We start from the raw sequence: 115,343 nt of genomic DNA, 5'->3' as shown, positions 1-115,343 counted from the left end.
ACGGGATCGAACCTCACGGACTGGAAGGGCCACCGCGCGCTCAAGGGCACCGGCACCGGCAACCACGTGCACTACGGCGTGCGCGAGTTCGGCATGGCGGCCATCATGAACGGGCTGGCACTGCACGGCGGCTTCCGTCCTTTCGGCGGCACCTTCCTGACCTTCTCCGACTACGCACGCAACGGCGTGCGCATGTCGGCGCTGATGAAGCTGCCGGTGGTTTATGTCTTCACGCACGACTCCATCGGGCTCGGCGAAGACGGCCCGACGCACCAGCCCGTGGAGCATGCATCGAGCCTGCGGCTGATTCCCGATGTCGATGTCTGGAGGCCGGCCGATGCCACCGAAACGGCCGTGGCCTGGCGGCAGGCGCTGCGCCGCATGGATGGGCCGAGCTGCCTGCTGCTGACGCGCCAGGCGCTGCCGCATGCGGGCGACGGCGAAGAGCGCATTGAATCCATTGCACGCGGTGCCTATGTGCTGCGGCGCCCGGAGGCCGAGTGCGTCGCGCTGCTGGCGAGCGGCTCCGAAGTCGGCGTGGCATTGACCGCTGCCGCCTTGCTGGCAGAGGAGGGCATCGAGGCGCGCGTGGTGTCCGTGCCGTGCATGGACGTGTTCGAACGGCAGGACAAGGAATGGCGCCACGCAGTGATTCCGCGCCACCTGCCGCGCGTGGCGGTGGAGGCAGGCAGCACCGGCCTGTGGTGGAAGTACGTCGGTGAATACGGCGACGTGGTCGGGCTCGACCGCTTCGGCGAATCGGCGCCGGCCGGCGAACTCTTCAAGCTGTTCGGCCTCACGGCCGAAGTGGTGGCCGAGCGCGCGCGCCGGCTACTGGCGAACGCCGCGCTGGTCCACGTGAAAGAGGCCGCATGACGTTCAACACGCTGTACCAGATCGACCTGCGCGGGCAGCGCGTGTTCATCCGCTGCGACCTCAACGTGCCGCTCGACGCCACCGGTCGCATCAGCGACGACACGCGCATCCGCGCCAGTCTGGCCGGCATCCGGCATGCGCTTTCGCAAGGGGCGCGGGTGATGGTCACCTCTCATCTGGGCCGTCCGAAGGAAGGCGGACTTGCCGACGGCGAATCGTTGGCACCGGTGGCAGTACGGCTCGGCGAATTGCTGGGCGCGCCGGTGGCCTTGGTCGGCGACTGGATTGAACGGCCCTTCGACGTGGCGCCGGGGCGCGTGGCGCTGCTCGAGAACTGCCGCGCGAACGTAGGCGAGAAAGCCAACGCGGAAGACCTGGCGCGGCGCATGGCGGCGCTGTGCGATGTGTACGTGAACGACGCCTTCGGCACCGCGCACCGCGCCGAAGCCACTACCGAGGCGCTGGCCCGGCTTGCGCCCGTGGCCTGCGCCGGGCCGCTGATGGCGTCGGAACTCAATGCGCTCGGCCGTGCGCTCGCAAATCCTGCCCGGCCGTTGGCGGCGATCGTCGGCGGCTCCAAGGTGTCGACCAAGCTGTCGATCCTGGAGTCGCTCGCCGCGCAGGTCGAATGGCTGGTGGTCGGCGGCGGCATGGCCAACACCTTCCTGCTTGCGGCGGGGCATCCGGTCGGGCGTTCGCTGTGCGAGCCCGAGATGGTCGAGACGGCGCGCGCCGTGACCGCGGCACTTTCGGCGCGAGGTGCGCGGCTGTTCATGCCGACCGACGTGGTGACCGCCACCGAGTTTTCAGCGAGCGCGCGCGCAACCGTGAAAGCCGTGGCCGACGTGGCGCCGGACGACATGATTCTCGACTTCGGTCCCGAGTCGGTGGCCCAGCTCGTCGCCGTGCTCGGGCAGTGCAAGACCATCGTCTGGAACGGTCCGCTGGGCGTGTTCGAGATCGAGCAGTTCTCGCACGGCACGCGCACGCTGGCCAATGCCATCGCGCGCATGGACGCGTTCTCGCTGGCGGGCGGCGGCGACACCGTGGCGGCCATCAACCAGTTCGAGGTGGAGGAGTGCATCGACTACGTCTCCACCGCGGGCGGCGCGTTCCTCGAGTTCCTCGAAGGCAAGAGCCTGCCGGCCGTCAAGGCGCTGCAGGACCGCCGGCACTGACGCGCCCCGCAATTCAATTTCCAACATCCACAGGAGCTTCCCCATGGCCATGATTTCGCTGCGTCAATTGCTGGACCACGCTGCAGAGCACCAGTACGGCGTGCCGGCGTTCAACGTCAACAACCTGGAGCAGATTCAGGCCATCATGCAGGCCGCGAAGAAGACCGACAGCCCGGTCATCCTGCAGGCCTCGGCGGGTGCGCGCAAATACGCGGGCGAGCCGTTCCTCCGCAAGATGGTCGAGGCAGCGGTCGAGATGTACCCCGATATCCCGATCGTGATGCACCAGGACCACGGCGCCAGCCCGTCGATGTGCATGCAGGCCATCCGCTCGGGCTTCACCAGCGTGATGATGGACGGCTCGCTGATGGAAGATGCCAAGACGCCCGCCAGCTACGACTACAACGTGGATGTGACCCGCCGCGTGGTGGAGATGGCGCGCGCGGTCGGTGTCTCGGTCGAGGGCGAGCTGGGTTGCCTGGGATCGCTCGAATCAGGCATGGCCGGCGAGGAAGACGGCAGCGGCGCCGAGGGCGTGCTTTCGCACGACCAGCTCCTGACCGATCCGCAGCAGGCGGCTGACTTCGTCTCGCGCACCGGCGTGGATGCACTGGCCATTGCCATCGGCACCTCGCACGGTGCCTACAAGTTCAGCCGCAAGCCGACCGGCGACATCCTCGCGATCGATCGCATCAAGGACATCCATGCGCGCATTCCGAAGACGCACCTGGTGATGCACGGCTCTTCGTCGGTGCCGCAGGAATGGCTGGCGGTGATTCGCGAGTACGGTGGCGACATCAAGGAAACCTACGGCGTGCCGGTGGAGGAGATCCAGGAAGGCATACGCCACGGTGTGCGCAAGGTCAACATCGACACCGACATCCGCCTGGCCATGACCGGTGCCATGCGCCGCGCCATGGGCAGCGACCGCAGCGAGTTCGATCCGCGCAAGTTTCTGAAGGAGGCCACGGCGGCCGCGCGCGATCTCTGCATCGATCGGTTCCAGGCTTTCGGCACGGCCGGCATGGCGGCGAGGATCAAGCCCGTGGCGATGTAGCGGCTCCAGCTTCCGGGTCCTCCGCGCACCTGGCCGTCCGGTGCGGGGCTGGCTGGCTGGCTGGCGCTCCAGCATGACAAAAGCCCTAGGCTTTTCGGGGCCGTTCCAGTACTTATCGAAGGAGAAGGAAAGGACATTCCTTCCATGTGCTCACGTCGCCGGCGCGATCCAATTTGCCAACAAATGGGATACCGCGTCGAGACGACATGCGTCGGCATTCCGGCGCCCACCAAGGAAGCACATGACCACGATTACCGGCTCCAACGGCAGCGACCTTCTCACCGGCACGGCCGGAAGCGACACAATCAACAGCGGCAACGGGGACGACACCGTCAGCGGCGGAGCCGGGGCCGATTCATTGAATGGTGGCGCGGGACACGACACGCTCGATGGCGGTAGCGGCAGTGACCAGCTCAACGGGGGATCGGGGAACGACACCCTGATCTACAACGTCAGCGAAAACCTCGTGGCGGGCACCAAGGACGTCTACACGGGCGGGGCGGGAGTCGATACGCTCCAGCTTCTGTTCACGCGGGCTCAGTGGCTGGACTCTGCCACCCAGACGCAGATCGCCGCCTACCTGGCCCATCTTGCGGCAGTGACCAATGCGAAGACCGGTGAGGTTTCCAATGGCTCGGCCAGCGATTTCGTCTTCACCTTCGGGTCGTCCACGCTGACCGTCCAGATGACCGAAGTTCTGAGAATCCTTGTGGACGGTGTCGAGGTGAATCCGGCCAACGAGGCGGCGACGGCACTGGGCGACGCGGTCACGACGACCGAAGACGGGCCGGGGATCCAGATCCATGTGCTGCAAAACGATTCGGTCCCCGACCTGGTCAAGAGCTTGGCGCTAACTTCGGCGCCGGCCCACGGGACGGCGACGCTCGTTCAGCCGGCGATGGGCGATCCGTCGACCTGGTATTTCCAGTACCAGCCCCATGCAGCCTGTTTTCAGCACCTGGCCGCGGGCGAGAACGCAACCGACACCTTCAGCTACCAGGTGACCGACGCCGATGGCGGGACGGGACTGGCCACGGTGACCGTCACCATCACCGGCACCAACGATGGTCCGGTCATCACGGCCCAGGACCTGGCGGGTGCGGTGAGCGAGCAGGTCGTGCCGGTGGGAATGCTGAGCGACAGCGGCGTCATCGGTTTCAGCGACCTGGACCTGAGCGATGTGCACCTGGTGAGCGCCACCGGCACGCCGGTCGGCAGCGTGCTGGGCAGCCTCACAGCGATCAAGAACAACGACACCACGGGGACCGGCACGGGCGGCCAGCTCACTTGGACCTACACCGTGGACGCCACGGCCGTCGAGTACCTGGCCGCGGGCGAGACCCGGGTCGAGAGCTTCACCATCACCGTGAACGACCAGCACGGCGGCATCGTCACCCGGCAGATCGATGTGACCATCACCGGCACCAACGACGCGCCGACGATCGGCGCGGCCGATCCGGCTGCGGCGGTGACCGAGGATGCAGCGTCGCCGACCCTGAGCGACAGCGGCACGATCACCTTCGACGACGTGGACCTGAGCGATGCGCACAGCGTCAGCGTGGCGGCCGGTGCAGGCAACACGTTGGGCGGGGTCTTGACGGCCGGCGTCAGCGATGCGGCCACGGGCGCGGGCGACGGCACGGTGAGCTGGAACTACAGCGTCGCCAACGCGGCCACGCAGTATCTGGCCCAGGGCCAGACGGCGACGGAGACCTTCACCGTCAGCATCAACGATGGACACGGCGGCACGGTCAATCAGCAGATCACCGTGACGGTGACCGGGACCAATGACGTGCCGGTCATCGGCGGCGTCGCCACCGGGGCGGTGAGCGAGGATGGCTCGACGCCGAACCTGAGCACCAGCGGTGCGCTGACGATCGCCGATGTGGATGCGGGCCAGTCCAACTTCGCGCCTCAAGCAGGCACCGCCGGCAGCAATGGCTACGGCAGCTTCACGCTGGCGGCCAATGGCAACTGGACCTTCACGGCCAACAACAGCCAGGCGGCGATCCAACAGCTGGGCGCCGGTCAGTCGCTCAGCGACAGCTTTACTGCAGTCTCGTCCGATGGAACAGCCAGTCAACTCGTGACCGTGACCATTACCGGGACCAACGATGTGCCCGTGATCGGTGGCATGGCCAGCGGTGCGGTGCAAGAAGATCTTGCGGTGGCTGCTGGCAACCTTGCGACCGGTGGTGCGCTGACGATTGCCGATGTCGACCAGGGCCAGTCGAACTTTGCGCCTCAAGGGAGCACTGCCGGCAGCAGTGGCTACGGCAACTTCACGCTGGCGGCCGACGGCAGCTGGACCTACGCGGCCAACAATGGTCAGGCGGCGATCCAACAGCTGGGCGCCGGCCAGTCGCTCACCGACAGCTTCACCGCGGTGTCCTCCGACGGCACAGCCAGCCAAGTGGTGACCGTGACCATCTCAGGCACCAACGACGTGCCGGTGATTGGCGGTGTCGCGAGCGGCGCGGTCAGCGAGGATGCTTCGACTCCGAGTCTGAGCACCGGCGGTGCGCTGACGATTGCCGATGTGGATGCGGGCCAGTCGAACTTCGCGCCTCAAGCGATCACTGCTGGTAGCAATGGCTACGGCAACTTCAACTTGTTGGCTGATGGCAGCTGGAGCTACACGGCCGACAACAGCCAGACAGCGATCCAGCAGTTGGGCGCCGGCGAGTCGATCAGCGACAGTTTCACGGCAGTCTCGTCCGATGGAACGGCTAGCCAACTCGTGACCGTGACCATCACCGGGACCAATGACGTTCCAGTGATTGGCGGAGTCGTCACCGGCGCGACGAGCGAGGATGACTCGACCCCGAACCTGAGCGCCAGTGGTGCGTTGACGATTGCCGATGTCGACCAAGGCCAGTCGAACTTCGCGCCGCAAGCGAGCACTGCCGGCAGCAATGGCTATGGCAGCTTCAGTTTGCTGGCTGATGGCAGCTGGAGCTACACGGCGGACAACAGCCAGGGCGCGATCCAGCAACTGGGCGCGGGTCAATCAATCAGCGACAGCTTCACCGCCGTGTCGTCCGACGGCACGGCCAGCCAGCTCGTGACCGTGACCATCACGGGCACCAACGATGTGCCGGTGATCGGCGGAGTCGCCACCGGCGCGACAAGCGAGGACGACTCGACGCCGAACCTGAGCACCAGTGGTGCGCTGACGATCACCGACGTGGATGCGGGCCAGTCGAGCTTTACAGCCCAGGCCGGTGTCGCCGGCAGCAGCGGCTACGGCAACTTCACGCTGGCGGCCGACGGCAGCTGGACCTACACGGCCAACAACAGCCAAACCGCGATCCAGCAACTGGGCGCCGGCCAGTCGCTCAGTGACAGCTTCACCGCGGTGTCGTCCGACGGGACCTCCAGCCAGGTGGTGACGGTGACGATTACTGGTACCAACGACGTTCCGGTGATTGGCGGCGTCGCGAGCGGCGCGGTGAACGAGGATGCCTCGACCCCGAACCTGAGCACCGGTGGTGCGTTGACGATTGCCGATGTCGACCAAGGCCAGTCGAACTTTGCGCCACAGGCGAGCACCAGCGGCAGCAGCGGCTACGGCAGCTTCACATTGGCAGCCGACGGCACTTGGACCTACACCGCAGACAACAGCCAGAGCGCGATCCAGCAACTGGCCGCCGGGCAATCGATCACCGACAGCTTCACCGCAGTCTCGTCCGACGGTGCGGCCAGCCAGGTGGTAACGGTGACCATCACCGGCACTAACGACGTGCCGGTGATCGGTGGCGTCGCGAGCGGTGCGGTCAGCGAGGATGCCTCGACCCCGAACCTGAGCACCAGCGGTGCATTGACTATCGCCGATGTCGACCAAGGCCAGTCGAATTTCGCGCCTCAAGCGAGCACTGCCGGCAGCAATGGCTACGGCAGCTTCAACTTGCTGGCTGATGGCAGCTGGAGCTACACAACCGACAACAACCAAAGCGCGATCCAGCAACTGGGCGCGGGTCAATCGATCATCGACAGCTTCACCGCAGTGTCCTCCGACGGCACGGCCAGCCAGGTGGTGACGGTGACCATCACTGGCACCAACGATGTGCCGACGATCGGCGGCGTTGCCAGCGGCGCGGTCAGCGAGGACGCCTCGACGCCGAACCTGAGCACCGGCGGTGCGCTGACGATTGCCGATGTCGACCAGGGCCAGTCGAACTTCGCACCACAGGCGAGCACCGCCGACACCAACGGCTACGGCAGTTTCACGCTCGCAGCCGACGGCACTTGGGCCTACACGGCCGACAATAGCCAGGCGGCGATCCAGCAGTTGGGCGCTGGCGAGTCGATCAGCGACAGTTTCACGGCAGTGTCCTCCGACGGCACAGCCAGCCAAGTGGTGACGGTGACCATCACAGGCACAAACGACGTGCCGGTCATCGGCGGGGTGGCCAGCGGTACGGTGAGCGAGGATGTCTCGACGCCGAACCTGAGCACCGGCGGTGCATTGACGATTGCCGATGTCGATGCAGGGCAGTCCAGCTTTACAGCCCAGGGCGGCACCACCGGCAGCAGCGGCTACGGCAACTTCACGCTGGCGGTCGATGGCAACTGGACCTACACGGCCGACAACAGCCAAAGCGCGATCCAGCAGCTTGGTGCGGGTCAATCGATCAGCGACAGCTTTACTGCAGTCTCGTCCGATGGGACGGCCAGCCAGGTGGTGACGGTGACCATCACAGGCACCAACGATGTGCCAGTGATCGGTGGGGTGGCCAGCGGTGCGGTGACCGAGGATGCCTCGCCCCCGAACCTGAGCACCAGCGGTGCGTTGACGATCACCGATGTGGATGCAGGAGAGTCCAGTTTCACAGCCCAGGCCGGCACCGCCGGCAGCAACGGCTACGGCAGCTTCGCGCTGGCGGCCAATGGCAACTGGACCTACACGGCCAACAACAGTCAGGCGGCGATCCAGCAACTGGGCGCAGGTCAATCGATCATCGACAGCTTCACGGCAGTGTCGTCCGATGGGACGGCCAGCCAGCTCGTGACAGTGACGATCACTGGCACCAATGATGTGCCGGTGATCGGTGGCGTTGCCAGCGGCGCGGTGAGCGAGGATGCTTCGACCCCGAACCTGAGCACCAGCGGTGCGCTGACGATCGCCGATGTGGATGCGGGCCAGTCGAACTTCGTGCCTCAAGCGAGCACTGCCGGCAGCAGCGGCTACGGCAGCTTCACGCTGGCGGCCGATGGCAACTGGATCTATGCGGCCGACAACAGCCAGAGCGCGATCCAGCAACTGGGTGCCGGCGAGTCGATCAGCGACAGTTTCACGGCAGTGTCGTCCGACGGAACTGCCAGCCAGGTGGTGACGGTGACGATCACTGGCACCAATGACGTGCCGGTGATTGCTGGTGTGGCAAGCGGCGCGGTGCAAGAAGATATTGCGGTGGCGGGGGGCAGCCTCGCGGCCAGTGGGGCGCTGACGATCGCCGATGTGGATGCGGGCCAGTCGAACTTCACGCCTCAAGCAAGCACCGCCGGCGGCAATGGCTACGGCAGCTTCAACTTGCTGGCCGACGGCACCTGGACCTATACGGCCAACAATGGTCAGGCGGCGATCCAACAGCTGGGTGCCGGTCAATCGATCAGTGACAGCTTCACGGCAGTGTCGTCCGACGGTACGGCCAACCAGGTGGTGACCGTGACCATTACCGGGACCAACGACGTTCCCGTGATCGGTGGCGTCGCCGTCGGCGCGGTGAGCGAGGATGCCTCGACACCGAACCTGAGCACCAGCGGCGCGCTGACGATCGCCGATGTCGATGCCGGAGAGTCCAGCTTCACAGCCCAGGCCGGCGCCGCCGGTAGCAACGGCTACGGCAGCTTCACGCTGGCGGCCAATGGCACCTGGACCTACACGGCCAACAATAGCCAGACAGCGATCCAACAGCTGGCCGCAGGTCAATCGATCAGCGAAAGTTTCACTGCAGTCTCGTCCGATGGGACCGCCAGCCAGGTGGTGACCGTGACCATCGCCGGCACCAACGATGCACCCGTCCTGAGTGCTGCCGCGACACCCGCTTTGGCGTCGGTCAACGAGGATGCCGGCGGACCGATCGGGGCCGTCGGGACGCTCGTATCGAGCCTCGTGAATCTGAATCCGCCGGCCGGCGGCCTCGACAACGTGAGCGATGCTGACAACGGCGCCATCACCGGCATCGCGTTGACGGGCGTGAATGCCACCAACGGAAGCTGGTGGTATTCGACCAACGGCGGCGGAAGCTGGGCGGCGGTGGGTGCGGTGTCGGACGCGTCCGCGCTGCTGTTGGCCGCGGACGCGAACACGCGTTTGTACTTCCAGGCCAATACGAACTTCAGCGGCGCAGTCAGCGATGGCATTACCTTCCGCGCCTGGGACGAAACAAGCGGCGCCGCCGGCACTACCGTGAGCACGGTGACCCATGGAGGCAGTTCTGCGTTCTCGAGCGCCACCGACACGGCGAGCATCACCGTCAGCGCGGTGAACGACAACCCTGTGGCCGTGGCTGACAGGATCATCGTGTCGAGCAGTACGCTCGTCACGCTGTCGGCGAGCTCGCTGCTTGGCAACGACACCGACATCGACGGCCTCGCCTTGACGATCACCAGCGTCGGCAGCGCGGTCGGAATTTCCGGCCTGACCCTGGACGCCGCCAACGGCACGATCAGCTTCACCAGCGGCAGCACGGCGGGGGCCACGGCCGGCAGCTTCCAGTACACCGTGTCGGACGGCGCCGGGGGCACTTCGACGGCGACGGCAACGATCGACGTCAGGGCGGTGTCCAGCGGCAACGGCGCCGAGACAATCGATCTCAGCACGAGCGGCACCTACCAGGCCTCCTTCATCGATGGCCGCGGCGGCGCCGACAACCTGACCGGCGGTACGGGCGGCGACGTCTTCATCGGAGGAAGCGGCAGCGGGGCAGATACGCTGCTCGGGTCTTCCGGCAACGACCTCCTGATCGGCGGCGACGGCAACGACACACTGTCGGGCGGCGCCGGCAACGATGTACTGCGTGGTGGCATCGGCAACGGTGACACGATGGACGGCGGTGCCGGCAGCGAAGACCTGCTCGACTTCTCGGACGGGACTCTGGCGGTCAATTTCACGCTGGTCCAGAGTGCCGCATCGACCGGCATCGCCAACGGCACCGCCGGTCTCGGCAACAACGACACCTACCAGAACATCGAAGGCGTGATTGGAACGGGTCTGGCCGACACCCTCACGGGCAGCGCCTCGAACGACATCATCCGCGGCGGCGCCGGCAACGACACGCTCGATGGGGCAGGGGGCGCTGGTGACCTGCTCGACTTCTCCGACGGCACGGCTGGCCTCACGTTCACGCTGACCCAAAGCAGCAGCACGACAAGCTTCAATGCCAGCGCCGCGGGGCTAGGCACCGACAGCTACAAGAACTTCGAGGGCGTCATCGGCACGACCTTCGCCGACACGATCACCGGCTCGGCATTGAACGATCAATTGCGCGGCGGCGGCGGCAACGATGTGATCAACGGCCTTGCAGGCGACGACCGCATCGCCGGCGGGACCGGCGCCGACATACTCACCGGCGGCGCCGACAACGACACCTTCGTCTTCGACTCGGCACCCAACGCGGTGGACTCGGTCACCGACTTCAATGCTTCGGGATCAGCGGCGAGCGGCGACCTGGTCGAGCTGTCGCTCGGCACCTTTACGGCCCTTTCGACCTCGAGCGGAAGCACGCTGTCGGCGGTCGAGTTCGCGTCCTCGGACGGCGGCGGTGCGGGAGACGTCGTGGGCGCGGGCGTGCATGTGATCTACGACAGCGCAACGGGCAACCTGTACTACGACGCAGACGGCCTGAGCGCCGCCAACCGCACGCTGGTGGCAACGTTGACGCTGACCAATCCGGCCGACACCTTCGACAGCAACGACATCAAGGTGGGCCTGTGAGCTTTCGCCAGCCGCCCGCGGATGCGGGTGGCAGCGCGCGAGAGACATCGACATGAAGCCACTCCTCCAGCTTCTCAAGCGACCGCTTCTCTTTGTCGGCGGCTTTTCGTTCTTCGTGAACCTGCTGCTGCTGGCTCCCGCGCTCTTCATGCTGCAGGTTTTCGACCGGGTGCTGACGAGCCAGAGCCGGGAGACGCTGCTGGTGTTGTTGCTGGGCGTCGGCGTGGCGCTCGGCCTGATGCTGATGCTGGACTATCTGCGCAGCCGTCTGCAGGGCGTCGCGGGCAACCTGATCGCCGAGCAGCTGTCTCCGGTGGTTGCCAAGGTCATGCTGGTGCACACGGCGCGCCGTGCCGAGCGCGCGCCCTGCGAAGGCTTGCGCGACGTCGCGGCGCTGCGCAACCTGTTTTCTTCCCAGGGGCTGCTGGCCCTGTTCGATGTGCCATGGGCATTCGTCTATGTCGCGGTCATCTGGCTGGCGCATCCGATGCTGGGTATGGCTGCGGCCGCCGCGTCGTTGCTGATGCTCGTCCTTGCCGTGGTGAACGATCGCATCACGCGCCGCGATATCGAAGCCCTGCAGAAGGAAGCCGCCAGGGCCACGCGCTACCTCGAATCGTCGATGCAGAACGCGGAGCTGGCGCAGTCGCTCGGAATGGGGGAGGCGGTGATCGGGCGCTGGCGGACTCTCAACGCCGGCGTCGCAGCGCTGCAGGGGCCGACCGCGCGCAAGTCGGTGGCGATGGCCGCGCTCACGCGCACCACGCGCCAGGCGGTGCAGGTGCTGTTGCAGGCACTGGGCGCCTACCTGGTCATCACGGGCGAAGGCACGCCGGGCATCCTGGTGGCCTGCACCATCCTGCTCGGCCGGGCGCTGGCACCGGTCGAACAAGTGGTGGGTAGCTGGCGCGTGTTGGCCGAGGGGCGCCTGGCCTTCGCGCGCCTGTCCGAGGTGCTGGGAGCCGCCGAGCGCCAGCCGCAACGCATGGCGCTGCCGGCTCCGAGCGGCCGCCTGCACGCGGAAGGCCTCGTGTTCCGGCCTTCGCAGGGCGAGCGGATGATTCTCGCCGGCGTGTCGCTGAGCCTGGAGCCCGGCGAGTCGCTGGCCATCACCGGCGCCAGCGGTGCCGGCAAGTCGACGCTGGTGCGCCTGCTGACTGGGCTGTGGAGGCCCCATGCAGGTGTCGTGCGGCTGGACGACGTCGACATCGCGCAATGGCCGCGCGAAGAACTCGGCCCCTGGCTCGGCTATGTGCCGCAGGATGTCGAGCTGTTCGCCGGCACCGTTGCCGACAACATCGCGCGGCTGGGCGAGGTCGATCCAGACAAGGTCGTGCAAGCGGCGCAGCGTGCCGGCGTGCATGCGCTGATTCTGACGCTGCCAGAGGGCTACGACACCGTCGTCGACAACATGGGCGTGATGCTGTCGCCGGGCCAGCGTCAGCGCATTGCGCTGGCACGCGCGCTCTATGGCGACCCGAAGCTGCTGGTGCTGGACGAGCCCAACTCCAACCTGGACGGGGCGGGCGAACTGGCATTGGGCGAGGCCCTGAAGGCGCTGCGCGGCCAGGTCACGGTGATCGTCGTCACGCACCGCAGCGCGCTGGTTCAGCACATGGACAAGCTGATGGTGCTGGAGGCCGGCCGCGTCAAGCAGTACGGCCCGGTGGCGGAAGTGATGCAGACGATCAGGCGTGCGGGCCAGAACCCGGGCGGCGCCCAGGTGGTAATGATGCCGGCGCGCGCTTCGGAGAAGGTGTCATGAATCATTCGGCACTTGCGATCGCGGCCAACGACCCGCTGGCGCTCCATGTGCGCGAAGCGCGTCGCCTGGCGCACTGGGGCCTGGCCGCGCTGGTCTGCGGGCTGCTGCCGGCTGCCGCCTGGTTGAGCTTTGCCCCGCTGTCGTCCGCCGTGGTGGCGCAGGCGTACGTGAAGGTGGACCTGAACCGGCGCCCGGTGCAGCACGCCGAAGGCGGCATCGTGCGCGAAGTCCTGGTGCGCGACGGCCAGCATGTGCGGCAGGGGGAGCCCTTGCTCGTGCTGGGCGACGTCTCGGTCGATGCCGACAGGAACCGGCTGGACCATCGCGTCAAGACCGAGCGTGCCAGCCTCGCGCGGCTCGACGCGGAGCAGACCATGGCGCGTGCGATCGCTTTCCCGCCCGACGTGGTCGAGACCGCGGCAGCCGATCCGCGCCTGGCCGCGCAGCTGAACAAGGAGAACGCACTGTTCGAAGCGAGGCGCGATGCGCTGGTGGGGCAGGTGCGCCTCTTGCGTTCGCAACGCGAGAAGGTGGCCGAGGAAATCGTCGCACTGCGCGCCCAGATCATGCGGGCGAGCGAGTCGATGACCTTCCAGAAAAACGATCTGGAGACCAACCGCAAGCTGCTCAAGGACGGCTTCATCTCGGCCGCGCGCATTGCGCAGTTCGAGGGCACCGTGGCCGATTACGGCGTGAAGATCGAGGAGCGGCGCGCGGAGCTCGCGCGCGCCGAGCAGCGCACGGTCGATGCCGATCTGCGCATCCGCTCGCTGGAGAGCGAGTACCGCCAGCAGGCGAGCGACCAGCTCAAGGTCACGGCGGCCCGGCTGGCGGAAATCGAGCAGGAGCGGCGCAAGTCGACCGATGCCTCGGCGCGGCAGGTAATCACGGCGCCGGCCAGCGGCGAGATCATCGATCTGAAGTATTCGACGCCCGGCGCAGTGATCCCGCCTCGCGAGACCATTGCCGACGTCGTGCCCGACGACACCCGCCTGGTGACCGATGCGCGCGTCCGTCCAGAAGACATCGGCCGCATCCAGCGCGGGCAGCCGGCCGAGATCCGCTTCACGGCATTCAAGTACCGCACCACGCAGCTGGTGCATGGCAAGGTGGTCTATGTGTCGGGCGACCGCCTGATCGACCGTGCGACCGGCGCTCCCTACTACTCGGTGCTGGTCGAGGCCGATGCGGCCTCGCTCGCGATGGCGGGCGACCTGAAGCTGCTGGCCGGCATGCCGGCCGAGATCTACCTGCAGGGAGACGAGCGCACCGCACTTCAGTACCTGGTGGAGCCGATCACCCAGGTGCTGCGCCGCGCCGCGCGCGAGCGTTGACGACGGACCTGCACCGCGGCGCGCATTGCGCCGCCTCTGTGCGGATCATTCCTCAGCTTCGAGTCAGGTTCGATCTGGAAGACTCCCTCCAACCGCTGGAGGTCGAGATGGGCGAGAGCTTCCTCTACATGGGGCACAGAATCGACACGACCATCGTCGAGCGGGCCGGTCGCTTTGAATGGTCCTACCAGATCGATGGCCGCAAGCCCGTCTACAGCCATGAATCCAGCGCACAGTCGGTTGATGCTGCCGAGAGTGAAGCCGAAGCCGCCGCACGCCTTGATGTGGATCTCCGGTATTACAGCTTTGCTTTGAAGAGGGGGTGATCACCATGAGTTTCGAATCCTTTGGCGCAGGCCGGCCCGGAGCGGGCCTCCTGCTCTTCATCGCATCGATGGCTGCGCCCGCGTTCGCGCGTGACACGCGGCTGGTACTGCCCATCTATCCGGTGATGCAGCAGGTTGCCACGCGCGATGCCATCGGCAACGACGTCCAGCTTCGCTTTGCGACCCAGCCGCAAGCCAAGGTGCCGCAGGAGCAGGTGCTCAAGGCTGAAAGCTATGCCCGGCCGTTCTCCACGACGCAGCGCTATGCCGACGGCCGGCCGGTGATCCGCAGTGACGAGGAAACCTGCCGCGAGGCGATGCGCAATACGCTGGTGGCGCTCGTCGAAGCGGCGCGCGCGCGAGGCGTGCGCGTGGTGACACAGGTCGAGAGCTTCTACGAAGGCAACGTGCTTTCGACGCCCGGTGCCTATGAATGCCATGCAGGAACCGGCAGCGCCGAGGTCCATCTGCGAGGCTTGGCAGGCGTCGATGGCAGCGGGAGCTCTGCGGCGGCAAGCGCCGGCATCGACGATGTCGATGCTGTTCCCGGTCTGCGCGCGGAAGGCCGCGCGGCCTATCAAAAATTCTTGCAGAGCAAGCCGCCACGTGCCTTCGTCATCCGTCAGGCCGGTGACCATTCATGGTTCGGCTGGGCCGACGGATTGGTGCCGCGAGACATCAATCGCCCCTCGGACCCGACGCAGCGCGCCCTCGCATATTGCCGCGAGAGCAGCCACGGCGAGTGCAGTGTCTACGCGGTCGACTACGCCGTGGTCTACCAGAAGCCGCAAACCGTTGCGGCCGAGCCGAGTGCGGCGGCCGCGGGCCCCACCGTCAGCCTCTACAGGTTGCCGGCCGACAGCCATTTTGCCGACGTTAACGATCCTTCCCTGGTGCCCGTGCGCGAGAACAGCAGAGACCGGTACCTTCGATTCCTTGCCTTGCCCATGCCACGCGCCTTTGCGGTCGCGGCCGATGGCAGCGCGGCCCTTGCTTCCGGCGGGGCTGCGATGGCGGATGTCCTGAACACCTGCGAACGCGAAGGAAAGACCTGCTGGCTCTACGCCGCGGACGACCGCGTGGTGTGGCAGTCCGACCCGCGACAGCGCATCGGCCGTGTCAACCAACTCTCCAGAGTCCAACAGGACATACGCGCCCCTTGAACGATTTCGACCGGATGGGGCGCGGATAACTCGGTCTGAGCGACTGTTTTCATGGCTCTGTGCCAGCAGGGCAGGGCTTGGCGCCGGCCCGCGGTCCGATGTGTTGGCGCCGGGCAGCCGAAAATTGACGGTCAAAGTTCAACCGGCGCAGGAAGGCATCAGTTCTCAACGGACACGACGAAACTGTCGTAACCATCTACAACGCGTGCAACTGACCCTAGGAGGGTTCAACATGCACCGCGTTCCGATTCCTTGCGCCGACGAGTATTGAGCTGCAATGCTTCTGTGGAAGCCTCAGAGGACGGTACAGCCACGCGGCACCTGTCTCGCAAGGCAGCGATTGCGCACGCGAGGGAATGACGTCGGACCTGTTGCGGGTGCCGCAGAGAGTAAGTTCCGCTGGCGCCTATTCCGAGTGGTGATTGTGAAACTTAATTATTAAGTTCAGCATGCCTGCGTTCTCCGGACGCCGCGACGTTGACCTCATCGCCAGCACCGAGACGCACCCAAGAACAGATGATTATTCAATCTAACTTGGAAAGCCTAATATGAAAAAGTCATTACTCATAGCGGCAGTGCTGACGTTTGGAGCCGGACAGGCGCTCGCCGGGGCACACTTTTTCAGTGCCGATGCATCCGTCAATTCGAATGGGGCGCTGGTGGTCAGTTTTGATGAAGCCGGAGTGGCGAATGCAACAGTGACCGAAAGCCTTACTGCTCAAGGCTCGGCGGTGTACGCGTGCATCAACCACGGGGGAAAGAATCCGAACGCCAGCAACAAGACTTCCGTCGCGGGAGCCGTGCGTGCTGACAACACTTTCTCAGCCACCAAGAACGGCCGAGTCAAGGGGACCTTGGAAGCCGGCCCTCCGGACGAGGGCAACTTTTCGTGCCCATCTGGTCAAGATCTCATCGTGGCATGCGTCAGATACACAGACGTGTTGCTCTCTGATCTGACCAACGGTGTCTCGATTGTGCCAACTGGCACTTTCTCCAGAAACTTCTTGAGCATCCCAGGCTCTTGTCCCAATTAAGCAAGAGACCGCGTTGAAAGGGCCCTGGGCAAGCCCAGGGCCACAACCAAGGACACCGTCGTGGCGCATCGAAAACGTGGAACGCGCCGAGCGCTTGCAGGTCTTTGCCTGGCAGCCCTGTCGGCAACCGCGGGTGCACGGGTGTTCGCCGCCGAAGCTCAGAAGCCGTCCTCCGTCGAAGCCGATCGGATCGAACAATCAGCCGGCGCCGACGAGTCTGGCGTGGTCAGCCATGGCGGCGCGCTCTACAACCCGTTCAGCACCGCTGTTGACACGGCCGCGTCAAAACCTCACGCCGACGCCGCGCCGACACGACAAGACGCGGACGAAAGATTGCCCGACCTCATGGCGACGGCAGTGACCGCGCTCGTTGCTGCTGGGTTCCTCGTCATTCTTGTTCGCGTCCTGATTGCGAGTTAGGAACGCCTGCGCCTTGACTCGAAGGCAAACGTGTTTGCACAGTGGCGCGGCGAATCGTGATGGGCAGTACCGTGGTGCGCCCATCGGGCAGGTTGACCCTTTCAGCTATAAACTCGATTTCCGCAGTGCCGTCCAGGCGAAGGAGTTCTTGATGAGTTTGGATTTCCCTTTCGGTCGCACGGCACTCGCCTTCTGCGCCGGCTCCCTCTTCACCGTGACTTCCGTGATCGCCAGTGAGGTCGACAGCCAGGCGAAAAATGAGAGCGTCGTCATTGAGAAATTGGCTGCTCGCACCGGACCGGAGAGCGTTGTCGTAGAGAGCGCGGGAGCTTACGGAGTCAACACGGATAGCGTCAGGCGCCATCTGGCCAACACCTTGGCGGCGGATTCGGCTCTGACACCTCGACCACGTGACAACGAGCGGTACAGCTTCGACGGGAGGGTCCGCACCTATGTCGTGCTGGTACGCCCGGCCATTGACAATCCTATGAACAGCTATTCGCCATACGACAGCAGTTCGTTCCGCCGAGATGCCGTAGCCGCGGATGCGTCGAATCTCGGCTTGCTTCAAGCAATGTTCAAGCGCCTCGCTGCGGATTGAACGAAGCGCCGGCCACGCCATCCCACGCGGTGCGGGTAGTCCCGAACCGACCGATCAAGCGCACGAGATGCTGAGCTCAGGAGAGCGCATCGGCGACTACAAAGCGTTCAACGATTTTTTCGGCGTTGATCCGATGCCGTCGTAGATGACCTCTTGGGTCTTCAGCGAAGTGACGGTCCGCGGAGCGCCGGGCGTACCGCTGCCGCCAGCGGCAACACGTTCTTTCAGCCCGGATCGGCAGCTTCAGGTTCAGCTGATGAACCGCACAGCAAGCAGCGCGAGCAATTACAAGAACACCATGAAGATATTTCCCGGTAGCAGGTTGCGTTCCATGTGCGTTCTCCAGTGAGATGGACAACTGGCGCCGCTTGTTTACCTGTCTTGGAGCAAAGCGGTTCGCCGTGAAGTCACTGTAGAAGTTGCGCCGCACGGACGCATGAGCGGTACGCACCTTCTCCAGGGAGACAAATGCCCGCTCCTCACTACTACCGCCCACGACAAAGCGACTCCCGGAGGCCGGAATGAACGCAGCCGAAAGATCGACCTTCCACGCTCTGCCACCTTGACGGCATCGGCAGCGGGATGCGGATACTCCGCGAGCCGCGCGATATAGGTGAGCCATGTGCGCTACGCTTCCATCTGCGCGCTTGCGTTTCGTGATGGTGCCCACCGGGTGCTTTTTCGTACCGCCAGGACTGAGAAAATAGCGCTAGACGAGATCGAATGACGCCAAACGAGAACCGAAACAACACTGGGCCAGCGGGCGGTTTGCCCCGGAGCACCCGTGCTGCCGAGGCCATGCGCGTCTCGGTTGCGCCCATAATGGATAAATCAGAAATCTGAGGAAAATCAACTACTTAGGGGCGTCCGTGTGCAGCGCGTGTGCACTGGTTTTGCAAATCCAGCCTGTTTGCAAGAACCCGAGCTCGATGATTTCTGTCTGTTACGCCAGTTTTCTAAGTCAACCCTGGGGCGGTGTGGGGCGGCGCCTTTACTTGGGGCATCCAAAGGACCGCACCGACTCGTGGGGGGAGGCGGAACTCGAACGGCCTCCAGATGTCATCGCGCTGCTTGAACGAGGTAGCTTTCCGGGGAAGGTGTGGAGCCCGTCAAACCCTCAAGGATTTCGCAGACTGGTTCTGCACTATCGCGAACAAGCGCTTTGCCGTCCAGGACCGCACGGTCAGGTCCGGCAGAGCTTCAATCTATCGACCTGATGAGGAAGCATTTGGATAGCGCATGGTCGGCGCTGATGGCCGGATTGAGCAAGGCGGGGGCGGCTGCTCCCGCCGATCTAATCTCAAGCTTCCCAATCAAGTCCGCCGTCGCCTTCAAAAGTTGTGCTGAATGCCGGCGCCCACGGCGCGCACCACGTCATTGGCAACGCGATTGTTCGGATCGCTTCGATCAAGGAAAGCGTATAGGTTGGTGCGTTTGCTCAGGTTGTAGAGGTAGCCCAACTGGAATCGCTTGAGCTTGGCATCGCGATCCGTTTGGACATCCTTGGTCATATAGTTGCCCACGAGCTTCCCGTTTCCCAGGTCCCAAGACGCACCGATGTAGTGGACGTCCGTCTTGCTCCGCGACGTCGGGCCGCCCTGGGTGTTGTCCCGGTTGAAGAGCACCCATGCACGGATGGCGCCGAAGTCGTATGAGGCAACGGCCATCCACTTGTCTTTGACGTCGTTGACCATGGCCCCGCCCCGCTTTTTGTTCTGTCCATAGCCCACGCCCAGACCCAGCGGCCCGCTGCCCTCGCCATAGCTGAGCGACACGTCCGCTTGCTTGTAGTCGCTTTCGAAACGCACAGGAGTGTTGGCGGCCTCCGTGATCCCATCGCCGTTGAGGTAGTAGCCAGCGCGAAACACAAAGTTGTTGACGATGGGGCTCGCGTAGCCGATGGCATTCGATTCCCGCGTCCGTGCGTTCAGGATCGAGGTGCCCACGGCGGTTGCACCGGCATCGTGGATGACGAACTCCGTATGTCGCGTGACCAGCGCGTACAGCGGAGTCCTCGTAGGCGCGGCCGAATCGAGACGGCCGACGGCGACTGCGCCGAAGCCGCCAGCCAGACCCACGTAGGAGTTCCGCAGGGCCGTTGTGGCGAGGCCGGTGTCCGAAGAAACGCTCATCTCAAGGCCGAACTGAGCTTTCAATCCATCGCCGAGATCCTCCACACCTCGAAATCCAAGCCGCGACGCATTGCTCGTCATCTGTTTGGAAGAGGTCGGGCCCGCCCTGACAAAGTCGATGCTGGTGTCCATCCGACCGTAGATCGTGACGGATGATTGCGCCGCAACTGTCATGGGCACCGCCGCACAGGCGGCAATAGCAAACGCACACGCCGAATACCGTTTCATTTTCCTCACTCCGTAAAAATATTGAACTGGCGTCGCTGGCACAGCCGCTGCACGGTGTCCCCGCAGCGCGGCCACCGGCGCGAGCCAGACTGGTTGCCGCTTGGATGGCTGAATCGAGTTGGGTTTGTTCTCAAGGGACTTTTCACAAGGCACTCCTGCGGCAATGGCAAAGCGATGGACAAAAGTTGTCCCGCCCGCCTGCGAATTGCGCGCAGGCGGTGGGCAGTGCGAAGGCAAAGAGGTGGAGGGCTAGCTGCTGGTCATGGCAGCTGGCAGCGGCAGCAGGGCCTGTGGTTCAGCGACGCACAGCGTGACGCTGGAGGGGTGGCTTGGCGACAGGTGCAGGGTGTTCAACGCCACGCGCTTCTCGCGTGCATCGGCGGCGGATTCGCCGCTGTTGGGATTGACGTCGTACTTCGGAAAATTGCTGCTCGCGATGTCGAGGCGGATGCGATGGCCCCGCTTGAACAGATTGCAGGTGGCAAACGGTTCGATGGTGATCGCGTAGACCTTGTGCGGTTCGAGCAGGCTGGCTTTTTCCCAGGATGCATGGAAGCGGCAACGGAAGATCCCGTCCGTCAGGTTCAGGGCGTAGCCCTCGGGGTAGTCGGCACTCGGGGGATAGACGTCGATCAGCTTCGCGGTGAAGTCGGTGTCGGGGCAGTCGGAGGAAATGAACAGCCTGACAGTGACCGGGCCCGCTACCGCGACGTCCTGCTCGAGCGGCGCGGTCTGGAACACCACGACGTCATCGCGAGACGCCAGCGGCAGTCCGGGCTGCTGTACGCCGAAGAATCGCGCGTCTTCGCGTTGGTCGAAGCCGCCGCCCGCGAACACGGGCTGGCCTGATGTCAGCGACCCGCCGATGGTGGGCACGGGACGGTGCGGGTCCGACTGATACCGGATCTGCGCGCCTTCGCTGGTCGGCAATGCGTCGATCAGGCTGCCGTCTGCATGCAGGTAGTAGGCCGCTTGCCGTGCTTGCGGCACAGGCCAGGCGTCCGCCTGCACCCAGGCACCGCCGTGGTCGAACCGGCCCGCGGCGTTGCGCCGGCCGCTGCCGCCACCCATGAGGAACAGCCGCACGGCCGGATCGGCCACGGTGTCCTGGGCGCGTCCTTGCAGCCATCGCTGGAACCACGCCAGACGGAAGCTCAGCCAATGGGACGCGATGCTGCCGTCGAACGCGGCGCGGGGGCCGAACTCCGCATCGCCACTGTGGGTGGTGTTGCGGTCGCCGTGCAGCCACGGCCCCAGGATCAGGCGAACGGGCGATTGCCGGCCGGCGGTGAGGCCCGCATGGTTTTCCAGCGTCGTTCTCACATAGGCGTCGTACCAGCTCGACATGAGCACCACGGGAATGTCGGGAATGGCGTCGTAGTAGCCCTCGGCGTAGATGCCCAGCTGGCGCCAGGAAGCATCGAAGGTGTCCGCGCGCCATTGCTCGAACAGGTAGTCCTCGTATTCCGGCACCGCCGAGAGCGGCGAGTGGCCGGGCCGCCACGGCATGCGCGAGAACCACTGGCGGATGTCCTGTGCTTCGAGCGCTGCCAGCGTGACCGGATCCTGCTGCGCGGCCGGACTGAGCTTGGCTTGCTTGAACGCCCATGTGGCTTGCTTGAGCTCGAACGCGCCGGACTGCCGGATGCCGCACTGGTAGCCGTTGGAAAAGCCGCCCGAGTCCAGCACCATGCACGCCAGCCCCGGCGGGTTCAGGCAGGCCAGCGCCAACTGCGCGTGTGCCGCATAGGACAGCCCCATCGTGCCGACCTTTCCATTGCACCAGGGCTGCGCCAGGATCCAGCCCAGGGTGTCGAAGCCGTCCGGCCCTTCGGCAAGGTACTTGATGAAGTGGCCCTCGGAGCCGTAGCGTCCGCGGCAATCCTGGTACACCACCGCGAATCCATGTTCGACGAAGTACCGGGCCACTTCCGGACGGGGTACACCGAGCCGGTCGCCGATCTGCTCGGCGCGCGAGATGCCGGACTTGTCGTAGGGCGTGCGTTCGAGAATGACAGGCAGAGGCGCATCGAGGCCCGGACGGTAGCCGACAGGCAGGTGCACGTCGGTGGCCAGGTGCACGCCGTCGCGCATCCTCACCCTCTGGTCTTGCAGCACACGGACGTCGCGCGCAAGGGAGATCGTTGCATCAGGCTGAATCATTTTGCTTCCTGGATGTACAGCATGGAGGTGCGTTCGAGCTTGTTGGCGCGAATGGTCGTGCCGTCGCGCGCGGCCCAGAACACCACCGGGAAATACAGCGGCACGATGCCGGCGTCGTTGAATCCCGTCTCGGCCGCCTGGCGCAGGAGCGTGTTCCGGACGGCGGGATCGAACTCCACTGCGGCTTGCGCCAACAGGCGGTCGAGTTGCGGGTTGGAGTAGCGGGCGCGGTTGAAAGCGCCGGTTCCCGCGGCCTTGTCGTAGGTGGCCAGCACGTTGGTCAGTCCGTTGGTGGAGTCGCCCGTGGTGTTGCCGTACGAAAAGATGAAGGCGCTGTATTGCTGCTTGCCGCTGGCGCCCGCGTAGACGTTGTAGGGCTGGGTCACCACGCCGTTGATGCGCAACCCGGCGCGCGCCATCATCTGCGCGAGAGCCTGTGCCAGGTCGCTGTCGCTGGCAAACCGGTCGTTGGACGAATGGATGGTCAGCCCGAAGCCTTGCGGATACCCCGCCTCGGCCAGCAGCGCGCGCGCACCGGCGAGGTCGTACGCCGGCGCCGGCAGCGCCGGTGTGTAGCCGCCCAGCCCCTCGGGGACCATCTGTCCGGCGGGTACGCCCGCGCCGCTGAGCAGACGCGTGGTGATCGGCTCGCGCATGAACATCTTCGAGATCGCCTGGCGCACGCGCACGTCCTTGAGCGGGTTGACCTGCATGGGCTTGCCCTGGGCATCAGTGACGAAAGGGGTGACGTCGCGCGCTGAATCCAGCGCCAGGTAGATGAGGCGCGCCGACGGTGAACTGAAAAGCGTGAAGCCCCGCTTGTTCTTCAGGTTCTTCGTATCGGTGGGCGGCACGCTGTCGATCAGGTCGACGGAGCCGGACAGCAGCGCCGAGATGCGCGCCGCGTCGTTCGAGATGTAGCGGATCAACACGCGATCGAAGTCGGGCCGGTCTCCCCAGTAGCGTTCGTTGCGTTCCAGCTCGAGGCTGTCCCCGGGCTGCCAGCGCTTGAACCTGTAGGGGCCGGTGCCGACCGTCGCCGCGCCCGAGTTGAAATCCTCCGAGCGCTTTCCCTGCGCCGCGTGGCGCGACACGATGTAGACAAGGCCGATCTGCTCCATCAAATCAGGCGTGGGCTCCTTGGTGCGAATGCGCAAGGTCAGCGGATCCACGACCTGAATGCTGGCGATGGTGCGCACGGCCCCCGTGAAAGGCGCCGGGCTGTTGGGCACCTTGGGCGCACGGTCCAAGGAGAACACCACGTCGTCGGCGGTGAACTGCGTGCCGTCATGGAACTGCACGCCCGGGCGCAGCCGGATTTCCCAAAGCGTGGGCTCCAGCACGCGCCAGGAGAGGGCCAGGCCGGGACGCAGCTGCATGTTCTCGTCACTCGAGACGAGTCGCTCGAAGATGTTCTCGGCGGCGGCTTGGTTGTTGCCAGTCCGCGAGAACAGTGGATCCATCGACGACGGCTCGCTCGAGTGGCCGATGGTCAGCAGCGGCCGCGCGAAGGCGGCCGCCGAGGCCAGCAGCGCCAGCCCCAGCGCCGCGTGCAGCGCGCTGCGGATCAGTATGGATGTGGGTTTCACGATGGAATGGCTCATGGATTCGCGCTTCGTGGCGCGTTGTCGAGGAGGTGGCACGCGGCCTGTTGACCTGCGCCGAGATCGCGCAGCAGCGGCTGCTCGGTCTTGCACCGGTCCATGGCGTGGGGACAGCGCGGGTGGAAATGGCAGCCCGCGGGCGGATTCAGCGGAGAAGGGATCTCGCCCTTGATCGCATGAAAGCGCCGTTTCCGGTTCGACAGGCGCGGCACCTCGTCCAGCAGCGCTTGCGTGTAGGGATGGCGGGGAGCCTTGAAGACCTCGGCGGTGGGACCCGACTCGACAATGCGGCCCAGGTACATGATCACCGTGCGGTCGCTGATGCGCTGCACCACACCCAGGTCGTGGCTGATGAACAGGTACGTCAGCCCCAGGTCGTGGCGCAGGTCCATGAACAGGTTCAGGATCTGCGCCTGGATGGAGACATCCAGCGCGGCGATCGATTCGTCGCAGATCAGGAATTTCGGCTTGACGGCCAGCGCCCGGCCGATGCCCACGCGTTGGCGTTGGCCGCCCGAGAACTGGTGCGGGAAGCGATTGCGGAAGTCGGGATCGAGCCCCACGCGCCGCATCACCTCGACCACATAGTCTTCGCAATCGCGCCGGGCGACGATGCCGTGGGCGAGCGGCGCCTCGCCGATGATGTCGCGCACCCGCTTGCGCGGATTGAGCGAGGACATCGGGTCCTGGAAGATCATCTGTGTGGCCATGCGCTGCGCGTGCGCGGCTTGGCCCGCGAGGCTGGCGAGCTCGCCTGCCGGTGTCTGGATCGTGCCCGAGGAGGCGGGCAGGATGCCGGCCAGAACCCGGCCCAGCGTGGATTTGCCGCAGCCGGACTCGCCCACCAGGCCGACGACTTCGCCTTGGTGGATGGTCAGGTCGACGCGGTCGACGGCGTGGACGGTGTGCGAGGCCACCTTGGCGCCCAGCAGTCCGGCGAGCCGTTCGGCGTAGTCGGGTCGCTTCACGAACAGGCGCGACACCTGGTTGGCCTGCATCAGGATCGGCGTGCTCACAGAAAGGCTCCTGGCTGGGGATGAAAGCAGCGGTAGCTGCGGCCGCCGCCTGTGTCCAGGGGCGGTTGCTCGGCGCGACAACGCTCCGAGGCGTGTCCGCAACGCGGGCTGAAAGCGCAGCCCTGCGGCAACGCCAGCGGCGAAGGTGCCATGCCGGGAATCTGATAGAGCCGGTCGCCGCTGCGATCGCTGCTGGGCACCGAGCCGATGAGGCCGATGGTGTAGGGATGGCGCGGGTGGTCCAGGATGTCGTCGGTTTCACCGGATTCGACGACGCGCCCGGCATACATGACGCATACGCGATCCGCCAAACCGGCGACCACCGCCAAATCGTGGCTGACCCACACCATGGCAGTCCCGGTCTCGGCGCAGAGCTTCTGCATTTCGGCGAGGATCTGGGCCTGGATCGTCACGTCCAGCGCAGTCGTGGGCTCGTCGGCAATGATCAGGTCGGGCTTGTGCAGCATCGCGATCGCAATGGCCACCCGCTGCCGCATCCCGCCTGACAGTTGGTGCGGATAGGCCTTCATGCGTTCTGCGGGCGAAGGAATGCCAACGGCAGCCAGCGTGTCGCGCGCGCGGTTCCAGGCGGCCTTGCGGCTGCATCGCTCGTGGCTGAGCACGGTCTCGACCATCTGGCTTTCGATACGGAACACCGGGTTCAGGGTCATCATCGGATCCTGGAACACCATGGCGATGCGGTTGCCACGCAGCTGCCGCAGTTCCTCCTTGGACAAGGTGGCCAGGTCGGTCCCCTTGAACAGGATCTGGCCGCCGTCGATGCGGCCCGGAGGATCGATCAGGCCCAGGATCGAAAAGCCGGTGATGGATTTGCCCGAGCCCGATTCGCCGACCAGACCCAGGATTTCTCCGGGATGCACATCGAAGCTGACATCGTCCACGGCGCGCACAAGGCCGGCCCGTGTGTGGAACCAGGTGCGCAGATTGCGCACCGAAAGCGTAGGGGTGGTTGAAGTCACGGGGGCTTCCTATTTCTGCAGGCGCGGGTTGAGAGCCTCGCGCACGCGATCGCCCACGATGTTCATAGTGAAGACCACGGCCAGCAGCAGCACGCCGGGAAACACGCTGATCCAGTAGAGCCCCGCCAGCATCTGCTGGTAGCCGTTGGCGATCAGCAGGCCCAGCGATGGCTCGGTGACGGGCAGTCCGATGCCCAGGAAGCTGAGCGTCGCCTCGGCCGAGATGGCGTTGGCGGTCTGGATCATCGCGATGACGATGACGGGCGGAACACAGTTGGGCAGGAGTTGGGAGAAAAGCGCGCGCCGGTGGCTCAGGCCCAGGCAGAGCGCCGCTTCCATGTATTCCTTGCGGCGTTCGACAACGGCAGTGGCACGGACGGCGCGGGCGAAGTAGGCCCACTGCACCACCACCAGCGCCAGGATCACCTTGCCCACGCCCTGTCCCAGGATGGCCAGCATCATCAGCGCCACCAAGATGGTGGGAAAGCCCAGCATCAGGTCGACCAGCCGCATGATCAGCGCGTCGACGCGTCCGCCGAAGTACGCGGCCGTCAGGCCCAGCACCGTGCCCACGACCAGCGCGAATAGACCGCTGAGCACACCCACGCTCAGGCTGGTGCGGAGGCCAAACATCATGGCCGACAGCATGTCGCGGCCCTGGGCGTCGGTGCCGACCCAGTAGACCTCGCCGTACACGCCCTGGCTGCCCGGAGGCATGCGGCCGTCCAGAATGGTGATGGCGGCTAGGTCGTACGGATTCTGCGGCGCGATCCATGGCGCGAGGATCGCCGCCAGGACCAGCACCAGGAAGATCACCGCGGCAATGGTGGCAGGGCGGCTATCGAGCACGCCATGCACCGCCTGGCCGAAGGTGGTGTTGCGGCTGGGCGCCAGCTTCTTGAAGACAGGGATGTTCATTCGGAGGCTCCCACGCGGACACGGGGATCCAGGATGGAATAGATGATGTCCACCAGCAGGTTGAGCAGGATGAACATGGCGACCACGATCAGCAGGTAGGCCACCACGACGGGGCGGTCCAGCTTCATGATGCTGTCGATGATCAGCTTGCCCACGCCCGGCCAGGCGAAAATGGTTTCGGTGACGGTGGCAAAGGCGATCAGCGAACCGAACTCCATGCCCACGACCGTCACGATCGGGATCAGGATGTTCTTGAGCACGTGCACGTAGATCACGCGTGATTCGCGCAGCCCCTTGGCCCGCGCGAACTTCACATAGTCCAGCGGCATGGTCTCGCGCACGCCACTGCGGGTCAGGCGCACGATCAGCGCGATCTTGAACAGCGCCAGGTTGAGCGCTGGCAGGATCAGGTGGCGTATGCCGTCCCAGGACGCCAGACTGGTGTGCACGCCCAGGATCTCGCCCGTGTCGCCGCGGCCCGTGGAGGGCAGCCAGCCCAGTGTGACCGAGAAGATCAGCACCAGCATGATCCCCTGCCAGAAGTTGGGCAGGCTGAAGCCGAGGATCGAGCCCGTCATGATGCTGCGATCCAGAATCGAATCGGGCTTCAGGCCGGCAACCAGGCCCAGCGGCAGGCCGACCAGCAGCGCCAGCAGAAGCGCGACGAAGGCCAGTTCCAGCGTGGCCGGCAAGCGCTGCAGGATCAGCTGGATGGCCGGCTGGTTGAAAACGAACGAGTTGCCCAGGTCGCCCTGCAGTGCGTTGGCCACGAACTTCAGATACTGCCCATGCAGCGGAAGATCCAGGCCCAGCGATTGGACGGCCTGCGCGATTTCAGCCTGTGACGCATCAGCGGGCACCAGGATCTCGATCGGATCGCCGATGGCGTACACGCCGGCAAAGACGATCAGCGAAGTCACTACCAGGATCACGAGGCTCTGGCAGAGCCGTCGGATGATGAACGCCGTCATGGCGTGCCGCGGCGACCGGCGTCGTGACGGGGAATGGCGCGCATTTCTTATTTCTCCTTGCCGTCGTGGCCGGCATTAACTGATAGTGATGTCGGATTGATGAATGACAAAATCCGGACAGGCCGAATAATCCCGTGATCGCGCAGAGCAGGCAACGGTATGCAGAGCCCGTATCGACCTATGTGAATTTGGAGAAGTTTGGTGTTAACCCGCGGGCTTTCGCCCCAACGCTAGCCAGAGAACACCATGAATTTCAAACAACTCGAGGCGTTCATCGCCTTCATGAACACCGGCTCGACCATCGAGGCGGCCCAGCGCCTAGGCACCTCTCAGCCCGCCGTCAGCCGCTTGTTGAGCCAGTTCGAGGACGACCTGGGAGTGCCGCTTTTCCTGCGCCGCAAGGGACGCCTGCATCCCACCCACCAGGCGGAAATTCTGCTGCCGGACGTACAGAACATGGTGTTGGGCGCGGCGTCGCTGCATCGCCACGTGAACCAGCTGCGGCTGGGCGGGCGTCGCCGAACGCTGTTGCGGGTGCAGGTGCCCAGCACGGTTGCGCAAGCGGTCATGCCGGGCGTGGCCGAGGCCTTTCTCGACGATCACCCCGGCGTGGCGCTGGAAGTGCTGGCTGGAAGCTATGAGAACGGCGAGGTCGCTCTCTTGAGCCGCGAGGTCGATCTGGCGCTGGTGAGATCGCCGGCGATCAACACGGGCCTGACCATGCTGCTCGAATTGGCCACCGAGGCGGTCTGCGTCATGCCGGCCGGGCACCCTCTGCAAGCCCTGAAGACAGTCGCCAGTGCCGATCTGATCGATATCGATCTCGTTCTGCTGGGGCGCCAGCGCTCCCTGCGCCAGCAAATCGACCACGCTTTCCGGCAAGAGCGGATGATGCCGCAGATCCGCGCCGAGGTGCATTCCGTCGAGATGGCTTGCCGCTTCGTTGCTCAAGGGCTGGGCGTCTCCATCGTGAATGGCCTCTTCGCGCATCTGTGCCAGGACATGGGCGTCGTCTGCCGCCCATTTCGGCCTCGCATCGACTACTGCCTGGGTATGGCGACGCTGGCCGGCCAAGCGCCGGATCCATTGGTGCCCGAACTGGCGACGCGCATTCTGGACGCGATGGCGCAGCGCGCAGGGCCCAACGCATACACCTCGGTAGGGTCGAACATTGGCAATACCGCGGTTCCCCCTGGGCTTCAGCCCTGATCGAAGCACGCATCCGTTCGTCTCGCCGCTCGGCCGATGCACGGCCAGGGGTTGATCAGCGCTTGGCATTGGGATTCCCCAACCCGAGCTTCTCCATCGCCTCGTGTGCATCGATGATCATCGCGGAAACCTCGGCCACGGTGATCCGGAGCTTGGTCGCGCGAGCGCGCATGTGCTCGTAGGCCTGCGTCTCGGAAAGCTGCTGGCTATCCGACAGCAGGCGAATGGCTTTTTCAATCTGACGGCACGACTTGATCGTGTCTTCGAGCTTCAGGACTTTGCTCTGGAGCCGTGCCTGGAAACTCTGTGCGGAGCGTGCCAGCACCAGCGTGCTCAGCACACCTGCCGATCGAAACGGGCGCGTGATCACGCCATGCGCGCTGGTGTCGAGCAGCAGTTTCAGGGTCGTCGGGCTCTCGTAGTCCGACAGTGCGATCAGCGTCGCATCGATCACGCTGGCGCTCCAGGACGCGCTGCCCTGGGCTCATCGCGCCCAAGGGATTGAACGGCTGCTGATGGAACTGGAAGCGCAGGGCTACAAGTTCGCGCCACCAGGTTATCCTGCCATCGGCGGCGCACAGGCAGTCAAGATCGATTGGGGGAAAGGCGTGCTGCTAGGCGCATCAGATCATCGAAAAGACGGCTGTGCGCTTGGCGTCTGAGCGCGGGAGTTACCAATTGGAACGGTGACCCGCGCCACTGGCTTGGCCGTCTCTGCCATCTGCTACTACGAAGAGGTCAACCTGGTGTGGCGTCACGGACCTCCGGTCAACCCCAGGGCGCTTGACTTCGCGAGTGGCTTGAGCAGAGGAGACGAAAATCCAAAGATAGGGCTTGCACCATACGAGCACGCGAGCGATTGTCCGTTGGTTCGTTCATGAATACTGACGCGGTGCAGGTGTTAAGAGTAGCTCACGAATATTTGGATCTCGCCGGAACATTGGATCGAGGGGCGACCCTCGCCGCGATCAAACTGCGTCGGGACCCACACGAACTGTTGTCATGACCTTTCTCCTGGAAGTGTTGAGAGGCCTACAGCGTTGCTCAACGTCATCCCCCTCGTAAACCGCCGTCAAAACCCGCAACTTCGAATTCCGGCACCGATCACGAGGGCCCAGCTCCGTTCCCTAGCGCGGGGCCTTCACCCCCCGATTCGCCAGCGCGCGGTACTGCGAAGGCGAATGGCCGGTGGCGCGGGTGAAGAACTTGCTGAAGTAGGCCGGATCCTGATACCCGATGGCGGCGGACACCTCCAGCACGGACATCGGTGTATAGGCGAGCAGCCGGCGTGCTTCTAGCATGAGGCGCTCGTGCAGCAGTTGCAAAGCCGATTGCCGTGTCGCATTGCGGCAACTGCGGCTCAGGTGATCGGGCGTCACGCCCAGCGCCTGAGCATAGAAGGGCAGCCCGCAGTGCTCGCGAAAGTGCTGCTCGGCCAGCGCAAGGAAGCGCTGCACCAGTGCATCGCGTGCCCCGGGGGTCTGCTCCTTCTGGGTGTGCTCGCCATGAAGACGCAGAAGCAATACCGCGAGCAGGGTGGCGGCGGCCATCAGGGCCGGCACCCGGCCTGCACCGCCGCCCCCGAATTCGCGCGCCAACATGTTGAAGAGGGTGGAGCATTCGGCACGCGCCTCGGGTGTCAGTTCCGTCAGCACGAAGGAAGTTCCCAGACTCGCATCCACCAGGCGCGTGCTGGCCAGAAGCTGCTGCAGGGTGGCGCTGGGAATGGTGAGTTGGTGCCCTGAGGTGTCTCGCGCGTGGCGAAAGCCGTGCACGGAGCCGGGTGCGATGAGCAGGATGGCCGGAGCCGCCGCCTCCACCGGCCGGCCGTCCACCGTGCCGCCGATATGGCCGCGCTCCAGGAACTGGATCTGGTGCAGGCCCGCGTGGCGATGCGCCGGAATCGTCCAGTCCATCTCTTTCCCGCGCACCGCCACTGCCTCGTAGTGCAGGCAGTCATCCGGCTGTTCGTGTCGGACTTCACGGAAGGGAACGAGGAGAAGGGCCTTGGCAGCAGGTTTCATGGCGGCAGATGTGATCGATGCCGGAAAACTACCTGCCGCGGTGCGATTTGTCCATTCGCAGGAGCCCCCGATGGCCCCACGATCCGGGGCATCGACAGTCAAGGGCACCAGACCCAGGAGACAAGCCATGGATCGCAGAGACTTCCTTCATCTTCTTCAGGCGGGTGGCGCACTGGCCGCCCTCGCGCCCGTGAGCCGGGCGCTCGCGCAGCTCAACGGCAATGCTTCCATCATCTCGGGTTTTCCGGCGGGCGGCATGGGCGACCACGTGGCGCGCCCGCTGGCCGAGAAGCTGCGCGGCAAGTACGCCACCAGCGTGATGGTGGAGGCGAAGACGGGCGCGGGCGGGCGCATCGCGGTGGAGTACGTCAAGCGCGCGGCGCCCGATGGGCTGACCATCCTGCAGATTCCCAGCTCGCCGATGACGCTCTACCCGAATACATACAAGAAGCTCAACTACGACCCGCTGGCGGATTTCGTTCCGGTGACCACCACCGTCAACTACGCCTTCGTACTGACCGCGGGTCCGGGCCTGCCGGCCGAAGTGAAGACCGTGGCGGACTACCTGAAGTGGGCCAAGGCCCACCCGCCGCAGGCCAGCTACGGCGTACCGGCGGCCGGCTCGGCCCTGCACTTCGTCGGCATGATGCTGCAGAAGGCCAGCGGCACCGAGCTCACCGCGGTGGCCTACCGAGGCGGCGCGCCGCTGCTCAACGATGTGCTGGGCGGCCAGGTGCCGGTGAGCGTGAACGTGCTGGGCGAAGTGATGCCGCATATCCGCGCCGGCAAGCTGCGCGGTCTGGCGGTGTCGAGCGTCCAGCGCTCGTCCTTCCTGCCGGAGGTGCCGACCTTCGTCGAGCAGGGCTTTCCCGACATCGTGGTGCAGGAGTGGCTGGGCTGGTTCCTGCCGGCACGCGCGCCGGCCGAGACCGTGCAACGCCTCAATGTGTTGGTGCGCGAGGGCCTCGCGGCACCCGAATTCGTCGAGGCTCTGGCCAAGGTGGGGCTGCAGCCGGTGCACCAGAGCGCCGACGAGTTCGCACGCATCGTGCGTGCCGACAAGCAACGCTGGGCACCCATCGTCAAGGCGGCCAACTTCACGGCGGAGGACTAGCGCATGGCACTGCAGATCAATGGCGCGCAGGCGCTGGTGCGCTTGCTGCTCACGGAGCAGGTGCGCGAAGTCTTCGGCATTGTTGGCGGCAAGCTGGGGCCGCTGTTGCACGCCATCTCGCAGCAGGAGCAATTGCGCTTCCTCGGCGTGCGGCACGAGGGCGCGGGGCCCATGATGGCGGCCGCGGCCCATGCCGCGTCGGGGCGGATCGCGGTGGCGCTGGGCGAAATGGGGCCGGGCGGTCTCAACATGGCCTCCGGTCTTGGCGTCGCCTTCAACAACAACCTGCCGCTGCTTGCCATCACCACCAACCAGCATCGTGCAGCCTGCTATCCGCACAGCGGCATGTTCATGGACCTGGACACGGTCGCGGTGACCCGGCCCCTCACGAAGTGGAACGCGGTGGTGCACGATGCGCGCCGCCTGCCCGAGATCATGCGCCGCGCCTTTCGCGAGGCGCTGGGCGGCCGGCCCGGCCCGGTGCACCTGGACATTCCTCAGGACGTGCTGAGCCAAGTGTGCAGTTTCGACGAGGCGGAGTTCGCCATCGCGCCGTCGCGCTACCGCGCCCTTGGACGGGTGCGGCCGGACGCCGATGACGTGCACCGCGCAGCAGCCCTCATGGCCGAGGCCCGGCGCCCGCTCATCGTGGCCGGCGGCGGCGTGATCGCGAGCGGCGCTGCCGAATGCGTGCGAGCACTGGCGCAGCGCTGGCAAGCACCGGTGCTTCCCACGCAGATGGCCCTGGGGGTGGTGGCTTCGGACAGCCCGCATTTCATCGGGCATGGCGGCCTGATTGCTGGCGAGCCCGTGCGGCAGGCCTTCGAGGGCGCGGACCTCGTCCTGGCCGTGGGATGCCGCTGGTCGTCCTGGATGTGGGACGAGCGCGGAGCATTGGCGCGGAGATCGCAACGCCTGATCAGCGTGAACATCGATCCTTCGGCGCTGGGACAGCCCGCCTTGCACGAGGTAGCGCTGCAAGCCGATGCAAAGGCCGCGCTCGACGACCTGCTGGCGGCCTGCGACGCGGGCTTGGGCCAGGTTGTCGACGGCGCCTGGCTGCCCAGCCTGCGCCAGGCGCGCGCGGCGTACGCGTCACGCCTGGAGGCACTCGGCACGGAGGGCGAGACCAGCCAGGCCATGCATCCCGCGGCGCTGGGACGCGTCATCGGCGAGGCGTTGCCGCAAGAGTGCCTGGCCGTCTTCGACGGCGGCCACACCAGCTTCTGGAGCAATGACCTGACGCCGGTGCGCGAGGTACGCACGCGCTTTCACGAGCCCGGCATGAGCCACCTGGGCTTTGGGCTGCCCTATGCGATCGCATTGCAGGCACAGCAGCCCGGGCGTGCGGTCGCCCTCATCACGGGCGACGGCTCCTTCGGTTTCACCCTCAACGAGTTGGACACCGCGCGGCGCCATCGCCTGCCGGTGCTCAGCATCGTTCACAACAACGCCGCCTGGGGCATCATCCGCGCCGGGCAACGCAATGCGCTGGGCTTCGAACTGGGCACGGGGCTCGACGAGACGGACTACGCGGCCATTGCGCGTGGTTTCGGTTGTCATGGGGAACGCGTGACGGCGGTCGCCGAGGTCGCACCCGCGATCCGACGCGCACTCGCCTCGGGCCTGCCGGCCGTGCTCGACTGCCACACGCGTTTCGTGCCTCACCCTGCCATGCCTGCCTTCGCCAGCATGAACCGCTATGGCTTCGAGGCCCTCGCCGGCGCCGATGCCATCCCCTGAAAGAAAAGGAAAAATAACCGTGTCCAGCCTCACCCTGCAGCAAGCCCAGACCATCATCGATGCCGCCCTGAAGAAATCCAAGGAAGCCGGCCACCAGCCCATGGGCATCGCCGTGCTCGATGCCGCCGGCAACCTCAAGGCCTTTGCCAGCGAAGACGGCGCGAGCATGTTCCGCTTCGACATCGCCCGCGCCAAGGCCTGGGGTGCGGTGGGCATGGGCGTGGCCAGCCGCAAGCTGGCCGAGCGCGCCAAGGACAACCCCAACTTCTTCGTCGCGCTGGCCGCCACGGCCGAAGGCAAGTTCCTGCCGCAGACCGGTGCGGTGGTGATCCGCGATGCGGCGGGCCAACTGCTGGGCGCGGTGGGCGCCAGTGGCGGCACCGGCGACGAGGACGAAGCCATCTGCATCGCCGGCGCGCAGGCGGCGGGGCTGACGGTCGGTTGAAACGCCTTCAGCTGGCGGCTTGCCAATCGGGCAGGCGGGCGTTGGCGTCGCGTCGGTTAACTTCGTAGAACAGGCCGCGCAGCCAGCGGTTGGACGCATCGTTCTGCATGCGCCGGTGCCAGTACTGCTGTACCGGGAGCTGAGGCGGCTTGAAGGGCAGCTCGATCATCTTCACCGCGATGTGCCGCTGCACCACGGTGGCGATGTCGTCGGGCACGGTCGCCACCAGATCGCTGCCGGGCAGCAGGGACAGCAGGCTCATGAAATGCGACAGTTCCAGCGTCACGTGCCGGTGCCAGCCCTTGTCTTCCAGGAAACGGTCAAGCATGTGCTCGCGCCCATCCGGCCGCACCACGATGTGCCGCGCCGCGAGGTACTGCCTTGCCGTCATGCGTAAAGGCACGGCCGGATTGCGCGCGCAGGCGATGCAGGTGTAGGACGTCCTGAACAGCGCCTGGCGAAAGTAGCCCGCCTTCTGCAGATCAGGAAAGAAGCCCACGGCCAGGTCGGCCTCGCCGGCCTCCAGCGCCTGGGCCGCAGCCGTGCGCGGCATCGAAAGCGCACGCAGCCGCACCAGCGGCGCCTCCTGCCGCAGGCGCTGCAGCACGCCGGGAAGGAAAGCCACTTCGCCGATGTCGGGCGTGAGCAGCGTGAAGCTGCGCTCCGCGTTCGCCGGGTCGAAGCCCGCGGGCTGGAGGATCTCCGACTGGATCGCCTGCACCACGCGCTGCACCGCGGGCGACAGTGCCTGCGCACGCGGCGTGGGCTCCATCTGCGCACCGGCACGCACGAACAGGTCGTCGTCGAAGGCAGTGCGCAGCCGCGCCAGCGCCGCGCTGGTGGCCGGCTGGCTGAGGCCGATGGCCTCGGCCGCGCGGCTGACGCTGTGCAACCTGGCCATGGCGTCGAACAGCACCAGGAGATTGAGGTCGATCGAACGAATATCCATGACGTGGATTTTATGTATCCACATCATCGACTGTTCAGATGATCGAAGGCTTCCTAGCATTCGAGCTTCAAGAACCAGGAGACTTCATGCAACGCAGAGACTTCGCCCGAGCGGCGATGCTGTTTCCATTGGCCGGCAGTGGCCTGCTTCGTGCCCAGCCGGACTGGCCGCAACGGCCCGTCAAGTTCATTCTTTCGCAGCCAGCGGGCTCGGGCCCGGATATCCTGGCACGCTATGTGGCCGACCGGCTGACGCGAGGCTGGGGTCAGCCCATCGTCATCGACAACAAGCCCGGTGGACAGAATGTGATCGGCGCACTGGCGGCGGCACGTTCCCCGGCCGATGGCTACACCTTCTACTACGCCACCACCGCGGCGATGGTGACCAATGCCTACACCTTCAAGGCCTTGCCCTATGACCCGGTGAAGGACTTCGCGCCAGTGCGGCTGGTGGGCCGCAGTCCTTTCGTGATCGCTGCCGCCGCGAGCTTCCCGGCCAGGAACCTGAAGGAAGCGCTGGCGTTGGCCAAGGCGCAGCCGGGCAGCATCGCCATCGCCACCGAAGGTCCGAAGACCTTCTCCGGCATGCTGGCCGATAGCGTGGCCGGCATGGCGGGCGTGCGCTTCAACCATGTGCCCTACACCAAGGCGCCCGATGCGTTGCAGGACGTGATCGGCGGGCGGGTGCCGCTGGTCTGTCTGCCCGATGCGGCCCTCACGGCCTACCTCAAGTCGGGCCAGGTGCGTGCACTGGCCGTGAGCACCGCCAAGCGACAGCCGGGCATGCCGGATGTGCCGTCGCTCTCCGAGACCTTTGCCGGTTTCGATTACTCGGGCTGGAACGGCCTCTTTGCGCCAGCCGGTACCCCGCCGGATGTGATCGCGCGCGTCAACCGCGACCTGGAAGCCGTCCTGCAGCAGCCCGAGGTGGTGCAGCGTCTGGAAACCCTGGGCTCGCAAGCCGAGCCGCGCATGTCGGTGGCGGAGTTCGAGTCCTTCATGCGCGGCGAGCGCGAGCGCTGGGTCAAGCTGGTCAAGCAGCTCGACATCCAGCCTGAATAAGCTGGAGCCCGAGGCGTGCATCAGCACAACTGCACCTGCGGCATCGACGTGCACGCACACGTGGTGCCCGAACACTTCCCGAATTACATCGGCGCCAGGCTGCCCGCCGAATGGCCCTCGATGGCGCCGGCCCATGCCTGCCACCGCCACGTGATGATCTCGGGCAAGGTGTACCGCACGGTGTCCGACCGATGCTGGGACACCGCGCGCCGGCTCGAGGATCTGCCGGGCATGGGTCTCGCACTGCAGGTGGTCTCGCCCATGCCGGAACTGCTGTCGTACTGGATAGCCGCGGACGATGCCCGCCAGCTGCTGCGCTACACCAACGACTGCATGGCCGGGATGGTGGAGCAGGGCGGTGGTCGCATCGCGGCACTGGGCGCCGTGCCGCTGCAGGACATCGACCTGGCGATTTCCGAACTCGAATACGTGATGAAGACCCTGGGCTTTGCCGGGGTGGAGATCGGCAGCAACATCAACGGCGCGCCGGTGGGCGCCCCGCAGTTCGACCCCTTCTTCGAAGCCTGCGAGGCGCTGGGCGCTGCGGTGTTCGTGCATGCCCTGCGCCCGGCCGGCATGGATCGGCTGGTGGGCCCGGCGCCGCTGCAGCAGGTGCTGGCCTACCCGGGCGACGTGGGCCTGGCGGCTGCCTCGGTCATCACGACCAACCTGCTGGTGCGGCGGCCGCGCCTGCGCATCGCCTTCAGCCACGGCGGCGGCACGCTGGCCGCGTTGCTGCCGCGCCTGCAGCAAGGCTGGGACGTGTTCCCGGCGCTCAAGGAAAGCATCGCCACGTCTCCCGCCGAGCAGGCCCGCCGGCTCTTCTACGACACCCTCGTGTTCGACACGCCCTTGCTGCGGCACCTGGTGGAGCGATTCGGCGCCAGCCAGCTGCTGATCGGCACCGACTACCCCTTCAACTTCCACGACCGCACGCCGGTGCAGCGCATCGAGGCCGCCGGCTTCGACGAGGACACGGTGGCGGCGCTGGTGCATCGCAATGCCGAGCGATTCCTCGGCCTTCACATGAAAGAGACGACCCCATGAGTTCTCCCTGGATCCAGGGCCTGCGCAGCGTGGCGCTGTTCGTGCCAGACCTCGCGCGGGCCGAAGACTTCTACACGCGCACCTGGCGGCTCGAAGTGGCGCACCGCGGCGACGGCGTGCTCTACCTGCGCGGCACGGGCAACGACGCCTACCTGCTGGCGCTGCATCAGGGCGGGGAGGTGCCGCAGATTCGCCAGGTGACCCTGCGTGCGCGCAGCCGCGAGGCGCTCGACGCCATTGCGGCCCAGGCGGTGGCCGCCGGCGGCACCCTGCTGGCGCAGGCGCACGAACTCAGCCGCGACCCGGCCGGTGGCATGGGCCTGAAGTTCAGGGATCCACACGGCCGCACCTTCCAGGTGGTGCACGGCGACACGCAACGGCCCGAAGGCGCCGCGGTGAAAGACCGGCCCATCCGCCTGACCCATGTGGTGCTCAACAGCCACGCGGTGGACGAGACGCAGGCTTTCCTGCAGCAGGCACTGGGCTTTCGCCTGGCCGACCGCACCGGAATCATGGCCTTCATGAATTGCGATCGCGACCACCACACGATCGCCATCGGCATCTCGGACAACGATGCGCTCAATCACATCGCCTTCCTGATGCCTGACTTCGAGTCGGTGATGCGTGGCGGCGGACGCATGAAGGATGCGGGCTTTCCCATCCAGTGGGGCCCCGGTCGGCATGGCCCGGGCAACAACCTCTTCAACTACTTCCTCGATCCCTTCGGCGTCGTCATCGAGTACACGGCCGACGTGGAGCAGATCGACGACAGCTACGAGGCGCACGGCCCCGAGCACTGGAAGTGGCCGCCCGGCCGCGTGGACCAGTGGGGCATCTCGCCTGCGCCCGGCGCCGCGCTGAAGGAAGCGCAAAAGCGCATTTTCTTCGCCCCGAACCCCTGATTCCCAACCGAGTGACATCCCGATGAAATTCACCACCTACCTGCGCCAAGGCGCACCCCGCCTGGCCCTGGTCGAAGGCCAGGACCTGATCGACCTGAACGATGCCGATGCGCAAGTGCCGAGCGACCTGCGCGCGGCGCTGCGGGCCGGTGTCGACCTGCAGGCCGCGGCGGGCGGGGCATTCGACACCGGCAAGCGGCAGCCCCTGGACTCCGCGACATTGGCGCCGTTGGTGCCCGAGCCCGGCAAGATCATCTGCCTGGGCCTGAACTACTACGACCACGCCAAGGAAGGCGGACGCGAGAAACCCGACTACCCCTGGTTCTTCTTCCGCGCGCCGTCATCGCTGGTGGCCCATGGCGAGGCGGGCTGGCTGCCCAGGGTCTCGACCCGCTTCGACTACGAGGCCGAGCTGGCGGTGGTGATCGGCCGCACGGTGCCGCGGCACACCCAAGAGGCCGATGCGCTGCAGTACGTCTTCGGCTACAGCTGCTTCAACGACATGAGCGTGCGCGACTACCAGAAGCGCACGCCCCAGTGGACCATCGGCAAGAACTTCGACCGCACAGGCGGCTTCGGTCCGGTGCTGGTCAGTGCCGACGAGCTGGCGCCGGGGGCCGCGGGCCTGCGCATCCAGAGCCGTCTCAATGGCCAGGTGATGCAGGACGCCAACACCGACGACATGATCTTCAGCGTCGCGGAGACCATCGCGCTGCTGGCGGAGGTGCTGACCCTGGAACCCGGCGACGTGATCGTGATGGGCACGCCCGCGGGCGTGGGCCAGGCACGCAACCCACCGGTGTGGATGAAGGCCGGGGACATCATCGAGATCGAGATCGATCGCGTCGGCCTCCTTTCGAACCCCATTGCGGACGAGGCGGCGTGAGCACGAACGACATCTACGACGTCGCCATCGTCGGCTACGGCCCGGCGGGGCAGGTGGCGGCAGGACTGCTTGGACAGCGCGGGCTCAAGGTCTATGTGTGCGAGCGCCTGCCCGACGTGTACCAGATTCCGCGCGCCATCGCGCTGGACCACGAGATCATGCGTGTGTTCCAGCAGCTGGGCGTGGTGGAGGCCATCGAACCCTATACCGAGCCGTTCACCAACTCCGAGTATTTCGGGGTGGACGGCCAGCTGATCCGCCGCATGACGATGGTGGCGCCGCCCTATCCGCAGGGGTACACGCCGTCCATCGTGTTCACGCAGCCGCCCGTGGAACGCGCGCTGCGTGCGCGGGTGGCGCAGTTGTCCAATGTGAAGGTCGACTTGGGCGTCGGGATGAGCGCACTGACGCAGGACGACGAGGGCGTCACGCTGCAGATCGACGCCGAGGGCCAACGCCGCACCGTGCGTGCCCGCTACGCCATTGCCTGCGACGGCGGCAGCAGCGGCGTGCGCACCCAGCTCGACATCGAGATGCAGGACCTGGACTTCGACGAGCCCTGGCTGGTGGTCGACGTCCTTGTCAACGAGCAGGGCCTGGCCAAGCTGCCGAAAGTGAGCGTGCAGTACTGCGAGCCGGAGCGCCCCTGCACCCTGGTGGTCGGCCCGAAAAACCATCGCCGCTGGGAGATTTCGATCCTGCCGGGCGAAGACCCCAAGGAGGTTGCCACACCGGAGCACACTTGGAAGCTGCTGGCACGCTGGCTCACACCGGAGGATGGCGAGCTGTGGCGGCAGGCCAGCTACCGGTTCCACGCGCTGGTGGCCAAGGAATGGCGCCGCGGCCGGGTCTTTTTGGCCGGCGATGCGGCGCACATGCAGCCGCCCTTTCTGGGGCAGGGCATGTGCCAGGCCGCGCGCGATGTGGCCAACCTGAGCTGGAAGCTCGCGGCGGTGTTGCAAGGGGAGGTGCATGGCGCGGCGGGCGAGAGGCTGCTCGACAGCTATGGCGCCGAACGTCAGGCCCATGTGCGCGAGCTCACGAGCCGCATCAAGGGGGTGGGAGCCGTCATTTGCGAGCGCGACCCGGCCAAGGCGAGGGCACGCGATGCGCGCCTTCTGGAGGCGTGCGGTGGCAAGGTGCAGGACACACCGCGACAGGACATCCTGCCGCGCCTGGAGTGCGGTCTCCTCTCGGCGGAGCCCGCTGCGGCGCGCGGCAGTCTGTTCCCCCAGCCGTGGCTCAACGGGGCGGCGGGGCAGGGCCTTCGCATGGACGAAGTTGCGGGGCATGGCTGGCGGCTGGTGCTTGCGCCGGGCGTCGAGCTGCGTGAGGGCGCTCTGATGCCGGTCACCGTGGTGGCGCTCGGTAGCGCAGACGACGTGGAAGGCGTAGCGACCAGTTGGTTCAAGCAACATGAATGTGTCGCTGCGCTTTTGCGGCCGGACAACTACGTCTATGGGATATCACGCAGCGCCGACGAGACCGTCTCTCTGTGCGAGGAGGCTGCGGCGGAGCTCGGCTTGTCGACTTGCGCCGCCTGAGCCCATGGGACTTGCGACCATGGAGTGGGCTCTTGAAGAACAACCGCACATGCTCGTCACGCAGTAGCCACGGTGCACCGCACTTGCAAACTGAGCCGCAATAGGGGTTCTTTCATGGAGCTTGTGGCTCCTGTCGTACCCGATGTGCGGACGGGCCGCCTGCCCTGCAGGATGGCACTTCATGCAGTCAGGTGTCTCGCGGACATCTCCGTGATAGCGAGCCGCGTACGAGCGCCACCTTCAGCTGCGGTACGGGCGAACGTGATCCAGTTCGGATTCGATGACGCCGCGCACGACTTCCTTGAAGGCTGACACAAGCCGGGAATGAGGCGCATCGGGTGCGAGCAGGAGCGCAAGGCGCACCGTGATGGCAGGCTTGAAGGTTCGCACCTCGAAATCGAGATGGCGCTGCTCCTCGAGCGCCGCGAGTGGATTGATCACGCTCACGCCCAGACCCGCAGCGACCAGCGAACAGACGGAGGCCCCCAGGTCGGACTCCAGCACCGTTCGGGTTTTGACGCCTGCGGCGGCCAACACCTGATCGATGCGTTCCCTCGGCCCGCTGCCCAGCGGGAACGAGATGAAGGCTTCGCCGTCGAGGTCCGACGCATGAACCCCGTTTGGCCCGGGCCAGACGATGCTTCCCCGGAAGCAGCGCGACGCAATCCATGCTCAGCAGCGTTTCGACGCGCATGCCGGGCGGATCATCGCCATACAGGATGGCGAGGCCCAGGTCGCACAGGCCCGAGCTCACCGAGGTGTCGACGGTCGTGGCCGCACCTGAGTGGATCGTGACGAGTGTCTCGGGGTGCTCGCGCTTGAACCGGACGACCGCCTGGCTGAGGACGCCTCCGGCAATTCGCGCCATGGCGGCCACCGCCAGGCGGTCGCCACCGAACGTCCGGATGTTCGATGCCGCGGACTCCAGGCCCTGCAGTCCGGCGAAGGCCTTCTCGACCTCCTGAAAGAAGCGCTTTCCTTCGAGCGAAGGCGCCAGGCGCGTGCCGCTGCGTTCGAAAAGCGCAAACCCGATGATCGCCTCCAACTGCGAAACGAGGCGGCTCACCTGGGGCTGCGACGTGTGAAGCCGGCGCGAGGCTTCGGTCATCGACCCCGTCTGCACGACCACCCGGAAGGCCTCGATGTGCTTCAAGGTCATGCGTCGGCTGCTCATATCAATATTGTATGACGTGCTGTTGAGTACGCATTTGCAGTATTAGCTGTCCGAAAGAATACTTGCGTCCATGCCTGACAAGAGCCCGCACATAGCCGACGCCGGACTGCCGCGCAGTTCAGGTACGGCTGGCGCCGTGGTGGACCTGCGCAGCGACACCGTGACCCTGCCAACCCCGTCGATGTACAGCCGCATGCAAACAGCCGCACTGGGAGACGACGGCCTGGACGGCGACCCTACCGTGCGTGCGCTCGAGGCACTGGCGGCCAGGACGCTGGGCAAGGAGTCTGGCCTGTATGTGCCGACGGCGACGATGGGAAATCTCCTGGCTGTGATGTCGCAGGCGGAGCGCCGGTCGCAAGTCGTGCTCGAAGAGTCCGCACACATGTTCGTTTCGGAGGGCGGCGGCGCCGTGTTCAGGGGCGTGACCTACACCGCCATTCCGGGCGTGGCTGGCGCGATGGACCTGGAGAGCCTGGCGCTGGTGCTGAAGTCGCCCGGCGAATTGCGCACGGATCTGGTCTGCCTGGAAACGACGCACGGCAACGCGGGAGGAGCGGTGCTGCCGCTGGACCACATGCAGGCGGTCTGGAAGGCATCCAGTGACGCCGGCGTGCGCGTCCACCTCGACGGCGCCCGGCTCTTCAATGCCGCGGTGGCGTTGAACGTTGATCCCGCCGCGATCGCCTGCTGCGCAGACACGGTGACCCTCTGCCTTTCCAAGGGCCTGAGCGCGCCGGCGGGTGCGGTGCTCGCCGGACCATCCGCCACCATGGCCAGTGCCAGACGGTTGCGCAAGATGCTCGGCGGCACGCAGCGCCAGATCGGCGTGGTTGCCGCAGCGGGACTGGACGCCCTGGAAACCATGCCTGGCAGGCTCGGCCAAGACCACGCTTCAGCGTCGCGCCTGAGCGAGGCATTGCGCGCTGTGTTGCCCGGCGCCGTCAACGTCAGCACACCGCCAACCAACATCGTCTTCGTCGACCTGCCCGAGGCCGCACCCGACAGCCTCGCCTGGGCGGAGGCACTCAAGGAATGCGCTGTCCTGGTCCGCCCGTGGGGTCCGCGCAGGATCCGGCTTGTGACGCACCGCCACATCGACGCGACCTGCGTGGATGCCGCCGCGACAGGATTCCGGCGTGCGGCGCAATCGCTGGTCGCTTGACGGTTCTCGCAAGGACGCGCGCCTCCCTTCGAACACATCGCGAACTACCAGGAGCCTTGACCATGCGTTCAATTTCCCGCCGGGATTTCGTCGCCTCTGCCTTCCTGATGGCCGCCGGCCTGGGGACCGGCAACACATTCGCCAGCGGCTTTCCCAGCCGTCCCATCCGCCTGATCGTGCCGTACGGGCCCGGAGGCGGTTCCGATTTTGTTGCGCGGCTGATGGCCCAGAAGCTGACCGAAACGGCGGGGTGGAACGTCGTCGTGGACAACAAGGCTGGGGCCTCGGGGCTGATCGGCACCGATGCCGCGGCCAAGAGCGCCGCGGACGGCTACAGCTTGTTCCTTGCGGACGCCGCGCACGCCACCAATGCCGCGGTGCAGCCCAAGATGCCCTTTGATCCGATCAGGGACTTCTCGCCGCTCACACTCGTGGGCACTTCTCCGCAACTTCTGGTGGCGCATCCGTCTCTTCCTGCCAACTCCCTGCGCGAACTGATCGCGCTGCCGCGTGCGCAGGTACGCGAATACGGCGTGGGAACGCCAGGGCAGGGGTCCGTACCGCACCTGCTGTGCGAGACGCTCAAGCGCAAGACGGGCATGGAGCTGGTGCACGTGCCCTACAAGGGCGGCAGCGCCGCCTTGACCGATGCCGTGGGCGGACAGGTTGCCATGGTGATCAACTCCGTGCCGGCTTGCATGCCGCACATCGAAGCGAAGCGGCTCAAGGTTCTTGCCATCGCCAGCGCAACGCGGCATCCGAAGTTGCCGGACGTGCAGACCTTCTCCGAAAGCGTGCCGGGCATGGTGGGAGGCGCCTGGTATGGCGTGATGGCACCTGCCGGGGTGCCCACAGATCTGCTGCAGCAGCTGAACGCAGCCATCGGCAAGGTGCTGGACCTGCCCGATGTCAAGGCCCGGCTGGAAAGCTCGTTCGTGGATCCCATGCCCCGTGGGCCGCAGGCGTTCTCCAAATACCTGAACGAAGAAATTGCGCGCTGGAAATCGGTCGTGAAAGAGACGGGGGTCACCATCAATAGCTGAGACGTCCTCAGATTGGCATTGCTGAGGCGATGTGGAGGCGTTTGCTTCATGGCGAAATCGCCGAGGGCTCGGAAGAGCCAATCACCAAAGTACCTGAGCCGTACTCTGGCAAATCTGATTGCGAACGGGCCATGAAAAAAGCCTGCTATCTGTTCGATAGTAGGCCCTCAGGAACTGCGCGCGGTGTGAGCCTTGGGAGCTCGAACACCCTATTTAGAATCAAGAGTCCGTGATCAACTCAGGAAATTTACGGCGCTTGCTGCCTGTCGATCTTGCCGCCGCCTCGATCTTCGCCTTGACTTGGGTTGTCACGCGCGGAATGCCCTTGCTTGAGACATTGAAAACGCGGCCGGGCGCTGCCTTCGCTGCCTTTGCGGGCTTCCTGATGGCCGTGGGGCTAGTCATGGGGACCTCCGACAGAGAATTTCTCACCGGTATAGGTTAGCAGTTTGCGCCAGGACCTGCTGCCAGGCCTCAAATCGAAGGTCATCAGGCGCTGTGATCCTTCCGCCGCCCACCATGCCGGATCGACGTCCAGAATATCCTGGACAGTTCGACAGCCCTGCAGGTGCGGCGCACTACGCTGCTCATCGGGTAAGAGTGCGGAAGAGACCTGCGGTGCCAGTCTCTTCACTGAAGATCCCCAATCTGTTCTTGTGGCCCGCCTGAATGACCTTGGCATTGATCACCGTGAAGTACATGCCTGGCGGCGCATCGTCGCGCCCCGGCCGTCTCTCGGCCTGTCCGTGCACGCGGCTGCCGTCGAAAACGGAGAACAGGTGGACGAACTCCAGCGTTGACAATGTTCCGAAAGCGAAGTCAAAACTGTTTGTTGGCCTCAGCTCAACGCCATCAAACCTGACGCGCGTGCCAGTCAGGTAAGTCTGCGTGATTTCATGGGCAAGCAGGGCTTGGTGCAAGTCAGCCAGGTGTGATCGATAGAAGGGCGTCTGTTGAAGTGGCACGGTCCGAAGTCAAACTAGATTGAAGCGCTCAGGCTGAGGGCTTCATGTTCATGAGGTGGCTTTGCAACTTGCGAGGAATGGGCCGAGTTGGGCTGTGAGGCGCGGCGCTCCGGGTTGTTCCACGCACCCAAAGCGATGTCTGCAGGCGTGGGGCCAGTGGGGAGGTCAAGCGACGGTGGAATGTGCTTTGGCTTGACGCCGCGCAGGTGTTCCGGTCGCAAGTGGGTGTACCGCTTGAGCATCTTCCAGTCCTTGTGCCCAGTCACCAGCGCAGCCTGTTCGATGGTGAACCCCGCCTCGAAGAGACGACTGGCAGCTTCGTGCCGCAGATCATGGAACTTGAGGTCCTTGATCCTCAATTCCTTGCAGGCCCGACGGAAAGCGGTCCCGACAGAGCGGCCGTTATACGGAAAGACGAGGCTGCTGTTCCCAGCGAACGGTTTCTGCTCCTCGAGAATGGCCCAGGCATCGAATCCCGTGACATCAAGCAATGGCACCTTCTGGTCATTGCCCTTCTTGTCCCGTGGATCTTTTCGCTCACGCACGATCACGGTACGAGCCTTGGCATCGATGTCCTCCCATCGGATGCGGCAGATCTCGTCCTGGCGCATCGCGGTGGCGAGCGCGAACCGCATGATTCGCCCCAGGGGGATGATCTGCCGCGAGTTGCTGGCGAAGTAGTCGGCAAGCGCCTGCAGTTCATCGAGGGTAGGGCGGCGGTCCCGCTCCCGCCCCTTGCCGACCAGGCCCAGGCGCTTGAGCGCGATGCGGGCCAGATCGATGGGCTCTACCTGAACACGAACCCCGTGGACGGCCGCCGCGTGAGAAACTACCAGCTTGATGTAGCCAATGTCCATACTGATGGTGACGGGACCGGCGCCTTCTTTGGCGCGGTCCTTGCCGAACTGGATGAGCCGCTCGCGCGTGAGATCCTTCAGCTTCAGCTTGCCCAGCTTCGTCTTGAGCGCATCGAGGGTGAAGGCCTTGGAGCCGGGGCGCCCGCAGCACCTCCTTCATGTCGGTGACGTGCAGATTGATCAGGTCGCCGAATGTGGTCGGGTCCTTGACCTTTGAACGGGTGGCGGGCTCCCCCAGATCGATGTGGCGTTCGGTCGCGAGAGCCCATTCCTGGGCGTCCTTGTGCCGTCGAAAGATTTCGCTCGCGTAGACACCCTTGCGGCGGACTTGCGCGCGCCAGTTGCCGGACGGAAGCTGCTTGAAGGTGGGCATTTCGTGTGCGCTATGTGTGCACTGACAGGGCGAAATGGGGCGTATTTGGGCGTTTTGGAGTGCACACGAGCGTGCACACGAGGGGTTCTAAGTGTATGAATGATAACGCTAAGTTGTTGAATTTAAAAGAGAAAATCGTCTCCGTCGCCCCGATGATGGACTGGACCGACCGCCATTGCCGGTACCTCCACCGCCTGCTGTCGCGCCACGCGCTCCTCTATACCGAGATGGTGACCACCGGTGCGCTGATCCATGGCGACGTGCCGCGGCACCTGCGTTTCAATGCCGAAGAGCACCCTGTGGCCCTGCAGTTGGGCGGCAGCGAGCCGGCGGACCTGGCGCATTGCGCGAAGCTCGGCGAAGAGTGGGGCTACGACGAGATCAACCTCAATTGCGGCTGCCCCAGCGAGCGCGTGCAGCGCGGCGCTTTTGGCGCCTGCCTGATGGCCGAGCCGGCGCTGGTGGCCGACTGCGTGAAGGCGATGGTCGACGTGACGAGCCTTCCGGTCACGGTCAAGCACCGCATCGGCATCGACAAGATCGAAAGCTACGACTTCGTGCGCGATTTTGTCGGCGCGGTGAGCGAGGCCGGTTGCGGCACGTTCATCGTCCACGCCCGCAATGCATGGCTGCAGGGCCTGAGCCCGAAGCAGAACCGGGAGATCCCGCCGCTGCGCTACGAGCTCGTGCACCGGCTGAAGCACGAGTTTCCGGCCTTGGATTTTTCGATCAACGGCGGCATTTCGGTCACTGCGCAGGTGCACGAGCACCTGCGGCTGCTGGATGGCGTCATGGTCGGGCGGGAGGCGTATCACAACCCCTGGTGGCTGGCCGAGTGGGACGCGGAGTTCTTCGGCGCCGCACCGCAGCCGCTGGCCCGGGAAGAGGTGGAGTCGTTGATGTGCGACTACATGGTTCGCGAGGCGGCCGAGCACGGCACCCAGTGGTCGTCGATTGCGCGGCACATGCTGGGCTTGCGCAACGGGCTGCCGGGCGCGCGCCGCTGGCGGCAGGTCTGGAGCGACCATCGGCTCAAGACGCGCCCGCCGCACGAGGTGATGGCGCTGGCGCACGAGCCCGTGGCGCAGGCTGCCTAGCCGGCAGTACCGCCATTTGGCGGGGTGGGGCCCAGCTGCGGCAAGGCTTCCGCACTTCAACAACACGAAGTGTTCCAAAATGATAATGATTTGCAGGGGGCTGCAACTTTTCAATTTTTCTGCTGAAGAATCAAGAAACACTAATAAGTAGGGGTTTCGATTCATGACTGACGCGGTTGGGGGCAAGGAAGAAGTCACTGCGCTCGGCCGGGGGCTGGCCCTGCTCAAGGTCATCGGCATGGCGGCGGCTCCGGTGAGCAACCGCGAACTGGCGGACACCACCGGCATCCCCAAGGCGACGGTTTCGCGCCTGACCGCCACGCTGGTGAGCGCGGGGTATCTGCGGCAAGCGGTGGACAGCGAGCGCTTCAGCCTGGGCCCGGCGCTGCTCGACATGAGCAGCCGCTACCTTCGCCAGTTCGACCTTCGGGCCGTGGCGAGGCCCCACCTGGCGGAATTGTCGGAATTTGCAGGCGCCAGCGTCCATGTCGCGGTACGCGACGAGCTCGACATGCTGGTCATCGATTCGCTGCGTCCGCGCTCGGCGCTGATCAGCTCGCGCCTGGAGATCGGCACGCGCTTGACCGTCGTCACCTCAGCCGCCGGACGGGCTTGCCTTGCGGCGCTGCCCGCCGCCGAGCAGGCAGCCCTGCTGGAGCGGATCCGGGAAGAAAGCGGCGAAGACTGGCCTTCCATCGAGCCGCGCCTGATGGCCGGAATCGACGAATACACGCGCCTGGGCTATTGCAGCTCATTCGGCGAATGGCATCCGCACATCCACGCGCTCGGCTTCGCGCTGAAAGGGCCCCATGGCGAGCACTACGGGGTGAGCTGCGGCGGCCCTGCGTACCTGCTGCCAAAGGAAATGATGCTCACGCAGGTCGCGCCGCGCCTGCTCGAAGTGGCCCGGCGCATTTCGGCCGAAACCGGAACCATCAACCCGGATTGAAGAGCTCGCAGCCTGGGGGCGAGCCTATACAGCGGCTTCCAGGCCGTTCTTGAAATGCTCGCGCATGCGCGCCATGGCCGCCGTGGCGTCGCGCGACTCGATGGCCGCCATCATCGACCGGTGCTCCGCCAGCGAATCCGCAATGCGCCCCTCCTTGAGGAGCGAATTGTGGCGGTTGAGCTTCATCACCTTGCGCAGATCGGCCACCATCTGGTCGCGCCACTTGTTGTTGGCAATGGCCAGAAGGCGCATGTGGAAGCGCTCGTTCACCGCAAAGAAGTGTTCCCGGTTTTCCTTGCCCGGTGCGCCGGCGGCCTCCAGTTCGGCGTGCAGCGCCTTCAGTTCGGCGCGCTGAGCGTCGGTGGCGCGCTCGGCCACCACGCCGGCCGCGTCGCTCTCGAGCAGCGAGAGCAGGTGGTACACGTCGGCCAGGTCCTGTTCCGATACTTCGGTCACATAGGCGCCGCGCCGCACCTTCATCGTCACAAGGCCTTCGGCCGCGAGCACCTTCAGGGCTTCGCGCAGCGGCGTGCGGCTGATGCCGTATTCCTCAGCCAGCTTGAGTTCGTCGATCCAGCTGCCCGGCTCGAGCTCGCGGCGGAAGATCCGCTGGCGCAGCAGCTCGGCCACCTCTTCATAGAGGGCACGCGGGGTGAGGGTGAGGGCGGACATGGGCGGACTGTACCGCATAAAATGGGTTTGAATTAATAATTATGAATCGGTTAGACTCGCTGCGGCTTGCAAATCTCTTGCAGGCAAATTTGCGACTACCCTGCAAGACACTGCAAAACGGCCCCTCATGAGCAGCACACCCGAACCCACCTTCAAGCCTGCCAACCTCGCTGACTGGGCCAAGGCCGCGGCCAAGTCGGCCCCGGGCGGTGACCTGAATGCGCTGAACTGGATCACGCCGGACGGCATCAGCGTGAAGCCGCTGTATACCGCTGCCGATCTGCAGGGGCTCAAGTACACCGACACGCTACCCGGATTCGAGCCCTACCTGCGTGGACCCCAGGCCACCATGTACGCGGTGCGGCCGTGGACCATCCGGCAGTACGCTGGCTTTTCGACCGCCGAGGAATCGAACGCGTTCTACCGCAAGGCGCTGGCCGCCGGCGGCCAAGGCGTGTCGGTGGCTTTCGACCTGGCCACCCACCGCGGCTACGACAGCGACCATCCGCGCGTGACCGGAGACGTCGGCAAGGCCGGCGTGGCCATCGATTCGGTGGAGGACATGAAGATCCTGTTCGACCAGATCCCGCTCGATAAGGTCTCTGTGTCCATGACGATGAACGGCGCCGTGCTTCCGGTGCTGGCGGGCTACGTGGTCGCGGCCGAAGAGCAGGGCGTCGCGCAAGACCAGCTGAGCGGAACCATCCAGAACGACATCCTCAAGGAGTTCATGGTCCGCAACACCTACATCTTTCCGCCCGCGCCGAGCATGCGGATCATCGGCGACATCATCGAGTACACGGCGCAGCACATGCCCAAGTTCAACTCGATCTCGATCAGCGGCTATCACATGCAGGAAGCCGGCGCCAACCAGGCGCTGGAGCTGGCCTTCACGCTGGCCGACGGCAAGGAATACGTGAAGACCGCGCTGGCCAAGGGCCTGGACGTCGACGGCTTTGCCGGGCGGCTCTCGTTCTTCTGGGCCATTGGCATGAACTTCTATCTCGAAGTGGCCAAGATGCGCGCTGCGCGCCTCCTGTGGTGCCGCATCATGAAGGAGTTCAACCCCAAGAACCCCAAGAGCCTGATGCTGCGCACGCACTGCCAGACCTCGGGCTGGTCGCTCACCGAGCAAGACCCGTACAACAACATCGTGCGCACCACCATCGAGGCCATGGCCGCGGTGTTCGGAGGCACGCAGAGCCTGCACACCAACGCGCTCGACGAAGCGATTGCTCTGCCCACCGAGTTCAGCTCGCGCATCGCGCGCAACACGCAGCTCATCATCCAGGAAGAGACGCACATCACCAACGTGGTCGACCCGTGGGCCGGCAGCTACATGATGGAGAAGCTCACGCAGGACATGGCCGATGCGGCCTGGGCCATCATCGAAGAGGTCGAGGCGATGGGCGGCATGACCAAGGCGGTCGACAGCGGCTGGGCCAAGCTCAAGATCGAAGCGGCCGCCGCCGAGAAGCAGGCGCGCATCGACTCGGGCAAGGACGTGATCGTGGGCGTCAACAAGTACAAGCTCAAGAACGAGGACGCAATCGACAGCCTCTCCATCGACAACGTGATGGTGCGCGACCAGCAGGTGGCGCGGCTGCAGAAGATCCGCGCCTCGCGCGACACGGCCAAGGTGCAGGCCGCGCTCGATTCGCTGACCGAAGCCGCCGAGAACGGCACCGGCAACCTGCTCGCGCTCAGCGTCGACGCGGTGCGCCTGCGCGCCACGGTGGGCGAGATTTCGGACGCGCTCGAAAAATCATTCGGCCGCCATCGGGCCGACACGCAAAAGGTGACCGGTGTGTACGCTGCTGCCTATGACTCGGCCGAAGGCTGGGATGCTCTCAAGACAGAAATCAACGCCTTCGCCGAAGCGCAGGGCCGTCGGCCGCGCGTGATGATTTCCAAGCTCGGGCAGGACGGGCACGACCGCGGCGCCAAGGTGGTGGCTACCGCGTTTGCCGATCTGGGGTTCGACGTGGACATGGGGCCGCTGTTCCAGACGCCCGAAGAGTGCGCGCGGCAGGCCATCGAAAACGACGTGCATGCCGTCGGCGTGAGCACGCTCGCGGCCGGCCACAAGACTCTTGTGCCGGCCATCATCAACGAGCTCAAGAAGCAGGGCGCGGACGACATCATCGTGTTCGTCGGCGGCGTGATTCCGCGGCAGGACTACGACTTTCTCTACGAGGCTGGCGTCAAGGGTATCTATGGCCCGGGCACGCCGATCCCCGCCAGCGCCAAGGACGTGCTGGAACAGATTCGCGCGGCGGTCTCGGCCTGATCGGGACGCTAGACGTGGGCGATCTCTTGTCGCGGCTGTCGCTGCAGCCGGTGGATTCCAGCGATTTCGAAGCCATGCTCGCCTTGCGCGTCGATGCGATGCGCCCGAGCCTGGAGCGTGTCGGGCGCTTCGACCCTGCGCGTTCGCGCGAACGGCTCCAAGCCGGTTTCGTCGTGCCTTTCATGCACCACATCATGCTCGACGGCGACGGGCGCATCGGTTTCGTCACACTCAAGCCCGAGGGCGCGGATGCGCTGCGGCTGGACCATCTCTACCTGCGCACCGGCTTCCAGGGCTTGGGAATCGGCGAATGGGTGATGGAGTGGGCCAAGTCGCAGGCGCGCGAACAGCAGCTGGACATCAAGCTCACCGCGCTCGTGCAGAGCGACGCCAACCGCTTCTATCTGCGGCATGGTTTCGTGCTCGAAGGCGAGGAGGGCGTCGATCTGCACTACCGCTGGCGCGTGGCCTCGGAGGGCGCGTGCTGAAGTCGGCCGAGGCACTCGAGCGCGCCATCACCGAGCCCGACGGCATGGTGCAGCGCCGCGCCATCGCCAAGGCCATCACGCTGCTCGAATCCACCCGGGCCGACCATCGCGTTCAGGCCGACGAACTGCTCACCGTGCTGCTGCCGCGCACCGGAAACTCCTTTCGCCTGGGTATATCGGGCGTGCCGGGCGTCGGCAAATCGACCTTCATCGAAACGCTGGGGCTGCTGCTGATCGGCAAGGGCCACCGCGTGGCGGTGCTCACCATCGATCCGTCCTCCACCGTCTCTGGCGGCTCCATCCTGGGCGACAAGACGCGCATGGAGCGGCTTTCGGTCCACGAACGCGCCTACATACGGCCCAGCCCGTCGAGCGGAACGCTCGGCGGCGTGGCCGAGAAGACGCGCGAAGCGATGCTGGTGTGCGAGGCCGCGGGCTACGACATCGTGATCGTCGAGACCGTGGGCGTGGGCCAGAGCGAAACCGCCGTGGCCGGCATGACCGACATGTTCGTGCTGATGCAGCTGCCCAATGCGGGCGACGACCTGCAGGCCATCAAGAAGGGCGTGATGGAGCTGGCCGACCTCGTCGTCATCAACAAGGCCGACATCGACAAGGATGCCGCCACGCGTGCGCAGGCACAGATCACTTCGGCGCTGCGCCTCTTCGGCCACCAGGGCAACCCGGACCACGCGCATGCGGTGCACGATGCGCACAGCGGCGTGGAAGTGCGCTTCTGGCTGCCCAAGGTGCTGCAGCTCAGCGCGCTAGCCGGTACGGGTGTCGATGCCTTCTGGGATGCCGTCACGCAGTTCAAGGCCTTGCAGACCGCCAACGGCAAGCTCGCGAAGCGGCGCGAAAAACAGGCCACGGCGTGGATGTGGGAACGCATCGACGCGGGGCTCAAGCAGGCCTTCAGGCAGCACGCGCAGGTGCGCGAAATGCTCCCACAACTCACCCAGCAGGTGGCAGAGGGCGCGCTGCCCGCATCGACGGCGGCACGCCAGCTGCTCGCGGCCGCCGCCATCACCGCAAGGCCATGACGGCCGACAAAATTCAGGACCACAGCTTCGGAAGCACACCATGCAAGAACTGATCGAACAACTCGAAAAGCGCCGCGCCCAGGCGCGCCTCGGCGGCGGACAGAAGCGCATCGACGCGCAGCACGCCAAGGGCAAGCTCACCGCGCGCGAGCGCATCGAGCTGCTGCTGGACGACAACACCTTCGAAGAGTGGGACATGTTCGTCGAGCACCGCTCGGTCGATTTCGGCATGGCCGAGCAGAAGATTCCCGGCGACGGCGTGGTCACCGGCTACGGCATGATCAACGGCCGCCTCGTCTTCGTCTACAGCCAGGACTTCACCGTCTTCGGCGGCGCGCTCAGCGAAGCGCATGCCGAAAAAATCTGCAAGGTGATGGACCAGGCGATGAAGGTCGGCGCACCGGTCATCGGCCTCAACGATTCGGGCGGTGCGCGTATCCAGGAAGGCGTAGCGTCGCTCGGCGGCTATGCCGACGTGTTCCAGCGCAACGTGATGGCCTCGGGCGTGGTGCCGCAGATCAGCATGATCATGGGCCCTTGCGCGGGCGGCGCGGTGTACTCGCCCGCCATGACCGACTTCATCTTCATGGTGAAGGATTCGAGCTACATGTTCGTCACCGGCCCCGACGTGGTGAAGACCGTGACGCACGAGAGCGTGACGGCCGAGGAGCTCGGCGGCGCCGTCACCCACACCACGCGCAGCGGCGTGGCCGACATGGCGTTCGAGAACGACGTCGAGGCGCTGATGATGCTGCGCCGCCTGTACAACTACCTGCCGCTCAACAACCGCGAGAAGCCGCCAGTGCGCCTGGGCAACAACGGCCAGGGCGACCCGGCCGACCGGCCCGACTATTCGCTCGACACGCTGGTGCCCGACAACCCGAACAAGCCCTACGACATCAAGGAACTGATCCTCAAGGTGGCGGACGACGGCGACTTCTTCGAGCTGCAGCCCGACTACGCGAAAAACATCGTGATCGGTTTCGCCCGCATGGAAGGCCAGACCGTCGGCATCGTGGCCAATCAGCCGCTGGTGCTCGCAGGCTGCCTGGACATCAAGAGCAGCATCAAGGCCGCGCGCTTCGTGCGTTTTTGCGATGCCTTCAACATTCCCGTGGTGACCTTCGTCGACGTGCCTGGCTTCATGCCCGGCACCGGCCAGGAGTACGGCGGCATCATCAAGCACGGCGCCAAGCTGCTCTATGCGTATGCGGAATGCACGGTGCCGAAGATCACCGTCATCACCCGCAAGGCCTATGGCGGTGCGTACGACGTGATGGCTTCCAAGCACCTGCGCGGCGACGTCAACCTGGCGTGGCCGCGCGCCGAGATCGCGGTGATGGGCGCAAAGGGTGCGGTGGAAATCATCTTCCGCGAAGACAAGAACGACCCTGAGAAACTGGCCGCCCGCGAGGCCGAATATAAGGCCCGCTTTGCCAACCCCTACGTGGCGAGCGCGCGCGGCTACATCGACGACGTGATCCTGCCGCACGAAACCCGCAAGCGCATCTGCCGCTCGCTCGTGATGCTGCGCGAGAAGAAGCTCGAGAACCCGTGGCGCAAGCACGGAAACATTCCGCTCTGATTCGTATGCGCAGCCACTACCCCCAGTTCCGCGAGGGAGCGGAACCCGGACTTGTTCCCAAGCTAGGCGGCCTGCCCTGGGGACTCCCCTCGCGCCTCTGGCCGGTTTGCGCTGAATGCAACCGGGCCATGAGCCATCTTGCGCAGTTGCCGGCCGACGGCGACGCATTGCCGCTCGCGAGCGACGAGGTGCTGTTTCTGTTCAAGTGCGAGTGGGACAGCATCTGCAGCTTCTGGGAGCACGGCGCAGGTGCAAACGCCGCATTCGTCGTGCAGCGCGCCGATCTGGGCGCGGGGCCGACGGCGCCGCCTTTGGACCCTGCCGACGGACCACCCGCACTTCTGCGCGAGATGGCCGTCACCGGATGGCGTGCAGATGACGATGGCGCCCCCGCAGAACTGGAGGAGGCGTTCTATGACTATCAGGCCCACTTCGATCTGCCGGACGAAGTCAAACATCCCCACGATTGGGCGAGCCCGTGGTGTACGAAGAGCGGCGGCGTGCCCTACTGGACGGCCAACGGCGCGCAGCTGATGCCGGCAGGACGCTTGTTCCTGCAGATCGACAACTGGATCGAACTCCCGGGTGGTGAGTGCGCCGAGGTGGCGAACTTCTGTTCCGACGGCATCGCGTATGTGTTCGTCGATCGGTCGCAAGCGCAGCCCGCGTATTCGATGTTCATCAACCGCTGAGGCGGTCAGCAAAATAAAACGGATTCAGCATGTTTAAAAAAATCCTGATCGCCAACCGCGGTGAAATCGCCTGCCGCGTGATACAGACAGCCAAGAAGATGGGCATCCTTACCGTTGCCGTCTATTCCGACGCGGATAAGGAAGCCCGCCACGTCGAACTGGCCGACGAGGCCGTTCACATCGGCGCCGCGCCCAGCCGCGAGAGCTACTTGCAGGCCGACCGCATCATTGCGGCCTGCAAGCAGACTGGCGCCGAGGCGGTGCATCCGGGCTACGGCTTCCTGTCGGAGAACGAAGCCTTCGCCCGCAAGGTCGAGGAAGAAGGCATTGCCTTCATCGGGCCGAAGCACTATTCGATCGCGGCGATGGGCGACAAGATCGCCTCGAAGAAGCTCGCGAACGAAGCCAAGGTCAACACCATTCCGGGTTGGAACGATGCCATCGAAACGGCCGAGCGTGCGGTCGAGATCGCCAAGGACATCGGCTACCCCGTGATGATCAAGGCTTCGGCCGGCGGCGGCGGCAAGGGCCTGCGCGTGGCCTTCAACGACAAGGAGGCCTTCGAGGGCTTCACCTCGTGCCGCAACGAGGCACGCAACAGCTTCGGCGACGACCGCGTGTTCATCGAGAAGTTCGTCGAGGAGCCGCGCCACATCGAGATCCAGGTGCTGGGCGATTCGCATGGCAACGTCATCTACTTGAACGAGCGCGAATGCTCGATCCAGCGGCGGCATCAGAAGGTGATCGAGGAGGCGCCGTCGCCCTTCATCAGCGACGCGACGCGCAAGGCAATGGGCGAGCAGGCGGTGCAGCTGGCCAAGGCCGTGAAGTATCAGAGTGCGGGCACGGTGGAGTTCGTGGTCGGCAAGGACCAGAGCTTTTATTTCCTGGAGATGAACACGCGCCTGCAGGTGGAGCATCCGGTCACCGAGTGCATCACCGGGCTGGACCTGGTCGAACTGATGATCCGCGTCGCGGCCGGCGAAGAGCTGCCGCTCACGCAGGCCGAGGTGAAGCGCAACGGATGGGCCATCGAGTGCCGCATCAATGCCGAAGATCCGTTTCGAAATTTCCTGCCGTCGACGGGCCGTCTGGTGAAGTTCCAGCCACCGGCCGAAACCATGTTTGCCAGCGACACCGAGCGCCTGAACGGCGTGCGCGTGGACACCGGCGTTTACGACGGCGGCGAGATCCCGATGTACTACGACTCGATGATCGCCAAGCTCATCGTGCACGGCAAGGACCGGCAGCATGCGATTGCGCGGATGCGCGAGGCGCTCAATGGCTTCGTGATCCGCGGCATCAGCAGCAACATTCCTTTCCAGGCGGCGCTGCTCGCGCACCCGAAGTTCGTGGCGGGCGACTTCAACACCGGCTTCATCGCCGAGCACTACGGCAAGGGCTTCCATGCCGAAGACGTGCCGCACGCCGATCCGGCGTTCCTGATTGCCCTCGCGGCGTATGTGCACCGCCGCTACCGCGCGCGTGCCTCGGGCATCAGTGGCCAGCTCGAAGGCCATGGCGTGAAGGTGGGTGAGCAGTTCGTGGTGGTGGAACTGGGGCCGGAGGGCAAGCATGTGCACCACCCGGTGTCGGTGACCGACTTCCACGGCAAGACCGGTGCCAGCGCCGTGGCCGTGGGCGACAAGAGCTACAAGATCGACAGCGGCTTTGCGCTCGGCGCGGTTCGCGTGCAGGGCATGGTCAACGACCGGCCCTTTACCGCGCAGGTGGAGCGCGGCGCGGGCAGGAACCCGCTGGCGCTGCGCGTGGCGCACGACGGTACCCAGATCGAGGCCATGGTACTGTCGCCGCTCGGCGCGCGCCTGCTCGAGCAGATGCCCTACAAGGCGCCGCCCGACCTCAGCAAGTTCCTGATGTCGCCGATGCCGGGCTTGCTCGTCGAGGTGTCGGTGCAGCCGGGCCAGCAGGTGCGTGCCGGCGAGAAGCTGGCCGTGATCGAGGCCATGAAAATGGAAAACGTGTTGTTCGCCACGCAAGACGGCGTGGTGGGCAAGGTTTCGGCCAACAAGGGCGAGTCGCTCGCGGTCGATCAAATCATTCTGGAGTTTGAATAAAGCTCACCCCCAGGCTTCGCGCACTTCGTGTCGCTTCTCCAACCCCCTTCCGGGGGCAACACCTGCGGCCCGGCGAAGCCGGTTCCGCGGTGTTTCCCGAACAGGCAACGCTTCGGGCAGTTATGAAAGAGTTTTATTGATATGACGACCTCCGATCTTTTTTTTGAAGCGCCCATCTCGGCGCCTGTCACGCTGCACCGGCCAGCGAAACCGGTGACGCCGCAAGGCCCCTGGTCGATCGAGGCAATCCAGGCGCTGCTCGACAAGCCGCTGATGGACCTGCTGTTCGAAGCGCAGACGGTGCATCGCCAGCATTTTCCCGAAGGCGACATCGAACTGGCGACCTTGCTGTCGGTCAAGACCGGCGGCTGTCCCGAGAACTGCGGCTATTGCCCGCAGTCGGCCGAGTTCGACACCGGCGTGAAGGCGCAGAAGCTCATGGAAGTCGACGAGGTGGTGCGCGCCGCGCAGGCCGCCAAGGACGCCGGCGCCACGCGCTTCTGCATGGGCGCCGCATGGCGCGCGCCGAAGGACCGCGACGTCGAGAAGGTGGCGGTGCTGGTCGAGGCGGTGAAGGGCCTCGGCCTGCAGACCTGCGCCACGCTCGGCATGCTGGAGCCGCACCATGCGCACCAGCTCAAGGCCGCGGGCCTCGACTACTACAACCACAACCTGGACACCGCCCCCGAGTACTACACCGACATCGTCGACACGCGCACCTACCAGGACCGGCTCGACACGCTGGCCCACGTGCGCAGCGCCGGCATCAGCGTGTGCTGCGGCGGCATCGTCGGTATGGGTGAGCAGCCGGTGCACCGCGCGGGTTTGATCGCGCAATTGGCCAATTTGAACCCGTACCCGGAGTCGGTACCGATCAACAGCCTGGTGCGCGTGCCCGGCACGCCGCTGGCCGATTCGGAGCCGGTCGATCCCTTCGACTTCGTGCGCATGATCGCGGTCGCGCGCATCACGATGCCGACTGCGCGTGTGCGGTTGTCGGCCGGGCGCCAGCAGATGGGCGATGCGGTGCAGGCGCTGTGCTTCATGGCCGGCGCCAACTCGATCTTTTACGGCGACAAGCTGCTGGTCACCGGCAACCCCGATGTGGAGGCCGACGTGCAGTTGCTGCGCAAGCTGGGGCTTCAATCGCGCCGGACCACCGCCGCCGAAGAAGGCGGGGCCTGCGCATGACGGCCGCGGCACGTCCCTTCAAGGTGCTGGGCATCCAGCAGATTGCCATCGGCGGGCCGGACAAGATGCGGCTGCAGAAGCTCTGGGTCGACATGCTGGGGCTCGAGGTCACGGGCACCTTCAAGAGCGAGCGCGAGAACGTCGACGAGGACATCTGTGCGATGGGCAGCGGGCCATTCAAGGTCGAGGTCGACCTGATGCAGCCGCTCGACCCGGAAAAGAAACCCGCGGTCCACACCACGCCGCTCAACCACGTGGGCCTGTGGATCGACGACTTGCCCAAGGCCGTCGAGTGGCTCACGGCGCAGGGCGTGCGCTTCGCACCCGGCGGCATCCGCAAGGGCGCGGCCGGCTTCGACATCTGCTTTCTGCATCCGAAGGCGAACGACGAATTTCCGATCGCGGGCGAGGGCGTGCTGATCGAATTGGTCCAGGCGCCGCCCGAGGTGGTGACCGCCTTCAACGCGCTCGCCGCTACGCGTTGAGCACCTTCTTGATGGGCGGCTTCACGTCGGAGCGCTGAGGCGGCAGCATCGGCTGGTGCTCGCGCGCCGGGTTCAGGATGATCGAGGTCGCGGTCTCGGTGAGGATGCAGAACTTGGTGACCACCGCATCGAGATGGCTCACGTCGATGACGGCAATCTCCAGGATCCAGCTGTCGTCGCCGGTCACGTTGTAGGCATTGACGCATTCGGGCGTCTGCTGAACCAGCTCGACCACGCGTGCATAGTCGGCGCGGCCGACACGGATGATGGCGCGGATGCCATAGCCCAGCTTGCCGAGATTGAGCGTGGCGCGGTAGCCGCTGATCACGCCTGCAGCCTCCAGTTTTTTCACACGCTCGGTCACGGCCGGCTGGCTCAGGTGCACGCGGCGGCCGAGCTCGGCCATGGAGAGCCGTGCATCGCCCTGCAGTTCGGCCAGGATGCGGGTGTCGTGGGCATCCAGTGCGGGGTTCAAGGGGAAGTCCATGCAACTCCTTTAAATCGACGGTAGGGAACGACAACAACCATGAAATGTGCATGGCTGCCGGAGGAACGCTTTCATACCATGGATGGCGTTTCCTTACCGACAAAGACAACAAGACAAGACCCGCCATGCCGACCCTTGCTTCTCCCGCCCAAGCCGCGCCCGAATCCGCGCGCAGCGCGCTCCCGCTGATTCTCTGGCTCTGCCTGGCCGCCACCTGGGTGGTCTGGGGCTCGACTTATCTTGCGATCAAGTACGCGCTGATCAGTTTCGCGCCCTTTCTTCAGATGGGTTCGCGCTTCCTGTTCGCGGGCGTGCTGCTGGCCGCCTGGATGCGTTGGCGCGGCGCGGCCTGGCCCTCGCGCTTGCAATGGCGCAATGCGCTCGTGGTCGGTACGTTGATGCTGGGTGGTGGCATGGGCGGCACGGCCCATGCCGAAGTGTCGATCGGCTCGGGGCTGGTGGTGGCGTTCATCGCGGTGGTGCCGCTGCTGATCGCGTTGCTGAACCTGGTCTGGGGCGTGAAGCCGACGCGGCTGGAGGCGGCGGGCATTGCGCTCGGGCTCGTCGGCGTGCTGATGCTGACGCAGGGCAGCGGCTTCCAGTCGTCGCCTGCGGGCCTTGTCGCCATTTCGATCGCCTGTGTCTGCTGGTCGATGGGCAGCGTGCTGAGTCAGCGCAGCCTTCCGCTCGCGCCCGGCGCCATGGGTTTTGCGAGCGAGATGATCTGTGGCGGCGTGGTGCTATTGGTGCTCTCGGCCATCTCTGGTGAAGAGCTGGCGTGGCCGCCGCAGCCCGAGGCCGTTGCGGCCTGGCTGTACCTCGTGGTGTTCGGCTCGCTGATCGCGTTCAATGCCTACATGGTGCTGCTCGCCAAGGCGCCGGCCGCACTGGCCGCGAGCTATACCTTCGTCAATCCGGTGATCGCGATGCTGCTGGGCATGTGGATTGCCAACGAGACCGTGACGCGCTTCGAGTGGTACGCCGTGGCCGTCGTGCTGGCCGGTGTGCTGCTGTTGCTCTTCAAGCGCCCGCAGAAGACGCCGAAGGGCTGAGCGTCGCGCCGTTCAGGTGCCCGGACGGCGCCAGAAGGCGAGCGTTGCCGCCAGCAGCCACATGCCCGCCGCGCAGCTGCGGTTCAGCACCTTGAGGCCGCGGCGCGACAGCAAGCGCACGGCCTGCGTTCCGGCGGCCGCATAGGCGAGCATCACGCAGGTGTCGAGCACCACGAAGATCGCGCCCAGCAACAGGTATTGCGTGCCCTGCGGCTTGGCGATGTCGATGAACTGCGGCAGAAAGGCCGCGAAAAACAGCACCGTCTTGGGATTGGACATCGCCACAAGCAGGCTGCGCACGAGCGCAACGCGGCCGTGCGGGCGAGCCTCGATGGCCGACTTGGCCAGCGCCGTGCCGAGGTCGGTCGCCTCGCTGCGCCACAGCTTGACGCCGAGCCAGACGAGGTAGGCAACACCGGCCACGCGGATCGCGTTGAAGAGCAGCTCCGATGCGGCGAGCAGCGAGCCGAGCCCGAGCGCGACCACCGCGATCAGCGTGACGCTGCCGAGCGATGCGCCGGCAATGCCCCAGCTCGCGCGGCGCATGCCGCCGTCGATGCCGTTGGACAGCGCCAGCAGCATCGTGGGCCCGGGGATCACGGCCAATGCCAGCGAGGCGACGGCGTAGATCAGCAGCGTGTCGAATGTCATGGCTTGGCGGCGGGTGGACGTTGTTGCGAGGCGGCGCGGGCACGCGCCAGAGCGGCTTCGACAATGGATCGCTTGCGCGTGTCGGCAGTTTGCGGTTCAGCGATCGGGGCCGGTTCGTTGGCTTGCTGCTTGTCGACACGGCGATGCTCGCCATGCAGCTTGTAGCGTTGCAGCGCGGCGTCTGCCTGCGCTTCTGACCAGGCTTGCCAGCCGGTGCGGCCGGGCGTCTCGACCTCGAGCGAAATGCAATCGACAGGACAGACAGGAATGCAAAGCTCGCAGCCCGTGCAGTGCGCTTCGATCACGGTGTGCATGCGCTTGTTGATGCCGACGATGGCGTCGGTGGGGCAGGCGTCCAGGCAGAGCGTGCAGCCGATGCACCAAGCTTCGTCGATGACCGCCATGGCGCGCGGGCCTTCGGTGCCGAACTGCGGATCGAGTGGGAGCGGCTCGCGGCCTGTCAGCCGTGCCAGCCTGGCGATGCCTTCCGCACCGCCGGGAGGGCATTGATTGATGTTGGCGGCGCCATCGGCCACCGCCTGGGCATAGCCGGCGCAATCAGGGTAGCCACAGCGTGTGCACTGCGTCTGGGGCAGTGCATCGTGGATGCGTGCGGCCAGCCCGATCACTTCCTGCGTGCCGCGGGCTTCTTCACGGCGGCGACCGCCACCGCTTTCTTGGCTGCGACATTCTTCCTGGCTGCAACGGCAGGCGTGCTCCGGCCCGGCTTGATCCGGTCTTCGGCCGGCAGGCTCTCGGGAGCAGTGCTGCGCCGCTGGGGCTGGTCGTGCGCGGCGATGAACTTCTGCATCTTGGGATAGACCAGATCGCGCCAGCGGCGGCCGCTGAAGATGCCGTAGTGGCCCGCGCCCTTGACTTCGTAATGTTCGCGCTGCGCGTTGTCGATGCCGGTGCACAGGCTGTGCGCGGCCTCGGTCTGGCCCGAACCCGAGATGTCGTCGAGCTCGCCTTCGACGGTGAGCAGGGCCGTGGAGTGGATGTCTTGCGGGCGCACGCGCTCGATCTGGCCCTTGGGGTTCTTGACGTCCCAGGTACCGTTGACGAGTTCGAAGTCCTGGAACACGACGCGAATGGTGTCCAGGTAGTAGTCGGCATCCATGTCGAGCACTGCGTTGTACTCGTCGTAAAACTTGCGATGGGCCTCGGCACTGGCGTCGTCGCCCTTGATCAGGTCCTTGAAGTAGTCGTAGTGGCTGCTGGCATGGCGGTCGGGGTTCATGGCCACGAAGCCCGTGTGCTGCAAGAAGCCCGGATACACGCGGCGGCCTTCACCCGCAAAGCCTTGCGGCACGCGGTAGATCACGTTGTTCTCGAACCACTCGAAACTCTTGTTCATCGCGAGGTTGTTCACCGCTGTGGGCGACTTGCGCGCGTCGATGGGACCACCCATCATCGTCATGGAGAGCGGCAGCTGCTCGCCGCGGCTTGCCATGAGCGACACGGCAGCAAGCACCGGCACAGTGGGCTGGCACACGCTCACCACGTGGCAGTTGCCGTATTCGGCCTGCAGGCGGCGGATGAACTCCTGCACGTAGTTGATGTAATCGTCGAGGTGGAACTCGCCTTCGGACATCGGCACGAGGCGCGCGTTCTTCCAGTCGGTGATGTAGACCTTGTGGTCTTGCAGCATGGTGCGCACCGTGTCGCGCAGCAACGTGGCGTAGTGGCCCGACAGCGGCGCCACGACCAGCACCACGGGCTGGCTCTTGAGCGTCTTGAGGATGTGCGGCTCGTCGGTGAAGCGCTTGAAGCGGCGCAGCTCGCAGAACGGCTTGTCGAGCTCGACGGCCTCCTGGATGACCACGTCTTCGCCCTCGACCTTCACGGACTTGATGTTGAACTCGGGCTTCTCGTAGTCCTTGCCCAACCGATAGAGAAGGTCGTAACCCGCTGCCATGCGCTGGGCCATGGGCGCTTGTCCCCAGACGGCACCTTGGCCGAACAGCTTGGACGCCGCTTGCGCGAAGTCCGAGAACGGTTCCATCAAGGAACGCTGGGCTTCATAGAGTTGGTAGAGCATCGCTGGTGTTGGAGTGGAATGTTGCGGTGCAATATATCAGCGCCATGACCGCCGCACAGCGGGCCTTACCCGTACGTAGATCCCGCTGCGGGGGCGCTTATTTCTCATCAAATGTGAAGGAATGTCAGTTGACGAATTCCCCCCACATTTTGTTGACAGTCAGATGACCTTGGCAATCGACGCGCAGACGTAGTCGATATTCTTGCTGTTGAGCGCGGCCACGCACATGCGGCCGGTGTCGGTGCCGTACACGCCGAATTCGTTGCGCAGGCGCACCATCTGGTCCTTGCTGAGGCCCGAGTAGCTGAACATGCCGATCTGCGTGGTGATGAAGCTCATGTCTTCCTTCACGCCGGCGGCCTTGAGGCCGTCGACCAGCTTCTGGCGCATGGCTTTGATGCGCACGCGCATTTCGCCGAGTTCCTTTTCCCACAGGGCGCGCAGTTCGGGGTTGCCGAGCACGGCAGCCACCACGGCACCGCCGTGGATCGGCGGGTTGCTGTAGTTGGTGCGGATCGCGATCTTGAGCTGCGAGAGCACGCGGCCAGCTTCTTCCTTGCTTTCGCACAACACCGACAGGGCGCCCACGCGCTCGCCGTAGAGGCTGAAGCTCTTCGAGAACGAGGTCGAGACGAAGAAGGTCAGGCCGGCGTTGACGAACTTGGCAACCGCGGCGCCGTCTTCCTTGAGGCCGTAGCCGAAGCCCTGGTAGGCCATGTCGAGGAAGGGGACGAGATTCTTGGCCTTGACGGTGGCAACGACCTGGTCCCACTGCTCGGACGTGATGTCGTAGCCGGTCGGGTTGTGGCAGCAGGCGTGCAGCACGACGACAGTGCCGGCGGGCGCCGCGTTCAGGGCGGCCAGCATGCCGTCGAAGTTGATGCCGCGCTTGGCGGCGTCGTAGTAGGGGTAGCTTTCGACTTCGAAGCCCGCATTGGTGAACAGGGCGCGGTGGTTTTCCCAGCTAGGGTCGCTGATCAGCACCTTGGCGTTAGGGTTGAGCTTCTTGAGAAAGTCGGCGCCGACCTTGAGGCCGCCGGTGCCGCCGATGGCCTGGATCGTGGCCACGCGGCCCGACTGCACGGGTTCGCTGTCGACGCCGAAGACCAGGCCCTTGACCGCGTTGTCATATGCCACGATGCCGTCGATCGGCAGGTAGCCGCGAGCCGAGGGGGTTTTCATCATGTTCTGTTCGGCGGCCTGCACGCACTGGAGCAGGGGCAGCTTGCCGTTGTCGTCGTAATAGACGCCGACGCCGAGGTTGACCTTGGCGGGGTTGGTGTCGGCTGCAAACTGCTCGTTGAGGCCGAGGATCGGGTCGCGCGGTGCCATTTCGACCGCGGTGAACATAGACATGGAAAGGTCCTTTGGATGAAAGCTTCGCTGGCAACCGGAGGAGGCTTTATCCTTTCCGGTTGCCTTGAATTTTACCGGCGCTACCGCCACCTGTCGGGAACAGCCATGCCAGAGAACAACGAAGCCATAGCAGACCTGAAGAAACTGGACCCGATCGGTCCGGCAAAACAGGGCGAATTCATCAAATATCCGGGTTCGCCTTTCGAACTTTTCCAGCCCTATCCGCCGGCCGGCGACCAGCCGAAGGCGATCGACGGGCTGGTCGAGGGCGTGCTGGATGGCGAGGTGTTCCAGACGCTGCTGGGGGTCACCGGCTCCGGCAAGACCTTCACCATGGCCAACGTGATTGCCCGGCTGGGACGCCCGGCCATCGTGTTCGCGCCCAACAAGACGCTGGCGGCGCAGCTCTACAGCGAGTTTCGCGAGTTCTTCCCGAAGAACGCGGTCGAGTATTTCGTGAGCTACTACGACTACTACCAGCCCGAGGCCTACGTGCCCCAGCGCGACCTGTTCATCGAGAAGGACTCGTCCATCAACGAGCACATCGAGCAGATGCGGCTGTCGGCCACCAAGAGCGTGCTGGAACGGCGCGACACGGTCATCGTGGCCACGGTGAGCGCCATCTACGGCATCGGCACGCCCGAGGACTACACGCAGATGCGTTTCATCATGCGGGTGGGCGACAAGATCGGCCAGCGCGACGTGATCGGGCGGCTGATTCGCATGCAGTACACCCGCAACGAGCAGGATTTTTCCCGCGGGACCTTCCGCGTGCGCGGCGACACCATCGACGTGTTTCCGGCCGAGCACAGCGAACTGGCGATCCGGATCGAGCTGTTCGACGACGAGATCGAGACGCTGCAGCTGTTCGACCCGCTCACGGGCCGCATCCGCCAGAAGATTCCGCGCTTCACGGTGTATCCGTCGAGCCACTACGTGACGCCGCGCGACAAGGTGCTGGGCGCCGTGGAAACCATCAAGATCGAGCTGGCCGAGCGGCTCAAGGAATTCGTCAGCCAGGGCAAGCTGGTGGAGGCGCAGCGGCTGGAGCAGCGCACCCGCTTCGACCTGGAAATGCTGGCCGAGATCGGCCACTGCAAGGGCATCGAGAACTACACGCGGCACCTCTCGGGCGCCGCGCCAGGCGAACCGCCGGCCACGCTGACGGATTACATGCCGAAAGACGCGCTGATGTTCCTCGACGAGAGCCACCAGATGGTCGGCCAGCTCAGTGCCATGTACAACGGCGACCGGGCGCGCAAGACCACGCTGGTCGAATACGGCTTCCGTCTGCCGAGCGCGCTGGACAACCGGCCGCTCAAGCTGGAGGAGTTCGAAACGCGCATGCGCCAGTGCATCTTCGTTTCGGCCACCCCGGCGCAGTACGAAAAGGACCATGCCGGAAATGTGGTCGAGCAGCTGGTGCGGCCGACCGGCCTGATCGACCCCGAGGTCGAGGTGCGCCCCGCCACGCACCAGGTGGACGACGTGCTGGGCGAGATCCGCATCCGCGTCGAGAAGAACGAGCGGGTGCTCATCACCACGCTGACCAAGCGCATGGCCGAGCAGCTGACCGACTATCTGGGCGACAACGGCGTAAAGGTGCGCTACCTGCACAGCGACGTCGACACGGTCGAGCGGGTGGAGATCTTGCGCGACCTGCGCCTGGGCACCTTTGACGTACTGGTGGGCATCAACTTGCTGCGAGAAGGCCTGGACATTCCCGAGGTGTCGCTGGTGGCCATTCTCGATGCCGACAAGGAAGGCTTTCTGCGTGCCGAGCGTTCGCTGATCCAGACCATTGGCCGGGCGGCCCGCAACCTGAGCGGCAAGGCCATCTTGTACGCCGACCGCATGACCGACTCGATGAAGAAGGCCATCGACGAAACCGAGCGCCGCCGCGCCCGGCAGATCGCCCACAACGAGGCCAACGGCATCACCCCGCGCAGCATCGTCAAACAGGTGCGCGACCTGATCGACGGCGTCTACAGCGAAAAAACCGGCAAGGAAATGGCCAAGCTCGACCTGGAACGCGCCAAGGTCGAGGACATGAGCGAAAAAGACATTGCCCGGGAGATCAAGCGGCTCGAAAAGCTCATGCTCGAGCACGCCCGCAACCTCGAATTCGAGAAGGCGGCGCGGGTGCGCGACCAGTTGGCGCTGCTGCGTGAGCAGGCGTTTGGCGCCTCCGGCGGGGACAATATCGCCGTGTTGCCGTCGTAGGACGGGGTTTCGGTTTCTTCAAGGGGTTTTCGCTGGGGTTTACCCGAGCAAACTCCAGGGCCTTCTGCTATACTTGACCGAAACACTCAACAACAAGAAAAAAGAACTTCGCGATGAAGGACCGATCCCACTGACTGGTTCACCAGCATCAGGGGTCGGGCAGGGCGGAGACGAAGTCACCGCGGCCCCCCGTGCCACGGTGTCATTTCAACGGTAAGCACTTGAAGGAGCTTGCGATGCGTCTCACTACCAAAGGCCGTTTTGCGGTCACGGCAATGATCGATCTGGCGTTGCGTCAGAACACCGGTCCGGTCACGCTGGCTGCGATCAGCCAGCGGCAGCAAATTTCATTGTCGTATCTCGAGCAGCTGTTCGGCAAATTGCGCCGTCACGAGCTGGTCGAATCGACCCGCGGCCCCGGCGGCGGCTACAGCCTGGGTCGCAAGGCAGCCGATATCACCGTTGCAGACATCATTGTTTCCGTCGATGAGCCCATCGATGCCACGCAGTGCGGCGGCAAGGAAAACTGCCTCGGCGAAGCCGGCCGCTGCATGACGCACGAGCTCTGGGCCTCGCTGAACCAGCGCATGGTCGAGTTCCTTGATTCCGTCACGCTGCAGAAGCTGGTCGACGACCAGATCGCCAAGGGCGTTCAGATCGAGAACAAGCCGGTCGTCAAGCGCGCCATTTCCGCGCAGCCCGTGGTCAAGCCGATTCGCGTGAATGCGCCGAATTCGGTGTTTGCCCTGGGCAACGCGTTCGCGAAGTCCTGATGCCCTCTGTCGCAGGCGGCGCCTTCGGGCGCTGCTGCGAAAAGCCGCCCAGACCAAAGAAACAACCCCCACGCCAGCCCGAGCCAGCCATGGACGTCACTCCTCATTTCCCGATCTACCTCGATTACGGCGCCACCACGCCGGTTGACCCGCGTGTGGTCGACGCCATGATTCCCTGGTTGCGCGAGCATTTCGGCAACCCGGCATCGCGCAGCCACGCCTGGGGCTGGGAGGCTGAAGAGGCAGTCGAGAAGGCGCGCGGCCAGGTGGCAGACCTGATCAGCGCAGATCCGCGCGAAATCGTCTGGACGTCGGGTGCTACCGAATCGATCAATCTGGCGCTCAAAGGCGCGGCCCATTTCTACAAGGGCAAGGGCAAGCACCTGATCACCCTGAAGACCGAGCACAAGGCCGTGCTCGACACCATGCGCGAACTCGAGCGCCAGGGCTTCGAAGTGACCTACCTCGACGTCGAGGAAAACGGCCTCGTCGACCTCGAGAAGTTCAAAGCCGCGATCCGTCCTGACACCATCCTGGCCAGCGTGCTGTTCGTGAACAACGAAATCGGTGTGATTCAGGACGTGGTCGCGCTGGGCAACGTCTGCCGTGAGAAGGGTGTGATCTTTCACGTCGACTCGGCCCAGGCCACCGGCAAGATCGACATCGACATCACGAAGCTGCCCATCGACCTGATGAGCCTCGCCTCGCACAAGACCTATGGCCCCAAGGGCATCGGCGCGCTGTACGTGCGTCGCAAGCCGCGCATTCGGCTTGAAGCGCAAATGCACGGCGGCGGCCACGAGCGCGGCATGCGTTCGGGCACCTTGCCCACGCACCAGATTGTCGGCATGGGCGAGGCCTATCGCATCGCCAAGCTCGAAATGAAGGACGACATCGCCCATGCGGCCCGACTGCAGAAGCGCCTGCTCGACGGCCTGAAGGACGTGGAGCAGGTGTTCATCAACGGCGACCTCGAACAGCGTGTGCCGCACAACCTGAACATGAGCTTCAACTACGTCGAAGGCGAGTCGCTGATCATGGGCATCAAGGGCCTGGCGGTGTCGTCGGGTTCGGCCTGCACGTCGGCTAGCCTGGAGCCCAGCTATGTGCTGCGCGCCCTGGGCCGCAGCGACGAGCTGGCCCACAGCAGCCTTCGCATGACCATCGGCCGTTTCACGACCGAGGAAGAAATCGACTACGCCATCTCGACCATCAAGCACAACGTCGCCAAGCTGCGCGAGCTCAGCCCCTTGTGGGAGATGTTCCAGGACGGCGTCGACATCAGCACGATCCAGTGGTCGGCCCACTGACGCATTGACGTACTGGCCCACCAGCGCTCCACGATTGAACAAAGTTTGAGAGGTACACCATGGCATATTCTTCCAAGGTCATCGACCACTACGAAAATCCCCGCAACGTCGGCTCCTTCGAAAAGGGCGACGACTCGGTAGGCACCGGCATGGTCGGCGCGCCGGCCTGCGGCGACGTCATGAAGCTGCAGATCAAGGTCAACCCCGAAACCGGCGTGATCGAAGACGCGCGCTTCAAGACCTACGGCTGCGGCTCGGCCATCGCCTCGTCCTCGCTCGTGACTGAATGGGTCAAGGGCAAGACGCTCGACGAAGCGGCTGCACTCAAGAACGCGCAGATCGCTGAAGAACTGGCGCTGCCGCCGGTCAAGATCCACTGCTCGATCCTCGCGGAAGACGCCATCAAGGCGGCCGTGAGTGACTACAAGGCCAAGCACGGCGTCAAGACCGCCGAAGCTGTTCACTGAGATGGCCGTCACGCTGACCGAAGCCGCTGCGCGCCACGTCACCCGCTACCTTGGCAAACGGGGCAAGGGCGTGGGCGTGCGGCTGGGCGTGAAGACCACCGGCTGCTCCGGCTTGGCCTACAAGCTCGAGTACGTGGACGAGTTCACGCCTGAAGACGTGGTGTTCGAAGACCATGGCGTGAAAGTGCTGGTCGATCCGAAGAGCCTGGCCTACATCGACGGCACGCAGCTCGACTTCGTGCGCGAGGGCTTGAACGAAGGCTTCAAGTTCATCAACCCGAACGAACGCGACCGTTGCGGCTGCGGGGAAAGCTTTCGCATCTGATGCGCCGTCGCTGACCGCGACAACAGCCGCCACCATGTCATGTGCTGGCGGTTTTTTCTTGATCCATATGAGCCCCCACGTTCGGCACTTTGTGTCCTCACTGCCCCTTGAGGGGGCGCAGACCGCCTTTGGGGCGGCCCGGCAGGCAGTCTGATGAATCTGAACGACACCGACTTTCAACTGTTCGCCGTCCCGGCCACCTTCGCGCAGGACCGCGCCGCGTTGGACGCGCGATGGAAAGAGCTGCAGCGCGAGGCCCATCCGGACCGCTTTGCCGCGCAAGGCATCGCGGCGCAGCGCGTGGCCATGCAGTGGTCGGTGCGCATCAACGAGGCCTACCAGCGGCTCAAGGACCCGATCCGGCGTGCCAGCTACATCTGCGAACTCAACGGCGCGCCGCTGAATACCGAGAACAACACGGCCATGCCGCCCGACTTCCTGATGCAGCAGATGGAATGGCGCGAGGAGCTCGACGACGCCGACGACATCGAAGCGATCGAGAAGCTGCAGGCCGAGGTCGAAGCCAGTCGCGCCCGCGCGCTGTCGTCGCTTGACTGGCTGATCGACGAGAAGGGCGACTATCCCGCCGCCGCGCAGCAGGTGAGAGCCCTCATGTTCATTGAGCGTTTCGGCCAGGACGTCGAAGCCAAGTTCGATCAGTTGGGACAATAGGCCCTCATACATATGGCTCTTCTACAGATTTCAGAACCCGGCCAGGCGCCCGATCCGCATCAGCGCCGCATTGCCGTGGGCATCGATCTCGGCACCACGCATTCGCTGGTGGCCGCGGTGCGCAACGGCGTGGCCGAATGCCTGCCCGACGAGCAGGGCCGCGTGCTGCTGCCTTCGGTCGTGCGCTACTTGGCCGGCGACCGCCGGCAGATCGGCTTCGACGCCGTCGCGGCGCGCGGGCAAGACCCTGCCAACACCATCACCTCGGTCAAGCGGCTCATGGGCCGCGGGCTCTCCGACATCTCGAACCGCGAATCGATGTCGTATCACATCGAAGGCAGCGAGGGCGGCATGGTGAAGGTGCAGACCCTCGCGGGCGAGAAGTCGCCGGTCGAGATCAGCGCCGAAATCCTCGCGACGCTGCGCTTCCGCGCTGAAGACACCTTCGACGACGAGCTCTACGGCGCGGTCATTACCGTGCCGGCCTACTTCGACGAAGGCCAGCGCCAGGCCACCAAAGATGCCGCGCAGCTCGCGGGCATCAACGTGCTGCGGCTCATCAGCGAGCCCACGGCCGCCGCCATCGCCTACGGCTTGGACAACGCAAGCGAAGGCGTCTACGCGGTTTACGACCTGGGTGGCGGCACCTTCGACATCTCGATCCTGCGGTTGACGCAGGGCGTGTTCGAAGTGATCGCCACGGGTGGAGATTCAGCCTTGGGTGGCGACGACTACGACCACGCGCTGGCCGGCTTCGTGCTCGCGCAGACCGGCCTGCAGGTCGGCAGCGACAGCGACAAGGCCGCCATGCTCGTGTCCGCCCGCGCCGCGAAAGAAGCGCTGACCGAGACCGAGTCGACCACCTTCCGAGCGGAGCTTGCCGGCAAGGCGGTTCAATTCGAACTCTCCCGCCGCCAATTCGACGCCGCCACCAAGCCGCTCACCGACCGCACGATTGCATCGGTTCGCAAGGCGCTGCGCGACGCCAAGCTCAAGCCCGACGATCTGAAGGGCATCGTGCTGGTGGGCGGTTCCACGCGCATGCCCCAGATTCGTCATGACGTGGCCGAGTTCTTCGGGCGCGAGCCGTTGGTCAACCTGAACCCCGACGAAGTCGTGGCGCTCGGCGCCGCCATCCAGGCCAACCAGCTGGCCGGCAACAACGGCGCGGGTGATCTCCTGCTGCTCGACGTGATTCCGCTGTCGCTGGGCATCGAGACCATGGGCGGCCTGGTCGAGCGCATCGTGCCGCGCAACCAGACCATCCCGACCGCGATGGCGCAGGACTTCACCACCTACCAGGACGGCCAGACGGCCCTGGCGCTGCACGTGGTGCAGGGCGAGCGAGACCTGGTGGCCGACTGCCGCAGCCTCGCGCGCTTCACGCTGCGCGGCATTCCACCGATGGCCGCGGGCGCGGCGCGCATCCGCGTGACCTTCACTGTGGACGCCGATGGCTTGCTGAGCGTCAGCGCCAAGGAGCAGGGCAGCGGCGTGGAAGCCAGTGTCACCGTCAAGCCTTCGTACGGGCTCTCGGACGACCAGATCGCGACCATGTTGCAGGAGAGCTTTTCCACCGCGCAGCAGGACATGCAGGCGCGTGCGCTCGTCGAGGCGCGCGTCGATGCCGAGCGCTTGCTGCTTGCCACGCAGAGCGCGCTCGATGCGGACGGCGACTTGCTCGAAGCGCAAGAGCGCGCCGTCATCGACGCGTCGATGGTGCGGTTGCGCGAGGCCGCGAACGGCAGCAACGACGCGGCGGCCATCGAGGCGGCCACCAAGGCCCTGGCCAACGACACCGAAGCTTTTGCCGCCCAGCGCATGAACGCGGGCATTGCACGCGCGCTGTCGGGCCGCAAGGTCGAATCCCTCTGAGAACTACATGCCCACCATCAAGATATTTCCGCATCCGGAATACTGCCCGAAGGGTGCAGAAATCACGGCGCCGGCCGGCACCTCGATCTGCGAGGCGCTGCTGGAGAACCACATCAACATCGAGCATGCCTGCGAGATGAGCTGCGCCTGCACCACTTGCCACGTCATCGTGCGCCAGGGGTTCAGTTCGCTGAACGAAGCCGAGGAGGGCGAAGAAGACTTGCTCGACCGCGCCTGGGGCCTGGAGCCACAATCGCGCCTCAGCTGCCAGGCCATCCTGGCGCAGCAAGACGTGACGATCGAGATTCCCAAGTACTCGATCAACCACGCCAAGGAAAATCACTGATGTCGCGCCAGATCGTCCTCGATACCGAAACCACCGGCCTTTCCGCCGAGAACGGCGACCGCGTCATCGAGCTCGGCTGCGTGGAGCTTTTCGCGCGCAAGCTCACCGGCAACGACCTGCACATCTACTTCAACCCCGAGCGCGAGAGCCATGAAGACGCGCTCAAGGTGCACGGCCTGACGACCGACTTCCTGCGCGACAAGCCGAAGTTCGGCGCGCTGGCCAACGACATCGTCGAGTACCTGCGCGGCGCCGAGCTGATCATTCACAACGCGGCCTTCGACGTCGGCTTTCTCAACAAGGAGCTCGAGCTGGCCGGCCTGCCGCCGCTGCGCAGCTTCGTCGGCGACGTGACCGACACGCTCGCCATGGCCAAGCAGGTCTATCCGGGCAAGCGCAATTCGCTCGACGCGCTGTGCGACCGCTTCGGCGTCGATCGTTCGAACCGCACCTTCCACGGCGCCAAGCTCGACGCGCAGCTGCTGGCCGACGTCTACATCAACCTCACGCGCGGCCAGGACGCGCTCTTGATCGACGTGTCGTCCAGCGAGCCGGCGCAGGGCACCACCCTCGTCACCATCGACTTGAGCCAGTTCGATCTGCCGGTGATCCTGGCGGGCGAGCAGGAGCTTGCGGCGCACGAGGCGCTGTTGTCGCAGCTCGACAAATCCAGCAACGGACGCACGCTCTTTCGCCAAAACGGCTGAAATGCTGTGGCATAATCGAAGGCTTCGCGCAACGCGATTAATTCCAAGGCACTGCAACGGTGGCGCCAAGGGGTTTGCAGGGCGGTTAGCTCAGGGGTAGAGCACAGCATTCACACTGCTGGGGTCGGAGGTTCGAAACCTCCACCGCCCACCAATTCCTCGAGATGAAAAGCGATTTGGATTGTCCAAGTCGCTTTTTGTTTTGTGCGTGCCGCAATCAACTGTCGGCTCGTGCTGACGCCAGCTGCCGTCTCGCACCGGCTCAATTTGCTGGCGGAGCGCGTATACCCACGGGGAAGGAGACCGACCATGGCCACTCATCCCGACATTCCGCCCGACCTGCCCGTGGAACCCGACGAAGGGCCGAGCACGCCACCGGACGATCCGACCGATCCCGAGCCTCCTCCCACCACGTCGTGAATCCGGCGCGTGAGCCGCGATAAGCTCGCGCCATGGATGAACTTGATTGCGCCGTCATCGGCGGCGGAGTGGTGGGCTTGGCCGTGGCGCGCGCGTTGGCGCTTGCAGGCCGTGAAGTGGTGGTGTTGGAGGCCGAAGGTGCCATTGGCACGGGTACCAGTTCGCGCAACAGCGAGGTAATTCACGCGGGCATCTACTACCCGAAAGGTTCGCTCAAGGCGCGTCTTTGCGTCGAGGGCAAAGAGGCGCTCTATGCGTACGCAGAGGAGCGCGGCGTACCGCACCGGCGCTGCGGCAAGCTCATCGTGGCGACCTCGCCCGAGCAGGTGGGCGAGCTTGAAATCATTCGCGCCAAGGCTGCCGCCAACGGGGTCGACGACCTCGTGCTGCTGACGGCGCAGCAGGCCATGGCGATGGAGCCGCAGTTGCATTGCGAAGCGGCACTGCATTCGCCGAGCACCGGCATTGTCGACAGCCACGCACTGATGCTGAGCCTCTTGGGCGACGTGGAGAACGCGGGCGGCATGCTGGCGCTCAAATCACCCATCGCGCGAGCGGAATGCGGTACGGACGCCATCGTCCTTGCCGCGGAAGACGGGACGGCATTGCGCTGCAACACCGTGGTCAATGCGGCGGGTCTCGGCGCCCCCGACCTCGCCAAGCGGTTCGAAGGCTTGCCCGCCGCGGCCATACCGACCGCCTACTTCGCCAAGGGCAGCTATTTCACCCTGTCGGGCCGTGCGCCTTTCAGCCGGCTCGTCTATCCCGTTCCCGAACCGGGCGGGCTGGGCGTTCATCTGACCATCGACCTTGGCGGGCAGGCCAAGTTCGGACCCGATGTGCAGTGGGTGGAGTCGGCCGACGACCTGGTGGTGGACCCGGCACGCGGCGACGGCTTCTACGCCGAGGTGCGCAAGTATTGGCCGGCCTTGCCCGATGGCGGACTGATTCCCGGCTACGCGGGCATGCGGCCCAAGATCTCAGGCCCGGGCGAGGCCGCGCGCGACTTCATGATCGACGGGCCAAAGGAGCACGGCGTGCGCGGCCTGGTCAATCTCTTCGGCATCGAGTCGCCCGGGCTCACGAGCAGCCTTGCCATCGGGCGCTACGTGGCGAGCTTGCTCGCTTCCAGCTGACGGAAGCAATGCGGGCTCCGTGTGCAGAAGTCTGCAGAACTGTCGCGCACGAGGGGCTTTTGTGCCTGTAACATGACACCACGCCATTTGCTGGCGTGAAGCCGCCGGCGCGGTGCCGGTGTCATCACGGAGGAAAGATTCCAATGAGTGCATCCAACAACATTGAAGCGGCAGCCGAAGATATCGCGAGCGACGTGCGCGGCGTGCTGGCCAGCAAGGACCTGGATTCGGTTCCCCACATCAAGGCGCTGCGTCAGCGCATCGACACCAAGCTCGCCATTGCGCGCGAGCTTGCGGCAGAGAAGAGCAAGCTTGCAGCCCAGAAGGCCCGTGAAGCGGCCAACAGTGCCAACGCCTACGCCCACGACGAACCGTGGCAGATTGCCGGCGCAGCGCTGGCCGTCGGTGTGCTGGTGGGTTTGCTGCTTGGCCGCCGCTGACCTGAACGCACACTGCCGCGTCGTCCAGCGCCGAGCGGGAGCCGGCGCATGAGGTTGCTGTCCCTGTTCGGGCTCGATGCCCGTTTGCGACGGCTGCGGATTGCTGCGGCCGAAGGCGCGCTGGCTGCCGAAGACCGTGTGCAGTTGCTGCGCATGGCCTGGGAAGACGAAAAGCAGCGCCTCAAGCTGATGCTGGTCCTCGTGGTGGCCGTGCTCGGCCTGACCACGGTGGCTGTGGCCTTGCTGTCGATGGCGGTGGTGGTGCATTTCTGGGAAACGCCTCACCGCATCTCGGCTGCCTGGTCCGTGGCGGGTGTGTGGGTCGTGCTGTGGCTGGGCGCCGCAGTGAGCCTGTACCTGAGCCTTCGCAATGCCTCGAACAGCTTCATGCCCGCGCGGCACGAGTTCGAGCGCGACTGGGCATGGGTTCAGGACAGCTTCGGACTCGGCAAGGATCCAGACCAGGACGAAGAAGCACCGCGTCCGCCGCGGCCGGCCACGCGCGAAGAGTTGCTCGCGCGCATGGAGCGCCAGCGCGAGCGCATCGCCACGATGCAGGGAGCGGGCGCGGCGCCGCAACCCGCGGGCGGATCCGGCGGTGCTGGTTCCGAAGCGCCTCCGGCCGACGAGTCGGCTGCCGCCGCGGCATTGCGCATCGCGCGGGAGCACCCGGTCGCCACCGGCGTGGTGGCCGCGGTGGCCGTGGTGGTGATCCGTCCCAGGCGGCTGCTGCGCTGGGCGGCGTTCATTGCGCCAGTGCTCTGGCGCATGCGCTGAGAGAGAAGAAGAGAAGCGAACGAAGGCTCAGGCGGCGCTGCGGCTTTGCTGCAGCAGCGCTTGGGCCGCTTCGCGCACGAGGGCCGGGCCGCGGTAGATGAGACCAGTGTAGATCTGCACCACGTCGGCGCCCGCGGCAATCTTGGCCTTGGCATCGGCCGCGCTCAGGATGCCGCCGACCCCGATGATCGGAAAGTCCGGCCCCAGGGCGGCGCGCAGCTGCGCAATCACTCGGTTGCTGGCCTCGCGCACCGGCGCGCCCGAGAGCCCGCCCGCTTCGCCGGCATGCGGCAGGCCCGCCACCGCATCGCGCGCCAGAGTCGTGTTGGTGGCAATCACACCGTCCATGCCGTGGCGCTGCAGCGTGGCGGCAATCACGTCGACCTGGGCCTGGTCGAGATCGGGAGCGATCTTCACGAACAACGGCACGCGCCGGCCGCTGCGTTCGGCCAGCGCATGGCGGCGCTCGGCAATGGCACCCAGCAGGGCATCGAGCGCCTCGTCGCTTTGCAGCGTGCGCAGGTTGGCCGTGTTGGGGCTCGAGATATTGATGGTCACGTAGTCGGCATGCGCATACACGCCATCCAGGCAGGCCAGGTAGTCGTCCACCGCCCGCTCGATGGGCGTGGCGGCGTTCTTTCCGATGTTGAGCCCGAGCAGCATCGGCTTCTTGCCAACGTTGCCGCCGCCGTTCTTGCGAAAGCGCGCCTTCTGCACGTTGGCGAGAAAGGCATCGAGCCCTTCGTTGTTGAAGCCAAGCCGGTTGATGAGCGCGTCACGCTGCGGCAGGCGGAACATGCGGGGCTTGGGGTTGCCCGGCTGCGCCTTGGGCGTCACGGTGCCGACTTCGACGAAGCCGAAGCCCATGGCGGCAAAAGCGTCGATGCAGCGGGCGTTCTTGTCGAGCCCGGCCGCCAGCCCCACGCGGTTCGGAAATTCCAGCCCGGCGAGCGTGACTGGATCATCGACGCGTGGCGCAGCGTAGGCGCAGGCCAGCGGCGTGTTCTGCGTGCGGGCCAGGCCGTCGAGCGTGAGTTCGTGGGCGTGCTCCGGGTCGAAGCCGAACAGAAAGGGCCGGGCCAGGCCGTAGAGCGAAGAGGGGAGCAGGAGCATCGGATAATTCTCGACTTCAATGAGCCAAGGATTCTCCGCGATGACCGCACCCGTTTCTCCTTCTTCCGCTCCCGGCGCCGCCGCCATCTCCCAGGACGAGCTCAAGGCCCAGGTTGGCCGCGCCGCGCTGGCCTACGTGGTGAAGGGTGAAATCGTTGGCGTGGGCACCGGCTCGACCGTGAACAAATTCATCGATGCGCTGGCCACCATCAAGGACCAGATCAAGGGCGCGGTGTCCAGCTCGGTAGCTTCGACCGAACGCCTGCGCGCGCTCGGCATCCCGGTGTTCGACAGCAACGAGGTCGAGGAGCTCGGCGTCTACATCGACGGTGCCGACGAAATCGACCACCACGGCTTCATGGTGAAGGGCGGTGGCGCGGCGCTCACGCGCGAAAAGATCGTCGCGGCGCAGTCGCGGCGCTTCGTCTGCATCGCCGATGCGTCCAAGCTGGTCGACACGCTGGGCGCTTTTCCCCTGCCGGTGGAGGTGATTCCGATGGCGGCGCGCCGCGTCATGCGCCAGTTCGAAGCCATGGGCGGCATTGCGCAGGTGCGGGAAAAGGACGGCCTAGCGCTGGTGACGGACAACGGCCAGCACATCGTCGACGTGACCGGGCTGCGGATCAGCGATCCTCTCGCGTTCGAATCCGAGGTGAGCCAGTGGCCCGGCGTTGTCACGGTCGGCGTTTTCGCGCACCAGAAGGCCGACGTGTGCCTGCTCGGCACGCCAACTGGTGTGCAGACGCTGCAGTTCGACTGATGCAAGTCCGCCGACGCGGACCGGCGGCCGCTTACAGATCGATCAGAACTTGATGCCGGCCGGGTTGCTCGGGCTCGGGCCGCTGGGTGCGGGGGCGGCCTGCTGCGGCGCAGGCGCTGGTGCCGCAGCCTCTGGCGCAGCGGGTGCCGCCTGCTGCGCAACCAACGGACGGGCCGGCGGATTGCGGTAGCCCGCAGGCAGGCTGTTGCTCTTCGGGTAGCCCGCGGCATCGAGGTATTGCGACCATTCGGAATCCGAGAAACCCTTGAGCTGCTGCGCGCCGATCGTCAGCAGCGGCAGAGAAGCCTGCGCGGTCAGTCGCTGCAGCGCCTCGACGTCCTGGTTGCTCTTGACGGTGCGCTCCTCGAAGGGAATGCCGCGCGTGGTGAGCATCGAGCGGGCGGTGCTGCACGGCGCGCATTCCTCGCCGCTGTACAGGGTGACGGGGTAGCGCTGCGCCACCTGCCGCAGTTCGTAGGGCAGCCCGGCGTTGGCCGGCGGCGTGCTGGCGGCCTGTGGGCCGGCGGCCGGTTCGGTGCTGGCGGTGGGAGCGCGGTCCGAGAAAGTGACCTTACCGTTCTTGTCGACGTTGCGATAGATCGGCTGGGCCATGGCACCCGCGGCAATCAGCAGCAGGGCGGTGGCGGACAGGCGATGCAAGGGAAATTTCTTGTGGATCGAAGGCATCGCCCGAGTATCGCAAGCTTCAGGCCCGCATCAAGCGGGCTGCGCCTCGGCCATGCCCTGGTGTCGCAGCAATGCATCAAGCTGCGGCTCGCGGCCGCGGAAGGCCTTGAACGAATCCATGGCGCTGCGGCTGCCGCCCGCTTCGAGAATGGCTTGGCGGTAGCGGCGGCCGGTTTCGATATTCGGCTGGCCGTCGGCGCCCACGGTTTCCTCGAACGCCGCATAGGCGTCGGCGCTCAGCACCTCGGCCCACTTGTAGCTGTAGTAGCCGGCTGCGTAGCCGCCCGAGAAGATGTGGCTGAAGGTGTTGGGCGTGCGGCTGAAGGGCGGCGAGGGCATCACGGCCACCTCGGCGCGCACCTTGCCCAGCAGCGCGAGCACACCGCCCGGCTGCGCGGTGGCGGCCTGGTATTCGGTGTGCAGCAGCATGTCGAACAGCGAGAACTCGATCTGGCGCAGCGTCTGCAGGCCGCTCTGGAAGTTCTTGGCGGCGGTCATCTTGTCGAACAGCGCGCGCGGCAGCGGTTCGCCGGTATCGACGTGGGCCGTCATGTGCGTAAGCACGTCCCACTCCCAGCAGAAGTTTTCCATGAACTGGCTCGGCAGCTCGACGGCGTCCCACTCGACGCCGCTGATGCCCGAGACGTCGCGCTCGTTCACCTGCGTGAGCATGTGATGCAGGCCGTGACCGAATTCGTGGAAGAGGGTGGTCACGTCGTCGTGCGTGAGCAGCGGCGGCTTGCCGTCCACGCCGCTCGCAAAGTTGCACACCAGCTGCGCCACCGGCGTTTGCAGCGCGCCGTCGTCCGGCCGAAGCCAGCGCGCGCGCACGTCGTCCATCCAGGCGCCACCGCGCTTGGCGGCACGGGCCGACGGGTCCAGGTAGAACTGACCCACCTTCTGGCCGGCCCGCTCGATGCGATAGAACTCGACGCTCGGATGCCACGTGGGCGCGCTGTCGCGGCGAATGGACACCTCGAAGAGCGTCTCGACGATCTTGAAGAGGCCAGCCATCACCTTGGGCGCCGGGAAATACTGCTTCACCTCTTGCTCGCTGAAGGCATAGCGCGCTTCCTTCAGCTTCTCGCCGATGTAGCTCCAGTCCCAGGCTTGCGGATCGGTGATGCCCAGCTGCTCCGACGCGAACACGCGCAGGTCGGCCAGGTCGCGTTCGCCATAGGGCCTGGCCTTGGCCGCGAGGTCGCGCAGGAACTTGACCACCTGCTCGGGCGATTCGGCCATCTTGGGCACGACCGAGAGTTCGCCGAAATTCTTGTAGCCGAGCAGCTTTGCTTCTTCTTCCCGCAGCGCAAGAATCTCGTTGATCAGCGCCGTGTTGTCGAAGGCCGGATCGCCGAGTTCGCTGGCGCGCGTGACGTAGGCGCGGTAGAGCGTTTCGCGCAGCGCGCTGCTTTTGGCAAACTGCATCACGGGCAAGTAGCAGGGCATCTTGAGCGTGAGCTTGTAGCCTTGCTTGCCTTCGGCTTCGGCGGCTGCGCGGGCCGCGCCCACCACGTCTTCCGGCACGCCGTCGAGTTCGCCCAGCGCTGCGTAATAGGAGAAGGCGTCGGTGGCGTCGAGCGCGTTCTCGCTGAATTTCTGGCTCAGCTCCGCCTGGCGTTCCTGGATCTGGGCAAAGCGCTTCTTCGCATCGCCCTGCAACTCGGCGCCGCCGAGCACGAAGTTGCGCACCGCATTGCGATGCGCCTGGCGCTGCTCGGCGTTGAGGGTGGCCACGTCGATGGCCTTGTACTTGGCGTACAGGCGCTCGTCCGAACCCAGGCGGGTCCAGAAGGCCGTCACGCGCGGCATGGCCTCGTTGTAGGCGGCGCGCAGCTCGGGCGTATCGGCCACGGCGTTGAGATGGCCAACCGCACCCCAGGCGCGGCTGAAGCGTTCGGACGCCACATCGAGCACCTTGGAAATCGCATTCCAGTCGGCCGGAAAGTCGGCGGCCGTGACGGTCTGCAGCGCCGCCTCGGCATCGGCCAGCAGAACATCGACCGCGGGGGCGACGTGCTCGGGCTCGATGCGGTCGAACAGCGGAAGGTCGGTGAAGTCGAGGAGGGGATTGGGTTTGGCCATGGAGATCAATTTGCGGCGCGTTCCGCAGCTTCAAGGGTGTTGGCGAGCAGCATCGCGCGCGTCATGGGGCCGACGCCGCCGGGCACGGGGGTGATCCAGCCGGCCACTTCCTTGACGCCGTCGAAGTCGACATCGCCCGCGAGCTTGCCGTCTTCCTTGCGGTTCATGCCCACGTCGATCACGACGGCACCGGGCTTCACCATGTCGGCCGTGAGAATGTTGCGCTTGCCGACCGCGGCAACCACCACGTCGGCCTGGCGGGTGATGGCGGCAAGGTCCTGGGTGGCGCTGTGGCAGATGGTCACGGTGGCGTTCTTGGCCAGCAGCATCATGGCCATGGGCTTGCCGACGATGTTGCTGCGGCCGATGACCACCGCATGCTTGCCGCGCAGGTCGTAGCCGATGGATTCGAGCATCTTCATGCAGCCATACGGCGTGCAAGGCCAGAAGCCGGGTGCGCCGGTCATCAGCGCGCCGGCGCTGGCCACGTGAAAACCGTCCACGTCCTTGGCCGGCGAGATCGTCTCGATGACCTTCTGGCTGTCCATGTGCTTCGGCAGTGGCAGCTGCACCAGGATGCCGTGCACCAGCGGGTCGTCGTTGAGGGCGCGAATGCGGGCCAGAAGGTCCGCCTCGCTCATGTCGGCGGGGTAACGTTCCAGCGTGGCCAGGAGGCCGGTTTCGGTGCTGTCGTTGACCTTGTGCTTCGTGTAGACCTGGCTGGCCGGATCTTCGCCGACGAGGATGATGGAGAGGGCTGGGTTCACGCCGCTGGCCTTCAGTGCCGCGGTACGGCCGGCGACCTCGGCGCGGATGGTTTTGGCGAGGGCGTTGCCGTCGATCAGTTGGGCGGTCATCGGTTTCGATTTTCCAAGTAAAAACGCCCGCTTGCGCAGGCGTGGTGGACATGTATTGCTATCGGGGCAATAGCTTCTAGGCTTTGGAGGGCGCCGCCTGCCCGAGGGCGATCTTGAGCAGATCGGCCACGGTGTTGGCGTTGAGCTTTTCCATGATGTTGGCGCGGTGCGCCTCGACCGTCTTGATGCTGATGCCCAGGTCGTCGGCAATCTGCTTGTTCAGGCGGCCGGCCACGATGCGTTCGAGCACCTGGGCTTCGCGGCCGGTGAGCTTGGACAGCAGCGCGTCGCGGCTGGCCGATTGCTGGTGCTGGGTGAAGGCACCGCGCGCATGCTCGAGCATGCGCTCGACCAGCGTGACGAGTTCTTCGTCGTTGAAGGGCTTCTGGATGAAATCCATCGCACCCTTCTTCATGCTGTCGACAGCCATCGGCACGTCGCCGTGGCCGGTGATCACCACGATGGGCAGCGGGGAGCGCCGCTCGATCAGCCGGTCCTGCAGTTCGAGACCGGTCATGCCGGCCATGCGGATGTCGACGATCAGACAGGCGACTTCGCGCGGGTCGTAGCGGGAAAGAAAGGACTCGGCGGAATCGAAACAGCGAACCCTGTAGTCCTTGCCTTCGAGCAGCCATTGCAGCGAATCTCGTACCGCCTCGTCGTCGTCGACGACATAGACAGTGCCCTTCTTCGGAATCAAACTCATGCAGGTACCTTTGCCTCGTCGCTTGCTACGGAACTGGGAGCATCCAACACCGGAATCCAGAAGGAAAAACGGCATCCGATCACATCCGGCCCATTGTAGATGTTCTCCGCCTGCATCCGCCCGCGATGCGACTCGACGATGGTGCGGCAGAGATTCAGTCCGATGCCCATGCCTTCCGGCTTGGTAGAGAAAAATGCTTCATACAGCCGGTCCATCACTTCGGGTGCCAGGCCCTTGCCGGTGTCCTGCACCGAGAACTCGATGGCGTTGTGACCCTCGATCACCTTGGGCAGCACGCGCAGCTCGACGCTCCGGCGCGCCAGCGGGCGCTCGGCAATGTCGATGGCCTCGGCTGCGTTCTTCAGCAGGTTGACCATCACCTGCTCGATCAGGATCGGGTCCACCTGCACCACCGGCAGCCGGGCCGCCACGTAATGGTTGAGCCGCACGTTGCGCCGGCGCAGCTCGATGCCCGCAAGCTCGACCGCCTCGCTCACCATGGTGGCCACGTCGGCGGCAGTGCGGTTGGGCTCGCTGCGTTTCACGAACGAGCGGATGCGCTGAATGATCTGGCCCGCGCGCTGGGCCTGCTTCGATGTTTTTTCCAGCGCCGCGAGCAGTGCGTCGGAGTCGATCGCCTGCCCCTTGATGCGAGACATCATCCCATTGCAATAGTTGGTGATGGCCGTCAGCGGCTGGTTGAGCTCGTGCGCCACGCTGGAGGCCATTTCGCCCATCGTGATCAGGCGGCTGGCGGCTTGGGCGCGATCGGCCTGCGCGGCGGCCTGCTCCTCGGCGTCGCGCCGAGGCGTAATGTCGGTAGCAATCACCAGCTGGGCGAGCCGGCCGTCCACCCATGTGAGGTAACGCGAACGCACTTCGAGCCACTTGCCCAGGTGCGGCACGAAGATCTCGTTGTTGGCGGCCTGGGCGGCGGTCAGGGTGTCGATCGGCAGGCCGGCGTAGGGGTCGACGTCGTCCAGGCCCTCATCGTGCGCATTGGAGGTGGGCACGCCGGCCTGCGCCACCATGCCCAGGTGGCCCACGGTGTCGGAGCCGAACCACAGCCGGTACAGCTTGTTCGCGAACAGCAGTTCCTCGCTCCCGATGGGCGCCACCGACACCGCGGCATCGAGCGCCTCGAGCACCGTGGTGAAGCGCTCGTAAGACGCCGACAGCTGCTCGCGGATGCGCGTGGGCTCGGTGATGTCGGTCATCGAGGTCATCCATCCCGTCTGGTGGCCGCGAGCGTCGATCAGCGGCGACACATAGAGGCGGGCGTTGAACACGCTGCCGTTCTTGCGCTTCACGCGCACCTGGAAGCCGCCGGGCAGGGCGCGCCCGTGCAGTTCTTCCTCCAGCCGCTCGTTCATGACTTCGCGGTCCGATTCCAGCCAGTAAGGGAAGGGCGGAGACTGCCCCACCAGTTCGGCCTCGCTCCAGCCGGTCATGGCGCAGAAAGCGGCGTTCACATAGGTGATGCGGCCTTGCAAATCAAGCACGCGCATGCCGGTGAGCATGGAGTTTTCCATTGCGCGCCGGAAATTGGTTTCGGCGACCAGCCGCTGCTGGGCCTGCTGGCGCCGCCGGGTGTGGCGCCAGGTGCCGATCAGCATCCAGCTGGTCAACACGCTGAGCGCACAGACCAGCCAGAAGAGGCCATTGCCGACCACGCCCTGCGACGTGCGGTAGGCCTGCGCCCGCAGCACCAGCGCATTGCCGACGGGCGACACCGGCACTTCGTATTCGTTGGTTCTCTCGGACCAGGGCAAGAGCCGCGTGCCGCCTTCCCGGGTGCTGGCGGTCGTGTTGCCCGCGATCACGTTGCCCTTGGCGTCGAGCAGCGAGACGGCATAACGCGCCTGCACCTCCGAGGGCATGCCGTAGCGCAGCAGTCCGTCGACCGAGAACTCGCCCAGCACCACGCCCGCGAACAGGCCCTGGTCGAAAAGAGGGATGTGCAGCTGCAGCATGGCCGTGGGGTCGCCGCCCGCCATCGGCTGCGAGAAAACCGGCTGTCGCAGTTCGCGCGCGAGCGCGTAGTTGCTCTCGATGTCACCAGGGCGCAGCACGTCCCCGATCAGGTGTTGTTGCGAGGGATGCACGCTGGGGGCGGAGTAGCCGGCCTTGAAGCGGCGCCGGTCGTCGATCCAGGCGACGGTCTGCAGCTCGGGAAACTGACTCACCAGAGATTCGGCCCGGCTCGCGAATTCGACCGGGTCGATCTCCCGGTTCGAGGCGTCGCGCGCAATGCGCATCAGCTGCTCCTGGCGTTCCAGGAGGCGCAGGCGCATGCGCTGTTGCGCGTACTCCACATCCCGCCGCACCGACTCCTGCTCCCGCTCGACTTCTTCGGTGCGCAGATACCAGAACGACGAAACGATGGCGGCGAGAAACAGCAGCACTGCCGCGATGGGCGCGAGCATGGCGACGGCGTCCTGCAACACCGGTGTTTGCCGGCGCCACCAGCGGCGCCACCACGAGAGGAGCGACACATTCACGGCGCTGCGGGCCGCCGCCAGCGGAGAGGGAAAAGGCATCTTCCGAGTTTAGGGGATGCCCCTTGCACGATAAGTGAAATGCTGCAGTGACACTGGTTGCCGCACGGTCGGCCGCCAGATCGGCCTGTTTTGAAATGTCACATTAAGAAATCATCATGCGCCATTTGAAATATCGGAATTTCTATGCGAAACTCGCCCGCGTTTATTGCAGAGCGCACTAAATTACAGCCACAGCCCTAAAGGAGAGACAAGCATGTCGGCAAATCCAGAGAACCTGTTCGGCTCAGCCGCGAACGACGCGGACGCCCAGGAGACCCGTGAATGGATGGATGCACTGTCCTCCGTTATTCAAAGCGAGGGGCCTGAGCGGGCTCACTTCCTTCTGGAGCAATTGCTCGAGCATGCGCGGCAGCACAGCATCGACAAGCCGTTCTCCGCCAATACCGCTTACGTCAACACCCTGGAGCCCGATCAGGAAGAGCGCTGCCCCGGCAACCTCGAGATCGAAGAGCGCCTGCGCGCCTACATGCGCTGGAACGCCATGGCCATGGTGGTCAAGGCCAACCGCCATCATCCGCCCGAAGGCGGCGACCTGGGCGGCCACATCGGCTCCTTTGCTTCGCTGGCCAACATGTTCGGCGCCGGCTTCAATCACTTCTGGCACGCCGAGAGCGAAAACCACGGCGGCGACTGCCTCTACATCCAGGGCCACGTCTCGCCCGGCATCTATGCCCGCGCCTACCTGGAAGGGCGCCTGAGCGAAGAGCAATTGCTCAACTTCCGCCAGGAAGTGGACGGCAAGGGCCTGTCCAGCTACCCGCATCCGAAGCTGATGCCCGAGTTCTGGCAGTTCCCCACGGTGTCGATGGGCCTTGGTCCGCTGATGGCCATCTACCAGGCGCGCTTTCTCAAGTACCTGCACGCACGCGGCATTGCCAATACCGAGAACCGCAAGGTCTGGGTGTTCTGCGGCGACGGTGAAATGGACGAAGTCGAATCGCTGGGCGCCATCGGCCTGGCCGCGCGCGAAGGCCTGGACAACCTGATCTTCGTCATCAACTGCAACCTGCAGCGCCTCGACGGGCCGGTGCGCGGCAACGGCAAGATCATCCAGGAGCTCGAAGGCGAGTTCCGCGGTTCGGGCTGGAACGTCCTCAAGCTGATCTGGGGCAGCGGCTGGGACCCGCTGATCGCGCGCGACAAGGAAGGTGCGCTGCGCAAGATCATGATGGAAACCAATGACGGCGACTACCAGTCGTTCAAGGCCAACGATGGCGCCTACGTGCGCAAGCACTTCTTCGGCCGCGATCCGCGCACGCTCGAAATGGTGTCCAAGATGAGCGACGACGACATCTGGCAGCTGCGCCGCGGCGGCCACGATTCGCAAAAGGTCTATGCAGCCTTCGACGCCGCCGTGAAGCACAAGGGCCAACCGACCGTGCTCCTGATCAAGACGGTCAAGGGCTTCGGCATGGGCAAGATCGGCGAGGGCAAGAACACGGTCCACCAGACCAAGAAGCTCGGCGACGAGGACATCAAGGCCTTCCGCGACCGCTTCAACATCCCGATCCCCGACAGCCAGATTGCCGACCTGCCGTTCTACAGGCCTGCCGACGACACGCCGGAAATGAAGTACCTGCACGAGCGCCGCAAGGCCCTCGGCGGCTACCTGCCGCACCGCCGCATCAAGGCCGACGAGAGCTTCACGGTGCCGTCGCTCGATGTCTTCAAATCGGTGATGGAGCCCACGGCCGATGGCCGCGAAATCTCGACCACGCAGGCCTACGTGCGCTTCCTCACGCAGCTTTTGCGCGACAAGGCGCTGGGCCCGCGCGTCGTTCCCATCCTGGTGGACGAAGCGCGCACGTTCGGCATGGAAGGGTTGTTCCGCCAGATCGGCATCTACAACCCCGCAGGCCAGCAGTACACCCCGGTCGACAAGGACCAGGTCATGTACTACAAGGAAGACAAGGCCGGCCAGATCCTGCAGGAAGGCATCAACGAAGCCGGGGGCATGTCGAGCTGGATCGCGGCGGCCACGTCGTACAGCACCAACAACCGCATCATGGTGCCGTTCTACGTGTACTACTCGATGTTCGGCTTCCAGCGCATCGGCGACCTGGCCTGGGCGGCCGGCGACATGCAGGCGCGCGGCTTCCTGCTGGGCGGCACCTCGGGACGCACCACGCTGAATGGCGAAGGCCTGCAGCACGAAGACGGCCACAGCCACATCCTGGCCAACACCATTCCGAACTGCGTGAGCTACGACCCGACCTTCGCGCATGAAGTGGGCGTGATCCTGCACCACGGCTTGAAGCGCATGGTCGAGAAGCAGGACAACGTCTACTACTACCTGACGCTGCTCAATGAGAACTACCCGATGCCCGGCCTCCAGCCCGGCACCGAAGAGCAGATCATCAAGGGCATGTACCTGTCGAAGCAGGGCCCCGCGCTCAAGGCCAAGGCGCCCACGGTGCAACTGCTGGGCAGCGGCACCATCCTGCGCGAAAGCTTTGCCGCGCAGGAACTGCTCGAGAAGGACTGGGGCGTCTCTGCCTCGGTGTGGAGCTGCCCGAGCTTCAACGAGCTCACGCGCGACGGCCAGGACGCCGACCGCTGGAGCCTATTGCACCCGGACCAGGCGCCGCGCGTGCCCTTCGTGGCCGAGCAGCTCGCGCCCACGACCGGTCCGGTGGTGGCATCGACCGACTACATGAAGGCCTACGCGGAGCAGATCCGCCCCTTCATTCCGAAGGGCCGCACTTACAAGGTATTGGGCACCGATGGCTTCGGCCGCAGCGATTTCCGCAACAAGCTGCGTGAGCACTTCGAAGTCAACCGCCACTACATCGTGGTGGCCGCGCTCAAGGCGCTCTCCGAAGACGGCACGGTGCCGGTGGCCAAGGTGGTCGAGGCGATCAAGAAGTACGGCATTAATGTCGACAAGGTCAACCCGCTTTACGCCTGAACATCAACAATCAACGAACGAACGGCGCCTCACGGCGGGAGACAAACGATATGGCAGCAGTGGAAGTCAAGGTGCCGGACATCGGCGATTTCGATGAAGTCGCGGTGATCGAGGTGCTGGTGAAGGTGGGCGACACGGTCAAGGCCGAGCAATCGCTCATCACCGTGGAATCGGACAAGGCGTCGATGGAGATTCCGTCGTCGACCGCCGGTGTGGTGAAAGAAATCAAGGTCGCAGTCGGCGGCAAGGTCAAAGAGGGCTCCGTGGTGCTCGTGCTCGAGGCCGAGGGTGCGGGTGCTTCTGCAGCACCGGCCCCTGCGCCTGCCGCGGCCCCGGCTGCGGCCGCTCCTGCACCAGCCGCAGCGGCGCCCGCACCGGCTGCCGCGCCGGCGGCCTCGGGTCCCGTGGAGGTCAAGGTGCCCGACATCGGCGACTTCAAGGACGTCGCGGTCATCGAGTTGCTGGTCAAGCCCGGCGACCAGATCGCAGCCGACCAGTCGCTGATCACGGTTGAGTCGGACAAGGCCTCGATGGAAATTCCGTCGTCGGCAGCCGGCGTGCTCAAGGAACTCAAGGTCAAGGTGGGCGATACCGTCAACATCGGTGACCTGATTGCCGTGCTGGAAGGCACCGCGGGGGCTGCGGCACCTGCGCCTGCGCAGGCCGCGGCAGCCGCGCCCGCCGCTGCAATCGCCAGCGCCCCCGCGCCGGCCGCTGCTTCGCCGGCGCCGGCCGCCGCCGCACCGCACGAACCCACTGTGGCACCCACGGGCAAGCTGCCGCATGCGTCCCCCTCGGTGCGCAAGTTCGCACGCGAACTCGGCGTGCCGCTCGAAGAAGTCAAGGGTTTCGGTCCCAAGGGCCGCATCACGCAGGAAGACGTCCAGAGCTTCACCAAGGCCGTGATGAGCGGCCAGGCCAGCACCAAGGCCTCGGCGGCCAAGGCGCCGGCAGGCGGCGGCGCCGACGGCGCGGCGCTGGGTCTCATCCCGTGGCCCAAGGTCGACTTCACCAAGTTCGGCGCGGTCGAGCGCAAGGACCTGTCGCGCATCAAGAAGCTCAGCGGCGCCAACCTGCACCGCAACTGGGTGATGATTCCGCACGTCACGAACAACGACGAAGCCGACATCACCGAGCTCGAAGCCTTCCGCGTCTCCACCAACAAGGAGAACGAGAAGTCGGGCGTCAAAGTCACGATGCTGGCCTTCGTGATCAAGGCAGTGGTGGCGGCGCTGAAGAAGTTCCCCGACTTCAATGCCAGCCTCGACGGCGACCAGCTGGTCTACAAGCAGTACTTCCACGTCGGCTTTGCGGCCGACACGCCCAACGGGCTGGTGGTGCCGGTGCTGAAGGATGCCGACAAGAAGGGCATCCTGCAGATCAGCCAGGAAATGGGCGAACTCGCCAAGAAGGCGCGCGACGGCAAGCTGGGCTCGGCCGACATGCAGGGCGGATGCATGTCGATCAGCTCGCTCGGCGGCATCGGCGGCACGCATTTCACGCCCATCATCAATGCGCCCGAAGTGGCCATCCTGGGCCTCTCCAAGGGCCAGATGAAGCCGGTGTGGGACGGCAAGCAGTTCGTACCGCGCCTGACGCTGCCGCTGTCGCTGTCGTACGACCACCGCGTGATCGATGGGGCCCTGGCTGCGCGTTTCAACGCCTACCTGGGCCAGGTGCTCGCGGACTATCGCCGAATCCTGCTATGACCACCGTAGTGGCCGTCCGCAAAGGCGGCCAGGTCACGATGGCAGCCGATTCTCTGGTGACCTTCGGCGACACGCGGCTTTCGCACAGCGCCGAGGCAAACCAGAAGATCTTCACCGTCGAGGATGCGGCGGGGCAGAGCCTCTTTGCCGTGGCCGGCGCCGCCGCGCACTTCCTGGTGCTGCAGCATGCGCTGGCCGCGCAGCCGCGCGAGGCGCTGCTGTTCGGCAGCAAGCACGAGATTTTCCGCACCTTCACGCTGCTGCATCCGGTGCTGAAAGAATCGTTCTTCATGCAGACCAAGGAAGACGAGCACGAGCCCTACGAGTCGAGCCAGTTCACGATGCTGATGGCCAACGCCAGCGGCATCTACGGCATCTACAGCTACCGCGAGGTGTTCGAGTTCAAGCAGTTCTGGGCCATCGGCTCGGGACGCAGCTTTGCGCTGGGCGCCATGCACGCGGCCTATGACATCAAGTCGCGCACCTCGCGCGACGTGGCGGAGGCGGGAATCGCCGCCGCCTGCGAATTCGATCGCAATTCGGCCCCGCCGGTCGACGTTCTCACACTCAAACTGAAAGTGTCCAAATGAGCGAACAACAAATCAAGGTGCCCGACATCGGTGACTTCGACGAAGTCGCGGTGATCGAGGTGCTGGTCAATGTCGGAGACACGGTCAAGGCCGAGCAGTCGCTGATCACGGTCGAATCGGACAAGGCCTCGATGGAGATTCCGTCGTCGGCGGCCGGCGTAGTGAAAGCGCTGGCGGTCAAGGTGGGCGACAAGGTGAAGGAGGGCTCGGTGGTGCTGACGCTGGAGGTCGATGGTGCCGCGGCGCCCGCACCGGCCACGGCCGCACCCGCGCCCGCCGCAGCGGCCCCCGCGCCCAAGGCGGCAGCCCCGGCTCCGGCTGCCGCGCCCGCGGCGTCCACCTATGGTGGCAAGGTCGACGTCGAGTGCGACGTCATCGTGCTCGGCGCCGGTCCCGGCGGCTATTCGGCCGCTTTCCGCGCCGCCGACCTCGGCCTCAAGGTAGTGCTGATCGAACGCTACGCCACGCTCGGCGGCGTGTGCCTGAACGTCGGCTGCATCCCGTCGAAGGCGCTGCTGCACGTTGCCTCGGTGATGGACGAAGTGAAGCATTTCGCCGACCTCGGCGTGAGCTTTGCCGCGCCCACGGTGGACCGCGCAAAGCTGCTCGGCCACAAGAACAAGGTGGTGGGCAAGCTCACCGGCGGCCTCACCGCCATGGCCAAGATGCGGAAGGTGACGGTGCTGCGAGGCGTTGGCAACTTCATCGATCCGTACCACCTCGAGGTCGAGGAAACCTCGGGCACCAGCTGGGACACGACCGGCAAGAAGCAGACCGTCAAGTTCCGCAACGCGATCATCGCGGCCGGGTCGCAGTCGGTGAGCTTGCCGTTCATGCCCAAGGACCCGCGCGTGGTCGACTCCACAGGCGCGCTCGAGATGGGCACCGACCCCAAGCGCATGCTGATCCTGGGCGGCGGCATCATCGGCCTCGAAATGGGCACGGTGTATTCCACCCTCGGCGCGCGGCTCGATGTGGTCGAAATGCTCGATGGCCTGATGCAGGGCGCCGACCGCGACCTGGTGAAGGTGTGGCAGAAGATGAACACGCCGCGCTTCGACAACATCATGCTCAAGACCAAGACGGTCGGCGCCGAAGCCACGAAAGAGGGCATCAAGATCACCTTCGAGGGCGAGCAGGCGCCGAAGGAGCCGCAGGTGTACGACCTGGTGCTGCAGGCCGTGGGCCGCAGCCCGAACGGCAAGAAGATCGGCGCCGAGAAGGCCGGCGTGGTGGTGAGCGACCGCGGCTTCATTCCGGTCGACATCCAGATGCGCACCAATGTGCCTCACATCTTTGCCATCGGCGACATCGTGGGCCAGCCCATGCTGGCGCACAAGGCGGTGCACGAGGCGCATGTGGCGGCCGAGGTCATCGCTGGCGAGCAGAAGGGCGACAAGGAGCTTTCGAGCGCCGCCTTCAATGCCCGCGTGATCCCGAGCGTGGCCTACACCGACCCCGAGGTGGCGTGGGTGGGCCTCACGGAAGACCAGGCCAAGGCCGAAGGCATCAAGATCAAGAAGGGCCACTTCCCGTGGACCGCTTCCGGCCGCGCCATTGCCAACGGCCGGGACGAGGGCTTCACCAAGCTGCTGTTCGACGCCGAGACGCACCGCATTCTGGGCGGCGGCATTGTCGGCACGCATGCCGGCGACATGATTGGCGAGATCGCGCTGGCCATCGAGATGGGTGCCGACGAGATCGACATCGGCAAGACCATCCATCCGCACCCGACGCTGGGCGAAAGCATCGGCATGGCGGCCGAGGTGGCGCACGGTACCTGTACCGATCTGCCGCCGGCAAAGAAGGCCTGATCGATCGGGCGTGCCGCTTTCGGGTCATCGGAGCGGCCACAAAAAATCCCGCCGCGGCGGGATTTTTTGGGTTCTGATTCGCGGAGGAGCGGGTTGGCTCAGTTGCCGGTATGGGCCGCGGCGGCGGCAGCGGCCTTGACCTCTTCGTTCGGAGCGCCACCGAGCACGCGGCGGGCGCCATCGAAGCGGCGGCTCCAGTAGCTGCCGTTCATGTCTTCCACGCGCACCTGCGCGCCGGTGCGCGGCGAATGGATGAATTTGCCTTCGCCGACGTAAATGCCGACATGGCTGAAGGCGCGGCGCATGGTGTTGAAGAAAACGAGGTCGCCGGGCTTGAGCTGGCTGCGATCGATCTTTTCGGTGGCGGCCGCTTGTTCCTCGGCACGGCGGGGCAGCAAGTGGCCGACCGTCTGGTTGTACATGGCACGCACGAAGCCACTGCAATCGAAACCGGATTCCGCCGTGTTGCCGCCGCGGCGGTAGGGCACGCCGAGGAAGCCGATGGCGGTCACGACCAGATCGGAGGTTCGCTCGGTGACGGTTTGGCGGACTTGCTGGAGTTGTCCGATCAGGCCCTTGTCGGCGAGCAGTCGGGCCAGTTCGTCATCGGTTCGGTCCTGTTGGGGGGCGGCCTGGACGGCGACGGCAAACAGGAGAGACGCGGGTAGGACGAAAAAACGCATGGCGCGTAGGATATTGATGACGCGCGGTTATGTCAACCTCATCCGAATTAGCGAATGTAGCCGCAAGCTGTTGATTTACAAAATATTTTTCGATTCAGCCGAAGAAAAAATGTAACGGTCAACCTTTATGAACCATAAGCGATTGCCTGCAAGTTAACTTTTGTACTCAGCTTGGATGACCTAACAGCGTGGATTTGCATCGCAATACACGCGAAGATTGGTTCAATTATCTGGAAAAGACATGAACCTGCGCATTCGCACGATCCTCCGCCTCCTGGGAAACGGTGCTCTCGTCGCCGGTTTGGGTTTCTGGGGCACCGCCCTGGCGCAGATACGGCCGGAGACTGTTTCTTCCGGACTCGAGAATCCGTGGGGCGTTGCCTTTCTGCCGAGCGGCCGTTTTCTGGTCACCGAGCGTCCAGGCCGGTTGCGGCTGATCGGTGCGGACGGAAAGATCGGTGCACCCATCACCGGCCTGCCTGCGATCGCAGCGGGAGGCCAGGGCGGCTTGCTCGACGTACTGGTCGATTCAGGCTTCGAAAAGAATCGCACCTTGTATTTCTGCTTTTCCGAGCCGGCGGCCAACGGGTCGGCCAACAGCACGGCGCTGGCGCGCGCCCAACTCTCCGAAGACGGCGCGAGGCTGGAGAACCTCAAGATCGTCTTCAGCCAGCAGCCCAAGGTGGCCAGTCGCCAGCATTTCGGATGCCGCATCGTCGAGGCGCGGGACGGCACGCTTTTTCTCACGCTGGGCGATCGGTTCAGCCGCAAGGAAGATGCACAGAAGCTCGACAACCATCTGGGGAAGATCGTGCGCATTGCCAAGGACGGCTCCGTGCCCAAAGACAACCCGTTCGTCGACAAGGCCGGCGCGCTGCCGGAAATCTGGAGCTACGGCCACCGCAACGGGCAGGGCGCGACGCTCGCACCCGACGGCCGCTTGTGGATGACCGAGCACGGCCCCCAAGGCGGCGACGAGATCAATGTTCCGCAAGCTGGCCGCAACTACGGCTGGCCGGTGATCACCTACGGCGAAAACTACGGCGGCGGCAAGATCGGCGACGGCATCACGGCAAAGGACGGCATGGAGCAGCCGCTGCACTACTGGGCGCCGTCGATCGCGCCGTCGGGCATGGCCTTTCTCACCAGCGACCGCTATGGCGCGGGATGGAAAGGCAATCTGTTCGCCGGTTCGCTGAAGTTCGGCTATCTCGACCGCATCGAGCTGAAAGACGGCAAGGTGGTTGCCGAACACAAGCTGATGGCTGATGGCAGGGCCCGCATACGCGATGTGAAGCAGGGGCCGGACGGATGGCTCTATGTGCTGACCGACGAGTCGGATGGCAAGCTGCTGCGGCTGCGTCCGAACTGAGCTTTTTCCTTCACCCGGGGCAGCCCGGCAACGGAAGCGTTGGCAGCATGCGGCGCCAGAGCCGCGTCCATTCGGGCCAGTCGTGGCCGCCTTCGGTCGTGAACACGCGCTCCCTGGGCAGCGCGGCCGCCAGCAATTGGTGGCTGAAAGCAAAGCGGTCCTCGGTGCCGTAGCCCAGGTAGAGCGGCGGGCGGGCACCGAACGTGGCGGTGGTGCCCACATAGCCGCGCAGCCATTGCCAGAGCTGAGTCTCGTTCGGGGCTCGCGGGTCGCTGCCTGGCGGATCGCCCAGCGGGCCGGTCCACCGCGCCACGCCGCCGGCGTTGGCGATGTCGGTGCTGAGCGTGCGCTCCCCGAGGTAGGGCGCAAGGGCCACGAGGCCGGCAAGTTCGCCCGGATGCGTTTGCGCATAAAGCAGTCCGCCGAACCCCCCGACCGAGATGCCGACGATCCAGATCGACTTGTAGCCTTTGCCGCGGGCCGGCACCATCACGTCCTGCTCCAGGCGATCGAGGATGGTCTTGCCGTTGTAGTAGCCAAGATGCGCATCGACCCGCATCACGTCGACTGCGAGCCTGTTGTCGTTCAGTGCCTTGACGAAGCCCTCGCGCGTGAATTCGTCCGGGTGCGAATACGCGCCGGGGAGCATCACCAGCAGGGTATCGGCGTTCGGCGCGCAGCTGCTCTTTTCGAGCGTGCTCTCCAGCGGCGCCTTGGCGGTGCGCAGGCCGCCACATCCGGTCACCACGAGCGCCGCGCCAAGGGCCAGAATCGACAACTGGCGCCGGGTCGGAAAGAAGATCTGCATCCGCCCGGAGTCTAGATAGATGCGCGCCTTTTCGGTGGTACGGTCTGGCCCCATCAACTCCATTTGAATGAAAGAAACGGTTCATGCTGCTCGACGCCTCGCAATCCCAACTCGTGCTGGTCGACTATCAGGCGCAACTGATGCCTGCGATCTTCGAGGCCGATGCCGTGGCGCAGAACGCAGTGCGCCTGGGCAAGATGGCGCGCCTGTTCGAGGTGCCGGTCTGGGGGACCGAGCACAACCCCTCGAAGCTCGGCGAAAACGTGCCCGACATTCGCGCACTGTGCCAGCGCACCTTGTCCAAGATGCATTTCAGCGGCATGGAGGAGGGCCTCGGCGAATGGCTGCGCGTGCCGGTAAAGGCGCCGCAGGGCAACGCCCGCAGCCTGCCCAAGCACCTGCAGAAACCCGCTGCCGCGGCCGAAGAGTGCAACACGATCGTGATTGCCGGCTGCGAAGCGCACGTCTGCCTGCTGCAGACTGCGCTCGACCTGCTGGAGGACGAGTTCGAGGTCTGGGTCGTGACCGACGCCTGTAGTTCGCGTACCGAGCGCAACCGCGATGCGGCATTCGACCGGTTGGCCGGCGCGGGCGCCGAGCTGGTAACCACCGAGATGGTCGGCTTCGAATGGCTGCGTACGGCCGAACATCCGGCATTTGCCGAGTTGCTGAAGCTCGTTCTCTGATGTGAAGCCGGCTCGACAGCGTCTCGCGCCCGCGGCAGGCGCGGGCGGAACCCGATTGTTCGAGCCGTCAGCTTGCTGCAAGATCGATCTCCATAATTATGAATTCAGTTTTGGCGCGTGACCGCCGGACGATTCATATAAGGAGACAACGCAGATGAGCCGCTACGAAGAGTTCTATCGCCAGTCGGTCGATGCCCCCGAGGCTTTCTGGGCTGAGCAGGCGAGGCTGATCGACTGGCAGACGCCCCCGGCCCAGGTGCTGGATGCCAGCCGGCCGCCATTCGCCCGCTGGTTCGTGGGTGGCACCACCAATCTATGCCACAACGCGGTCGACCGGCACCTGGCCGATCGCTCCGACCAGCCGGCGCTGATCTTCGTCTCGACCGAAACCGGCACCGAAAAGACCTACAGCTTTCGCGAGCTGCACGCCGAGGTGCAGCGCACCGCCGCCAGCCTGATCGAGCTTGGCGTGGGCAAGGGCGACCGCGTCCTCATCTACATGCCGATGATTCCCGAGGCCGCGTTCGCAATGCTGGCCTGTGCCCGGATCGGTGCCATCCATTGCGTGGTGTTCGGCGGTTTCGCGAGCGGCTCTCTGGCCACGCGCATCGAGGATGCCGAGCCCAAGGTCGTGGTGAGCGCAGACGCCGGTTCGCGCGGCGGCAAGGTCATCGCATACAAGCCGCTGCTCGACGAGGCCATCCGGCTTTCGAAGCACAAGCCCTCGGCGGTGCTGCTGACCGACCGCGGCCTGGCGCCCATGGACCTGACGGCCGGGCGCGACCACCTGGCTGCCGACCTGGTCCGAAAGCACCACGATGCCGAACTGCCTTGCACCTGGCTGGCTGCCACGGACATCAGCTACACCATCTACACCAGCGGCACCACCGGCAAGCCCAAGGGCGTGCAGCGCGACGTGGGCGGCTACGCCGTGGCACTGGCCGCCAGCATGAAGCACATCTTCGACGGCCGACCCGGCGAAACGTATTTCTCGACCAGCGACATCGGCTGGGTGGTGGGTCACAGCTACATCGTCTATGGCCCGTTGATCGCCGGCATGGCGACCCTCATGTATGAAGGCTTGCCGACGCAGGGCATCGACAAGCAACCCGACGGCGGCATCTGGTGGCGCCTGGTCGAGAAGTACAAGGTGACGGTGATGTTCAGCGCGCCCACTGCGGTGCGCGTGCTCAAGAAGCAAGACCCGGCGCTGCTTAAAAAGTACGACCTGTCCAGCCTGCGTGCGCTGTTCCTCGCGGGCGAACCGCTCGACGAGCCCACCGCGCGCTGGATCAGCGACGGACTGGGCGTGCCCATCATCGACAACTACTGGCAGACCGAGTCGGGCTGGCCGATGATCACCATTGCCAACGGCGTCGAGGCCAAGCCGAGCAAGTTCGGCAGCCCGGGCGTACCGATGTACGGCTACCGCATCAAGATCCTGCACGAATCGACCGGTGAGGAATTGACCGCCCCGAATGAGAAGGGCGTGGTCGTCGTCGAGGGGCCGACTCCACCCGGATTCATGCAGACGGTGTGGAAGGACGACGAGCGCTTCGTCAACACCTACTGGAAGAGCGTGCCCGGCAAGATGGTCTATTCGACTTTCGACTGGGGCATTCGCGACGAGGACGGTTACTTCTACATCCTTGGCCGCACCGACGACGTGATCAACGTGGCGGGCCACCGCCTCGGCACGCGCGAGATCGAGGAAAGCATCTCGGGCCATGCCAGCGTGGCCGAAGTGGCAGTGGTCGGCGTGGCCGATGCGCTCAAGGGGCAGGTGGCCATGGCCTTCGTCGTGCCGCGGAACGGCCAGGCCCTGACAGATGCCGACGAGGCCCTGAAGCTCGAGGGCGAGATCATGAAAGTGGTGGCCGACCAGCTCGGTGCGCTGGCGCGGCCCGCCCGTGTTCGCTTCGTGAGCGGCCTGCCCAAGACCCGCAGCGGGAAGCTGCTGCGGCGTGCCATCCAGGCCGTTTGCGAGCAGCGCGATCCCGGCGACCTGACCACCATCGACGACCCCGCCACGCTGCAGCAGATCAAACAGTTGGTTTCTTCCGTCTGAATGAGCAAAGCGCGCCTTGCGAAGGCGCGCTTCATCGCCACATGTTTGACGTGGCACAATGCGAAGGTACTCAGGCCCTTCCCCAGCCACAGTCGCATCCGCCAATCGGTTCAGCCGTGTCGCGGAAGGTTTCTTAACCAGCTAGTGCTTCCTTCAGGGAAGCGAAGGTCAGCGGAATATGAGCGATTCTTCTACGCCATCGGCGTACACCGCCTATCAAGGCAACACCTACCTCTTCGGCGGCAATGCGCCTTATGTCGAGGAGATGTACGAAAACTACCTTGCCAACCCCGGCAGCGTGCCAGACAACTGGCGCTCGTATTTCGACGCGCTGCAGAACGTGCCCGCGGTCGACGGCACCAACACCCGTGATGTGCCGCACCAGCCGGTCATCAACGCCTTCGCAGAACGCGCCAAGCAGGGCACGACCAAGGTCGTGCAGGCCAGCGGCGCCGATTCCGAACTCGGGCGCAAGCGCACCTCCGTCCAGCAGCTGATTGCCGCTTACCGCAACGTCGGCGCACGCTGGGCCGACCTCGACCCCCTCAAGCGCGCCGAGCGCCCGGCCATCCCGGAACTCGAGCCCTCTTTCTACGGCTTCACCGATGCCGACCTCGAGACGGTGTTCAACACCAGCAACACCTTCTTCGGCAAAGAGACCATGTCGCTGCGCGACCTGCTCAATGCCTTGCGCGAAACGTACTGCGGCACCATGGGCGCCGAGTACATGTACACCACCGACCAGAACCACAAGCGCTGGTGGCAGCAGAAGCTCGAAAGCGCGCGCACCAACCCGCAGCTGACGACCGAGCAGAAGAAGCATGTGCTCAACCGCCTGACCGCCGCCGAAGGCCTCGAGCGCTTCCTGCACACCAAGTACGTCGGCCAGAAGCGTTTCTCGCTCGAAGGCGGTGAAAGCTTTATCGTCTCGATGGACGAGCTCATCAACCAGGCCGGTGCCAAGGGCGTGCAGGAAATCGTGATCGGCATGGCCCACCGCGGCCGCCTCAACGTGCTGGTGAACTCGCTGGGCAAGATGCCGGCCGACCTGTTCGCCGAGTTCGACCACACCGCACCCGAAGACCTGCCCAGCGGCGACGTCAAATACCACCAGGGCTTCAGCTCCGACGTGACCACCCCCGGCGGCCCGGTGCACCTGAGCCTCGCGTTCAACCCCTCGCACCTCGAGATCGTGAACCCCGTGGTCGAAGGCTCGGTGCGCGCCCGCATGGACCGCCGCGCCGACCCGCTGGGCAAGCAGGTCCTGCCCGTCATCGTGCACGGCGACGCCGCCTTCGCCGGCCAGGGCGTCGTGATGGAAACGCTGGCGCTGGCCGAGACCCGTGGCTACTCCACCGGCGGCACGGTGCACATCGTCATCAACAACCAGATCGGCTTCACCACCAGCGATCCGCGCGACAGCCGCTCGACGCTGTACTGCACCGACATCGTCAAGATGGTCGACGCGCCGGTGCTGCACGTGAACGGCGACGACCCCGAAGCCGTGGTGCTCGCCACCCAGCTCGCCCTTGAATTCCGCATGGAGTTCCAGAAGGACGTGGTGGTCGACATCATCTGTTTCCGCAAGCTGGGCCACAACGAGCAGGACACCCCCTCGCTCACCCAGCCGCTCATGTACAAGAAGATCGCCAAGCACCCCGGCACGCGCAAGTTGTACGCCGACAAGCTGGCCGCTCAGGGCCTGGGCGAGACGCTCGGCGACGACATGGTCAAGGCGCAGCGCGCCGCCTTCGACGAAGGCAAGAACACCGTCGACCCGGTGCTCACCAACTTCAAGAGCAAGTACGCCGTCGACTGGAATCCGTACCTCAACAAGAAGTGGACCGACGCCGGCGACACCGCCATTCCAACCAGCGAATGGAAGCGCCTGGCCGAGAAGATCACCGCGGTGCCGGCCGGTTTCACGGTGCATCCGCTCGTGAAGAAGGTGCTGGACGACCGCGCCGCAATGGGCCGAGGCGACGTCAATGTCGACTGGGGCATGGGCGAGCACATGGCCTTTGCCTCGCTGGTGGCCAGCGGCTATCCGGTGCGCCTGTCGGGCGAGGACAGCGGCCGTGGCACGTTCACGCACCGCCACGCCGTGCTGCACGACCAGAACCGCGAGAAGTTCGACGAAGGCACCTACACGCCGCTCCAGAACGTGGCTGAAAACCAGGCTCCGTTCGTCGTCATCGACTCGATCCTGTCGGAAGAAGCGGTGCTCGCATTCGAATACGGCTACGCCTCGAACGACCCCAACACGCTCGTGATCTGGGAAGCGCAGTTCGGCGACTTCGTGAACGGCGCCCAAGTGGTGATCGACCAGTTCATCGCCTCGGGCGAAGTGAAGTGGGGCCGCGTCAACGGCCTGACCATGATGCTGCCGCACGGCTACGAAGGCCAGGGCCCCGAGCACAGCTCGGCACGCCTGGAGCGCTTCATGCAGCTGAGCGCCGACACCAACATGCAGGTGGTGCAGCCGACCACGGCCAGCCAGATCTTCCACGTGCTGCGCCGCCAGATGGTGCGCAACCTGCGCAAGCCCCTGATCATCATGACGCCGAAGTCGCTGCTGCGTAACAAGGACGCGACCTCCCCGTTGTCCGAGTTCACCAAGGGCAGCTTCCAGACGGTCATCCCGGACAGCAAGGGCCTCAAGGCGGAGAAGGTCAAGCGCCTGGTCGCCTGCTCGGGCAAGGTCTATTACGACCTGGCCAAGAAGCGCGAAGAACGCGGCGACGACGACGTGGCCATCATCCGCGTCGAGCAGCTCTATCCGTTCCCGCACAAGGCGTTTGCCGCCGAGATCAAGAAGTATCCCAATCTCAGCGACGTGGTGTGGTGCCAGGACGAGCCGCAGAACCAGGGCGCCTGGTTCTTCGTGCAGCACTACATCCACGAAAACATGCAGGAAGGCCAGAAGCTCGGCTACTCCGGCCGTGCCGCTTCGGCATCGCCTGCGGTGGGCTACTCGCACCTGCATCAGGAACAGCAGAAGGCGCTCGTCGATGGCGCATTTGGCAAGCTCAAGGGCTTCGTGCTGACCAAGTAAAACGATCTCTTTTCACACGAACACCTGAAGAAAAAAGCGGAGCTCACTCCAAATGTCTATCGTAGAAGTCAAAGTCCCCCAGCTTTCCGAATCCGTGGCCGAAGCCACCATGCTCACCTGGAAGAAGAAGGCCGGCGAAGCCGTCGCTGTCGATGAAATCCTGATCGAGATCGAGACCGACAAGGTCGTGCTGGAAGTGCCCGCGCCCTCGGCTGGCGTGCTGGCCGAAATCGTGCAGCCCGATGGCGCCACCGTGGTGGCCGATCAGCTGATCGCGAAGATCGACACCGAAGGCAAGGCCGGCGCTGCAGCCCCTGCGGCAGCACCCGCCGCCGCACCGGCACCGGCCGCAGCAGCGCCTGCAGCAGCCGCTGCCGCCGCCACCGGCGGTTCGAAGTCGGACGTTGCCATGCCCGCAGCCGCCAAGCTGCTGGCCGACAACAATCTCAAGACCAGCGACGTGGCTGGCACCGGCAAGGACGGCCGCGTGACCAAGGGCGACGTGCTCGGCGCAGTGGCTTCGGGCGCCAAGCCCGCGGCCACCATTGCCGCACCCGCTGCCAAGCCCGCGCTGCCGCAAGTCGCCGCGCCCGCCCGCGCGCCCGACCTGGGCGAGCGTCCGGAGCAGCGCGTGCCGATGAGCCGCCTGCGCGCCCGTATCGCCGAGCGCCTGATCCAGTCGCAGTCGACCAACGCCATCCTCACGACCTTCAATGAAGTGAATATGGCGCCCGTGATGGAACTGCGCAAGCGCTTCCAGGACAGCTTCACCAAGGAACACGGCGTGAAGCTCGGCTTCATGAGCTTCTTCGTGAAGGCCGCGGTGCATGCGCTCAAGAAGTACCCGGTGATCAACGCCTCGGTCGACGGCAACGACATCCTTTACCACGGCTATTTCGACATCGGCATTGCCGTCGGTTCGCCGCGCGGCCTGGTGGTGCCCATCCTGCGTAACGCCGACCAGATGAGCTTTGCCGACATCGAGAAGAAGATTGCCGAATACGGCAAGAAGGCCCAGGACGGCAAGCTCGGCATCGAAGAGATGACCGGCGGCACGTTCTCTATCTCGAACGGCGGCACCTTCGGCTCGATGCTCTCGACGCCGATCATCAATCCGCCCCAGTCCGCAATCCTCGGCGTGCACGCCACCAAGGACCGCGCAGTGGTCGAGAACGGCCAGGTCGTCGTCCGCCCGATGAACTACCTCGCCATGAGCTACGACCACCGCATCATCGACGGCCGCGAAGCCGTGCTGGGCCTCGTCGCCATGAAGGAAGCGCTGGAAGACCCGTCGCGCCTGTTGTTCGACATCTGAGGAGAAAGAATCAGATGGCAAACAAACAATTCGACGTCATCGTCATCGGCGGCGGCCCCGGCGGCTACATCGCCGCGATCCGCGCCGCGCAACTCGGCTTCAACGTCGCGTGTATCGACGAGTGGAAGAACGGCAAGGGCGGCCCGGCACCGGGCGGTACCTGCACCAACGTCGGCTGCATTCCGTCGAAGGCGCTGCTGCAATCGTCGGAGCACTTCGAGCAGGCCGGCCACCACTTTGCCGACCACGGCATCAAGGTCGAGGGGCTGGGGCTGGACATCGACAAGATGCTGGCCCGCAAGGACCAGGTCGTGAAGCAGAACAACGACGGCATCCTCTACCTGTTCAAGAAGAACAAGATCACCTTCTTCCATGGCCGTGGCTCGTTCGTGAAGACCGACGCAACTGGCTATGAGATCAAGGTGGCGGGCGCCGCCGAAGAGTCGATCAGCGGCAAGCACGTCATCCTGGCCACGGGCTCCAATGCCCGCGCATTGCCCGGCACGCCGTTCGACGAGGAGAACATCCTCTCGAACGACGGCGCGCTGCGCATCGGTGCGGTGCCGAAGAAGCTGGGCCTGATCGGCTCGGGCGTCATCGGCCTGGAAATGGGTTCGGTGTGGCGCCGCCTCGGCGCCGAGGTCACGGTGCTCGAAGCGCTGCCAACCTTCCTCGGCGCGGTCGACGAGCAGATTGCCAAGGAAGCCAAAAAGGCTTTCGACAAGCAAAAGCTCAAGATCGAACTCGGCGTCAAGGTCGGCGAGATCAAGTCGTCGAAAAAGGGCGTGAGCGTGGCGTGGACCAATGCCAAGGGCGAAGCGCAGACCCTCGAGGTCGACAAGCTGATCGTCTCGATTGGCCGCGTGCCCAACACCATCGGCCTGAACGCCGAAGCGGTGGGCCTCAAGCTCGATGAGCGCGGTGCCATTGCCGTGGACGACGACTGCAAGACCAGCCTGCCCAACGTCTGGGCCATCGGCGACGTGGTTCGCGGCCCGATGCTCGCGCACAAGGCCGAGGAAGAGGGCGTTGCGGTGGCGGAGCGCATTGCGGGCCAGCACGGCCACGTCAACTTCAACACCGTGCCGTGGGTGATCTACACCAGCCCCGAGATCGCTTGGGTCGGCCAGACCGAGCAGCAGCTCAAGGCCGCGGGCCGCGCCTACAAGGCCGGCACCTTCCCGTTCCTTGCGAACGGCCGCGCACGCGCGCTGGGCGACACGACCGGCATGGTCAAGTTCCTGGCCGATGCGGCAACGGACGAAATCCTCGGCGTGCACATCGTGGGCCCGCAGGCCAGCGAGCTGATCTCCGAAGCCGTGGTGGCGATGGAGTTCAAGGCCAGCGCCGAAGACATCGCGCGCATCTGCCATGCGCACCCGTCGCTGTCGGAAGCCACCAAGGAAGCGGCACTTGCCGTGGACAAGCGCACGTTGAACTTCTGATCCTTTGACCAGCGTTAAAGAGGCCTATGAGGCGGAACTCGCTGTGCGCGGGTTCCAGAGCGATCCCGCGCAGCTGCGTGCCGTGGAGGCGCTGGATCGCTGCGCGCGGGAGTGGGGCGACTACAAGTCCCAGCGCTCCAATGCGCTGAAGAAGTTCATCAACCGGCCCGAGCTGCCGCGCGGCGTCTACATGCATGGTGGCGTCGGGCGGGGCAAGAGCTTCCTGATGGACTTGTTCTTCAACGCGGTGCCGCTCAGGCGCAAGACGCGCCTGCACTTTCACGAGTTCATGCGCGAGGTGCACCGCGAGTTGCGCGAGCTGCAGGGCACGGTCAATCCGCTCGACGAGCTGGGGCTGCGGATCTCCAAGCGCTACAAGCTGATCTGCTTCGACGAGTTCCACGTGGCGGACATCACCGACGCAATGATTCTTCATCGCTTGCTGGTGGCGCTGTTCGAGAACGGCGTGGGCTTTGTCACCACGTCCAATTTCAAGCCCGACGACCTGTATCCCGGCGGGCTGCACCGAGACCGCATCCTGCCTGCGATCGCGCTCCTGAACGAGAAGCTCGAAGTGCTCAGCGTGGACAACGGCACCGACTACCGGCGCCGCACGCTCGAGCAGTTGCGCATGTACCTGACGCCGAACGATGCAGGGGCTGAAAGGGAAATGCGCAAGGCTTTCGAAAAGCTGGCCGAAACGGCCGACGAGAGCCCGATCCTGCACATCGAGGCGCGCGAAATCCGCGCACGGCGCAAGGCCGGCGGCGTGGTCTGGTTCGACTTCAAGACGCTCTGCGGCGGGCCGCGTTCGCAGAACGACTATCTGGAGATCGCCAGCCAGTTCCACACCGTTCTGTTGTCCGACGTGCCGCACATGCCGGTGCGCATGGCCTCTGAAGCACGCCGTTTCACCTGGCTGGTCGACGTCTTGTACGACCGGCGCGTGAAGCTCATCATGTCGGCCGAGGTGCCGCCGGAGGCGTTGTACACCGAGGGGCCGCTTGCGCACGAGTTCCCGCGCACGGTTTCCAGGCTCACAGAAATGCAATCGAGCGAGTTTCTTTCGCTCGAACGTCGGATCGTCGACACTCGACTGACATGAAAAATATCGTTCTCGCCGTGCTGATGACATTGGGCAGCCTGCCATCGTGGGCGCAGTCCACCGCGGCCGCGGGCAATGCCAACTTCGACGCCGAACGCAGCAGGCTGACGGCCGAACGCGCAGCCATCGACGCGCGCTTCGAAAAGGAGCGCGCCGCCTGCTACCAGAAGTTTGCGGTCGAAGATTGCCTGCGCGAGAGCCGCAGCCGCCGTCGCGCCGAGACCGATCACATCAAGCGGCAGGAAACCGCCATCAACGACATCGAGCGCCAGCGGCGCGGCGCGGCCGAGCTCGAGAAGCTTGATCAGAAGGCCGCCACGCGGCGCCCGCAGGATACGCCCCAGAAGCAGGACGAGTCTCGCCAGGCCCAGAAAGATCGCGAGCAGCGCGCCGCCGACCATGCGGCCAGCCGGGCGGCCACCGCGGCCGAGGCGGACGAACGCCGGCGCCAGCTGGAGGAAAAGCAGAAAGCGCACGCCGACACCCAGGCCAAGGCCGCGCAGAAGCGCACCGAAGCGCCTGCGGCCGTCGAACGCTTCGAGAGCAAACAGCAAAAAGCGGCCGAGCACCGCGCCAGCCGCGAGCGGCAGAACGCCGAGCGCACCAAGCCGCGCGGTGCACCCTTGCCTCCGGCATCGCCAGCGTCGGCACCCGCCCGCTGACGCTCGTTGAGCCCCGGCAGAGGGGCTCCTGCGCCGTTCAGGCTTCTGCCGGCAGCGGCTCGAACTTCACTACTGCAATGGAAATGTTGTCGCCCGTGCCGCGGGCGCGGCGGCGCGCTTCGCCCACCAGGATTTCCACCGCGTCGCGCGGCGGCTCTGCGTACAGGACGCTGGCCAGCTCCTCGGGGTTGAAGTAGTGCCAGAGCCCGTCGCTGCAGGCCATCAGCAGGTCGCCGGGCTGCATCATCGGAATGTAGTGGGGCTCGACGGGGGGCGGCATCGTGGTCATGCCGAGGCAGCCGAGCAGGATGTTGCCCTTGGGGTGGACGTTGGCCTCGGCTTCGGTGATTTCGCCACGGTCAATGAGCACCTGCACATAGGAGTGGTCGCGCGTGCGCGTGACGAGCTGGCCATCGCGGAAGTGATAGATGCGGGAGTCGCCGGCATGAATCCAGGCGCAGTCGCCCTTGGGGTTCATCAGGAAGGCCGCCAGCGTGCTGTGCGGTTCCTGCTCGCTCGACAGTGCCGTGAGCTTGATGACCGTGTGCGCATCTTCCAGCAGCTGCTGCAGCACCGCAGTGGAACTGTCGCGCTCGGGGCTGTAGCGGGAGAACAGCTGGCGCGCCGTCATCAGCACCTGGTCGGAGGCCTTGCGCCCGCCGCTGCGGCCGCCCATGCCGTCTGCAATGACGCAGAGCATGCAGCCGGGCATGCGCGGATGGCTCATCATCAGGACCTGGTCCTGCTGGTAGGGGCGATCTCCCTTGTGGAGTCCGGTGGCGGCGGCAAGTCGAAAGCCTTGGGTCATGAGCGCAAATGCGCCAGCGGCGCGCTTTCTATCTTCTCGGGAGGTCGAACCAGGACGTATTATCGAGTGAACACGAGCTGCGGCGGAATACGTCGCATCGCCACCGTTGGACTCCAATCTCCATTCCCTTTCCCGCCAATTGATCGAGCTGCGCATCGAGCATGCCGACCTCGACGCCACCATCGACCGCCTGGCCGAGGCTTCGCCGCAAGACGAACTGCTGCTGCGGCGCTTGAAAAAACGCCGACTTGCGCTGCGCGACCAGATCGCGCGGCTCGAGAACGTGCTCGATCCAAGAGAACCCGCGTGACCGAAACACTCGAGGACAAGGTGCGCGACGCCTTCGCGCAGGGAGGCGTCCTGTCCCGCGCGGCCGAGCAGTTCCGCGAACGCGGGGGACAAACCGAAATGGCGCTGGCCGTCGCCCGCACCATCGAAGAGGGAGGCGTGCTGGTGGTCGAGGCCGGAACAGGCGTCGGCAAGACCTTTTCGTACCTCGTGCCAGCCTTGCTGAGCGGCGAGCGCGTGCTGTTGTCCACCGCCACCAAGACCCTGCAGGACCAATTGTTCGGCCGCGACCTGCCGCGCCTGGTCGAGGCGCTCGAACTGCCGGTTCGAACGGCGCTGCTCAAGGGCCGTGCGAGCTATCTGTGCCTGCACCGGCTCGACCTGGCTCGCCACGATGCCTCGCTGCCCGAGCGGGGCAGCCTGCGAACGCTCGCCAAGATCGAGCAATGGTCCAAAGCCACCCGGACCGGCGACCTGGCCGAGCTGCCGGGGCTTGACGAGCGCTCGCCGCTCATTCCCCTCATCACTTCCACGCGCGAGAACTGCCTTGGCGCGCAATGCCCGCAGTTCAAGCCCTGCCACGTCAATCTGGCGCGGCGCGAGGCGCTCGCGGCCGACGTGGTGGTCATCAATCACCATCTGTTCTTCGCGGACCTCGCGGTGCGCGAGACCGGCATGGCGGAGCTGCTGCCCACGGTGAGCGTGGTGGTATTCGACGAGGCCCACCAGCTCAACGAGACCGGCGTGCAGTTTCTTGGGGCGCAGCTAGGCAGCGGGCAGGCGCTCGATTTCGCGCGCGATCTGCTCGGCGCGGGCTTGCAGCATGCGCGCGGGCTGGTCGATTGGCAGCAACTGGTGGCGGGCGTCGAGCGTGCTGCGCGCGAGCTGCGCCTTGCGGTCGGCAAGCAGTGGCCCGGGACCAAGCTGCGCTGGGTCGGCCCGGCGCCTGAAGGCATCGACCCGAACCTCTGGCAGGGTGCGCTCGATGCCCTGCAGCATGCCTTTGAGCTAGCAGCGGAAGGGCTCGACACCGTCAGCGAGATCTCTCCGGATTTCGTGCGCCTGCACGAGCGGGCGCAGCAACTCGCCAAGCGTGCGGCGCGTTTCGCGCTGCCCTGCGAGGTGGAGTCCGTGCGCTGGGTCGACGTGGGTACGCAGCTGCGCCTGGTCGAATCGCCGCTCGACATCGCCGAGGCCATGCGCACGCGCGTGCTCAAGATCGATCGGGACAATCGAAATGCTTACGGCGAAGAGGAAGACAGCCGCGCGGCGCCGGAAGACAGCGGCCGCGCCTGGGTCTTCACCTCCGCCACGCTGGGCGACGAACCCACGCTGCGCTGGTTCACCGAGCCGTGCGGCCTGGGCGATGCCGAGGTGCTGCGGGTGCAGAGCCCGTTCGACTATGCAGCGCAGGCCGGGCTCTACGTGCCGCGCGTGTTTCCAAAACCCAACGATGCCGCGCACAGCGTGCGCGTGGCACAACTGGCGGCGCGCGGCGCTGCCGAACTGGGTGGCCGCACGCTGGTGCTGACGACCACGCTGCGTGCCTTGCGCGCCATCGGCGACGAGATGAAGCAGCAGTTCGAACGGCTCGAAGCCGACGTGCGGCCCGAGGTGCTGGTCCAGGGCGAATTGCCCAAGCGCGTGCTCATGGACCGCTTCCGCGAAGGCGCGGACGCGGGGCGTGTCGGCTGCGTGCTGGTCGCATCCGCATCGTTCTGGGAAGGCTTCGATGCGCCGGGCGATGCGCTGCAGCTGGTGGTGATCGACAAGCTGCCGTTTCCTCCGCCCAACGACCCTTTGGTGGAGGCGCGCTCGCAGCGCCTCGAAGCTCAGGGGCGCAGTTCGTTCAGCGACTATTCGCTGCCCGAGGCGGCCGTGGCGCTGAAGCAAGGGGCAGGGCGGCTGATTCGCCGCGAAACGGACTGCGGGGTGCTTGCGATCTGCGACACCCGCCTGGTTGCCATGGGCTACGGCCGGCGGCTGCTGGCCGCGCTGCCACCGATGCGGCGGCTGGAGAGCGAAGCGGATTTCGAGGCGGCCATCGCCGAACTGAAGAATTCGCTGTCGGCCTGAAGAAGAAGGCCGCGGGGTCGTCGCAAGCGCGCCTGACCAGATCGAGAAGACGAAGAAAAAGAAAAAGCCCCGAAGGGCTTCTTTTTACCGGATCACCAGACCTTCCACCACGGATCGTCCTTGCCCTTGAAGCCGCGGGCCAGGTACTCGCTCTGCGGGTAGTTGGTGGTCAGCACGCGCTGGGCGTCGTCTCGCAGGTCCTTCATGCCGAGCGCATCGTAGGAGCGGACGATGATGTACAGGGCCTCTTCGAGCGCGGGCACTTCGCGATAGTCGGAAAGCGCAAGCTGCGCCCGATTGATGGCTGCGAGGTAGGCGCCGCGCGAGTAGTAGTAGCGCGCCACGTGCACTTCGTACTGGGCGAGCGAGTTCACGATGTAGTTCATGCGCTGGCGCGCGTCGGGCGTGTAGCGCGAATCGGGGAAGCGCGTTGCCAGCTCCTTGAACGATTCGAACGATTCCTTGGCGGCCTTCTGGTCGCGTTCGGACAGGTCCTGGCGCGTCAGGAAGGCGAACATGCCCAGGTCGTCGTTGAAGTTGATCACGCCCTTGAGGTAGAGCGCGTAATCGAGCGCCGGACTGGCCGGGTGCAGCTTCAGGAAGCGATCGATGGTGGCAATGGCATTGGCCTTTTCGCCCGACTTGTACTGGGCGTAGGCCTTTTCGAGCTGGGCTTGCTGCGCGAGCGGCGTGCCTGCGGCGCGGCCTTCGAGCTTCTCGTACAGCGGCACGGCCTTGTCGTAGGCGCCGGAACCGGCTTCGTCCTTGGCTTCCGCGTAGATGCGGTTGGGGCTCCAGTTCGCCGTCTTGTCGACGCTGGTGGAAGAGCAGCCGGCTGCAAGCAGCGCTACCGCGCTGAGCGCGATCCAGGCGGGGACCGATAATTTGGCGCGAAACATCACATACGGCTTTCGTGAAACAGTTGCCCTCAATTATATCGACCGACCCCCTGGACATTGCCCCTGACACGGCCGAGGTCGATGAGGGCGCTGACCCGGTCGAGCCCAGCGAACTGCGGCCCTTCGTCATAGGGGAGGCGGAACATGGCCTGCGGCTGGACCGCGCGCTGGCTGCGCTGGTGCCGGAATTTTCTCGCAACTATCTGCAACAGCTGATCGAAGCCGCCGCCGTGGAACTGCAAGGGCGCACGGTGCAGAAGGCTTCCGCCACCGTTCGCGCCGGCCAGGCCGGGCGCATCGAGTTGCGCCCGACGCCCCAGAGCCAGGCCTTCCGGCCCGAGGCCATGGACATCGTCACGGTGCACGAGGACGAGCACCTGCGCATCGTCGACAAGCCGGCCGGCCTTGTCGTGCACCCGGCTCCGGGGCATTGGAGCGGCACGCTGCTGAACGGCCTGCTGGCGCTCGATCCAAAAGCTTCGCTGCTGCCGCGCGCAGGCATCGTGCACCGGCTCGACCGCGACACCAGCGGGCTGATGGTCGTGGCGCGTACCCGCGCCGCCATGGATGCCATGGTGGCGCTGATCGCGGCGCGCGAGGTCAAGCGGCAATACCTCGCCATCGGCCACAAACCCTGGACAGGAGCCGCGGCCCGGCAGGTGGACGCACCCATCGGCCGCGATCCGCGCAACCGTTTGCGCATGGCCGTGGTCGATCTGGAGCGCCACGCGGGCAAGACGGCGCGCACGCTCATCGAGCGGCTGGACAGCAATGCCCAGGGCTGCGCCGTGCGGTGCACCCTCGAAACCGGCCGGACCCACCAGATCCGCGTGCACATGGCGTCGATCGGGCATCCGCTGGTTGGCGACGCCCTCTACGGAGGGGCGCCGGCCGCGGGTCTGGAGCGGCAGGCGCTGCATGCCTTCAGGCTTGCGTTCGTGCATCCCGTCACGCAGGCGCCGATGGAGTTCCGCTCTCTTCCGCCCGCCGATCTCGTTCATGCGTTGCAGGCCTGGGGGCTGGATTACAATCGCGCCTGACGGCCCGAGGGCCGCGCCGGCCACCCCGATGCCGGCCTTGCGTTGCACTCGCCGCGTGCCGGCAGCGCCTTCTTCCATCCTTCTGAACAAGCGTCCCTGAGACGCCTTTTCCCGGATAACGCGAACCATGAATACGGCGGATGCCAAGCGCATTCTCGAAACCGCCTTGATCTGTTCGAGCCAGCCGCTGCCAGTGCGCGAGATGCGCGTGCTGTTCGACGACGAGCTGGGTGCGGACACCATCAAGGTGCTGTTGCTTGAACTGCAGGAAGACTGGGCGCAACGCGGCCTGGAGCTGGTGAACGTCGCCAGCGGCTGGCGCTTTCAGAGCCGGCCCGAGATGCGCGACCACCTCGATCGCCTGCATCCCGAGAAGCCGCCGCGCTATACGCGCGCCGCCCTCGAAACGCTGGCCATCATTGCCTACCGCCAGCCGGTCACGCGCGGCGACATGGAAGACATTCGCGGCGTCACCATCAACTCGCTCATCCTGAAGCAGCTCGAAGACCGCGGCTGGGTCGAGGTGATCGGCCACCGCGAAACCGTCGGCCGGCCCGCGCTTTATGCCACCACGCGCCAGTTTCTCGACGACCTCGGCCTGGGATCCCTCGACCAGCTGCCGCTGATCGAGACGCCGGCGCAGCAGGCGGCGCTCGTCGATGCGCTCGACCAGGCCTCGGGCAACCAGCCGGGGCTGCCAATGGACGTTTCCGGTGACTCCGATGCCGATGCTTCCGCCATGACGCAAGCGGAGCTGGAAGCAGACACCGAACTTGCCTTGCCGTCCGCCGAAGCCCCCGAAGCGGCCGAGGCCGTCGAAGCCGTTGAAGCTGCCGCTGCGCAATTCGCCGAGGATGCGGCTTCCACTGAAGAGCCCGCAGAAATCCCGGCCGTCCCGGAAGTCGAGCTTCCCGCTGAACTCGAATCCGAAGTCCCGTCGCCCGACGAGGCCGATCCCCACGCTGTTTCCCCCGGAAAAAACCAATGAGCTCCTCCGACATCGACGACGCGGCCATCGTGCCGGTCCCGCCCGAAGCCGAGAAAAACGAAGCGGGGACGACGGAAGCGTCCGGCCAGTCTTCGGTCGCTGGCGCGGATGTCCAATCCACGGCGGCCGGCGAGGGCGAAGCTCCCAAGAAACGGCGCCCGCGCCGGAAGAAGGCCGCAGAGCAGGCCGTCGAAGGCGACGCCGCAGCACCCGCGGCTGCCGAGGTTTCCGAGCCTGTGACGGATGCGGCCCCGGCCGCTGCTCCGGTCTCCGAGGCTCCAGTCGAGGTTGCGGCTACCGCCGCAGATGCAGAGCGCCCGGAGCGTCGCGTCGAAGAACCTGCCCGCGGCAGCGCCCATGACGACGACGAAGAAGAGGAAGAAGAGCCCGACGAGGAAGAGGACGACCTCGACCGCGCACGCCGGGCCGCCGAGCGCGAGCAGCGCAATGCGCCGCCGCCGGAGCCCATCCGTTTCGCGGACGTCATCTCTGGCCAGTTCGATGCCGACGAAGAGAGCCCCGAGGTCCCGCCGCTCAAGCGGGTGCTGCTGCCCGAAGCCGATTCGCCCAAGCTGCACAAGGTGCTGGCGCAAGCGGGCCTGGGCTCGCGTCTCGAGATGGAGCAGCTGATTCTTCAGGGCCGCATCTCGGTCAACAACGAGCCGGCCCACATCGGCCAGCGCATCCAGTACGGCGACCAGGTCAAGATCAACGGCAAGCCGATCCGCTACCGCATTGCGCCGCCTCCGCCGCGCGTCATCGCATACCACAAGCCTGTCGGCGAAGTCGTGACGCATGACGACCCGCAGAACCGCCCCACGGTATTCCGCAAGCTGCCGCGTCTTCAGCAGGGCAAGTGGCAATCGGTCGGCCGACTTGACCTGAACACCGAAGGCCTGCTGCTGTTCAGCAGCTCCGGCGACCTGGCCAACCAGTTGATGCACCCCCGCTTCGGCCTGGAGCGCGAATACGCGGTGCGCGTGCTGGGCGCGCTCGATGCCGAGGAGAAAAAGCGCCTGCTCGAAGGCGTTCGGCTCGATGACGGCATGGCCCAGTTCGGCACCATCGAAGAGGGCGGCGGCGAGGGCTCCAACCACTGGTACCGCGTCACCATCTCCGAAGGCCGCAACCGCGAAGTGCGGCGCCTGTTCGAATCGGTGGGCCACGCGGTCAGCCGCCTGATCCGCATCCGCTACGGTGCCATGGTGCTGCCGCGCGGCCTGAAGCGTGGCGCCTGGATGGAGCTGGACGAACGCGACATCAACGCGCTGTTCCAGGCGTCGGGCGGCGGCGCACCGCGTCCCCCGCAGCAGCAACAACGCGGCCCGGGCGGACAAGACGGCGCGGGCGGCGGCCGGAACGGCCGCAACAAGAAGCGGCGCGGCAATCGCAATGCCGGTGGCGGCCAGCCGCCGCGCGATGAGGGCCGCGACGCACCCATACCGAATCCGCTGGGCGACGGCCGGCCGCCGCGCGGCGAGCGCGGAGGGCGCGCCAACCGGGGCGGCGGTGGCGGTGGTGGTAATGCAGGCATGCCGCCGCAAGGACGCCGTGGCAACAACAACAACAGCAGCAACCGCGGCAACCGCCAGGGCGACGAACGTCCGCCAAGTGGCGCGAACCAACCCGATCCGATGAAGACCTCGCTCGGTTACATCGGTGCCGACAGCTTTTCACGCCAGCGCAAGGAACAGCGCCAGGGACCGGGGCGCCGCGGCGGCGGCCCGTCGGGCGGCGGTTTCGGCGGCGGTGGCGGCGGTGGCGGCGGGCCGGGCGGAAATCGGCGCCGCGGACGCTGAAAGCCAGCAGTTCAGCGCAGCCTTTCGCGGGGTTTTCACCAATCCCGGGGGCTGCGCCGGTTAAAATCAGAGGCTTTGTCGACGTACGACGCAACAAATTCGTTGCAGTTGTGACAAAACACTTCAAAATCAAAGCTCAGGAAGCACTTCAATGGCTATCGAACGTACCCTCTCCATCATCAAGCCCGACGCCGTCGCCAAGAACGTCATCGGCAAGATCGTTTCCCGCTTCGAAGCTGCCGGCCTCAAGATCGTCGCCGCCAAGCTGGTGCATCTGTCGCGCAACGAAGCCGAGCAGTTCTACTCGGTCCACAAAGAGCGTCCTTTCTTCAAGGACCTGGTCGAGTTCATGATCTCCGGCCCCGTGTTCGTGCAAGTGCTCGAAGGCGAGAACGCCATCGCCAAGAACCGCGACCTGATGGGCGCCACCGACCCCAAGAAGGCGGCCCCTGGCACCATTCGCGCCGACTTTGCCGACAGCATCGACGCCAACGCCGTGCACGGTTCGGACGCTGCTGAAACCGCAGCGAACGAAGTGGCCTTCTTCTTCGCCGGCCTCAACGTCTACGCGCGCTGAAGCCGTATCCCGGCTGATTTCATGACCACGGCCAACCTGCTCGAATTCGATCTCGAGGGGCTGGCTGCGTTCTGCGAAAAGCTCGGCGAGAAGCGGTTCCGCGCCACGCAGCTGTTCCGCTGGATCCACCAGCGTGGCGCCAGCGACTTCGCCCAGATGACCGATCTGGCCAAGTCGCTGCGCGAAAAGCTCGCCACCACCGCTCGCGTGGAGGCCCTTTCTGTCCTCACGCAGCACGAATCCAAGGACGGCACGATCAAGTGGCTGTTCGACGTCGGCGACGGCAATGCCGTCGAAGCCGTATTCATTCCCGAAGACGACCGCGGCACGCTGTGCGTGTCGTCTCAAGCCGGCTGCGCGGTGGGTTGCCGTTTTTGCTCCACGGGGCATCAGGGCTTCAGCCGCAACCTGAGCACGGGCGAAATCGTCGCCCAGCTGTGGTTTGCGGAGCATTTCCTGCGCAAGCACCTGAAGCGCAGCGAACGTGTCATCTCCAACGTCGTGATGATGGGCATGGGCGAGCCGCTGCAGAATTACACCGCTCTGGTGCCCGCGCTGCGCACCATGCTGGACGACAACGCCTACGGGCTCTCGCGTCGCCGCGTCACGGTGTCGACCTCCGGCGTGGTGCCGATGATCGACCGCCTGGGTACTGACTGCGCCGTGGCCTTGGCGGTGTCGCTGCATGCGCCCAACGACGCGTTGCGCGACGACCTCGTGCCGCTCAACCGCAAGTATCCGATCGCCGAATTGATCGAGGCCTGCAAGCGCTATCTGGCGCATGCGCCGCGCGACTTCATCACCTTCGAGTACTGCATGCTCGACGGCGTCAACGACCAGCCCGAGCACGCGCGGCAGCTGGTGGAACTCGTCCGCGCCCATGGCATCTCGTGCAAGTTCAACCTGATTCCATTCAACCCGTTTCCGGCCTCGGGCCTCCTGCGTTCGCCGCAGCCGCGCGTGCTGGCATTCGCCAGGACGCTGAGCGAGGCGGGCCTGGTGACCACCGTGCGCAAGACGCGCGGCGACGACATCGATGCCGCTTGCGGACAGCTGGCCGGCGATGTCAAGGACCGTACCCGCGCGGCCGAACGCATGGCCCAGCGCCGCGTCGTTTCGGAGCGCCCTGTTGTTTTGCATCCGGTTCGCAAGACCGTCCCCCAGGAGCATTGACCCAATGAGCATGGCCTTTCCGATGGCAACCGCGAGCGCACAGCGGCTGCTGGCCGCAAGCGTTGCCGGTGTCGCCGTGGCGTTTCTGCTCGCAGGCTGCGTCAATACGCGCACCACCACCACCAGTCTGGCCGATACCAGTTCCGGCAAGGGCACCGAGATCGTCACCGAATCGGACGAGTCCAGCCGGCAACGCCGCGCCCGGCTGCGCATGGAGCTGGCCTCGGGCTATTTCGAGCATGGCCAGAACACCGTGGCGCTCGACGAGATCAAGCAGGCACTGGCCGCCGACCCCAACAACGCCGACGCCTACAACCTGCGCGGCCTCGTCTACATGCGGCTCGAGGACGCCGGCATGGCCGAAGACAGTTTCCGCCGCGCCACTGCCATCAGCCCGCGCGATCCCAACGTGCGGCACAACTATGGCTGGCTGCTGTGCCAGCAGAACCGCTTTGGCGATGCGGCGCAGCAGTTCACAGCTGCCCTTGCGGTGCCGAGCTACACGGACCGGGCCAAGACGCTCATGACGCAGGGTGTCTGCCAACTCAGGGCCGGCCAGCGTCCGGAGGCGGAGCGAAGCCTCATGCAGGCCTACGAGATCGACGCCGGCAATCCGGTGATCGGGCTCAACCTGGCTTCGTTGCTGGCGCAGCGCGAGGAATGGCAGCGTGCGCAGTTCTACATCCGACGCGTCAACAACAGTCCTTCGGCCAATGCCGAAACGCTCTGGCTTGGCGTCAAGATCGAACGACGGCTCAACAACCGCGAAGCTGTGGCGCAGTTGGGAGGGCAACTGCAACGGCGCTTCCCGCAATCCCGGGAGGCAATAGCGTACGAGCGCGGGAATTTCAATGACTGAACGGGTTTCGGAG

98 protein-coding genes, 1 tRNA gene and 2 pseudogenes (2 of these 101 only partly in view) are annotated in these 115,343 nt (G+C 65.3%); 70 read left to right on the top strand and 31 right to left on the bottom strand.

Features of this window, described 5'->3' with window-relative positions; genetic code table 11:
- The 11 genes from tkt to BLR24_RS00730 all read left to right on the top strand — a co-directional run.
- Window positions 1-876, top strand: the final stretch of a protein-coding gene (gene tkt / locus BLR24_RS00775; RefSeq protein ID WP_093011220.1) for a transketolase. The gene continues 1,164 nt to the left of window position 1, outside the view; the window shows 876 of its 2,040 coding nt (coding positions 1,165-2,040); its start codon lies beyond the left edge, outside the window; it ends in the stop codon at window positions 874-876.
- The gene (locus tag BLR24_RS00770; protein WP_093011218.1) at window positions 873-2,054 is read left to right on the top strand and encodes a phosphoglycerate kinase; all 1,182 of its coding nucleotides are present in this window, start codon (window positions 873-875) and stop codon (window positions 2,052-2,054) included. The genes tkt and BLR24_RS00770 overlap by 4 nt, the downstream gene beginning before the upstream one ends.
- 43 nt (window positions 2,055-2,097) lie before the next feature.
- Window positions 2,098-3,111 carry a class II fructose-bisphosphate aldolase gene (fba, locus tag BLR24_RS00765; RefSeq protein WP_093011215.1) on the top strand — a complete coding sequence of 338 codons (1,014 nt, stop codon included), beginning with the start codon at window positions 2,098-2,100 and terminating at the stop codon, window positions 3,109-3,111.
- 241 nt (window positions 3,112-3,352) lie between these two features.
- The gene (locus BLR24_RS00760) at window positions 3,353-11,050 is read left to right on the top strand and encodes a VCBS domain-containing protein (RefSeq protein ID WP_175543133.1); all 7,698 of its coding nucleotides are present in this window, start codon (window positions 3,353-3,355) and stop codon (window positions 11,048-11,050) included.
- A gap of 52 nt (window positions 11,051-11,102) precedes the next feature.
- The gene (locus tag BLR24_RS00755) at window positions 11,103-12,815 is read left to right on the top strand and encodes a type I secretion system permease/ATPase (protein WP_093011209.1); all 1,713 of its coding nucleotides are present in this window, start codon (window positions 11,103-11,105) and stop codon (window positions 12,813-12,815) included.
- Entirely contained in the window at window positions 12,812-14,149 is a 1,338-nt protein-coding gene (locus BLR24_RS00750) for an HlyD family type I secretion periplasmic adaptor subunit (protein WP_093011206.1), read from the top strand. The genes BLR24_RS00755 and BLR24_RS00750 overlap by 4 nt, the downstream gene beginning before the upstream one ends.
- Window positions 14,146-14,475 carry a hypothetical protein gene (locus BLR24_RS00745; RefSeq protein ID WP_093011203.1) on the top strand — a complete coding sequence of 110 codons (330 nt, stop codon included), beginning with the start codon at window positions 14,146-14,148 and terminating at the stop codon, window positions 14,473-14,475. The genes BLR24_RS00750 and BLR24_RS00745 overlap by 4 nt, the downstream gene beginning before the upstream one ends.
- Window positions 14,476-14,480: 5 nt before the next feature.
- Window positions 14,481-15,638: a hypothetical protein gene (locus BLR24_RS00740; protein ID WP_139188685.1), complete on the top strand. Its 1,158-nt coding sequence runs from the start codon at window positions 14,481-14,483 to the stop codon at window positions 15,636-15,638.
- Between the two features lie 548 nt (window positions 15,639-16,186).
- Window positions 16,187-16,672: a hypothetical protein gene (locus tag BLR24_RS30215; protein ID WP_139188684.1), complete on the top strand. Its 486-nt coding sequence runs from the start codon at window positions 16,187-16,189 to the stop codon at window positions 16,670-16,672.
- Between the two features lie 60 nt (window positions 16,673-16,732).
- Window positions 16,733-17,092: a hypothetical protein gene (locus BLR24_RS00735; RefSeq protein WP_139188683.1), complete on the top strand. Its 360-nt coding sequence runs from the start codon at window positions 16,733-16,735 to the stop codon at window positions 17,090-17,092.
- Between the two features lie 151 nt (window positions 17,093-17,243).
- On the top strand, window positions 17,244-17,693 hold the full coding sequence (locus tag BLR24_RS00730) for a hypothetical protein (protein WP_093012679.1): 450 nt from the start codon (window positions 17,244-17,246) through the stop codon (window positions 17,691-17,693).
- Window positions 17,694-19,024: 1,331 nt separating this feature from the next.
- On the opposite strand, the gene BLR24_RS00725 is transcribed toward BLR24_RS00730, so the two are convergent.
- The 7 genes from BLR24_RS00725 to BLR24_RS00695 form a co-directional block, all read right to left on the bottom strand.
- Window positions 19,025-20,053, bottom strand: a complete 1,029-nt coding sequence (locus tag BLR24_RS00725; protein WP_093011194.1) for a porin — start codon at window positions 20,051-20,053, stop codon at window positions 19,025-19,027.
- A 249-nt stretch (window positions 20,054-20,302) separates the two neighbouring features.
- Window positions 20,303-22,216, bottom strand: a complete 1,914-nt coding sequence (locus tag BLR24_RS00720; RefSeq protein WP_093011191.1) for a CocE/NonD family hydrolase — start codon at window positions 22,214-22,216, stop codon at window positions 20,303-20,305.
- Entirely contained in the window at window positions 22,213-23,820 is a 1,608-nt protein-coding gene (locus BLR24_RS00715; protein ID WP_093011188.1) for an ABC transporter substrate-binding protein, read from the bottom strand. The genes BLR24_RS00720 and BLR24_RS00715 overlap by 4 nt, the downstream gene beginning before the upstream one ends.
- Window positions 23,817-24,836, bottom strand: a complete 1,020-nt coding sequence (locus BLR24_RS00710; protein WP_093011185.1) for an ABC transporter ATP-binding protein — start codon at window positions 24,834-24,836, stop codon at window positions 23,817-23,819. Before BLR24_RS00710 ends, BLR24_RS00715 begins: the two co-directional genes overlap by 4 nt.
- Window positions 24,833-25,816, bottom strand: coding sequence for an ABC transporter ATP-binding protein (locus BLR24_RS00705; protein ID WP_093011182.1), 984 nt, complete (start codon window positions 25,814-25,816; stop codon window positions 24,833-24,835). Before BLR24_RS00705 ends, BLR24_RS00710 begins: the two co-directional genes overlap by 4 nt.
- Before the next feature lie 9 nt (window positions 25,817-25,825).
- Window positions 25,826-26,734 carry an ABC transporter permease gene (locus BLR24_RS00700; RefSeq protein ID WP_093011179.1) on the bottom strand — a complete coding sequence of 303 codons (909 nt, stop codon included), beginning with the start codon at window positions 26,732-26,734 and terminating at the stop codon, window positions 25,826-25,828.
- Window positions 26,731-27,705: an ABC transporter permease gene (locus BLR24_RS00695; protein WP_093011176.1), complete on the bottom strand. Its 975-nt coding sequence runs from the start codon at window positions 27,703-27,705 to the stop codon at window positions 26,731-26,733. The genes BLR24_RS00700 and BLR24_RS00695 overlap by 4 nt, the downstream gene beginning before the upstream one ends.
- Window positions 27,706-27,951: 246 nt before the next feature.
- On the opposite strand from BLR24_RS00695, the gene BLR24_RS00690 reads away from it, so the two are divergent.
- A complete protein-coding gene (locus BLR24_RS00690; RefSeq protein ID WP_093011173.1) occupies window positions 27,952-28,914 on the top strand; it encodes a LysR family transcriptional regulator in 963 nt (320 codons plus the stop codon).
- A gap of 55 nt (window positions 28,915-28,969) precedes the next feature.
- Here BLR24_RS00690 and BLR24_RS00685 read toward each other — a convergent pair.
- Window positions 28,970-29,389, bottom strand: a pseudogene (locus tag BLR24_RS00685) (ANTAR domain-containing response regulator); the annotation flags it as partial.
- A gap of 40 nt (window positions 29,390-29,429) precedes the next feature.
- On the opposite strand from BLR24_RS00685, the gene BLR24_RS30565 reads away from it, so the two are divergent.
- Window positions 29,430-29,576, top strand: coding sequence for a hypothetical protein (locus BLR24_RS30565; protein ID WP_175543125.1), 147 nt, complete (start codon window positions 29,430-29,432; stop codon window positions 29,574-29,576).
- A 465-nt stretch (window positions 29,577-30,041) separates the two neighbouring features.
- Here the strand turns inward: BLR24_RS30565 and BLR24_RS30210 are convergent, their stop codons facing one another.
- A complete protein-coding gene (locus BLR24_RS30210; protein WP_175543132.1) occupies window positions 30,042-30,938 on the bottom strand; it encodes a helix-turn-helix domain-containing protein in 897 nt (298 codons plus the stop codon).
- 127 nt (window positions 30,939-31,065) lie between these two features.
- On the opposite strand from BLR24_RS30210, the gene BLR24_RS00670 reads away from it, so the two are divergent.
- The 3 genes from BLR24_RS00670 to BLR24_RS00660 are packed head-to-tail and all read left to right on the top strand — an operon-like array spanning window position 31,066 to window position 34,240.
- The gene (locus BLR24_RS00670) at window positions 31,066-32,052 is read left to right on the top strand and encodes a Bug family tripartite tricarboxylate transporter substrate binding protein (protein ID WP_175543131.1); all 987 of its coding nucleotides are present in this window, start codon (window positions 31,066-31,068) and stop codon (window positions 32,050-32,052) included.
- A gap of 3 nt (window positions 32,053-32,055) precedes the next feature.
- Window positions 32,056-33,795, top strand: a complete 1,740-nt coding sequence (locus BLR24_RS00665; RefSeq protein ID WP_093011163.1) for a thiamine pyrophosphate-binding protein — start codon at window positions 32,056-32,058, stop codon at window positions 33,793-33,795.
- 19 nt (window positions 33,796-33,814) lie between these two features.
- On the top strand, window positions 33,815-34,240 hold the full coding sequence (locus BLR24_RS00660; RefSeq protein WP_093011159.1) for a GlcG/HbpS family heme-binding protein: 426 nt from the start codon (window positions 33,815-33,817) through the stop codon (window positions 34,238-34,240).
- A gap of 7 nt (window positions 34,241-34,247) precedes the next feature.
- On the opposite strand, the gene BLR24_RS00655 is transcribed toward BLR24_RS00660, so the two are convergent.
- The gene (locus BLR24_RS00655; protein ID WP_175543130.1) at window positions 34,248-35,189 is read right to left on the bottom strand and encodes a LysR family transcriptional regulator; all 942 of its coding nucleotides are present in this window, start codon (window positions 35,187-35,189) and stop codon (window positions 34,248-34,250) included.
- 86 nt (window positions 35,190-35,275) lie between these two features.
- Between BLR24_RS00655 and BLR24_RS00650 the strand changes: the two genes are divergently transcribed.
- Genes BLR24_RS00650 through BLR24_RS00630 form a run of 5 tightly spaced genes read left to right on the top strand, consistent with a single transcriptional unit; the run spans window position 35,276 to window position 40,629 of the window.
- Window positions 35,276-36,250 (top strand): Bug family tripartite tricarboxylate transporter substrate binding protein, encoded by a 975-nt coding sequence (locus BLR24_RS00650; RefSeq protein ID WP_175543129.1) that lies wholly within the window; start codon window positions 35,276-35,278, stop codon window positions 36,248-36,250.
- Window positions 36,251-36,265: 15 nt separating this feature from the next.
- Entirely contained in the window at window positions 36,266-37,297 is a 1,032-nt protein-coding gene (locus BLR24_RS00645; RefSeq protein WP_093011153.1) for an amidohydrolase family protein, read from the top strand.
- The gene (locus BLR24_RS00640) at window positions 37,294-38,199 is read left to right on the top strand and encodes a VOC family protein (protein WP_093011150.1); all 906 of its coding nucleotides are present in this window, start codon (window positions 37,294-37,296) and stop codon (window positions 38,197-38,199) included. The genes BLR24_RS00645 and BLR24_RS00640 overlap by 4 nt, the downstream gene beginning before the upstream one ends.
- Before the next feature lie 22 nt (window positions 38,200-38,221).
- On the top strand, window positions 38,222-39,085 hold the full coding sequence (locus tag BLR24_RS00635; protein ID WP_093011147.1) for a fumarylacetoacetate hydrolase family protein: 864 nt from the start codon (window positions 38,222-38,224) through the stop codon (window positions 39,083-39,085).
- Entirely contained in the window at window positions 39,082-40,629 is a 1,548-nt protein-coding gene (locus BLR24_RS00630) for a bifunctional 3-(3-hydroxy-phenyl)propionate/3-hydroxycinnamic acid hydroxylase (RefSeq protein WP_254787113.1), read from the top strand. The genes BLR24_RS00635 and BLR24_RS00630 overlap by 4 nt, the downstream gene beginning before the upstream one ends.
- 240 nt (window positions 40,630-40,869) lie before the next feature.
- Here the strand turns inward: BLR24_RS00630 and BLR24_RS30925 are convergent, their stop codons facing one another.
- A complete protein-coding gene (locus tag BLR24_RS30925; RefSeq protein ID WP_254787145.1) occupies window positions 40,870-41,199 on the bottom strand; it encodes a LysR substrate-binding domain-containing protein in 330 nt (109 codons plus the stop codon).
- 109 nt (window positions 41,200-41,308) lie between these two features.
- A pseudogene (locus BLR24_RS30920) lies at window positions 41,309-41,737 on the bottom strand (LysR family transcriptional regulator); the annotation flags it as partial.
- A 136-nt stretch (window positions 41,738-41,873) separates the two neighbouring features.
- On the opposite strand from BLR24_RS30920, the gene BLR24_RS00620 reads away from it, so the two are divergent.
- Together BLR24_RS00620 and BLR24_RS00615 are read left to right on the top strand one after the other, a co-directional pair.
- Window positions 41,874-42,968: a threonine aldolase family protein gene (locus BLR24_RS00620; protein ID WP_093011144.1), complete on the top strand. Its 1,095-nt coding sequence runs from the start codon at window positions 41,874-41,876 to the stop codon at window positions 42,966-42,968.
- Between the two features lie 62 nt (window positions 42,969-43,030).
- A complete protein-coding gene (locus BLR24_RS00615; protein ID WP_093011141.1) occupies window positions 43,031-44,011 on the top strand; it encodes a tripartite tricarboxylate transporter substrate binding protein in 981 nt (326 codons plus the stop codon).
- Between the two features lie 219 nt (window positions 44,012-44,230).
- On the opposite strand, the gene BLR24_RS30205 is transcribed toward BLR24_RS00615, so the two are convergent.
- The 3 genes from BLR24_RS30205 to BLR24_RS00605 all read right to left on the bottom strand — a co-directional run bounded on the left by BLR24_RS30205 (window position 44,231) and on the right by BLR24_RS00605 (window position 45,833).
- Window positions 44,231-44,416, bottom strand: a complete 186-nt coding sequence (locus tag BLR24_RS30205) for a hypothetical protein (protein WP_139188681.1) — start codon at window positions 44,414-44,416, stop codon at window positions 44,231-44,233.
- A 182-nt stretch (window positions 44,417-44,598) separates the two neighbouring features.
- The gene (locus BLR24_RS30915; RefSeq protein WP_254787112.1) at window positions 44,599-44,931 is read right to left on the bottom strand and encodes a hypothetical protein; all 333 of its coding nucleotides are present in this window, start codon (window positions 44,929-44,931) and stop codon (window positions 44,599-44,601) included.
- A gap of 59 nt (window positions 44,932-44,990) precedes the next feature.
- Entirely contained in the window at window positions 44,991-45,833 is an 843-nt protein-coding gene (locus BLR24_RS00605; protein WP_217636268.1) for a site-specific integrase, read from the bottom strand.
- Window positions 45,834-46,301: 468 nt separating this feature from the next.
- Between BLR24_RS00605 and dusA the strand changes: the two genes are divergently transcribed.
- Both dusA and BLR24_RS00595 read left to right on the top strand, forming a co-directional pair.
- On the top strand, window positions 46,302-47,303 hold the full coding sequence (dusA, locus tag BLR24_RS00600; protein WP_093011138.1) for a tRNA dihydrouridine(20/20a) synthase DusA: 1,002 nt from the start codon (window positions 46,302-46,304) through the stop codon (window positions 47,301-47,303).
- 163 nt (window positions 47,304-47,466) lie between these two features.
- A complete protein-coding gene (locus tag BLR24_RS00595) occupies window positions 47,467-48,252 on the top strand; it encodes an IclR family transcriptional regulator (RefSeq protein ID WP_093011135.1) in 786 nt (261 codons plus the stop codon).
- 24 nt (window positions 48,253-48,276) lie between these two features.
- Here BLR24_RS00595 and BLR24_RS00590 read toward each other — a convergent pair whose 3' ends face one another.
- A complete protein-coding gene (locus tag BLR24_RS00590) occupies window positions 48,277-48,924 on the bottom strand; it encodes a GntR family transcriptional regulator (RefSeq protein ID WP_093011132.1) in 648 nt (215 codons plus the stop codon).
- Between the two features lie 127 nt (window positions 48,925-49,051).
- Between BLR24_RS00590 and scpA the strand changes: the two genes are divergently transcribed.
- The 8 genes from scpA (at window position 49,052) to BLR24_RS00550 (ending at window position 58,776) form a co-directional block, all read left to right on the top strand.
- Window positions 49,052-51,214 (top strand): methylmalonyl-CoA mutase, encoded by a 2,163-nt coding sequence (scpA, locus tag BLR24_RS00585; protein ID WP_093011129.1) that lies wholly within the window; start codon window positions 49,052-49,054, stop codon window positions 51,212-51,214.
- 14 nt (window positions 51,215-51,228) lie between these two features.
- Window positions 51,229-51,702, top strand: coding sequence for a GNAT family N-acetyltransferase (locus BLR24_RS00580; RefSeq protein WP_093011125.1), 474 nt, complete (start codon window positions 51,229-51,231; stop codon window positions 51,700-51,702).
- A gap of 44 nt (window positions 51,703-51,746) precedes the next feature.
- The gene (gene meaB, locus BLR24_RS00575) at window positions 51,747-52,745 is read left to right on the top strand and encodes a methylmalonyl Co-A mutase-associated GTPase MeaB (RefSeq protein ID WP_093012667.1); all 999 of its coding nucleotides are present in this window, start codon (window positions 51,747-51,749) and stop codon (window positions 52,743-52,745) included.
- A 40-nt stretch (window positions 52,746-52,785) separates the two neighbouring features.
- Window positions 52,786-54,330 (top strand): acyl-CoA carboxylase subunit beta, encoded by a 1,545-nt coding sequence (locus BLR24_RS00570; protein WP_093011122.1) that lies wholly within the window; start codon window positions 52,786-52,788, stop codon window positions 54,328-54,330.
- A gap of 128 nt (window positions 54,331-54,458) precedes the next feature.
- The gene (locus BLR24_RS00565; protein WP_254787111.1) at window positions 54,459-55,022 is read left to right on the top strand and encodes a hypothetical protein; all 564 of its coding nucleotides are present in this window, start codon (window positions 54,459-54,461) and stop codon (window positions 55,020-55,022) included.
- A gap of 29 nt (window positions 55,023-55,051) precedes the next feature.
- A complete protein-coding gene (accC, locus tag BLR24_RS00560; protein WP_093011116.1) occupies window positions 55,052-57,100 on the top strand; it encodes an acetyl-CoA carboxylase biotin carboxylase subunit in 2,049 nt (682 codons plus the stop codon).
- A 141-nt stretch (window positions 57,101-57,241) separates the two neighbouring features.
- Window positions 57,242-58,291: a biotin synthase BioB gene (gene bioB / locus BLR24_RS00555; RefSeq protein WP_093011113.1), complete on the top strand. Its 1,050-nt coding sequence runs from the start codon at window positions 57,242-57,244 to the stop codon at window positions 58,289-58,291.
- Window positions 58,288-58,776 (top strand): VOC family protein, encoded by a 489-nt coding sequence (locus BLR24_RS00550; protein WP_093011110.1) that lies wholly within the window; start codon window positions 58,288-58,290, stop codon window positions 58,774-58,776. Before bioB ends, BLR24_RS00550 begins: the two co-directional genes overlap by 4 nt.
- Here the strand turns inward: BLR24_RS00550 and BLR24_RS00545 are convergent.
- Complete coding sequence (locus BLR24_RS00545) at window positions 58,766-59,263, bottom strand: Lrp/AsnC family transcriptional regulator (protein ID WP_093011107.1); 498 nt, start codon at window positions 59,261-59,263, stop codon at window positions 58,766-58,768. The two genes, BLR24_RS00550 and BLR24_RS00545, sit on opposite strands and share 11 nt — an antisense overlap.
- Before the next feature lie 125 nt (window positions 59,264-59,388).
- Between BLR24_RS00545 and yedA the strand changes: the two genes are divergently transcribed.
- Window positions 59,389-60,315, top strand: a complete 927-nt coding sequence (gene yedA / locus BLR24_RS00540) for a drug/metabolite exporter YedA (RefSeq protein WP_093011104.1) — start codon at window positions 59,389-59,391, stop codon at window positions 60,313-60,315.
- A 12-nt stretch (window positions 60,316-60,327) separates the two neighbouring features.
- Here yedA and BLR24_RS00535 read toward each other — a convergent pair whose 3' ends face one another.
- The 4 genes from BLR24_RS00535 to BLR24_RS00520 form a co-directional block, all read right to left on the bottom strand.
- Window positions 60,328-60,966, bottom strand: a complete 639-nt coding sequence (locus tag BLR24_RS00535; RefSeq protein WP_093011102.1) for a LysE family translocator — start codon at window positions 60,964-60,966, stop codon at window positions 60,328-60,330.
- On the bottom strand, window positions 60,963-61,595 hold the full coding sequence (locus BLR24_RS00530) for an RnfABCDGE type electron transport complex subunit B (RefSeq protein WP_093011099.1): 633 nt from the start codon (window positions 61,593-61,595) through the stop codon (window positions 60,963-60,965). Before BLR24_RS00530 ends, BLR24_RS00535 begins: the two co-directional genes overlap by 4 nt.
- Window positions 61,592-63,007 carry a polyhydroxyalkanoate depolymerase gene (locus BLR24_RS00525; protein WP_093011096.1) on the bottom strand — a complete coding sequence of 472 codons (1,416 nt, stop codon included), beginning with the start codon at window positions 63,005-63,007 and terminating at the stop codon, window positions 61,592-61,594. Before BLR24_RS00525 ends, BLR24_RS00530 begins: the two co-directional genes overlap by 4 nt.
- 159 nt (window positions 63,008-63,166) lie before the next feature.
- The gene (locus BLR24_RS00520; RefSeq protein WP_093011094.1) at window positions 63,167-64,363 is read right to left on the bottom strand and encodes an amino acid aminotransferase; all 1,197 of its coding nucleotides are present in this window, start codon (window positions 64,361-64,363) and stop codon (window positions 63,167-63,169) included.
- A 105-nt stretch (window positions 64,364-64,468) separates the two neighbouring features.
- On the opposite strand from BLR24_RS00520, the gene uvrB reads away from it, so the two are divergent.
- From uvrB to BLR24_RS00450, 14 genes are all read left to right on the top strand, one after another.
- Entirely contained in the window at window positions 64,469-66,586 is a 2,118-nt protein-coding gene (gene uvrB / locus BLR24_RS00515) for an excinuclease ABC subunit UvrB (RefSeq protein ID WP_254787110.1), read from the top strand.
- Window positions 66,587-66,822: 236 nt separating this feature from the next.
- Complete coding sequence (gene iscR, locus BLR24_RS00510; RefSeq protein ID WP_007828186.1) at window positions 66,823-67,359, top strand: Fe-S cluster assembly transcriptional regulator IscR; 537 nt, start codon at window positions 66,823-66,825, stop codon at window positions 67,357-67,359.
- Between the two features lie 89 nt (window positions 67,360-67,448).
- Window positions 67,449-68,669, top strand: a complete 1,221-nt coding sequence (locus BLR24_RS00505; protein ID WP_093011091.1) for an IscS subfamily cysteine desulfurase — start codon at window positions 67,449-67,451, stop codon at window positions 68,667-68,669.
- Window positions 68,670-68,728: 59 nt separating this feature from the next.
- On the top strand, window positions 68,729-69,136 hold the full coding sequence (gene iscU / locus BLR24_RS00500; protein ID WP_055796237.1) for a Fe-S cluster assembly scaffold IscU: 408 nt from the start codon (window positions 68,729-68,731) through the stop codon (window positions 69,134-69,136).
- A gap of 1 nt (window position 69,137) precedes the next feature.
- Complete coding sequence (gene iscA / locus BLR24_RS00495) at window positions 69,138-69,461, top strand: iron-sulfur cluster assembly protein IscA (RefSeq protein WP_007828190.1); 324 nt, start codon at window positions 69,138-69,140, stop codon at window positions 69,459-69,461.
- A gap of 153 nt (window positions 69,462-69,614) precedes the next feature.
- Entirely contained in the window at window positions 69,615-70,133 is a 519-nt protein-coding gene (hscB, locus tag BLR24_RS00490; RefSeq protein WP_093011088.1) for a Fe-S protein assembly co-chaperone HscB, read from the top strand.
- Between the two features lie 12 nt (window positions 70,134-70,145).
- A complete protein-coding gene (gene hscA / locus BLR24_RS00485; protein WP_093011085.1) occupies window positions 70,146-72,008 on the top strand; it encodes a Fe-S protein assembly chaperone HscA in 1,863 nt (620 codons plus the stop codon).
- A 7-nt stretch (window positions 72,009-72,015) separates the two neighbouring features.
- The gene (gene fdx, locus BLR24_RS00480) at window positions 72,016-72,354 is read left to right on the top strand and encodes an ISC system 2Fe-2S type ferredoxin (protein WP_055796246.1); all 339 of its coding nucleotides are present in this window, start codon (window positions 72,016-72,018) and stop codon (window positions 72,352-72,354) included.
- Complete coding sequence (gene dnaQ / locus BLR24_RS00475; RefSeq protein WP_093011082.1) at window positions 72,354-73,061, top strand: DNA polymerase III subunit epsilon; 708 nt, start codon at window positions 72,354-72,356, stop codon at window positions 73,059-73,061. Before fdx ends, dnaQ begins: the two co-directional genes overlap by 1 nt.
- 79 nt (window positions 73,062-73,140) lie before the next feature.
- Window positions 73,141-73,215 (top strand) — tRNA-Val (locus BLR24_RS00470).
- A gap of 155 nt (window positions 73,216-73,370) precedes the next feature.
- Window positions 73,371-73,481 (top strand): stereocilin, encoded by a 111-nt coding sequence (locus tag BLR24_RS00465; protein WP_082517415.1) that lies wholly within the window; start codon window positions 73,371-73,373, stop codon window positions 73,479-73,481.
- Window positions 73,482-73,513: 32 nt separating this feature from the next.
- The gene (locus tag BLR24_RS00460) at window positions 73,514-74,617 is read left to right on the top strand and encodes an NAD(P)/FAD-dependent oxidoreductase (protein ID WP_093011079.1); all 1,104 of its coding nucleotides are present in this window, start codon (window positions 73,514-73,516) and stop codon (window positions 74,615-74,617) included.
- 143 nt (window positions 74,618-74,760) lie between these two features.
- Window positions 74,761-75,057, top strand: coding sequence for a glycine zipper domain-containing protein (locus BLR24_RS00455; protein ID WP_055796254.1), 297 nt, complete (start codon window positions 74,761-74,763; stop codon window positions 75,055-75,057).
- A 48-nt stretch (window positions 75,058-75,105) separates the two neighbouring features.
- A complete protein-coding gene (locus tag BLR24_RS00450; protein WP_093011076.1) occupies window positions 75,106-75,834 on the top strand; it encodes a phage holin family protein in 729 nt (242 codons plus the stop codon).
- A 27-nt stretch (window positions 75,835-75,861) separates the two neighbouring features.
- On the opposite strand, the gene BLR24_RS00445 is transcribed toward BLR24_RS00450, so the two are convergent.
- Window positions 75,862-76,947: a quinone-dependent dihydroorotate dehydrogenase gene (locus BLR24_RS00445; protein WP_093011073.1), complete on the bottom strand. Its 1,086-nt coding sequence runs from the start codon at window positions 76,945-76,947 to the stop codon at window positions 75,862-75,864.
- A gap of 40 nt (window positions 76,948-76,987) precedes the next feature.
- On the opposite strand from BLR24_RS00445, the gene rpiA reads away from it, so the two are divergent.
- Window positions 76,988-77,707 carry a ribose-5-phosphate isomerase RpiA gene (gene rpiA / locus BLR24_RS00440; RefSeq protein WP_093011070.1) on the top strand — a complete coding sequence of 240 codons (720 nt, stop codon included), beginning with the start codon at window positions 76,988-76,990 and terminating at the stop codon, window positions 77,705-77,707.
- A gap of 42 nt (window positions 77,708-77,749) precedes the next feature.
- On the opposite strand, the gene BLR24_RS00435 is transcribed toward rpiA, so the two are convergent.
- The 5 genes from BLR24_RS00435 to BLR24_RS00415 all read right to left on the bottom strand — a co-directional run bounded on the left by BLR24_RS00435 (window position 77,750) and on the right by BLR24_RS00415 (window position 84,582).
- Window positions 77,750-78,394: a glutaredoxin family protein gene (locus BLR24_RS00435; RefSeq protein WP_093011067.1), complete on the bottom strand. Its 645-nt coding sequence runs from the start codon at window positions 78,392-78,394 to the stop codon at window positions 77,750-77,752.
- Between the two features lie 30 nt (window positions 78,395-78,424).
- Entirely contained in the window at window positions 78,425-80,479 is a 2,055-nt protein-coding gene (locus BLR24_RS00430; protein WP_093011064.1) for a M3 family metallopeptidase, read from the bottom strand.
- 5 nt (window positions 80,480-80,484) lie between these two features.
- Window positions 80,485-81,336: a bifunctional methylenetetrahydrofolate dehydrogenase/methenyltetrahydrofolate cyclohydrolase FolD gene (gene folD, locus BLR24_RS00425; protein ID WP_093011061.1), complete on the bottom strand. Its 852-nt coding sequence runs from the start codon at window positions 81,334-81,336 to the stop codon at window positions 80,485-80,487.
- A 76-nt stretch (window positions 81,337-81,412) separates the two neighbouring features.
- Window positions 81,413-82,042, bottom strand: coding sequence for a response regulator transcription factor (locus BLR24_RS00420; protein WP_055796273.1), 630 nt, complete (start codon window positions 82,040-82,042; stop codon window positions 81,413-81,415).
- Window positions 82,039-84,582, bottom strand: a complete 2,544-nt coding sequence (locus BLR24_RS00415) for a PAS domain-containing sensor histidine kinase (protein ID WP_055796276.1) — start codon at window positions 84,580-84,582, stop codon at window positions 82,039-82,041. The genes BLR24_RS00420 and BLR24_RS00415 overlap by 4 nt, the downstream gene beginning before the upstream one ends.
- A 214-nt stretch (window positions 84,583-84,796) precedes the next feature.
- On the opposite strand from BLR24_RS00415, the gene aceE reads away from it, so the two are divergent.
- From aceE to lpdA (BLR24_RS00395), 4 genes are read left to right on the top strand one after another with little or no spacing between them, the layout of a single operon-like run.
- Window positions 84,797-87,511 (top strand): pyruvate dehydrogenase (acetyl-transferring), homodimeric type, encoded by a 2,715-nt coding sequence (aceE, locus tag BLR24_RS00410; RefSeq protein ID WP_093011059.1) that lies wholly within the window; start codon window positions 84,797-84,799, stop codon window positions 87,509-87,511.
- 50 nt (window positions 87,512-87,561) lie between these two features.
- Window positions 87,562-89,220, top strand: coding sequence for a dihydrolipoyllysine-residue acetyltransferase (gene aceF, locus BLR24_RS00405; RefSeq protein WP_093011056.1), 1,659 nt, complete (start codon window positions 87,562-87,564; stop codon window positions 89,218-89,220).
- Window positions 89,217-89,810 carry an Ntn hydrolase family protein gene (locus BLR24_RS00400; RefSeq protein ID WP_093011053.1) on the top strand — a complete coding sequence of 198 codons (594 nt, stop codon included), beginning with the start codon at window positions 89,217-89,219 and terminating at the stop codon, window positions 89,808-89,810. Before aceF ends, BLR24_RS00400 begins: the two co-directional genes overlap by 4 nt.
- Window positions 89,807-91,624 (top strand): dihydrolipoyl dehydrogenase, encoded by a 1,818-nt coding sequence (gene lpdA / locus BLR24_RS00395; protein ID WP_093011050.1) that lies wholly within the window; start codon window positions 89,807-89,809, stop codon window positions 91,622-91,624. Before BLR24_RS00400 ends, lpdA (BLR24_RS00395) begins: the two co-directional genes overlap by 4 nt.
- 98 nt (window positions 91,625-91,722) lie before the next feature.
- Here lpdA (BLR24_RS00395) and BLR24_RS00390 read toward each other — a convergent pair whose 3' ends face one another.
- Window positions 91,723-92,307, bottom strand: a complete 585-nt coding sequence (locus tag BLR24_RS00390; RefSeq protein ID WP_093011047.1) for a C40 family peptidase — start codon at window positions 92,305-92,307, stop codon at window positions 91,723-91,725.
- A 241-nt stretch (window positions 92,308-92,548) separates the two neighbouring features.
- Here BLR24_RS00390 and BLR24_RS00385 point away from each other — a divergent pair, with 241 nt between their 5' ends.
- Window positions 92,549-93,679 (top strand): PQQ-dependent sugar dehydrogenase, encoded by a 1,131-nt coding sequence (locus BLR24_RS00385; RefSeq protein ID WP_093011044.1) that lies wholly within the window; start codon window positions 92,549-92,551, stop codon window positions 93,677-93,679.
- Between the two features lie 10 nt (window positions 93,680-93,689).
- Here BLR24_RS00385 and BLR24_RS00380 read toward each other — a convergent pair whose 3' ends face one another.
- On the bottom strand, window positions 93,690-94,487 hold the full coding sequence (locus BLR24_RS00380; protein ID WP_093012661.1) for an alpha/beta hydrolase: 798 nt from the start codon (window positions 94,485-94,487) through the stop codon (window positions 93,690-93,692).
- A gap of 83 nt (window positions 94,488-94,570) precedes the next feature.
- On the opposite strand from BLR24_RS00380, the gene BLR24_RS00375 reads away from it, so the two are divergent.
- The 7 genes from BLR24_RS00375 to BLR24_RS00345 all read left to right on the top strand — a co-directional run bounded on the left by BLR24_RS00375 (window position 94,571) and on the right by BLR24_RS00345 (window position 104,823).
- The gene (locus BLR24_RS00375) at window positions 94,571-95,173 is read left to right on the top strand and encodes an isochorismatase family protein (RefSeq protein WP_093011041.1); all 603 of its coding nucleotides are present in this window, start codon (window positions 94,571-94,573) and stop codon (window positions 95,171-95,173) included.
- Window positions 95,174-95,327: 154 nt separating this feature from the next.
- On the top strand, window positions 95,328-97,241 hold the full coding sequence (locus BLR24_RS00370) for a propionate--CoA ligase (RefSeq protein ID WP_093011038.1): 1,914 nt from the start codon (window positions 95,328-95,330) through the stop codon (window positions 97,239-97,241).
- Between the two features lie 178 nt (window positions 97,242-97,419).
- Complete coding sequence (locus BLR24_RS00365; RefSeq protein WP_093011035.1) at window positions 97,420-100,296, top strand: 2-oxoglutarate dehydrogenase E1 component; 2,877 nt, start codon at window positions 97,420-97,422, stop codon at window positions 100,294-100,296.
- Window positions 100,297-100,348: 52 nt separating this feature from the next.
- Window positions 100,349-101,611: a 2-oxoglutarate dehydrogenase complex dihydrolipoyllysine-residue succinyltransferase gene (odhB, locus tag BLR24_RS00360; protein WP_055796307.1), complete on the top strand. Its 1,263-nt coding sequence runs from the start codon at window positions 100,349-100,351 to the stop codon at window positions 101,609-101,611.
- 14 nt (window positions 101,612-101,625) lie between these two features.
- Window positions 101,626-103,056, top strand: a complete 1,431-nt coding sequence (lpdA, locus tag BLR24_RS00355) for a dihydrolipoyl dehydrogenase (protein WP_093011032.1) — start codon at window positions 101,626-101,628, stop codon at window positions 103,054-103,056.
- Between the two features lie 4 nt (window positions 103,057-103,060).
- The gene (zapE, locus tag BLR24_RS00350; protein ID WP_093011029.1) at window positions 103,061-104,161 is read left to right on the top strand and encodes a cell division protein ZapE; all 1,101 of its coding nucleotides are present in this window, start codon (window positions 103,061-103,063) and stop codon (window positions 104,159-104,161) included.
- Window positions 104,158-104,823, top strand: coding sequence for a hypothetical protein (locus BLR24_RS00345; protein WP_093011026.1), 666 nt, complete (start codon window positions 104,158-104,160; stop codon window positions 104,821-104,823). Before zapE ends, BLR24_RS00345 begins: the two co-directional genes overlap by 4 nt.
- Window positions 104,824-104,860: 37 nt before the next feature.
- On the opposite strand, the gene BLR24_RS00340 is transcribed toward BLR24_RS00345, so the two are convergent.
- Window positions 104,861-105,631, bottom strand: coding sequence for a PP2C family protein-serine/threonine phosphatase (locus BLR24_RS00340; RefSeq protein WP_093011023.1), 771 nt, complete (start codon window positions 105,629-105,631; stop codon window positions 104,861-104,863).
- Between the two features lie 106 nt (window positions 105,632-105,737).
- Here BLR24_RS00340 and BLR24_RS00335 point away from each other — a divergent pair, with 106 nt between their 5' ends.
- Complete coding sequence (locus BLR24_RS00335) at window positions 105,738-105,941, top strand: YdcH family protein (protein ID WP_093011020.1); 204 nt, start codon at window positions 105,738-105,740, stop codon at window positions 105,939-105,941.
- Entirely contained in the window at window positions 105,938-107,995 is a 2,058-nt protein-coding gene (locus tag BLR24_RS00330; RefSeq protein ID WP_093011017.1) for a DNA repair helicase YoaA, read from the top strand. Before BLR24_RS00335 ends, BLR24_RS00330 begins: the two co-directional genes overlap by 4 nt.
- A 92-nt stretch (window positions 107,996-108,087) precedes the next feature.
- Here the strand turns inward: BLR24_RS00330 and BLR24_RS00325 are convergent, their stop codons facing one another.
- Window positions 108,088-108,894, bottom strand: coding sequence for an outer membrane protein assembly factor BamD (locus tag BLR24_RS00325; protein ID WP_093011014.1), 807 nt, complete (start codon window positions 108,892-108,894; stop codon window positions 108,088-108,090).
- Window positions 108,895-108,950: 56 nt separating this feature from the next.
- Here BLR24_RS00325 and BLR24_RS00320 point away from each other — a divergent pair, with 56 nt between their 5' ends.
- From BLR24_RS00320 to BLR24_RS00290, 7 genes are all read left to right on the top strand, one after another.
- Window positions 108,951-109,934: an RluA family pseudouridine synthase gene (locus BLR24_RS00320; RefSeq protein ID WP_093012658.1), complete on the top strand. Its 984-nt coding sequence runs from the start codon at window positions 108,951-108,953 to the stop codon at window positions 109,932-109,934.
- Window positions 109,935-110,061: 127 nt separating this feature from the next.
- Window positions 110,062-110,922, top strand: a complete 861-nt coding sequence (gene scpB / locus BLR24_RS00315; RefSeq protein WP_093011011.1) for an SMC-Scp complex subunit ScpB — start codon at window positions 110,062-110,064, stop codon at window positions 110,920-110,922.
- Window positions 110,919-112,721, top strand: a complete 1,803-nt coding sequence (locus BLR24_RS00310) for a pseudouridine synthase (RefSeq protein WP_093011008.1) — start codon at window positions 110,919-110,921, stop codon at window positions 112,719-112,721. Before scpB ends, BLR24_RS00310 begins: the two co-directional genes overlap by 4 nt.
- Window positions 112,722-112,872: 151 nt before the next feature.
- Window positions 112,873-113,298 carry a nucleoside-diphosphate kinase gene (ndk, locus tag BLR24_RS00305; RefSeq protein WP_093011005.1) on the top strand — a complete coding sequence of 142 codons (426 nt, stop codon included), beginning with the start codon at window positions 112,873-112,875 and terminating at the stop codon, window positions 113,296-113,298.
- Window positions 113,299-113,319: 21 nt separating this feature from the next.
- Window positions 113,320-114,471 carry a dual-specificity RNA methyltransferase RlmN gene (gene rlmN / locus BLR24_RS00300; RefSeq protein ID WP_093011002.1) on the top strand — a complete coding sequence of 384 codons (1,152 nt, stop codon included), beginning with the start codon at window positions 113,320-113,322 and terminating at the stop codon, window positions 114,469-114,471.
- A 4-nt stretch (window positions 114,472-114,475) separates the two neighbouring features.
- Window positions 114,476-115,330, top strand: coding sequence for a type IV pilus biogenesis/stability protein PilW (gene pilW / locus BLR24_RS00295; RefSeq protein ID WP_093010999.1), 855 nt, complete (start codon window positions 114,476-114,478; stop codon window positions 115,328-115,330).
- Window positions 115,323-115,343, top strand: the 5' end (the start) of a protein-coding gene (locus tag BLR24_RS00290; RefSeq protein WP_093010996.1) for a helix-turn-helix domain-containing protein. 969 nt of this gene lie beyond the right edge of the window; 21 of the gene's 990 nt are visible here — the first part of the coding sequence; its start codon is at window positions 115,323-115,325; the stop codon falls past the right edge of the window. Before pilW ends, BLR24_RS00290 begins: the two co-directional genes overlap by 8 nt.

Source organism: Variovorax sp. OV700 (assembly GCF_900099805.1).
Lineage (GTDB): Bacteria > Pseudomonadota > Gammaproteobacteria > Burkholderiales > Burkholderiaceae_C > Variovorax.
The sequence above is the reverse complement of the archived record's forward strand: the minus strand, read 5'-3'. Positions and strand labels throughout refer to the sequence as shown.

Coding starts and splice junctions, on each gene's coding strand:
- BLR24_RS00770 (WP_093011218.1), top strand. CDS start 873: ATGACGTTCAACACGCTGTACCAGATCGACCTGCGCGGGCAGCGCGTG.
- aceF (WP_093011056.1), top strand. CDS start 87,562: ATGGCAGCAGTGGAAGTCAAGGTGCCGGACATCGGCGATTTCGATGAA.
- BLR24_RS00445 (WP_093011073.1), bottom strand. CDS start 76,947: ATGCTCCTGCTCCCCTCTTCGCTCTACGGCCTGGCCCGGCCCTTTCTG.
- BLR24_RS00650 (WP_175543129.1), top strand. CDS start 35,276: ATGCAACGCAGAGACTTCGCCCGAGCGGCGATGCTGTTTCCATTGGCC.
- BLR24_RS00340 (WP_093011023.1), bottom strand. CDS start 105,631: ATGACCCAAGGCTTTCGACTTGCCGCCGCCACCGGACTCCACAAGGGA.
- BLR24_RS00690 (WP_093011173.1), top strand. CDS start 27,952: ATGAATTTCAAACAACTCGAGGCGTTCATCGCCTTCATGAACACCGGC.
- BLR24_RS00565 (WP_254787111.1), top strand. CDS start 54,459: ATGAGCCATCTTGCGCAGTTGCCGGCCGACGGCGACGCATTGCCGCTC.
- BLR24_RS00670 (WP_175543131.1), top strand. CDS start 31,066: ATGGATCGCAGAGACTTCCTTCATCTTCTTCAGGCGGGTGGCGCACTG.
- BLR24_RS00635 (WP_093011147.1), top strand. CDS start 38,222: ATGAAATTCACCACCTACCTGCGCCAAGGCGCACCCCGCCTGGCCCTG.
- BLR24_RS00310 (WP_093011008.1), top strand. CDS start 110,919: ATGAGCTCCTCCGACATCGACGACGCGGCCATCGTGCCGGTCCCGCCC.
- BLR24_RS00460 (WP_093011079.1), top strand. CDS start 73,514: ATGGATGAACTTGATTGCGCCGTCATCGGCGGCGGAGTGGTGGGCTTG.
- fba (WP_093011215.1), top strand. CDS start 2,098: ATGGCCATGATTTCGCTGCGTCAATTGCTGGACCACGCTGCAGAGCAC.
- BLR24_RS00545 (WP_093011107.1), bottom strand. CDS start 59,263: ATGGACTTCCCCTTGAACCCCGCACTGGATGCCCACGACACCCGCATC.
- BLR24_RS00385 (WP_093011044.1), top strand. CDS start 92,549: ATGAACCTGCGCATTCGCACGATCCTCCGCCTCCTGGGAAACGGTGCT.
- BLR24_RS00590 (WP_093011132.1), bottom strand. CDS start 48,924: ATGTCCGCCCTCACCCTCACCCCGCGTGCCCTCTATGAAGAGGTGGCC.
- BLR24_RS00390 (WP_093011047.1), bottom strand. CDS start 92,307: ATGCGTTTTTTCGTCCTACCCGCGTCTCTCCTGTTTGCCGTCGCCGTC.
- BLR24_RS00760 (WP_175543133.1), top strand. CDS start 3,353: ATGACCACGATTACCGGCTCCAACGGCAGCGACCTTCTCACCGGCACG.
- lpdA (WP_093011032.1), top strand. CDS start 101,626: ATGGCAAACAAACAATTCGACGTCATCGTCATCGGCGGCGGCCCCGGC.
- BLR24_RS00415 (WP_055796276.1), bottom strand. CDS start 84,582: ATGCCTTTTCCCTCTCCGCTGGCGGCGGCCCGCAGCGCCGTGAATGTG.
- BLR24_RS00620 (WP_093011144.1), top strand. CDS start 41,874: ATGCCTGACAAGAGCCCGCACATAGCCGACGCCGGACTGCCGCGCAGT.
- BLR24_RS00750 (WP_093011206.1), top strand. CDS start 12,812: ATGAATCATTCGGCACTTGCGATCGCGGCCAACGACCCGCTGGCGCTC.
- BLR24_RS30215 (WP_139188684.1), top strand. CDS start 16,187: ATGAAAAAGTCATTACTCATAGCGGCAGTGCTGACGTTTGGAGCCGGA.
- lpdA (WP_093011050.1), top strand. CDS start 89,807: ATGAGCGAACAACAAATCAAGGTGCCCGACATCGGTGACTTCGACGAA.
- ndk (WP_093011005.1), top strand. CDS start 112,873: ATGGCTATCGAACGTACCCTCTCCATCATCAAGCCCGACGCCGTCGCC.
- BLR24_RS00365 (WP_093011035.1), top strand. CDS start 97,420: ATGAGCGATTCTTCTACGCCATCGGCGTACACCGCCTATCAAGGCAAC.
- fdx (WP_055796246.1), top strand. CDS start 72,016: ATGCCCACCATCAAGATATTTCCGCATCCGGAATACTGCCCGAAGGGT.
- BLR24_RS00695 (WP_093011176.1), bottom strand. CDS start 27,705: ATGACGGCGTTCATCATCCGACGGCTCTGCCAGAGCCTCGTGATCCTG.
- BLR24_RS00740 (WP_139188685.1), top strand. CDS start 14,481: ATGAGTTTCGAATCCTTTGGCGCAGGCCGGCCCGGAGCGGGCCTCCTG.
- BLR24_RS00755 (WP_093011209.1), top strand. CDS start 11,103: ATGAAGCCACTCCTCCAGCTTCTCAAGCGACCGCTTCTCTTTGTCGGC.
- dnaQ (WP_093011082.1), top strand. CDS start 72,354: ATGTCGCGCCAGATCGTCCTCGATACCGAAACCACCGGCCTTTCCGCC.
- BLR24_RS00715 (WP_093011188.1), bottom strand. CDS start 23,820: ATGAGCCATTCCATCGTGAAACCCACATCCATACTGATCCGCAGCGCG.
- BLR24_RS00730 (WP_093012679.1), top strand. CDS start 17,244: ATGAGTTTGGATTTCCCTTTCGGTCGCACGGCACTCGCCTTCTGCGCC.
- meaB (WP_093012667.1), top strand. CDS start 51,747: ATGGTGCAGCGCCGCGCCATCGCCAAGGCCATCACGCTGCTCGAATCC.
- aceE (WP_093011059.1), top strand. CDS start 84,797: ATGTCGGCAAATCCAGAGAACCTGTTCGGCTCAGCCGCGAACGACGCG.
- iscR (WP_007828186.1), top strand. CDS start 66,823: ATGCGTCTCACTACCAAAGGCCGTTTTGCGGTCACGGCAATGATCGAT.
- BLR24_RS30210 (WP_175543132.1), bottom strand. CDS start 30,938: ATGAAACCTGCTGCCAAGGCCCTTCTCCTCGTTCCCTTCCGTGAAGTC.
- BLR24_RS00700 (WP_093011179.1), bottom strand. CDS start 26,734: ATGAACATCCCTGTCTTCAAGAAGCTGGCGCCCAGCCGCAACACCACC.
- odhB (WP_055796307.1), top strand. CDS start 100,349: ATGTCTATCGTAGAAGTCAAAGTCCCCCAGCTTTCCGAATCCGTGGCC.
- BLR24_RS00640 (WP_093011150.1), top strand. CDS start 37,294: ATGAGTTCTCCCTGGATCCAGGGCCTGCGCAGCGTGGCGCTGTTCGTG.
- BLR24_RS00665 (WP_093011163.1), top strand. CDS start 32,056: ATGGCACTGCAGATCAATGGCGCGCAGGCGCTGGTGCGCTTGCTGCTC.
- BLR24_RS30205 (WP_139188681.1), bottom strand. CDS start 44,416: ATGACTAGCCCCACGGCCATCAGGAAGCCCGCAAAGGCAGCGAAGGCA.
- BLR24_RS00420 (WP_055796273.1), bottom strand. CDS start 82,042: ATGAGTTTGATTCCGAAGAAGGGCACTGTCTATGTCGTCGACGACGAC.
- dusA (WP_093011138.1), top strand. CDS start 46,302: ATGAATGATAACGCTAAGTTGTTGAATTTAAAAGAGAAAATCGTCTCC.
- yedA (WP_093011104.1), top strand. CDS start 59,389: ATGCCGACCCTTGCTTCTCCCGCCCAAGCCGCGCCCGAATCCGCGCGC.
- BLR24_RS00725 (WP_093011194.1), bottom strand. CDS start 20,053: ATGAAACGGTATTCGGCGTGTGCGTTTGCTATTGCCGCCTGTGCGGCG.
- hscA (WP_093011085.1), top strand. CDS start 70,146: ATGGCTCTTCTACAGATTTCAGAACCCGGCCAGGCGCCCGATCCGCAT.
- scpB (WP_093011011.1), top strand. CDS start 110,062: ATGAATACGGCGGATGCCAAGCGCATTCTCGAAACCGCCTTGATCTGT.
- pilW (WP_093010999.1), top strand. CDS start 114,476: ATGAGCATGGCCTTTCCGATGGCAACCGCGAGCGCACAGCGGCTGCTG.
- BLR24_RS00435 (WP_093011067.1), bottom strand. CDS start 78,394: ATGCCTTCGATCCACAAGAAATTTCCCTTGCATCGCCTGTCCGCCACC.
- BLR24_RS00380 (WP_093012661.1), bottom strand. CDS start 94,487: ATGCAGATCTTCTTTCCGACCCGGCGCCAGTTGTCGATTCTGGCCCTT.
- BLR24_RS00605 (WP_217636268.1), bottom strand. CDS start 45,833: ATGGACATTGGCTACATCAAGCTGGTAGTTTCTCACGCGGCGGCCGTC.
- BLR24_RS30565 (WP_175543125.1), top strand. CDS start 29,430: ATGGAACTGGAAGCGCAGGGCTACAAGTTCGCGCCACCAGGTTATCCT.
- BLR24_RS00570 (WP_093011122.1), top strand. CDS start 52,786: ATGCAAGAACTGATCGAACAACTCGAAAAGCGCCGCGCCCAGGCGCGC.
- accC (WP_093011116.1), top strand. CDS start 55,052: ATGTTTAAAAAAATCCTGATCGCCAACCGCGGTGAAATCGCCTGCCGC.
- rpiA (WP_093011070.1), top strand. CDS start 76,988: ATGACCGCACCCGTTTCTCCTTCTTCCGCTCCCGGCGCCGCCGCCATC.
- BLR24_RS00595 (WP_093011135.1), top strand. CDS start 47,467: ATGACTGACGCGGTTGGGGGCAAGGAAGAAGTCACTGCGCTCGGCCGG.
- BLR24_RS00720 (WP_093011191.1), bottom strand. CDS start 22,216: ATGATTCAGCCTGATGCAACGATCTCCCTTGCGCGCGACGTCCGTGTG.
- BLR24_RS00345 (WP_093011026.1), top strand. CDS start 104,158: ATGAAAAATATCGTTCTCGCCGTGCTGATGACATTGGGCAGCCTGCCA.
- BLR24_RS00525 (WP_093011096.1), bottom strand. CDS start 63,007: ATGCTCTACCAACTCTATGAAGCCCAGCGTTCCTTGATGGAACCGTTC.
- scpA (WP_093011129.1), top strand. CDS start 49,052: ATGAGCAGCACACCCGAACCCACCTTCAAGCCTGCCAACCTCGCTGAC.
- BLR24_RS00400 (WP_093011053.1), top strand. CDS start 89,217: ATGACCACCGTAGTGGCCGTCCGCAAAGGCGGCCAGGTCACGATGGCA.
- hscB (WP_093011088.1), top strand. CDS start 69,615: ATGAATCTGAACGACACCGACTTTCAACTGTTCGCCGTCCCGGCCACC.
- BLR24_RS00455 (WP_055796254.1), top strand. CDS start 74,761: ATGAGTGCATCCAACAACATTGAAGCGGCAGCCGAAGATATCGCGAGC.
- uvrB (WP_254787110.1), top strand. CDS start 64,469: ATGCCAGAGAACAACGAAGCCATAGCAGACCTGAAGAAACTGGACCCG.
- bioB (WP_093011113.1), top strand. CDS start 57,242: ATGACGACCTCCGATCTTTTTTTTGAAGCGCCCATCTCGGCGCCTGTC.
- BLR24_RS00615 (WP_093011141.1), top strand. CDS start 43,031: ATGCGTTCAATTTCCCGCCGGGATTTCGTCGCCTCTGCCTTCCTGATG.
- BLR24_RS00550 (WP_093011110.1), top strand. CDS start 58,288: ATGACGGCCGCGGCACGTCCCTTCAAGGTGCTGGGCATCCAGCAGATT.
- folD (WP_093011061.1), bottom strand. CDS start 81,336: ATGACCGCCCAACTGATCGACGGCAACGCCCTCGCCAAAACCATCCGC.
- iscA (WP_007828190.1), top strand. CDS start 69,138: ATGGCCGTCACGCTGACCGAAGCCGCTGCGCGCCACGTCACCCGCTAC.
- BLR24_RS00535 (WP_093011102.1), bottom strand. CDS start 60,966: ATGACATTCGACACGCTGCTGATCTACGCCGTCGCCTCGCTGGCATTG.
- BLR24_RS00325 (WP_093011014.1), bottom strand. CDS start 108,894: ATGTTTCGCGCCAAATTATCGGTCCCCGCCTGGATCGCGCTCAGCGCG.
- BLR24_RS00505 (WP_093011091.1), top strand. CDS start 67,449: ATGGACGTCACTCCTCATTTCCCGATCTACCTCGATTACGGCGCCACC.
- BLR24_RS00450 (WP_093011076.1), top strand. CDS start 75,106: ATGAGGTTGCTGTCCCTGTTCGGGCTCGATGCCCGTTTGCGACGGCTG.
- rlmN (WP_093011002.1), top strand. CDS start 113,320: ATGACCACGGCCAACCTGCTCGAATTCGATCTCGAGGGGCTGGCTGCG.
- BLR24_RS00375 (WP_093011041.1), top strand. CDS start 94,571: ATGCTGCTCGACGCCTCGCAATCCCAACTCGTGCTGGTCGACTATCAG.
- BLR24_RS00370 (WP_093011038.1), top strand. CDS start 95,328: ATGAGCCGCTACGAAGAGTTCTATCGCCAGTCGGTCGATGCCCCCGAG.
- BLR24_RS00430 (WP_093011064.1), bottom strand. CDS start 80,479: ATGGCCAAACCCAATCCCCTCCTCGACTTCACCGACCTTCCGCTGTTC.
- BLR24_RS00655 (WP_175543130.1), bottom strand. CDS start 35,189: ATGGATATTCGTTCGATCGACCTCAATCTCCTGGTGCTGTTCGACGCC.
- BLR24_RS00520 (WP_093011094.1), bottom strand. CDS start 64,363: ATGTCTATGTTCACCGCGGTCGAAATGGCACCGCGCGACCCGATCCTC.
- BLR24_RS00465 (WP_082517415.1), top strand. CDS start 73,371: ATGGCCACTCATCCCGACATTCCGCCCGACCTGCCCGTGGAACCCGAC.
- iscU (WP_055796237.1), top strand. CDS start 68,729: ATGGCATATTCTTCCAAGGTCATCGACCACTACGAAAATCCCCGCAAC.